Annotated in this window: 82 protein-coding genes and 2 pseudogenes; 51 read left to right on the top strand and 33 right to left on the bottom strand. The window is 62.7% G+C overall.

Features of this window, described 5'->3' with window-relative positions; translation table 11 throughout:
• Both frc and DK391_RS19335 read left to right on the top strand, forming a co-directional pair.
• The coding region (gene frc / locus DK391_RS19340) for a formyl-CoA transferase (RefSeq protein WP_109479577.1) at positions 1–960 on the top strand (960 nt) is incomplete at its 5' end.
• 60 nt (positions 961–1020) lie between these two features.
• On the top strand, positions 1021–1578 hold the full coding sequence (locus DK391_RS19335; protein WP_109479576.1) for an NADP transhydrogenase subunit beta: 558 nt from the start codon (positions 1021–1023) through the stop codon (positions 1576–1578).
• A gap of 74 nt (positions 1579–1652) precedes the next feature.
• Here the strand turns inward: DK391_RS19335 and DK391_RS19330 are convergent, their stop codons facing one another.
• Positions 1653–1910 carry a hypothetical protein gene (locus DK391_RS19330; protein WP_109479575.1) on the bottom strand — a complete coding sequence of 86 codons (258 nt, stop codon included), beginning with the start codon at positions 1908–1910 and terminating at the stop codon, positions 1653–1655.
• A gap of 96 nt (positions 1911–2006) precedes the next feature.
• A complete protein-coding gene (locus tag DK391_RS19325; RefSeq protein ID WP_109479574.1) occupies positions 2007–2951 on the bottom strand; it encodes a LysR family transcriptional regulator in 945 nt (314 codons plus the stop codon).
• Between the two features lie 347 nt (positions 2952–3298).
• On the opposite strand from DK391_RS19325, the gene oxlT reads away from it, so the two are divergent.
• From oxlT to DK391_RS19310, 3 genes are all read left to right on the top strand, one after another.
• Positions 3299–4639 (top strand): oxalate/formate MFS antiporter, encoded by a 1341-nt coding sequence (oxlT, locus tag DK391_RS19320; protein WP_109479573.1) that lies wholly within the window; start codon positions 3299–3301, stop codon positions 4637–4639.
• 33 nt (positions 4640–4672) lie between these two features.
• Entirely contained in the window at positions 4673–5707 is a 1035-nt protein-coding gene (locus DK391_RS19315; RefSeq protein ID WP_109479572.1) for a LysR family transcriptional regulator, read from the top strand.
• Between the two features lie 67 nt (positions 5708–5774).
• Positions 5775–7226, top strand: coding sequence for an aldehyde dehydrogenase family protein (locus tag DK391_RS19310; protein WP_109479571.1), 1452 nt, complete (start codon positions 5775–5777; stop codon positions 7224–7226).
• An 83-nt stretch (positions 7227–7309) separates the two neighbouring features.
• On the opposite strand, the gene DK391_RS19305 is transcribed toward DK391_RS19310, so the two are convergent.
• Positions 7310–7933: a LysE family translocator gene (locus DK391_RS19305; RefSeq protein WP_109479570.1), complete on the bottom strand. Its 624-nt coding sequence runs from the start codon at positions 7931–7933 to the stop codon at positions 7310–7312.
• Between the two features lie 147 nt (positions 7934–8080).
• Positions 8081–8638, bottom strand: a complete 558-nt coding sequence (locus tag DK391_RS19300; protein ID WP_109479584.1) for a hypothetical protein — start codon at positions 8636–8638, stop codon at positions 8081–8083.
• A 362-nt stretch (positions 8639–9000) separates the two neighbouring features.
• Here DK391_RS19300 and DK391_RS19295 point away from each other — a divergent pair, with 362 nt between their 5' ends.
• The 5 genes from DK391_RS19295 (at position 9001) to DK391_RS19275 (ending at position 14648) form a co-directional block, all read left to right on the top strand.
• Positions 9001–9789, top strand: a complete 789-nt coding sequence (locus tag DK391_RS19295) for a hypothetical protein (protein WP_109479569.1) — start codon at positions 9001–9003, stop codon at positions 9787–9789.
• 18 nt (positions 9790–9807) lie between these two features.
• Entirely contained in the window at positions 9808–10737 is a 930-nt protein-coding gene (locus DK391_RS19290; protein WP_109479568.1) for a glycosyltransferase family 4 protein, read from the top strand.
• 280 nt (positions 10738–11017) lie between these two features.
• Complete coding sequence (locus tag DK391_RS19285; protein ID WP_109479567.1) at positions 11018–12469, top strand: M23 family metallopeptidase; 1452 nt, start codon at positions 11018–11020, stop codon at positions 12467–12469.
• 293 nt (positions 12470–12762) lie between these two features.
• Positions 12763–14184 carry a DUF2252 domain-containing protein gene (locus DK391_RS19280; RefSeq protein WP_109479566.1) on the top strand — a complete coding sequence of 474 codons (1422 nt, stop codon included), beginning with the start codon at positions 12763–12765 and terminating at the stop codon, positions 14182–14184.
• A 212-nt stretch (positions 14185–14396) separates the two neighbouring features.
• Positions 14397–14648 carry a GlsB/YeaQ/YmgE family stress response membrane protein gene (locus DK391_RS19275; protein WP_109479565.1) on the top strand — a complete coding sequence of 84 codons (252 nt, stop codon included), beginning with the start codon at positions 14397–14399 and terminating at the stop codon, positions 14646–14648.
• A gap of 107 nt (positions 14649–14755) precedes the next feature.
• Here the strand turns inward: DK391_RS19275 and DK391_RS19270 are convergent, their stop codons facing one another.
• Positions 14756–15616, bottom strand: a complete 861-nt coding sequence (locus tag DK391_RS19270; RefSeq protein WP_109479564.1) for a polysaccharide deacetylase family protein — start codon at positions 15614–15616, stop codon at positions 14756–14758.
• Between the two features lie 282 nt (positions 15617–15898).
• Between DK391_RS19270 and DK391_RS19265 the strand changes: the two genes are divergently transcribed.
• The 10 genes and pseudogenes from DK391_RS19265 (at position 15899) to DK391_RS19220 (ending at position 23618) form a co-directional block, all read left to right on the top strand.
• Complete coding sequence (locus DK391_RS19265) at positions 15899–16774, top strand: LysR family transcriptional regulator (RefSeq protein WP_109479563.1); 876 nt, start codon at positions 15899–15901, stop codon at positions 16772–16774.
• Positions 16775–16880: 106 nt separating this feature from the next.
• Positions 16881–18131, top strand: coding sequence for a D-amino acid dehydrogenase (locus DK391_RS19260; RefSeq protein ID WP_109479562.1), 1251 nt, complete (start codon positions 16881–16883; stop codon positions 18129–18131).
• A gap of 49 nt (positions 18132–18180) precedes the next feature.
• Positions 18181–18403: pseudogene (locus DK391_RS19255) on the top strand (amino acid ABC transporter substrate-binding protein); the annotation flags it as partial.
• Between the two features lie 49 nt (positions 18404–18452).
• The gene (locus DK391_RS19250) at positions 18453–19229 is read left to right on the top strand and encodes an SDR family oxidoreductase (protein ID WP_109479561.1); all 777 of its coding nucleotides are present in this window, start codon (positions 18453–18455) and stop codon (positions 19227–19229) included.
• A 71-nt stretch (positions 19230–19300) separates the two neighbouring features.
• A complete protein-coding gene (locus DK391_RS19245) occupies positions 19301–19534 on the top strand; it encodes an oxidoreductase-like domain-containing protein (RefSeq protein ID WP_109479560.1) in 234 nt (77 codons plus the stop codon).
• A gap of 58 nt (positions 19535–19592) precedes the next feature.
• Positions 19593–20438 (top strand): NAD-dependent protein deacetylase, encoded by an 846-nt coding sequence (locus DK391_RS19240; protein ID WP_109479583.1) that lies wholly within the window; start codon positions 19593–19595, stop codon positions 20436–20438.
• A gap of 40 nt (positions 20439–20478) precedes the next feature.
• Entirely contained in the window at positions 20479–20643 is a 165-nt protein-coding gene (locus DK391_RS45330; protein ID WP_239482884.1) for a hypothetical protein, read from the top strand.
• Between the two features lie 10 nt (positions 20644–20653).
• Positions 20654–21268, top strand: a complete 615-nt coding sequence (locus tag DK391_RS19230; RefSeq protein WP_109479559.1) for a DUF938 domain-containing protein — start codon at positions 20654–20656, stop codon at positions 21266–21268.
• A 295-nt stretch (positions 21269–21563) separates the two neighbouring features.
• Complete coding sequence (gene gndA / locus DK391_RS19225; protein WP_109479558.1) at positions 21564–22973, top strand: NADP-dependent phosphogluconate dehydrogenase; 1410 nt, start codon at positions 21564–21566, stop codon at positions 22971–22973.
• Between the two features lie 324 nt (positions 22974–23297).
• Entirely contained in the window at positions 23298–23618 is a 321-nt protein-coding gene (locus DK391_RS19220; protein WP_109479557.1) for a DUF4148 domain-containing protein, read from the top strand.
• Between the two features lie 174 nt (positions 23619–23792).
• Here the strand turns inward: DK391_RS19220 and DK391_RS19215 are convergent, their stop codons facing one another.
• On the bottom strand, positions 23793–24551 hold the full coding sequence (locus tag DK391_RS19215; protein ID WP_239482883.1) for a DUF2968 domain-containing protein: 759 nt from the start codon (positions 24549–24551) through the stop codon (positions 23793–23795).
• 55 nt (positions 24552–24606) lie between these two features.
• Positions 24607–24927: a hypothetical protein gene (locus DK391_RS19210; RefSeq protein ID WP_109479555.1), complete on the bottom strand. Its 321-nt coding sequence runs from the start codon at positions 24925–24927 to the stop codon at positions 24607–24609.
• A 240-nt stretch (positions 24928–25167) separates the two neighbouring features.
• Here DK391_RS19210 and DK391_RS19205 point away from each other — a divergent pair, with 240 nt between their 5' ends.
• The 3 genes from DK391_RS19205 to DK391_RS19195 all read left to right on the top strand — a co-directional run bounded on the left by DK391_RS19205 (position 25168) and on the right by DK391_RS19195 (position 26996).
• Positions 25168–25479 (top strand): cupin domain-containing protein, encoded by a 312-nt coding sequence (locus tag DK391_RS19205; protein ID WP_109479554.1) that lies wholly within the window; start codon positions 25168–25170, stop codon positions 25477–25479.
• A 269-nt stretch (positions 25480–25748) separates the two neighbouring features.
• Positions 25749–26495: a peptidoglycan DD-metalloendopeptidase family protein gene (locus DK391_RS19200; protein WP_109479553.1), complete on the top strand. Its 747-nt coding sequence runs from the start codon at positions 25749–25751 to the stop codon at positions 26493–26495.
• A gap of 228 nt (positions 26496–26723) precedes the next feature.
• Entirely contained in the window at positions 26724–26996 is a 273-nt protein-coding gene (locus DK391_RS19195; RefSeq protein WP_109479582.1) for a hypothetical protein, read from the top strand.
• Between the two features lie 237 nt (positions 26997–27233).
• On the opposite strand, the gene DK391_RS19190 is transcribed toward DK391_RS19195, so the two are convergent.
• Positions 27234–28877, bottom strand: coding sequence for an NRAMP family divalent metal transporter (locus DK391_RS19190; protein ID WP_109479552.1), 1644 nt, complete (start codon positions 28875–28877; stop codon positions 27234–27236).
• A 42-nt stretch (positions 28878–28919) separates the two neighbouring features.
• Entirely contained in the window at positions 28920–29081 is a 162-nt protein-coding gene (locus tag DK391_RS44350) for a hypothetical protein (RefSeq protein ID WP_162600855.1), read from the bottom strand.
• A gap of 782 nt (positions 29082–29863) precedes the next feature.
• Here DK391_RS44350 and DK391_RS19185 point away from each other — a divergent pair.
• The 4 genes from DK391_RS19185 (at position 29864) to DK391_RS19170 (ending at position 33593) form a co-directional block, all read left to right on the top strand.
• Positions 29864–31786 carry a potassium transporter Kup gene (locus tag DK391_RS19185; RefSeq protein WP_109479551.1) on the top strand — a complete coding sequence of 641 codons (1923 nt, stop codon included), beginning with the start codon at positions 29864–29866 and terminating at the stop codon, positions 31784–31786.
• Between the two features lie 87 nt (positions 31787–31873).
• A complete protein-coding gene (gene nthA, locus DK391_RS19180) occupies positions 31874–32542 on the top strand; it encodes a nitrile hydratase subunit alpha (RefSeq protein WP_109479550.1) in 669 nt (222 codons plus the stop codon).
• The gene (gene nthB, locus DK391_RS19175; RefSeq protein WP_109479549.1) at positions 32539–33201 is read left to right on the top strand and encodes a nitrile hydratase subunit beta; all 663 of its coding nucleotides are present in this window, start codon (positions 32539–32541) and stop codon (positions 33199–33201) included. The genes nthA and nthB overlap by 4 nt, the downstream gene beginning before the upstream one ends.
• Positions 33198–33593 (top strand): nitrile hydratase accessory protein, encoded by a 396-nt coding sequence (locus tag DK391_RS19170; RefSeq protein WP_204117395.1) that lies wholly within the window; start codon positions 33198–33200, stop codon positions 33591–33593. Before nthB ends, DK391_RS19170 begins: the two co-directional genes overlap by 4 nt.
• A gap of 21 nt (positions 33594–33614) precedes the next feature.
• On the opposite strand, the gene DK391_RS44905 is transcribed toward DK391_RS19170, so the two are convergent.
• From DK391_RS44905 to DK391_RS19135, 8 genes are all read right to left on the bottom strand, one after another.
• Positions 33615–33761: a hypothetical protein gene (locus DK391_RS44905; RefSeq protein WP_204117394.1), complete on the bottom strand. Its 147-nt coding sequence runs from the start codon at positions 33759–33761 to the stop codon at positions 33615–33617.
• Positions 33762–33926: 165 nt separating this feature from the next.
• Positions 33927–34637 (bottom strand): PIG-L family deacetylase, encoded by a 711-nt coding sequence (locus DK391_RS19165; protein ID WP_109479548.1) that lies wholly within the window; start codon positions 34635–34637, stop codon positions 33927–33929.
• 259 nt (positions 34638–34896) lie between these two features.
• The gene (locus DK391_RS19160) at positions 34897–35484 is read right to left on the bottom strand and encodes a nucleotidyltransferase family protein (RefSeq protein WP_109479547.1); all 588 of its coding nucleotides are present in this window, start codon (positions 35482–35484) and stop codon (positions 34897–34899) included.
• A 91-nt stretch (positions 35485–35575) separates the two neighbouring features.
• Entirely contained in the window at positions 35576–37792 is a 2217-nt protein-coding gene (locus DK391_RS19155; protein ID WP_109479546.1) for a xanthine dehydrogenase family protein molybdopterin-binding subunit, read from the bottom strand.
• A complete protein-coding gene (locus tag DK391_RS19150; RefSeq protein WP_109479545.1) occupies positions 37789–38781 on the bottom strand; it encodes a xanthine dehydrogenase family protein subunit M in 993 nt (330 codons plus the stop codon). The genes DK391_RS19155 and DK391_RS19150 overlap by 4 nt, the downstream gene beginning before the upstream one ends.
• Before the next feature lie 13 nt (positions 38782–38794).
• Positions 38795–39577, bottom strand: coding sequence for a 2Fe-2S iron-sulfur cluster-binding protein (locus DK391_RS19145; RefSeq protein WP_109479580.1), 783 nt, complete (start codon positions 39575–39577; stop codon positions 38795–38797).
• A gap of 413 nt (positions 39578–39990) precedes the next feature.
• Positions 39991–41283, bottom strand: a complete 1293-nt coding sequence (locus DK391_RS19140; RefSeq protein WP_054935205.1) for an aspartate carbamoyltransferase — start codon at positions 41281–41283, stop codon at positions 39991–39993.
• Positions 41284–41299: 16 nt separating this feature from the next.
• Positions 41300–41668 (bottom strand): hypothetical protein, encoded by a 369-nt coding sequence (locus tag DK391_RS19135; RefSeq protein WP_109479544.1) that lies wholly within the window; start codon positions 41666–41668, stop codon positions 41300–41302.
• On the opposite strand from DK391_RS19135, the gene dapA reads away from it, so the two are divergent.
• From dapA to DK391_RS19115, 4 genes are all read left to right on the top strand, one after another.
• Positions 41667–42530, top strand: a complete 864-nt coding sequence (dapA, locus tag DK391_RS19130) for a 4-hydroxy-tetrahydrodipicolinate synthase (protein ID WP_109479543.1) — start codon at positions 41667–41669, stop codon at positions 42528–42530. The genes DK391_RS19135 and dapA overlap by 2 nt on opposite strands.
• Positions 42531–42788: 258 nt before the next feature.
• Positions 42789–43943 (top strand): M23 family metallopeptidase, encoded by a 1155-nt coding sequence (locus DK391_RS19125; protein ID WP_109479542.1) that lies wholly within the window; start codon positions 42789–42791, stop codon positions 43941–43943.
• On the top strand, positions 43936–44322 hold the full coding sequence (locus tag DK391_RS19120; RefSeq protein ID WP_109479541.1) for a hypothetical protein: 387 nt from the start codon (positions 43936–43938) through the stop codon (positions 44320–44322). Before DK391_RS19125 ends, DK391_RS19120 begins: the two co-directional genes overlap by 8 nt.
• A gap of 42 nt (positions 44323–44364) precedes the next feature.
• The gene (locus tag DK391_RS19115) at positions 44365–44811 is read left to right on the top strand and encodes a polymer-forming cytoskeletal protein (RefSeq protein ID WP_109479540.1); all 447 of its coding nucleotides are present in this window, start codon (positions 44365–44367) and stop codon (positions 44809–44811) included.
• A 22-nt stretch (positions 44812–44833) separates the two neighbouring features.
• Here the strand turns inward: DK391_RS19115 and DK391_RS19110 are convergent, their stop codons facing one another.
• The gene (locus DK391_RS19110) at positions 44834–46903 is read right to left on the bottom strand and encodes an EAL domain-containing protein (RefSeq protein ID WP_109479539.1); all 2070 of its coding nucleotides are present in this window, start codon (positions 46901–46903) and stop codon (positions 44834–44836) included.
• 414 nt (positions 46904–47317) lie between these two features.
• Positions 47318–47746: a PGDYG domain-containing protein gene (locus DK391_RS19105; RefSeq protein ID WP_109479538.1), complete on the bottom strand. Its 429-nt coding sequence runs from the start codon at positions 47744–47746 to the stop codon at positions 47318–47320.
• Between the two features lie 222 nt (positions 47747–47968).
• Between DK391_RS19105 and DK391_RS19100 the strand changes: the two genes are divergently transcribed.
• The 6 genes from DK391_RS19100 to DK391_RS19075 all read left to right on the top strand — a co-directional run bounded on the left by DK391_RS19100 (position 47969) and on the right by DK391_RS19075 (position 53061).
• Positions 47969–48439: a ribonuclease gene (locus DK391_RS19100; protein ID WP_109479537.1), complete on the top strand. Its 471-nt coding sequence runs from the start codon at positions 47969–47971 to the stop codon at positions 48437–48439.
• Positions 48440–48632: 193 nt separating this feature from the next.
• Positions 48633–49031: a rhodanese-like domain-containing protein gene (locus tag DK391_RS19095; protein WP_109479536.1), complete on the top strand. Its 399-nt coding sequence runs from the start codon at positions 48633–48635 to the stop codon at positions 49029–49031.
• A 72-nt stretch (positions 49032–49103) separates the two neighbouring features.
• Positions 49104–50069 carry a transcriptional regulator FtrA gene (gene ftrA, locus DK391_RS19090; RefSeq protein WP_109479535.1) on the top strand — a complete coding sequence of 322 codons (966 nt, stop codon included), beginning with the start codon at positions 49104–49106 and terminating at the stop codon, positions 50067–50069.
• A 66-nt stretch (positions 50070–50135) separates the two neighbouring features.
• The gene (locus DK391_RS19085) at positions 50136–50708 is read left to right on the top strand and encodes a nitrogen fixation protein NifQ (protein WP_109479534.1); all 573 of its coding nucleotides are present in this window, start codon (positions 50136–50138) and stop codon (positions 50706–50708) included.
• A gap of 242 nt (positions 50709–50950) precedes the next feature.
• Positions 50951–52009 (top strand): ABC transporter substrate-binding protein, encoded by a 1059-nt coding sequence (locus DK391_RS19080; protein WP_109479533.1) that lies wholly within the window; start codon positions 50951–50953, stop codon positions 52007–52009.
• A gap of 128 nt (positions 52010–52137) precedes the next feature.
• On the top strand, positions 52138–53061 hold the full coding sequence (locus DK391_RS19075; protein WP_109479532.1) for a recombination-associated protein RdgC: 924 nt from the start codon (positions 52138–52140) through the stop codon (positions 53059–53061).
• A gap of 50 nt (positions 53062–53111) precedes the next feature.
• Here the strand turns inward: DK391_RS19075 and DK391_RS19070 are convergent, their stop codons facing one another.
• Together DK391_RS19070 and DK391_RS19065 are read right to left on the bottom strand one after the other, a co-directional pair.
• Positions 53112–53333, bottom strand: coding sequence for a hypothetical protein (locus DK391_RS19070; protein ID WP_109479531.1), 222 nt, complete (start codon positions 53331–53333; stop codon positions 53112–53114).
• 132 nt (positions 53334–53465) lie between these two features.
• On the bottom strand, positions 53466–54374 hold the full coding sequence (locus DK391_RS19065; RefSeq protein WP_109479530.1) for a glutamate/aspartate ABC transporter substrate-binding protein: 909 nt from the start codon (positions 54372–54374) through the stop codon (positions 53466–53468).
• 196 nt (positions 54375–54570) lie between these two features.
• On the opposite strand from DK391_RS19065, the gene DK391_RS19060 reads away from it, so the two are divergent.
• Positions 54571–54999, top strand: coding sequence for a hypothetical protein (locus DK391_RS19060; RefSeq protein ID WP_109479529.1), 429 nt, complete (start codon positions 54571–54573; stop codon positions 54997–54999).
• Positions 55000–55061: 62 nt separating this feature from the next.
• On the opposite strand, the gene DK391_RS19055 is transcribed toward DK391_RS19060, so the two are convergent.
• A complete protein-coding gene (locus tag DK391_RS19055; RefSeq protein ID WP_109479528.1) occupies positions 55062–55994 on the bottom strand; it encodes a LysR family transcriptional regulator in 933 nt (310 codons plus the stop codon).
• Positions 55995–56151: 157 nt separating this feature from the next.
• Here DK391_RS19055 and DK391_RS19050 point away from each other — a divergent pair, with 157 nt between their 5' ends.
• Positions 56152–57003 carry an NmrA family NAD(P)-binding protein gene (locus tag DK391_RS19050; protein WP_109479527.1) on the top strand — a complete coding sequence of 284 codons (852 nt, stop codon included), beginning with the start codon at positions 56152–56154 and terminating at the stop codon, positions 57001–57003.
• 725 nt (positions 57004–57728) lie between these two features.
• Here DK391_RS19050 and DK391_RS19045 read toward each other — a convergent pair.
• Entirely contained in the window at positions 57729–60050 is a 2322-nt protein-coding gene (locus DK391_RS19045) for an FdhF/YdeP family oxidoreductase (RefSeq protein ID WP_109479526.1), read from the bottom strand.
• Positions 60051–60243: 193 nt separating this feature from the next.
• On the opposite strand from DK391_RS19045, the gene DK391_RS19040 reads away from it, so the two are divergent.
• Entirely contained in the window at positions 60244–61671 is a 1428-nt protein-coding gene (locus DK391_RS19040) for a PLP-dependent aminotransferase family protein (protein WP_109479525.1), read from the top strand.
• A 29-nt stretch (positions 61672–61700) separates the two neighbouring features.
• Positions 61701–62009, top strand: coding sequence for a transcriptional regulator (locus tag DK391_RS19035; RefSeq protein ID WP_109479524.1), 309 nt, complete (start codon positions 61701–61703; stop codon positions 62007–62009).
• Between the two features lie 33 nt (positions 62010–62042).
• Here DK391_RS19035 and DK391_RS19030 read toward each other — a convergent pair whose 3' ends face one another.
• Positions 62043–63197 (bottom strand): FUSC family protein, encoded by a 1155-nt coding sequence (locus DK391_RS19030; protein WP_109479523.1) that lies wholly within the window; start codon positions 63195–63197, stop codon positions 62043–62045.
• Between the two features lie 238 nt (positions 63198–63435).
• Here DK391_RS19030 and DK391_RS19025 point away from each other — a divergent pair, with 238 nt between their 5' ends.
• A complete protein-coding gene (locus DK391_RS19025; RefSeq protein ID WP_109479522.1) occupies positions 63436–63972 on the top strand; it encodes a GNAT family N-acetyltransferase in 537 nt (178 codons plus the stop codon).
• Positions 63973–64053: 81 nt separating this feature from the next.
• Here DK391_RS19025 and DK391_RS19020 read toward each other — a convergent pair whose 3' ends face one another.
• The 3 genes from DK391_RS19020 to corA all read right to left on the bottom strand — a co-directional run bounded on the left by DK391_RS19020 (position 64054) and on the right by corA (position 66615).
• Positions 64054–65115 (bottom strand): alkene reductase, encoded by a 1062-nt coding sequence (locus tag DK391_RS19020; RefSeq protein ID WP_109479521.1) that lies wholly within the window; start codon positions 65113–65115, stop codon positions 64054–64056.
• A 76-nt stretch (positions 65116–65191) separates the two neighbouring features.
• Positions 65192–65521, bottom strand: coding sequence for a helix-turn-helix transcriptional regulator (locus tag DK391_RS19015; protein WP_109479520.1), 330 nt, complete (start codon positions 65519–65521; stop codon positions 65192–65194).
• Between the two features lie 116 nt (positions 65522–65637).
• A complete protein-coding gene (corA, locus tag DK391_RS19010) occupies positions 65638–66615 on the bottom strand; it encodes a magnesium/cobalt transporter CorA (RefSeq protein ID WP_109479519.1) in 978 nt (325 codons plus the stop codon).
• 398 nt (positions 66616–67013) lie between these two features.
• Here corA and DK391_RS19005 point away from each other — a divergent pair, with 398 nt between their 5' ends.
• Entirely contained in the window at positions 67014–68816 is a 1803-nt protein-coding gene (locus DK391_RS19005) for an ABC transporter ATP-binding protein (protein WP_343225433.1), read from the top strand.
• 97 nt (positions 68817–68913) lie between these two features.
• Positions 68914–69222 carry a hypothetical protein gene (locus tag DK391_RS19000; RefSeq protein WP_239482882.1) on the top strand — a complete coding sequence of 103 codons (309 nt, stop codon included), beginning with the start codon at positions 68914–68916 and terminating at the stop codon, positions 69220–69222.
• Between the two features lie 75 nt (positions 69223–69297).
• Here DK391_RS19000 and DK391_RS18995 read toward each other — a convergent pair whose 3' ends face one another.
• Positions 69298–69564: a CsbD family protein gene (locus tag DK391_RS18995; protein ID WP_109479517.1), complete on the bottom strand. Its 267-nt coding sequence runs from the start codon at positions 69562–69564 to the stop codon at positions 69298–69300.
• Positions 69565–69908: 344 nt separating this feature from the next.
• Here DK391_RS18995 and DK391_RS18990 point away from each other — a divergent pair, with 344 nt between their 5' ends.
• On the top strand, positions 69909–71054 hold the full coding sequence (locus DK391_RS18990; RefSeq protein ID WP_109479516.1) for a porin: 1146 nt from the start codon (positions 69909–69911) through the stop codon (positions 71052–71054).
• Between the two features lie 52 nt (positions 71055–71106).
• Here DK391_RS18990 and DK391_RS18985 read toward each other — a convergent pair whose 3' ends face one another.
• The 3 genes and pseudogenes from DK391_RS18985 to DK391_RS18975 form a co-directional block, all read right to left on the bottom strand.
• Positions 71107–71790 (bottom strand): Crp/Fnr family transcriptional regulator, encoded by a 684-nt coding sequence (locus DK391_RS18985; protein ID WP_239482881.1) that lies wholly within the window; start codon positions 71788–71790, stop codon positions 71107–71109.
• A gap of 33 nt (positions 71791–71823) precedes the next feature.
• Positions 71824–72873 (bottom strand): annotated as a pseudogene (locus DK391_RS18980) (2-dehydropantoate 2-reductase).
• Positions 72874–72985: 112 nt separating this feature from the next.
• Positions 72986–73753 (bottom strand): class II aldolase/adducin family protein, encoded by a 768-nt coding sequence (locus DK391_RS18975; protein WP_109479515.1) that lies wholly within the window; start codon positions 73751–73753, stop codon positions 72986–72988.
• 135 nt (positions 73754–73888) lie between these two features.
• Here DK391_RS18975 and DK391_RS18970 point away from each other — a divergent pair, with 135 nt between their 5' ends.
• The 6 genes from DK391_RS18970 to phaZ all read left to right on the top strand — a co-directional run bounded on the left by DK391_RS18970 (position 73889) and on the right by phaZ (position 80085).
• The gene (locus DK391_RS18970; RefSeq protein ID WP_109479514.1) at positions 73889–74593 is read left to right on the top strand and encodes a Crp/Fnr family transcriptional regulator; all 705 of its coding nucleotides are present in this window, start codon (positions 73889–73891) and stop codon (positions 74591–74593) included.
• A gap of 218 nt (positions 74594–74811) precedes the next feature.
• Positions 74812–76455, top strand: a complete 1644-nt coding sequence (locus tag DK391_RS18965) for a fatty acid--CoA ligase (RefSeq protein ID WP_109479513.1) — start codon at positions 74812–74814, stop codon at positions 76453–76455.
• Between the two features lie 27 nt (positions 76456–76482).
• A complete protein-coding gene (locus DK391_RS18960) occupies positions 76483–76947 on the top strand; it encodes a MaoC family dehydratase (RefSeq protein WP_109479512.1) in 465 nt (154 codons plus the stop codon).
• Between the two features lie 32 nt (positions 76948–76979).
• Positions 76980–78710, top strand: coding sequence for an alpha/beta fold hydrolase (locus DK391_RS18955; RefSeq protein ID WP_109479511.1), 1731 nt, complete (start codon positions 76980–76982; stop codon positions 78708–78710).
• A 43-nt stretch (positions 78711–78753) separates the two neighbouring features.
• Positions 78754–79176: a phasin family protein gene (locus tag DK391_RS18950; protein WP_109479510.1), complete on the top strand. Its 423-nt coding sequence runs from the start codon at positions 78754–78756 to the stop codon at positions 79174–79176.
• A gap of 75 nt (positions 79177–79251) precedes the next feature.
• Entirely contained in the window at positions 79252–80085 is an 834-nt protein-coding gene (gene phaZ / locus DK391_RS18945) for a poly(3-hydroxyalkanoate) depolymerase (protein ID WP_109479509.1), read from the top strand.
• A 50-nt stretch (positions 80086–80135) separates the two neighbouring features.
• Here phaZ and DK391_RS18940 read toward each other — a convergent pair whose 3' ends face one another.
• On the bottom strand, positions 80136–82850 hold the full coding sequence (locus DK391_RS18940; protein ID WP_109479508.1) for a LuxR C-terminal-related transcriptional regulator: 2715 nt from the start codon (positions 82848–82850) through the stop codon (positions 80136–80138).
• 312 nt (positions 82851–83162) lie between these two features.
• Positions 83163–83372, bottom strand: a 210-nt coding sequence (locus tag DK391_RS44900) for a hypothetical protein (RefSeq protein WP_204117393.1), incomplete at its 5' end; no start/stop codon positions are given.

The raw sequence follows: 83372 nt of genomic DNA, 5'->3' as shown, positions 1-83372 counted from the left end.
TTCGCGCCCGGCGCGCTCGATCGCATGGGTTTTACGTGGGAACGCATCCAGGAACTGAACCCGAAGATGATCGTGGCCTCCGTAAAGGGCTTCGGTCCCGGTCCTTATGAGGACTGCAAGGTGTACGAGAACGTCGCGCAGTGTGTGGGCGGCGCGGCATCGACGACAGGTTTCGATGACGGCCCGCCCGTGGTGACGGGCGCACAGATCGGCGATAGCGGCACGGGCCTGCATCTGGCACTCGGTATCGTCACCGCGCTCTATCAGCGCACGATGACAGGCCGTGGCCAGAAAGTGCTCGCCGCGATGCAGGACGGCGTGCTGAACCTGTGCCGCGTGAAGCTGCGCGACCAGCAGCGTCTCGAACGCACGGGCGTGATGAAGGAATATCCGCAGTACCCGAACGGTACGTTCGGTGAAGCGGTGCCGCGCGCGGGCAATGCATCGGGTGGCGGGCAGCCGGGCTGGATTCTCAAGTGCAAGGGCTGGGAGCACGATCCGAACGCGTACATCTACTTCATTACGCAGGCACCGGTGTGGGTGAAGATCTGCAACGTGATCGGCAAGGAAGAGTGGGCGACCGATCCGGAGTACGCGACGCCGACGGCACGCCTGCCGCGCCTGAAAGAGATCTTCGCGGAGATCGAACGCTGGACGATGACGAAGACCAAGTTCGAGGCGATGGAAATCCTGAACAAGTACGACATTCCGTGCGGCCCGATCCTGTCGATGCAGGAGATCGCGCAGGACGAATCGCTGCGTAAAACCGGCACGATCGTCGAGGTCGATCACCCCGTGCGCGGCAAGTATCTGACGGTGGGCAACCCGATCAAGCTCTCGGACAGCCCGACGGACGTCACGCGCTCGCCGTTGCTCGGCGAACACACGGATGAAGTGATGGCCGAACTCGGTTACTCGTTTGAACAGATCGAAGCGCTCAGAACCGCGGGCGCGATCTGAGCGCAGCACGGACTGAAGCACAGAACCAACACGCGCAAACGCGCGACGCAAGGAGATGACATGCCGGATGATGCGGGCTTCATTGCGTGGTCGGGACTCGAACGGCTGGAGCTGTATGTGTTCGTGTTCTGCGGCGCATTGCTGCTGGCGATCGCGTCGACCTCGATCATCAACCGGTTCGCGCGCGGCAAGCGAAACGCGCGGCAAGGCGCAGCAGGCGACAAGGTCGTCGATCTGCTCGCATTGGGATTGTGTATCTGGCTTGGTTACGCTTTTGTCAACGAGCCTGCGCAGTTGCCCGGTGCCGCAGCGCTATTCGCCGTGAGCTTGCTGGCCGCTGCGCTCGGCGCGCACGTGATGCTGACCACGCACGAGCATGCCGCACATGCCGCCGCGCATTGTGGCGTGACAGCGCGGCATAGCGCATCGCTGCGCGTCGCATGGGACGACGTGCCGACGCGCATGCAAGCCGCCGACGATTTCACGCAACGCTGGACATACACGAGCCAGCCGCGCCGCACGCAGGCGCGCTGCCTGTCAGCAGCGAGGCAGATGCATCTGACGCACGCGGCGATGCGCGAGCGTAGCCGTCAGCGCTATTCGATCAAACGTCACTGAGGAAAACAGAAGGTGTTCGCGCTATCACGCAGCGCGAACACCAGAGAGAGTCATCGATGAACTGCAACCCTGCGTCATTGAGCGACAGCCCCGCGATAGAACTGGTTCTTCCGGTCGAAGATCAGTTGCGCGAGAAAGTCCGCGTCATAGGCGTTGAGCAGATGCGACTGAAAGCGCTCGATATAAGCCGTGATGCGCGCGACTTCATTGCTGACATCGTCGAAGAAATCGAGCGTGGCCTGGCTCCAGCGGAACCGCAGGCCGAGATCGCTGAACGCGGCGTTGTAGGCGCTCAGCAGCGCTTCATTGTGCAGATCGGCAGACTGATTCATTGCAATGCTCCCATGTCGAGTGACGAGGCTCGTCAGAAGCATAGAAGCCGCAATGATTCCGCAATAGTTAAAGTTTTATTGGCAATCCATAGCGCGTCATTTATGGACGGCCAGTTGATTCACGCGCGTGATCTGCTCGATCAGATTCGCGCCTTCTTCCATCAGAAAGCGCTTGAACGCTTCGGCAACGGGCGGCAGCCGCTTGTTCTTGCGATGCACGACATACCAGTTGAGCATGACGGGGAAGCCTTCGACATCGAGCACGACGAGATGTCCGACCTGCAATTCGAGGCTGATCGTATGCGCGGACAGAAAGGCGATGCCCATGCCCGCGATGACGGCCTGCTTGATGGTCTCGGTGCTCTTGATCTCCATGGCGATCTTGAGGTTCGTGAGACGCCCCGCAAAACCTTCTTCCATCGAATTCCAGGTATCCGAGCCGCGTTCACGCACCACGAACGCTTCGCTCGCGAGTTGACTGATCTTGATGTTGCGCTTGTTCGCAAGCGGATGCGTGGGCGCCGCGACGATCACGTACGGGTGCGGCGCGAACACTTCAGTGATCGCGTCCATTTCCTGCGGCGGACGCACCATCACCGCGAGATCGGTCTGGTTCGTCGACAGTTGATGCAGCAGCTCTTCACGGTTGTGCACGGCAAGATTCAATTCGACGCCCGCGTAACGGCGCGTGAATTCGGCCAGCAGGCGCGGAAAGAAGTAGTCGCCCGCGCTGATCACCGCGACGTTCAGCTTGCCACCCGATATGCCCTTGAGCTGGCCCATCGCTTCATCGACTTCATGAAATTGCTGAATGATCGCGCGGCTGTAGTGAAGCATCTCCGTGCCGGCGGGCGTCAGATAGATCTTCTTGCCCAGCTGCTCGAACAGCGGCAGGCCCGCATGTTCTTCGAGCTGTCTGACCTGAGTGGAAACGGCAGGCTGCGTGAGGTGCAGTTCTTCCGCCGCACGCGAGAAGCTCAAGTGCCGCGCCACGGTCTCGAACACTTTCAGCTGGCGCAGGGTCGCGTTACGCATTGTCATGGCAGATGTATAAGCGAAGATGAATCCTCATGGTAACAAACTTTAATTATCAGTAATTCAGCATTGACCCTAGCATGGATTCTGTAATGGACGATTCGCAGCATCAGCATCGGGTTAACGCTTAAAACAAGGCCTGATGCGACGAAAGCGACAACAGATAAAGAGCAGATTTAACAGGTTTGGTAAAGCAACCGGTAATTCGGCTTAAAGGTTTCTTAGAAAAGCAGTCGCGGAATTGGCATGAAGAAATACCCGAAAGCGGTCAAATCGGGACACAACTATAAGGTGGCATGCATACAGACCGGCGCTTTGGCCGGCTGCCCTAAATAGATAGCGGAGACAGGCACATGAACAGCATTTCACAGCAAGCTCCAGTTGCGTTCTGGCGCAACCGCTGGTGGCAACTGGCATTCGGCGTTCTATGCATGGCGCTGGTCGCCAATCTGCAGTACGCATGGACGCTGTTCGTTACACCGATGAGTACCAAGCATCATTGGGGGCAGGCTGAAGTTCAGCTCGCGTTCTCGATCTTCATTCTCACGGAGACGTGGCTGGTGCCGGTGGAAGGCTGGCTCGTCGACCGCGTCGGTCCGCGCCCGGTCGGGGCAGGCGGCGCGATCTGCGCGGGTCTCGCATGGGTGATGAACTCGTCCGCGACGACGCTGCCGGAGTTGTACATCGCTTCCGTGATTGCCGGTGTCGGTGCAGGCGGCGTGTATGGCACGTGTGTCGGCAATGCACTGAAGTGGTTTCCGGACAAGCGCGGTCTCGCTGCTGGCCTGACGGCAGCCGGCTTTGGCGCAGGCGCGGCTGTCACCGTGATTCCGATTGCCAACATGATCAACGCCAAGGGCTACGAACATACGTTCCTGTTCTTCGGCATCTTGCAAGGCGTGGCGATCTTCGTGCTGGCCATGCTGCTGAGAAAGCCGGAAGGCGTGAAGGTGCAGGCAGTGAAGCGCAAGTTCGCGGTCACGAAGCAGGACTACACGCCGGGTCAGATGATCAAGTCACCCGTGTTCTGGGTCATCTACGTGTGTTTCGTTGCAGTCGCTGCCGGCGGCCTGATGGCAACGGCGCAGATCGGTCCCATCGCCAAAGACTTCGGCCTCGCGAAACTGCCGATGACGATGTTCGGCATGACGCTGCCGCTGCTGACCATGACGCTGTCCATCGACAACATCTGCAATGGCTTTACGCGTCCGCTGTGCGGCTTCATCTCCGACAAGATCGGCCGTGAAAACACCATGTTCGCGATCTTCATCGGCGAAGGGCTGGCGCTGCTGGGCCTGATGCAATACGGCCAGAATCCGTATGCGTTCATGACGTTCGCTGCGCTGATCTTCCTGTTCTGGGGCGAGATTTTCTCGATCTTCCCGGCCATCTGCGCGGACACGTTCGGCAGCAAGTACGCAGCGGCAAATGCGGGCACGCTTTATACGGCCAAGGGCACGGCATCGCTGATCGTGCCGATCGCTTCCGTGCTGGCGGCAACGGGCGGCTGGAACCTGGTGTTCATCGTATCGGCGGTGATCACGATTGCAGCGGGTGTGTCGGCGAAATTCGTGCTGGCGCCGATGCGCGCTCGCTGGATCGCGTCTTCGAACGAAGCGTCGCACGAACTCGAGCCGGAACTGGCGGCAAGCGGACCGGGCCTGCGTCACTGGCCGGAACAGACGGGCGAATAAACCGGTTTCACTTCTCCAAGGCGACTTGAACACATGAACGTATCGTTGCAGCAATTGAAGGTGTTCGTCGCCGTCGCGCGCCAGCGGAGTTTCACCCGCGCTGCGCGCGAGTTCGATCTGACGCAATCGGCCGTGAGCCGCTGCGTGCGCGAGCTCGAAGAGGCGATTGCACTGCGCCTGTTCGACCGCACCACGCGTCAGGTCGAACTGACCACAGCCGGCTCGCGGCTCGAACGGCGCATCGGGCGCCTGATCGAAGACGTCGAGCTGACGCTGCGCGAAGAGCGCGCGGCACACGAGGAGCACACGGGCGTCGTGGTCGTCGCATGCGATCCCGTGACCTCGTCGGGATGGTTGCCCGAGCGGCTCGCGCGCAGTGCCGCACTTTTCCCTGATCTGATCGTCACCGCGAAGGAACAGCCTCAGCATGCCGTGCTCGCCGCCATCGAACAGGGCGAAGTCGATTTCGGCGTGCTGTGCGACGCAAACGTGGCGGGCGCCGACGCCTTTCATACCCAGCCGCTCGTCTCGACGCCACTGTGCGCCGTGCTGCCGCAAACGCATCCACTCGCCGCAGGTGCCGCGCTTCACTGGGAGGCGCTGCGCAACAGCAAGGCAGTTGGGCAACTCGTCACGCTCAATGCAGAGGCTGGCACGCGCAATGTGACGGAGCGGGCACTGAACATGCATCGCATCGATGCGGCGCGCGCCAACGAATGCGGTCATCTCGCAGCAGCGCTGCGCATGATCGAACTCGGTCTCGGTATCGGCGTGCTGCCGGTGGACCCACATGCGGATTCACACGTCACGACGCTGCCGGCAGGGCTGGTCGTGCGTCCGCTGGTGCCGGAAGTCGCAGTGACGACGGTGCTGGTGCGCCGCCGCAACCGCTCGTTGCGCCCGAATGCAGAAGCCGTCTGGGCGCTATTTGCCGGCAAGGAACTGCCGGCGCATGCTGATGAAAGCGCGCAGACTGACACAACCGCCGTGAAGCCAATCACGAAGTCAGTCGCGCACGAACCGATGCCGCGCGTACCCGATGACGAGGCGCTCATGCGAGCCTCATAAGCGCGGGTGCGGGCGGTTCAGCCAACGGTTCGCGAAGCAGTCATATCGCAATCGGAAGGAGTATGTGATGCACACTGAAACCGACCTCAAACGCCATGATCTTCTCATCGACGGAAAGCGGCTGCCGCCCGGCACCGGCGAATACACGATCGACATCAACCCCGCGACAGAAGAGCCGATAGCGCTCGTCGCGCAAGGCAGCGCGCAGGATGTGGATACAGCCATCAAGGCCGCGCGCGCCGCGTTGAAAGTCTGGAACGGTCTGCGTGCGGCCGAGCGCGGCCGCATTCTGATGCGCTTTTCCGAAGTGCTGCGCGAGCATCAGGATGAAATCGTCGCGCTCGAAAGCCTCGACGCGGGCAAGCCGCTCGCAGCCGTCAAACGTCAGGACGTGCCCGCCGCCATCGACACGCTCGCGTACTACGCGGGCTGGTGCGACAAGATCAACGGCCAGGTCGTGCCCGTGCGGCCCGATGCGCTCACGTACACGGTTCGCGAACCGGTCGGCGTGGTCGGGGCGATCGTGCCGTGGAATTTCCCGCTGATGATCGGCATGTGGAAGATCGCGCCCGCGCTCGCGTGCGGTTGCACGATGGTGGTGAAGCCGGCGGAGATCACGCCGCTGTCGGCATTGCGCATCGGCGAACTCGCGCTGGAGGCGGGCGTGCCGCCCGGCGTGCTGAACATCGTGACGGGCAAGGGACGCGTGGTCGGTGATGCGATCGTCGCGCATCCCGGTATCGACAAGGTCACGTTCACCGGTTCGCCGTCGGTCGGGCGCGGCATTCTGCAAGGCGCGGCGGGCAACTTCAAGCGCGTGACGCTGGAACTCGGCGGTAAATCGGCGAACGTGATTTTCGCCGACGCGAATATCGACAAGGCCGTGCGCGCCGCGGCTTCCGGCATTTTCTTCAATACGGGTCAGGTGTGTTCGGCCGGTTCGCGCATTCTTGCGCACCGGGATGTCTACGACGAAGTGGTCGAGCGGCTTGCCGCGCGCGCGAAGGCGATCAGGGTCGGCGATCCGTCGGAGGCCGACACGACCATGGGGCCGCTCGTATCGGCGTCGCAGATGAAGACCGTGCTCGATTACGTGGAAATCGGCAGGAACGAGGGCGCGTCGATCGTGGCAGGCGGCGCGCGCGTCGGGCAGAAGGGTTTCTTTGTCGAGCCGACCGTGTTCGCGAACGTCGAGCACGAGATGCGTATCTCGCAAGAGGAGATTTTCGGGCCGGTGGCGAGCGTCGTGCGTTTCAACGATGAAGACGACGCCGTGCGTATCGCCAACGGCACGCTGTATAGCCTCGCAGCGGGCGTGTGGAGCGCGGATATTGGCCGCGTGCATCGCGTCGCGCACGCGTTGAAGGCGGGCACGGTGTGGATCAACACCTACGGCTACACCGATGTGCGCCTGCCGTGGGGCGGTTCCGGCGATTCGGGTTTCGGTCGCGAACATGGCGATGTCGCCATCGAAAACTTCACGGAGCCGAAGGCGATCTGGCTCGCGCTGGAACACTGATCGCGATATCGAAACAAAAAACGGATCGGACGTTTATCGCCCGATCCGTTTTTTTCCGCTGGTTGCGTGCGCTGCCGGACGCTTCAACTCGTGCGACGCACCAGCAGAAAGCTCACCCCGATCGCACCCAGAAATGTGCCGCAACACCGGTTGAACCAGCGGCGGACGGTCGCGCGCGTCAGCCACTTGCCGAGATACATGCCCTCCCACGAATACAGCGCGATCGCGAACCATTCGAGCACGAGGAAGCTCGCGCCGAGCACGGCGAACTGCGGCAGCATCGGTTTCGAAATATCGACGAATTGCGGCAGGAACGCGGTGAAGACCAGAATCGCCTTCGGATTGCCCGCGGCCACGAAGCATTCCTGGCGCGCGATGCGCCATAGCGAGGCGTCGTCCTGTTTGAGCGCGTCCATCGGGCCGGCATCGCTGCGCCACAACTGGATGGCGAGCCAGATCAGATAGGCGGCGCCCGTCAGCTTGATCGCGAGAAAGAACAGTTCGGATGCGTGCAGCACGACGGCGAGACCTGTGGCCGCCAGCACGAGCATGCCGGCAAACGCGACCAGCCGTCCGCTGCCTGCCACGAACGCGGTCATGAAACCGTGTCGCGCCGCGACGTTGATCGACAGCAGATTGTTTGGCCCAGGGGCCATGTTGATCGCGAAGCACGCGGGAAGAAAGAACAGCCAGGCGGTGAGAGACATGACGGCTCGCTCGGATAGGCCGCCGCGCGCCGCGGATGTTGCGGTGCAGCGGCAGATTCAGAAGGGGAACATCCGATTGTAGCGAAATGCCGGCTGTGGCGAACGCCGCAGCGGAAGAAACGCGCGCCGCGCCGGGCGGCGTGATGGCTAGCGGACAGGCTGAAGCGCGAGCCGGAAAGACGGGTCACGGACGATCGTGTCGATGCTGAGTCTCACGACATCGTCGAGTGCGAACGCGCGATTGGTGAACTTCTGACGGATCAGGTGGACCGTGAAGCTTTTTGCAAAGACGGTTTCCTGTGTCGAAGCATTGGTGACGAGATAGCAGATCGTCATCGTCCACGTGGCGGGCGAGCGCACGTCATCGACCGATAACGCTTCGATGCGGCCGCTCAACACCAGTTTGTCGTGCGTCGTCACGGCGATTCCCGACTTGCGCCACGCCGACACGACAGACTCGCGCACGGACGGCTCGATGCCTTTTTTCAACACGATCGATGTCGTCGCCGTGTTGGCGACGCGGTCGAACGTGATGTGGCCTTCACGCGCCGGCATGTATGCAAAGTTGCGAGCGGAATCGATGACGAGTTGATTGCGGACGGGCGCAGATTCCGTCGAACTCGAGCGCGGCACGAAGAACGAACACGCAGAGGTCAGGAGCGCGAAGCAGGCGATGCTGGAGCGTTTGAGCAGAATCGGAGTCACGGCGATGATGCAGCGGATGGCGCTGTAAGAGGAAGGTCGAAAGGTAAGAGTCTGTCGGGCGGACGCTTCGGCGAACATGAGACGTGTCCTAAAAATGATCGTGCCACGTCGGAATAGTGTGGGAAATGGGTAAAAAGTGATGGCGATCAATCGCAATGCTTGAAGACTGAAACCCAATCGCGACGCGGTTCGCAGTCCAAAAGCCATGGTTCGAGCCAAACCGGATTGTGCGATGTCAACGTGCCGGCGAAACATCTCAATAAAGTGGGCGCCCTATCGCATTAAGACTGCTCTGACATTCTTTTTCCGGACAGTCGGCCATACTCATCCGCGCTCATTTTTATCACGACAAAGGCTCCATCATGCTCGACACGTCCGCACTCCAGACGATGAAACCGATGTTCATGACGCCGTGCTACGGCGGCACTGTCACGGTGAGTTTCACGAATAGTCTGCTCGCGCTCACTAACGCCTCGTGGCAGACGGGCATGCAAGGGGCGATGCGAGTCCGTTCAGGCGAAAGCCTGATCACGCGGGCGCGCAATGAAGGCGTCGCCGAATTTCTACTCGATACGAGCCGCACGCATCTGTTCTGGATCGATGCTGACATCGGCTTTTCGGTCGATCAGGTGTTCCGTCTGCTGCTCGCCGATCGCGATGTCGTGGCGGGCGTTTATCCCCTCAAGCGGTTCGACTGGCCCGGCGTGTTGCCCGGCGGACTGACGCAGGAAACCTTCGCCGCACGCTATTTGCGCTATCCGGTGAACGCGCATGACGGTGTCTCTTCCGCCATCGATAACGACGGCTTCCTCGAAGTCAGCGAAGCGCCGACGGGATTCATGTGCATCAAGCGCAGCGCACTCGAAACGATGATCGCGCAATTGCCAGAACTAAAATACGTGCCCGACGGTCCGCCCGATTCGCCGCTGTACGATCTTTGCTACCGCTTTTTCGACGTGATGGTCGAGCCGTCGACCAACCGCTATCTGTCGGAAGACTATGCGTTCTGCCGACGGTGGCGCGATATAGGTGGCAAGGTATTCGTCGATACGCAATCGAAGTTGTCGCATCAAGGCATCTACACGTGGCATGGTGACTTTGGTGCGTCGCTGGCGGCCAGTCCGCAGACGGCGGTCGGCGGTGAAGGCTGACGCGCAGCGGGTCGACACATGGAAACCAATGAATTGAGCGCACGCGCGCGAGGCGGCACGGAACTGATGCTGCAGGCGCTTCACGCGCGGCTCGACCCAGAACTGCTACAACAGTTTCAGATCATTCCCTCTCGCGTGCGTTCGCTCGATAGCGAGCGTAAGCGCATTCTTTGGTTGCATAACAAGCCGTGCCGCGAAGAATCCAGTTTCCTGGAGCAGGCTGAGCGTCGCGCGGAGTTCGCGGGCATTGTGTGCGTGTCGCACTATCAGGCGGCGCTGTATCAGATGATTCCTGGTGTGCCGTATTCGGACATGATCGTGTTGCAGAACGCGATCGAACCATTCGACGCCTACGTGCCACGGCGCAGCGAGCGTATCCGCCTGATCTATCACACGACGCCGGATCGTGGTCTGGAAATTCTGGTGCCTGTTTTCGAGTTTTTGGCGACACGTCATCCTGATATTGAACTCGACGTTTATTCGAGCTTCAGCATCTACGACTGGACGGAGCGCGACAAGCCGTATCAGGCATTGTTCGAGCGATGCCGCGCGCACCCGCGTATCCGCTATCACGGCGCACAGCCGAATGCCGTCGTGCGCGACACGCTGAGTCGATCCGACATCTTCGCGTACCCGAACATCGAGCCGGAAACGAGTTGCATCGCGGCGATCGAAGCGATGTCGGCAGGCTGTCTGACCGTCTGCGCTGCGTATGGCGGCTTGCCGGAAACCTGCGCGAATTTCGCGAGACTCTATCCATTCAGCGAAAACATGCAGGATCACGCGCAGCGTTTCGCAACCGTGCTCGACGATGCCATTTTAACCGTCCGTCAACGGCGGGTCGAAGACGAATATTTGCGTACACAACAAGTCGAGTACTTCACGCGTTTCTATTCATGGGATCGACGCGCTCGCGAGTGGGACGCGTATCTGCGTAGTCTGCTGTAGCGGCGGCATTCGCCTTGTCGTTCGCAATCGGCCGCGACTCACGATTCTTAAATCCGGCAACGAAAAATTCAGATAGTTTTAAGCGAATTAGGAATGAACTGATTCAGTCGACTCGCATCGCTCCCTAAACTTGACGCTTCACTTGTCGGGCTACGCGGCGCGAAGGAGCGACCAGAAGGTCGCGGGATCGAACGATCCGTGTTCGCCACGCGCCGCAGCCGTGCCTTTCCAGCACAGCCGCTGATGCCCGCCGCCCTTTTATCCAACGCGAGATCCTGACGTGAATCAATTGCGCTCATTCCTCGCGCGCGGGCAGGGCATCCCTGCGGCAGCGCTCTGTTCGCTGCCGGTCAACCGCAAGACGCTTTCGAGCGTGGCCGCTTTCTCGGCTTTGTGGATTGGCGCGTCGGTCATGCCCGGCACGTCCTCTGCAATGGCCGCCCAGAAGGCGCACAAACATGGTTCCGCTCAGAAGCGGCGGCACCATCATGCGGTTGCACAGGAGATGACAACGCCTCGCGCGCAAACCGCCACTTCGCTCCATGCCGGAAGGCCGTCGCTGCATGACGCCGATCGCGCACTGATCGATCCCATCGACAATCCTGCAGACGATGTTTTGCCCGAGCCGGCTTCCGTCCGCACCGCAGACGATCCAGCCATGCAGCTCAAACCTTCTTACTCGACCACGTCGATCAACGTGCGCATGCCCTCGAACGAACTCGTTCTCGGCACGGTGTGCGCAACCACGCCGACGATGTGTGTGCCCGTCGCGCATGACCGTTCCGCTGATGCGCACGAATGGTCGGGCCGCGTGACCCGCGAAGGCGTGCCCGACGAAAGCGCGCAAGCCACGACGCCATTCGGCGACGTTACTGCTTTCGGCACGTCCGGCGATGCGCTCCGTTCGAGCCCTGGTGCGATCGATACGACACTGCGTGAGTCGCTGACGCAAGCGGGCTTTCCAGCTTCGGTGGTCGCGCAGATCGGCGGTATTTTTGCCGGGCATGTCGATGTCGATGCGCCCGCTCAGGCAGGCGACGAATATCGCATCGTGATGGATTCAGCGCATCAGACGGGTGCATCGCGCATCGCGTCGCTTGAAATCCGTCTGAATGGCCGCGTCTACGATGCGTTGTGGTTCACCGCGCCGGGCGCGTCACAAGGCGCTTACTACAGTTTCGATGGCGCGCCGATCGCGAGCGAACCGTTTGCGATGCCGCTGGATTACCGTCGCGTGAGTTCGCCGTTTGGCATGCGCATTCATCCCGTCTACGGCGAACGGCGCTTCCACACGGGCGTCGATCTGACTGCACCCGCCGGCACGCCGATCTATGCCGCCGCCGCCGGGACTGTCGAGCTGGCCGTCAACGGACACGGTTATGGTAAGCACGTCGTCCTGCGTCACGACGATGGTTATTCGACCTATTACGCACATATGGCGACGTTCGCGGCAGACCTCAAGGTCGGCGAGCGCGTCGAGCAGGGCCAGGTGATCGGCTATGTTGGTCGCACGGGCACGGCAACGGGTCCGCATCTGCATTACGAAGTGCGCAAGGACGACCATCCTGTCGATCCTCTGACGCTGACCGCCCATCAGTTCGTCGCGCCGTTGTCGGGTACTGCGCGTCTCGCGTTCTACGAGCGCGTCGATGCCGCCCGCACCAGCCTTGCGTCGCTGGCGTCGCCGGTTACGCGCGTCGCACTGATTCTCCAGCCGCCGCGCTTCTTCTGACGCGGCAAGCGACGGCGCGCTCCGCGCCGTCGTATCTTTCCTTCCTTCCTCCATCTTATCGAGTCGGCGCTGCTTCAGCGGCGTGGACTTGCGCGCCCGTTCCCAGCAGGATTTAATACAGTCCATCCGATGGACGTCAGCGGCCCCGTCCTTTCGCCGCCGCGTTGCAACGCAACACGAACCACACGATTCATTCTCGCCAGACTCGAAGCCGTCATATTCACGAAACATCTTCGAGCTACGCGATTGCAGTGCGCCCCGATGCAAGCTGATTCACAAGAACGGAGAAAAGCATGAAGGCCAGCACCATCGCGGAACGGGAAGCCAGTGGGCGCGCGGCCCGCGAACACGCAAAACGCTCCAGCCACCGCGCGATCGGCCCTATGCATCGCAACCCCGTCGATCTGCTGCGGCAAAGCAGCGAGGGGCGCGTCGAGCGCCTGGTGCCGCTGCGCTACGGGCGCATGGCCGTGTCGCCGTTCACGTTCTATCGCGGCAGCGCGATCCTGCAGGCGCACGATCTCAGCATGACGCCGCATACCTCGCTCACGCTGCCCATCTGCGGCGACGCGCATCTGCTCAACTTCGGCGGCTTCGCGACGCCCGAACGCCAGCTGATCTTCGATCTGAACGATTTCGATGAAGTCTCCACCGCGCCCTTCGAATGGGATCTGAAGCGGCTGGTCGCGAGTTTCGTGGTGGCCGCGCGGCACATGCGCTTTAGCCGCGGCGTCGCGTATGACCTCGTGATGACAGCCGCGAACCAGTATCGCGACCGCATGGCGCAATATGCGGAATCGGGTGCGCTGGAGTTGTGGTACGAACGGATCACGTTCGATCGCATGGTCGATATGGCGGTGAACGCCGAGAACCGCCGGCTGATCCGGCGCGGGATGGAAAAGGCCGCCACGCGCACGCACGAAAGCATGCTCGACAAGCTGTGCGACCGCGACGGCGATCGCTATGTGATACGCGACATGCCACCGAGTCTGTTTCACGTGCATGGCACGGGCACCCTGTTCGAGCCGGAGGACGACTGGTTCAGGATCGGCGACTGGCGCAAGCTGATTTCCGATACCTACGACGGCTATCTGAAGACACTCAACGAAGACCGCCGCGATCTGCTCAGCCAGTTCGCGCTGCACGATCTTGTGTTCAAGGTGGTCGGTGTGGGCAGCGTGGGCACGCGCTGTCTCGTGCTGCTGACGGCGGATGCACACGGCAAGCCGCTGTTTCTGCAGATCAAGGAGGCGCGGCGTTCGGTGATCGCGCAGCATTTCAAGGCAGGGCCACGCAAATCCGAGCCGAAGCATGAAGGCGAACGCGTCGTGCTGGGCCAGCGCATGCTGCAGGCGGCCAGCGATATTTTCCTCGGCTGGTCGACGGGGCCGTCGGGCCGGCATTTCTATTTCCGCCAGCTGCGCGACATGAAACTGACACCGGGCGTCGACCTGTTCGATGTCGATCAGCTGAACGGCTACGCGCGCCTGTGCGGCTGGGCGCTGGCGCGCGCTCATGCAAAGGCGAGCGGCAAGGCGATCGAGATCAGCGCGTATATTGGACGCAGCGACCAGTTCGCCGAAGCGCTGGCCGAGTACGCGGCGGCCTACGCCGATCAGGTCGAGCGCGATTATGACGTCTTCATGAAGGCGTGCCGCAGCGGCGAACTCGAGGCGCGCACCGACGAGGACATGGCCGCCGATTTCCGGGTCTGACTGGCGCGTTCCCGCCGCAATCGGCCGCAAGTGGCCGCACGTGGCGGGCATCGGCTATTGACAATGGCGCGCGTTCGAGAGGCTGTGTCCGATGGCGCGTGTCGCGAAACGGTACAGTCGCGTGATGCAGCGGTGCGTTCGGGCCGCGCATGACGCCGTCTGTAGCGGGTAGTAGCTGGGCACCGTGGTGCTAACTCTGATCGGAGGTTCGCATGCTTTCCCTCATTGGCACGATAGTCGTCGGCTTGGTGGTCGGTCTGATTGCGCGCGCGCTGAAGCCGGGCGACGACAGCATGGGTCTCATCATGACGATCATCCTCGGCATTGCCGGCTCGCTGGTCGCGGGCTATGTCGGGCGGGCGCTCGGCTGGTATCAGCCGGGGCAGGCGGCAGGCTGGATTGCGTCGGTGATCGGCGCGATCGTGCTGCTGGTCATCTATCACATCGTCCGTCGGCGCGTGTAGGCGCGCAGTCTGACGCGCGGCGGTTGCGCGCGCGTCAGTCGCCCGGCGTATCGCGCGCGGCGGCGCCGATCAGTTCGTCAGTTCGTCCGATGCCGCCCGCATCACCTTCACGCGTCGCGCGCGTCGCGCAGCGTCACGAAGCGCAGTCCGCGCGCGCGCACGGTTTCGATCAGACGCGGCAGCACGTCTAGCACGACGGGCTTGCCGGACGCATCTTTTGCCGCGCTCGCGTCGTGCAGCAGCAGGATGTCGCGCGCCGCAAGGCCATCGACGAGCCGTTCCAGCACGCGCTGCGGATTGCGCTCGCGCGTGTCGAAGCCGCGTCGCGTCCACGCAGCCAGCCTCAAGTCGAGCGTTTGCAGCACGGGTTCGAGGAACAGGTTGCGCAGCCCCGCGGGCGCACGGAAGAACATCGGGCGTTCCCCCGTCAACGCTTCGAGCGTGTGCTGCGCGGCGTCGATTTCGCGCGTGAGTCCGCGCGGCAAGGTTACCGAGAAGGTGTGCACGTGCAGCTGCGAGTGATTTTCGACCTCGTGCCCGCGCGCGACGATGTCGCGCATCAGCGCCGGATGCTGCTGCGCGCGTGCGCCGATGCAGAAGAAGGTCGCGCGCACGCCATGGGCGTCGAGCAGATCGAGCACCTTGGGCGTGACGATCGGGTCGGGACCGTCGTCGATGGTTAGCGCGACGGCGTCGGCGTTGCGCGGCGTGTCGGGCAGGCGCGTCCAGTTCGCGCCGAGCAGCGACGAGCGCGGCCACAATCCGATCGACACCACCACCATATGGCTCGCGAAAATACCCGCGAGCCACCACGGCCAGTGCGACGGCGCGAGCATCCAGCCCGCGAGCATCGCGACATGCCACGCAATGGTGGCGTTGAACATCGGCGGATTGCCCGTGTGGGGCCAGCGGCGGGCTGGCGCGGCGCGCGTGGCGGCGCGCATCAGCGGCGGATTCGGTTGATTCATGATGCGTTTCGTCTGCCGGTTTTCGTGGCGACATGCCGGCAGGACTGTCGTAAGGCACGTCCAAACGCGAACGATACCATTGGTGCGCGTCTCGTCTCGAAATTGGCAGGGTTGGAAAGAGAACGCCACGCAAGGTTCCCTGACGCCTGCAAAACGGCACTTGCGGCAAACGCAACCGGGATCAGAATCACAAGCCGGGCCGCAGCGCAAAGCCTGGGATCGGGACGGGAACCCGGTATCCTTAACGCCTTTCCATTTGTCCGCCAAGCGCGGAACCGCGCCATGCGCCTGCGCCATATCGAAGTATTTCACGCCATCATGCGTACCGGTTCGCTCTCGAAAGCGGCCGAACTGCTGTGCGTGTCGCAGCCTGCCGTCAGCAAGGTGCTGGCGAACGCGGAGCGCAGCGCCGGGCTGACGCTCTTCAACCGCGTGCACGGCCGTCTGCAGCCGACGCGCGAAGCCGAACTGCTGTTCTCCGAAACGCAAAAGCTGCAGGCCAATCTCGACAGCATCCGGGATCTCGCGCGCAATCTTGCGCTGCAGCCCGAAGGGCATCTGCGTATCGGCTGTCTGCCGAGCCTCGGTCTGAGCCTGATTCCACCCGCCATCGAAACGTTTCGCGCCGCCTATCCGCGTGTCTCGCTGCGCATCCAGACGCGCCACACGGACGAACTGCTCAACGCGCTGCTTACGCGCGACCTCGATCTGGCCGTCGCGCTGAATCCGCCCGCGCGGCCCGGCATCGCCGCCGTCGAACTGGGGCGCACGCCCGTCGTGTGCGTGGGGCACCGCGACGAAGACGCGAGCGGCGCGCCGATGAGCTTGCAGGCATGTGTCGAAGGCGACTGGATCGGCATTGGCGATGCCGATCCGCTCGGCGAGATGATCGGCAATGCGCTCGAAGCGCTGGGTCTCGACGGCCACGCGCCAGCCGTCGAAGCGCACACGTGGCATGTCGCCCGCGCACTCGCGGCACGCGGCATCGGCCATGCGCTGCTCGACGAGCTGACCGCGAAAAGCGGTGCGGAAGCCGTGTCGATTCGGCCGGTCGAGCCGCCGTTGTCGGTCGGCGTGTTCGCGTTGTGGCGCGACGGCGGATTGACCTCGCAGGCGGGCAACGCGTTCGTCGACGTACTTCGCGCACGCTTTCCATAGAGCGGACTTAACTTCAGGTTATACAACCCCGCATCTCGTCATTTGATACACCGTTTTCGGCGCGCGACACTTGCCTGCACTGTCATCGCAAAGGTAGTGAGCGTTCATGCATGTGTGTGTCCTCGGAGCGGGCGTCGTCGGGCTGACGACGGCCTGGAGTCTGGCCCGCGACGGTCATGACGTGACCATCGTCGAAGCGCGCGGCGGCGCGGCGCTCGAAGCGAGCTTCGCCAACGGCGGCCAGTTGAGTTACAGCTATGTCGCGCCGCTCGCCGATCCTGCCGTGTTGCCGAAGCTGCCCGCGTGGCTGCTGCAACGCGATTCGGCGCTGCGCTTCATTCCTCGCCTCGATCCACAGCAATGGCGCTGGTGCGTCGCGTTTCTGCTCGCGTGCCGCAGTCAGCGCGCAAGGCAGACGGCGCTCGAATTGCTGAGCCTCGGCGCGCTGAGCAAGGCGGCGCTGCATGAGATCGTCGAGCACGAGTCGATTGCATTCGATTACGTGCGCAACGGCAAACTGGTCGTCTATCGCGATGCGCAAGAGTTCGAGCGCGCGCGCCGCAAGATGGAACTGCTGGTGGCAGCCGGTTCGGATCAGCGCGCACTCGACGCCCACGCGTGCGTGGCGCTCGAACCGGCGCTTGCCCGCGCGCAGCCGATGCTTGCAGGCGGCATTCACACACCATCGGAAGAGGCGGGCGACTGTCATCGCTTTGGCGTCGCGCTCGCCGATGCGTTGCAGCAGCGATACGGCGTGACGATCCGCTATGAGACGCCGGTGCTCGAACTCGTGACTGAAGGCAAACGGATCGTCGCCGCGCGCACCGTGAAGGGCGACATCGAAGCCGATGCATTCGTGGTCGCGCTTGGCCTTGGCAGCGTGCCGCTGCTCGATGCGCTCGGCGTGCGTCTGCCCGTTTATCCGCTGACGGGCTACAGCCTCACGATCGATAACGCCGTGCCGCGCGACACGCCGCGTGTCAGCGTGACGGACCTGCATCGCAAGGTAGTGTTCGCGCCGCTTGGCGGGCGGCTGCGGATTGCCGGCATGGTCGAGATCGCCGGACTGAGCGATGCGCAGCGCGCGCCGCGCATCGAACTGCTCAAGCGCCAGGCGCAGGAAATCTTCCCCGCTGCCGGCGACTACGCGAGCGCGCAGACCTGGTGCGGTCATCGTCCGGCGACGCCCGACTCGAAGCCTTTGATCGGCCGCACGCCGTACGGCAACCTCTGGCTCAACACGGGCCACGGCGCGCTCGGTTTCACGCTCGCATGCGGCAGCGCGCGCGTGCTCGCCGATCTGATCGCGGGCCGCGAGCCGTCCGTCGATGTCGCTGCTTACGCATATGATCGCTGAATCCGTTGCACACACATCCATAACGGAACAGCAGCGACCATGACAACAACCGATGTCGGAAGGGTATGGCTGCATGCTCCGCAACGATGATCCCGGCTTCAAGAAACTCACCGATGGCGTGATCGCGCACTTGCAAACTTCCGGCGCAGCAGCGAACCTTTATCAGAAGTGGTTCACAACCCATTCCGCCGAAGCGCATCAACCTGAACGAGCCGTTGTCGGCGGAGATGAAACAGCTGTTCGCGAAGCCGAACGATCGCGCGCCCGATTGATGGGCATGCGTCGCGCCGCGTCGTGAGCAGCCCGACCTGGAGATACGGTGTGACGCAGACAGCAGAGACAACACAGACCAAGAAGGTAGCGCTGGTAACGGGCGCAGGCAGCGGCATCGGCAAGGCGACGGCGCGCAAGCTGCTTGCCGGCGGCTACAGCGTCGTGCTCACAGGGCGCCGGCAGGCACCACTCGATGCGCTCGCAACCGATGCAAAGGCGCAAGGCCAGGACGCGCTCGCCGTCGCCTGCGACGTGACGGACGCCGCCAGCGTCGCCGCGCTGTTCGACGCGATCCGGCTGCGTTACGGCCGCCTCGATGTGCTGTTCAACAACGCGGGCCGCAATGCGCCGCCCGTCGAAATCGACCAGATCGAACTCGACGACTGGCGCTCCGTCGTCGATACGAATCTCACGGGCGTGTTTCTCTGCACGCGCGCGGCCTTCGGCATGATGAAAGCGCAAACGCCGCGCGGCGGGCGCATCATCAACAACGGCTCGATTTCCGCGCATGCGCCGCGTCCGTTCAGTATCGCGTACACGGCGACCAAGCACGCGATCACGGGCCTCACCAAATCGGTTTCGCTCGATGGCCGGCCTTACGACATCGTGTGCGGCCAGATCGACATCGGCAATGCAGCAACGGAAATGGCCGAACGGATGGCGCGCGGCGTGCCGCAAGCGAACGGCACGATCGCCGTGGAGCCGCTGATGGATGTCGAACATGTCGCCGATGCCGTGCTGCATATGGCGAATCTGCCGCTGTCGGCAAACGTGCAGTTCATGACGATCATGGCGAGCAAGATGCCGTTCGTCGGGCGCGGGTGACGCACGTGTGACACAACGTGGCGCGGGCAGTCGACTTATACTGGACGCTTCCCCAACCATCGGAAGTGAATGTGACTGCTGACGAGGCCACGCGCCCGAACGCGCCCGTCGACGGCGACCCGCGCCCCATTGCGCCCACGCCGCCCGAGCCTGGCGATTGCTGTCAAAGCGGCTGCGACCCGTGCGTGTTCGATATGTACACGGATGAACTCACGCGGTATCGCGAGGAACTGGCCGCGTGGGAAGCACGGCATGCGCAGCCGGCGGGACACGACGGCGAACACGCGCCGCGCAGCCAGCCGTGAGTCTGCGCGTGATTCAGCCGTCCGCATTCCTTCGCTGCCGCGACGCATCGTCAACCTCATGTCCACGCTGATCGAACCACACGCGCTTGCCGCGCTGCATGACTTCGTCGAACGGTATCCACGGCTGTTCGTGCTGACGGGCGCGGGCATCAGCACCGATTCCGGCATTCCCGGTTATCGCGATGAAAACGGCGAGTGGAAGCGCTCGCCGCCCATCACGCTGCAGGAGTTTCTCGGCTCCGTCGCGTCGCGCCAGCGTTATTGGGCGCGCAGCACGGTTGGCTGGCCGGTCGTCGCGAAGGCCCAGCCGAACGCCGCGCATCGCGCGCTGGCGAGGCTCGAAGCGGCCGGACATGTCGATACCCTCGTCACGCAGAACGTCGACGGCCTGCATCAGCGCGCGGGCAGCAGCGACGTGATCGAACTGCATGGCAGCATCGGCGAAGTGACGTGCATGGATTGTGGGTCGCATCACACGCGCAGCGCGATCCAGCAAAGGCTGATCAACGAGAACCCGGCCTTGCTGCATGTGATCGCCGAGCCTGCCGCCGATGGCGACGCGCATCTCGAATGGCAGGACCTCGGTTCCTTTCGCGTGCCGGCGTGCCCAAATTGTGGCGGCCTGCTCAAGCCTGCCGTGGTGTTCTTCGGCGAGAACGTGCCGAAAGCGCGCGTCGAGGCGGCCACGCACGCGCTCGATGCCGCCGACGCGATGCTCGTGGTCGGTTCGTCGCTGATGGTGTATTCGGGTTATCGCTTCTGCGTATGGGCGCAGAAGATGGGTAAGCCGCTCGTCGCGATCAATCTCGGTCGCACGCGCGCCGACCCGCTGCTGTCGCTGAAAGTGGAAGCGCCGTGCGGTGACGCGCTCGCTGCGTTGGCAGGGCGGCTCGCGGCCGACTGACGGCAGCGCATCATCGATCATCCACTCGCAAGGAACGCCGATGCTCACATCGATGAAAGAACGGAAAGCGTGGCACGGGCAGCCGCATGAATGCTCGCGGCAACCCGGCGCGCCCGTTACGCGCAAGCGGATACCGGATGAGAGTTTCGACACGCTCGCGTATGATCGCGACCTCGTTGAACGGATGGGCACCAGCCTGTACTGAATGGAACGCCATGACTACGCCTGACCTCAACCTGCGCCAGCACGCACCCGCCGCCGAGCGTAACCGTGAGCCGATTCTCGCCGTGCTCGCCCGTGTGTTGCCTGCTTCGGGCACCGTGCTCGAGATCGCGAGCGGCACGGGACAGCACGCCATCCATTTCGCAGCGGCGTTGCCGCAACTCGTCTGGCAGCCAAGCGACGCCGACGATGAAGCACGTGCGTCGATTGCCGCGTGGACGGCGCATAGCGGCCTCGCCAACGTGCGCGCGCCGCTCGCGCTCGACGTGCGCAACGCGTCGTGGGGCATCGAGGCTGCCGATGCCATCGTCTGCATCAACATGATCCATATTTCGCCGTGGGCGTCGGCGCAGGCGCTGATCGACGGTGCTGGACGACTGCTCGGGCCGGGCGGCGTGCTGTTCCTGTATGGACCGTACCGGCGCGGCGGTGCGCACACGGCCCCGAGCAATGCCGCTTTCGACGCGCAATTGCAAAGCCGCAATCCCGAATGGGGTGTGCGCGACATGGAAGCCGTGGTGGCACTGGCGGACGCCGCCGGTTTTATCGCCGAAGCACCCGTCGAGATGCCGGCCAACAACTTCAGCCTCGTATTCAGGAAACGATAGAGGCTGTAGCAGGTCAGACGATCGGGTCTGCGGTTGCGACGCAGGCATGCATGGACGCCCACGGTGCGTCTGGCAGACTAAGCTTGAGAGCAGCAGCGGCGCACGCCCGGTAGCAGGCACGAAAGCGTGGCGAAAGCCCGCATGCATCGTCGATGCCGAACACAGAGCGGGCGCGAATCCGGCAGATAAGGCGGTCGCGAGCGTCCTCGCGTTATTTCTTTTATTCTTTCATCCTCGCCGCCGCGGCGCGCGGGTCGGCGCGGTGTCACGACTTAATGGAATCTGGAGAATTCACATGGGCAAACAGGCAATCGGCGTAGTGGGGCTGGCGGTGATGGGCCGGAATCTGGCGCTGAACATCGAAAGCCGTGGTCACGCGGTCTCCGTGTTCAACCGCACCCGCGAGAAAACCGACGAACTGATCGCGGAGTTTCCCGACCGTAAGCTGGTTCCGACCTACACGCTGGAAGAATTCGTCGAGTCGCTGGAAAAGCCTCGCCGCATCCTGATGATGGTGAAAGCGGGCGCCGGCACCGATGCGACCATCGCCGCGTTGCAGCCGCTGCTGGATAAGGGCGACCTTCTGATCGACGGCGGCAACACGCATTTCACCGACACGATTCGCCGCAATCAGGATCTGGCCAAGTCGGGTCTGCACTTCATCGGCACGGGCGTGTCGGGCGGTGAGGAAGGCGCGCTCAAGGGCCCGTCGATCATGCCGGGCGGCCAGCGCGAAGCGTATGACCTCGTTGCCCCGATCCTTACTGAAATCGCCGCGAAGGCGCCGGACGGCGAGCCGTGCGTCGCGTACATGGGGCCGGACGGCGCGGGCCACTTCGTGAAGATGGTGCACAACGGCATCGAATACGGTGACATGCAGTTGATCGCCGAAAGCTATTCCGTGCTCAAGGAAGTGGTCGGTCTGTCGAATCAGGAACTCGGCGCCGTCTACACCGAATGGAACAAGGGCGAGCTGGACAGCTACCTGATCGAGATCACCTCGAAGATCTTCGACAAGAAGGACGAAGAAACGGGCAAGGATCTCGTCGACGTGATCATGGACCGTGCCGCGCAAAAGGGCACCGGCAAGTGGACGAGCCAGAACGCGCTCGACCTCGGCGCGCCGCTGCCGCTCATCACGGAAGCCGTGTTTGCGCGCGTGCTGTCGTCGCTGAAAGATCAGCGCGTGGCAGCCAGCAAGGTGCTCGAAGGGCCTGCCGCGAAGCCGTTCACGGGCGACCGCGCCGCGTTCATCGAAGCCGTGCGCCGCGCGCTGTACTTCAGCAAGGTGATTTCGTACGCACAGGGCTTCGCGCAGCTGCGCGCGGCATCGGACGAATACAAGTGGGATCTCGACTACGGCACGATCGCGAAGATTTTCCGCGCCGGCTGTATTATTCGCGCCCGCTTCCTGCAGAAGATCACCGACGCCTACGCGAAGGACAAGCAGATCGCCAACCTGCTGCTCGATCCGTATTTCCGCGACATCGCGGCGAACTATCAGGCTGCGCTGCGCGAAGTCGTGATCGCCGCGACCACGGCGGGCGTGCCTGTGCCGGCGTTCTCGTCGGCGATTGCGTACTTCGACGGTTACCGTTCGGCGCGTCTGCCGGCGAACCTCGTGCAGGCGCAACGCGACTTCTTCGGCGCGCATACCTTCGAACGCCTCGACAAGCCGGGCAGCTTCCACGCGAACTGGTCCTGACGGAACGGGCAGATCGGCGCTGAGCTGGGTTAGCGCGCCGATCCGTCGAATCTGGACGCCCCAGCGCCTTCACGGCGCCGGGGCGTTTTTCAATTGCGCGCGGGCATTGTTGCGATTAGTGCGCGTATTTTGGAATACAGTGTTGCAAATATTTGATCTCAATAATTGTTCTGACCTGACGTGCAACGGAATTATTTCAGTTTGTGCAACATAGTTTAACCAGATCAGGGATTTCCCTAGGACGTTTCCTTCCATAAACTTGCATCAACGCTGACGGACACGGTGTCCGAAGCGAATCAAAAAACAAGTTCTCGGAGGTTGTTCATGAAAGCCCTGATTTCCGCAGTCGTTCTCGCTGCCACTATCGCCGCTCCCGTTGCATCGTTTGCACAATCGAACCAGCAGCCGCTGACGCGCGCTGAAGTGCGCGCAGATCTCGTGCGCCTCGAAAAGGCTGGCTACGATCCGCTGAGCGACCGTCAGACGTACCCGAAGAACATCCAGGCCGCTGAAGCGCGCGTGCAGGCACAAAATGTCGCGCAAGCAGACACGACGGGCTATGGCGTTCAAACGAACGGCACGTCGCAGGCAGGCCGCTCGCTGGCCGATGAAAAGGGTCCGCGTTCGGTGTTCTTCGGCAACTAAGCCTGAGTCGACGTCGACGTAAGAAAGCTGCATAAGCCGGTCAGGGTCCGCGAGCCCGGATCGGCCGAAGTAAAAAACGCCGTACAGGTAAAACCTGTACGGCGTTTTGCATTTTCCGGCACGCAGCGCGGCGAATGCGCCCACGCTTCATGCTGAAACATCCCGCGCGACGTCTCAACGCGGCATATGCGGAATCCCTTCGTTATTCGCGACGTTCAACTGATGCACCTGCCGGTGCACCTTGTTCAGTTGCGCTTGCGCAGCGGTGCGTTGCGATTCCAGTAGCGCGAGATCCTTGCGTAACTGATGCTGGCGGCTCGCCATGCTCTGATTCTGTTCGGCCGTGCGTTGCATGCCTTGACGCAACCGTTCGGCTTGCGCTTCCGATTCGTCGATCATCCGCTTCAACTGCTCATTCTGCGCTTCGAGTTGCAGGCGACGGGTTTCACCATCAGACAGCCGGGTAGCCTGTTCCTGCATGTGATGAAACAGTTGCTTTGCCGTGTTCAGGTCGCTCGTGCTCAACACGCGCCACAGCCGGTCTTCCTGAAATAGTGCGGCATAGTATTTCAGTTCTTTCGCATAAAACAGCAGGCTCACCGAATAGTCAAAAGTGCGAAATGTGTGAAATGTTGTCAGTTCGTTGCGCTCGCTCATGCGTTCTACATCGGCTGCATCTGCGAGTTGCACGGCGCGGCCATTGGGTGCCGAAGCCGTGACCTGCACGGCATGCAGTGGCGTGACAGGGCGCGACGGTGGACTGACGGGACTGACGTTCGGCGGCTCCATGGTTGTGCCCACATCGCTTTCGCTCGCGGACACATCGTCGATCTGTGCAGGTTCGGATTGCCTGGTGCCGGGCGGCGGAAAATGGAAGTGCGCAGCGGCGCCATTGCCGACAGCCGCGCGGCGCATGTTCAATAGATTTTTCACGATCGATCCTCGGTAGGCGGCCGGGAAGCCATACCTGGTCAGGGTTGCCGGCGCGTTAGTGCAACGTGCGTTGCCCACGCGCGATATCGTCGAATAGCGCACGGCTCGGTTCCAGTGCGAAGAGCCACGACTGGTCATAGTCGCTGAGCGCTTCGAGCGCCTGGCGCAACTGCTCGAGCGCGACCACGGGAATTTCGACACTGGCTTCCACTCCGCTTGAAAGACGGCTCACGCTGGCCAGTTGCACGAGAGCGTCGGCGGCCTCGGCCACATCGACGGCGAAGACGAGATGCGCGTTGAGCAGATCGACGAGTGCAGGGGACGCGGTCATCTCGTCGACATTCAACTGCACGGCAACAAACAACGCTTTGTTCATGGGACCTCCTCGTTAGACGGTAACGCTGAAGTGGAATGAACCGTCTCGCCGCGCATCGGCTTGCGAGTATGCGCATGCAATCTGAACGCAGCAAGTTTCAGTATAGGCGAGCACTCCAGCTATGCAATGGCCCGCGAGCCGCATAAAACGGACTTCTCCGGGCAGGGGAGCAAGACGCGTGCATGATCTTGAGCGCCACTATAATGAGCGGTCCAACAACGATCGTTGCGCAAGGCCGCCATGAAAATCGTCCGCAGCAGCACGTTCACGGCAGAGCGTCCATGGGGTGCGCTCGATATTGCCAGCATGAACGGCATCACCACGCGTCTTCACTGGACCGACCAGCCGTACAGGTGGCATGTCAACGATGGCGAGGAAGTGTTCGCTGTGCTCGACGGACGTGTCGAGATGCGTTATCGCGAAGCAGGCATCGAGCATTCGGTTGTGCTCGAGACAGGCGACGTGTTCCATGCGTCGGCTGGCACCGAGCACGTGGCACATCCAATCGGCGAAGCGCGCATTCTCGTGATCGAATCGGAAGGCAGTGTGTGACGCATGCTTCTGCTGATGCCGTGAATTTGATTGGGATTGCAGAAGGAAATTGCGATAGATCAATGCGCCGGCAAGCAATCGCTGTGCGTCGGATTTGACAAATTTGACATATCGAGTCTGCGTCGAATGCCTGTCACGAACGTCATTTTTCCGTCCGGCGTTCGAGGCATAATATTTGCACTGCATATCCCGCTACACGTTCGAACGACAGTCGGCTGGGCCACAATAAGGCTGAGCCACTGTCCCTTACCGCGTCGAGGGCCACAAAAATGACAGTAAAACGGCAATACGTCGTCACGCAGGCTTTGATCTCGCTCACCGTCGTGAGCATGCTTGGCGCGTGCACCACGTATCCGTGGGAAACGCCACCACCCCCATCGCCCACCTACCGGACGTCGGGCGGCGCGGCCGCCAATGGCGTGCCGGCCGGCTTCTACCGGGTGAATCCCGGCGATACGCTGCAAAGCGTTGCCGGCGCGTACGGCCAGCGGGCACAGGACATCGCCGCCTGGAACGGCCTGACGCTGGCCTCGCCCGTCGCGCCCGGCCAGTTGCTGCGCGTCGGGCCGCCGCCCACGTACGCGCAAACCACCCCTGTGCCGACGCCGGCACCCACCACCACGCCCGTTCAGCCGACGCCCGTCGCGCCGGCGCAGGTGACGCTCGCCTGGCCGCTGCGCGGCCCGATTCTGAAGCCCTACGTGGCAGGCAAGTCGAAGGGCATCGTGATCGGCGGACGTCCGGGCGATCCCGTGCGGGCGGCCGCGACGGGGCGGGTGGTCTATGCGGGGACGGGCATCGAGGCCTACGGGCCGCTCGTCATCATCAAGCATGACGACACGCTGATCACGGCCTATGGCCAGAACAGCCGCCTGCTCGTGCAGGAAGGCGACGCCGTCACGCAAGGTCAGCCGATCGGCGAAGTGGGCGTGGACAACAACGGCGTCGGGTCGATCCAGTTCGAAGTGCGCAAGGACGGCAAGCCGGGCGATCCGCTCGGGTATCTGCCGCGCTGAGCCTGACAGTCCGTCCGCCCACTTCGGCAACGGGCGGACGGTCGCTTCGGAAGCGCGCCAACACTCCGACCGCCGACAGTTGGGCCGCAGCGCTCAGTCGGTCTCTCCAGCATGGATGAAAAGCCCGTGGCAACGGGCTTTGCCGCTTTTGGCATGGTGCGTGCAGCACGATGCGCGAGCGCGGCAAAGCTCGCGCTCGCCATCCTTTACCGTTGCTGGAGACGCATCATGACTCATCTGCTTGTGAAAGACCTGTCGAAGGTCGACGAACTCGACCATCAAACGGCGCGAACCGTGCGCGGCGGCATTCTCATCGTCAGCCGGCCGACGGAGCCGAGCCCGTGGCCCAAGCTTCCGGGTATGCCGTCGATGCCCTGGCCGCCCATTCTTGCGCCCATGCCGCCCGTGCATGCCGGCGGTGGTTGCGCAGGCGGAGGCAGCGGGCCGGTGATCACGCCGTATCACGCCAGCGCGCCGTTCGATCCCGCGCTGCTGCAATGATCCGCCGATTGCCCATGAAAAAAGCGAGCCATGCTGCATGGCTCGCTTCGTCATAGGGATCAGGCGGAGAAGGCCGACCCGCGTCCCATCAACCGCAATGCGGCGCACCTGGCGTGCGCTGTGACTCTGCATTGCGCCGGCAGTTATCTGCACCGCGGATCGACCGCCGCTACTGTGGCACAACGATCCACGCCAAGGTATCAGGATTCTTCGAAAGTAACGTGCGACTGTTCCGATTCACATCAACGCCATCTGCACGACCTTGACGACCACCAGCGCGACGGCCACCACCAGATAGCCACGCAGCGCACCCATCCAGACACGGCGCGACAGCGTCATCGTAGGCTTTTGCAGGGTGTCGATCGGCGGCATGCGCCATGTTGCGCGCTCGGTCTTGCTAATGACGGGCGCATGATCGGCGGCTTGCGTGCCGCGCATTCTGCGCAGCGCCGTCATCGCGACGAACCCGACCACGGCGAGCAGTGTGCCGCCCGCGAGAATCTCGATGATCGCGTGCCCGCTGATGTCGGGATAGACCACGGATGCCGTCAGCACCACTGACAGCAGCACCAGCGCCCACACCACAGCACCCGTGAACAGGTTCAGTCCTTTCGAGTTGACCCATGGCCCGAGCACTGCACGGTCGTTGCACAGCAGAAGCAGGAACACGGTGGCGCTCGGCAGCAGCACGCCAGCGAGCGTTTGCACCGCTTCCGTCAGCAGGCCGAGCGGGCTGCCCGGAATCAGCACGAGTCCGGCAGCCGCCGCGACGATGCCGAAGTACACGAGATAGAAACCCTTCGCATCGGCGACACCGCGATGCAGCGAGTGACGGATCTTGAACACATCACCAATCGCATAAGCCGTGGATAGCGACACAGCCGCCGCGCCGATGATGCACGCGTCGATCAGCGCAATCGCGAACAGCACGGCAGGCGTGCGGCCCGCATACTTTTCGAGGCCGGCGATCACGCCGCCTGCATCGGTGAACTGGCCGAACTCCGGCTTGCCGCCGAACAGTGCCGCGCTGAACGAAATCATCGCGATCGCGCCGATCAGCACGAACACGATGCCGATCCACAGGTCCGCCTTTTCGTACTTCATGAAGCGCGGCGTGATGCGCTTGTCGATCACATAGCTCTGCTGGAAGAACAGCTGCCATGGCGCAACCGTGGTGCCGACAATGCCGATCACCAGCAGCATCACGTCGGAGAGCTTCGCGTGCGCGGGCCATGCGGGCATGAACAGATGGTGCGCCATCTGCGAGACGGGTGGATGGATCGTCACGAGCACGGGCACCAGCAACAGGCTCAGCAGACACAGCACGATCGCAAAACGCTCGAAGCGTTTGAAGTCGCCGGTGCTGACTGCCGCCATTGTCAATGCAGCTGCGATGCACACGCCCGCCACCTTCGATACCCCGAAGAAGTCGAGCACAAACGTAATCCCGATGAACTCGGTGACGATAGTCAGCGCATTGAGGATGAACAGATCGACGACGCTAAACGCGCCCCAGAACTTGCCGAAGCGTTCGAAGATCAGACGCGCGTGACCGACGCCCGTCACGGCGCCCAGTCGCAGCACCATTTCCTGATTGACGTACAGCACGGGCACGAGCAGCAGCAGCGTCCACAGCAGCGTGGTGCCGTAGTTCTGCCCCGCTTGTGTGTAGGTGCCGAACGCGCCCGCGTCGTTATCGCCGACCATCACGATGAGGCCGGGCCCGACGATCGCGAGCAGGGTGCGCAGACGCGCGCCCCAACTGTTGCGCGGAGCCGTGTCGTGATGCGCGATGGTGCCGAGCGCGCCGCGGATATCGCCGACATGCGCATCGTCGAGAACAGCGGTGCGGGTCGGTAGTGCTTGTGGTGGCGTTGCCATTGTTATTCTCCCTTGAACGGATATAGGTCGAATGATTTCCGTTTATGCAGCCCGCCGCTTTTTCAGCAGCGTGGCGATGCGGTCCAGCTTGTGAATGAACATCGCGAGCCGGTCGCGGCGTTCGTATTTCAGCGAAAGAAACGCGTCATAGTGCGCGCGCGCTTCGCGGGTTTGCGGCAGGGTCGAAAGAAGCAGGCAGTACATATCGGTTCTCCGGCACGAGGCTCGTGCTTGCGAGGCGGCAGGCGCCGGAGGATCGATGGAATCGAAAGCGGTCGGCTGCCTGCCTCAATGTGTTGAAGGCATATCGGTTTGCAAGGGATAACTGTCACTGTCAGGCATGGCGGCTCCCGGTTCATTGATAAAACGCATCGCGGTTTGCGAAATGCACGCGGTTGAAGGTTGTGATGCTGGACAGGCCGAACGTTCACCGCGCGAGGCGCAAGCACGCGTGCGCAAACGCAGTCACGCGGAGTGATACGAAGCCGTCCAGGACCAAAGCACAGCAAAAGCTGAACAGGAACGGCTGCGAATCACGCGCGAACGCGTTGCGCCGGGTGCAGAACCCAAAAGCGCGAAACAGGATGCACGAGGGATGGAACTACGACGCGCACCGTCTGCCTGCTGGCAAGACGGCGGCTAGATGAGGAAGGCGCAGACGTCTTGCCGGTCAGGCGGCGAAACTGTTCGAAAACGTACTACTGCAACTGTCCAAGGCAACGCCCCTCAAATTCAAGATAAGAGAATTTTATGCCCGCGCGCAAAGCCGAGTCAATGCACTTTCTTAAGCAGAACCGAAATATGCGGTGAAGCGCACACCGGCTGTCGCATGAAGTTCACACAACTCGCTGCGTTTTTCGCGAGGCCGTTTCTATACTGGGATCAGCCGCAAGCAAAACGGACCAGACTCGCAATAGGTCCGACCATTCATCCGGCTTTCGGATCGCTCAATAGCAGCTAACGATGAGGCGATCAAAGGAGGAGACATGAGCCTGTCAGCCACGCACCCCGGCGCTGGCGCGATCGGCGCGCCCGCACCGCACAAGCCTGCGCTTCGTACGCTGGCGCTTGCCGCGTTAGGCGTCGTCTATGGCGATATCGGCACGAGTCCGCTGTACACCCTGCAAACCGTCTTCGATCAGCGAAGCGGCCTGCCTCTTACGCCGCTGAATGTGATCGGCATCGTCTCGCTGATCTTCTGGTCGCTCACCATCGTCGTGTCGCTCAAGTATGTGGCGCTGATCCTGCGCGCGAACAATCACGGCGAAGGCGGCATCATGGCGCTGCTCGCGCTGGCTGCGTCGTCGGTGGCGGACCGGCCGCGCCTGCGTCACGCGCTGCTGATCGTCGGCGTGATGGGCGCGGCGCTCTTCTATGGCGACAGCATCATCACGCCGGCCATCTCCGTGCTCAGCGCGGTCGAAGGACTGGAGGTTGCCGCGCCGTTCCTGAAGACCTGTGTGATACCCGTGACGCTCGCCGCGCTGGTCACGCTGTTCGTCATGCAGAAGCACGGCACGTCGGGCATCGGCGCCGTGTTCGGGCCGGTGATGGTGGTGTGGTTCGTCATACTGGCCGTGGTCGGCGTGACGAACGTGATCTCCGCGCCCGCGATACTCGCCGCGCTCGATCCGCTGGCGGGCCTCGCGTTCTGCCTGCGTCACGAATGGCTGGCGTTCGTCGCGCTCGGTGCCGTGGTGTTGTCGCTGACGGGCGCCGAGGCTCTCTATGCCGACATGGGCCACTTCGGCGCACGGCCGATCCGCATCACCTGGTTCGGCCTCGTGTTTCCCGCGCTCGCGTTGAATTATCTGGGGCAGGGCGCGCTGCTGATCGCGCAGCCCAGCGCGTTGCAAAATCCGTTCTACCTGCTGTTCCCGCAATGGGCGCTGTATCCGATGATCGTGCTCGCGACCGTCGCGACCGTGATCGCATCGCAAGCCGTCATTTCCGGCACGTACTCGATGACCAAGCAGGCGATGCAACTGGGCTTCCTGCCGCGCATGAACGTCGTCTACACGTCGGAGAAAGAGATCGGCCAGATCTACGTGCCCGGCATCAACTGGACGCTGCTCATCGCGGTGGTGGCCGCCGTGCTCGGCTTCGGTTCGTCGACGGCGCTGGGTTCCGCGTACGGCATCGCCGTGACGGGCACGATGCTGATCACCACCTTGCTGACGTTCTTTGTCGTGCGCTATGCATGGCATTACAACTGGGCGCTCTGCGTGTTCGCGACGGCGTTCTTCTTCGTGATCGACGCGACGTTCTTCTCGGCGAACCTGTTGAAGATCGTCGATGGCGGCTGGTTCCCGCTGATCATCGGCTTCGTGATGTTCACGATCATGGCGACATGGGGACGCGGCGGCGAGATCATGCGCGCCCAGGCGCGCGCGCACGCGGGCACGATGCCGCTCAAGACGTATCTGCAGAAGTTGCTGGCGCGTCAGCCCGCGCGCGTGCCGGGTACGGCGATCTTTCTCACGCCGAGTCCTGACGGTGTGCCGCATGCGCTCGTCAACAACCTGATGCATAACCACGTGCTGCACACGCGCGTCGTGTTCCTGACCGTGAACAACGACGAAATACCGTGGGTCGCCGAGAGCGATCGCGTCCGTCTGCGCACGGTTTGCGAAGGCTGTTATCAGGTGACGGTCCGTTACGGCTTCAAGGACGAGGTCAATCTGCCGAGAGCACTCGAAGCCGCCAGGCCGCTGGGTCTCGATTTCGATCCTTGCGAAGCGTCGTATTTCCTGAGCCGCGCGACCGTCGTGCCGACGCCGGGCGCAGGCATGGCGATGTGGCGCGAGCGGCTGTTCGCGGTGATGCTGCATAACGTGGGCAATGTGGCGGCGTACTTCAAGCTGCCTGCCAACCGGGTGATCGAAGTGGGCGCGCGAGTCGAGATATGACGCAGCGGATGCATCGCGCATGTGTTTGCATCCGGCAATTTGCCCGACGATACTGCGTGAGTGTTGCATTCTTCAGGCGGAACGCAGATGAGCCACGACGCTTCACACGAGCATGAACACGATCACGACCATGACCACGAAGGCAGTGTGCTGCCCGAGATGGATCTGCGCGTGCGCGCGCTCGAATCGCTGCTGATCGAAAAAGGCTACGTCGAACCGAAGGCGCTCGATGTGCTGATGGACACGTACGAACACAAGGTCGGGCCGCGCAATGGCGCGCGCGTGGTCGCGAAGGCTTGGCGCGATGCCGCGTTCCGGCAATGGCTGCTCGACGATGCGACGGCGGCGATTGCATCGCTTGGGTTCACGGGGCGGCAGGGCGAGCACATGGTCGCGCTGGAGAACACGCCGGGCGTGCACAACATGGTCGTGTGCACGCTCTGTTCGTGCTATCCGTGGCCCGTGCTCGGCTTGCCGCCCATCTGGTACAAGTCGGCGCCGTACCGCTCGCGCGCGGTGATCGATCCGCGTGGCGTGCTTGCCGAGTTCGGTGTTGCGTTGCCCGACGGCACGGAAATCCGCGTGTGGGATTCGACGGCAGAGGTGCGCTATCTGGTGCTGCCGATGCGTCCTGCCAACACGGAAGCACTCGGCGAAGACGAACTCGCCGTTCTCGTCACGCGCGATTCGATGATCGGCACGGGACTCGCGCTTGCCCCCAACACGCCAGGCTCTGCGAGCGGAGGCCAGCCATGAACGGCGCACAAGACCTTGGCGGCATGCAGTCGTTCGGCCCGATCGCGCCGGAAACCGATGAGCCGTATTTCCACGCAGGCTGGGAACGTCATGCGCTCGCGCTGACGATCGCGATGGGTGCGACGGGTAAATGGAATATCGACATGTCGCGGGCCGCGCGCGAGAGCCTGCCGCCTGCGCAGTATCTGTCGAGCAGCTACTACCAGATCTGGTTCGCGGGCCTCTGCAAGCTGCTGATCGACGCGGGACTCGCGACGTCCGATGAAATCGACAGCGGCATGTCGCGGCATGCCGCAGCGCCGGTGCCGCGCGTGCTGGCCGCCGATCAGGTCAATCCGATGCTGTTTCGCGGCAGCCCGGCCTCGCGGCCTGCGCCGCATCCTGCGCGCTTCGTCGTTGGCGACGCGGTGCGCACGTTGACGCTCAATCCGCCGACCCACACGCGTCTGCCGCGCTATTGCCGCGGCAAGCGCGGCCAGATCGTCGCGGTGCACGGCGCGCACGTGTTCCCCGATTCGAACGCGCTGGGGCGCGGCGAAGACCCCCGCTGGCTTTACACGGTGCGCTTCGATGCCGCTGAGTTGTGGGGCAAGGACACGACGGCGTCGTCGGTGTGCGTCGATTGCTGGGAGCCGTATCTCGAAGCGGAGGCGGCATGAGCGAGCCTGTGTCCGCGCATGGAAGGAGTGCGTCGTCCGACGTGTCGCGCGAATTGCTCGACGCCTTGCCCGGCTTGCCGCGCGACAACGCCGGGCCGGTGTTCGCCGCGCCCTGGCAGGCGGCGGCTTTCGCGATGACGCTCGCGCTGCACGCGCGCGGTGTGTTCAGCTGGCAGGAATGGGCCGCGACGCTGGCGGCTGCAATCCGCGATGCACAGGCGCAGGGCGATCCCGATCACGGCGACACCTACTACGCACACTGGTTAACGGCGCTCGAGCGTATCGCAACAGCCAAAGGTTGCGTCACGCGCGAGGGGTTGACCGAGCGCAAGCACGCATGGGACGCGGCGGCGCGCCGCACGCCGCACGGCCAGCCCATCGAGCTGGACTGAGCGCGCCGCTCTGGCGCGCTGTCACCGCATCACAGGGTCTTTGTCGGGCGGGCCTTCGGGCCGCTGCGGCTCGTCGTTGTGATGACCCGGCGACGGCGGCGTGAGCGGATCGCCTTCGGGATCGCGCGTCGGATCGGCGAGTGGATCGGGAATCGGACTGGTGTGCATGGTGTGACCTCGTGGCGATGTCGCGGCTTGGGCAACCGGCGGTGGACGCGTTCGCGCTGCTCTCGCTCTTGCGGCAGGGATGCGGCGCGTCCTGCTTTCATTAGCGTAGGCGATGACCGCGAAGACTGCTGGCTCTGCGTTGCGTCGTATCGTGTCCGCGCCGTGTCAATGCCGCGCCTTGCGCTGCCGGTCGACGCTCAGCCGCCAGTAGCGCTCGGCGGCATAGACGTCGTCGTAGCCGTGCGGGCCGAAGGCGCGCAACTGGCTCGTATACGCGGACACGGCTTCGCGCTTGAGCAGCGCCTGGCGCTCGCGGTCGAGCGCGTGATCGGCCGACGGGCTGGCGGGTGTTGCGACGATGCCGCGCCCGGCCAGATCGACGAGCCGTTGCTGCACCAGTCCCGGCATCGGCCGATAGATCGCTTCCTCGTACGCGAACCATTCGAGATGCGACATGCGCGGCAGGATTTCGCAGCACGCTTCGAACACGCGGCCGTGATCGTCGTGGAAGAGACCGAGCGGCATCAGCAGCGTGTTCGCCGTCGAGCCGTAGATGGCTTCCTCGAGCGCGGCGGCGAGCTTCGCAATGGACGGCGAATCGCTGTATTGCGCGTCGCGGAACGGCAGGCGCACGGGGATCGCATCGAGCACGGCGAGCGCGTTGTTGTCTTCGAGCGTGCGCGCGTGGATCGATTCGAAGGCGCTCGCGAAGCCCGCCTTGCTGTCCCATACGGTGTGCATGTCCTGAGCGGGCGGCGCGGCGAACACGGTGCAGACAGCGGCATCGGGGTGAGCGGCGAGCAGCGCGCCGCAGCCGAACACGGCGTCGTCGAAGTGAGGCGAGACGATGAAAAGACGCGGACTGGTTTCGCTCATGTGATCCTGGCTGAATGCGGATTGAGACGTCCGGCGGCATGCTGCGTAGGTTTTGCGCGCACGGTGTCGGCGCGCGGCATCGTGGACAGCTTAGACCAACCGTGCGATGCGCGCTCGCGGGTTCTCGCGGCGCAGCAGCGCGCAAGTGGCGTGCCTGGGCGTGGGTTGGTATGGATCGGCACGCCTCGGCACGCACGACACAACTCGCTTTGCTGATTCAAGCGCGCGGATATGTCAAAGATGTGAGCGGATGCGGTAACTAGAGCTTGCGCAGATCGTCGGGTGTATCGACGTCCCTCAGGACGCCGGGATCGTCGACATCGATACGCTTGACGGGATGCGCCGCGAACAGCGCGCGAGCACCCGTGTCGCCGTCGAGCGCGAGCAACGCATCGTGATGTTCGATGCCGAAGCCGACCGGATGGCCGCGCTGGCCCTCGTAATACGGCGCGACGATCTGGCCGCCGTCGTCCACGGCGCGGGCAATCGCTTCGATGGTTGGCGTGGCGATCCGGGGCATGTCGGCGAGCGCGACAATCCAGCCGTCGGCGTCGTCGCTGGCTTCGATGCCGGCGGCGAGGCTTGCACCCATGCCGCGTTCAGCGTCGGCGGAGAAGATAACGTGGCAGCCGGCGTCATTGAGTACGCGGGCGAGCAGTTCGGAGCCGGGGCGCACGATGGCGATCACGTGAGGAACCACCAGCAGCAGCCGATGCGCGGATTCGTACGCGACGGGCGTGCCGTCGGGGAGACGGGCGAGCAGTTTATTGTGGATGCCTTCCGGGTCGAAGCGCGATCCGTAGCCGGCGGCGAGCAGCACGCCGGTTGCGAAAGAGGCGTATGCCATGGGCGGCATCCAGAAGGTGGGGGGTGAGGTTCATTGTGCGGTGCAACTGGGGCGAGGGGCAAGGTTTTTTGGTTTTTTTTGCCCCTCATCCTCATCCCATCGCGACCTTATCCAACGTAACGGGCAAATCGCGAACCCTGACACCGGACGCGTGATAAACCGCGTTCCCGATCGCAGCAACCACGCCGGTGATGCCAATCTCCCCGATCCCCCGAGACCCGAGCGAATTGATAAACGGATCCGGCTCGTCGAGCACGACCACATCGAGCGTGCCCACATCGGCATTCGCAGGCACGTGGTACTCTGCAAGATTGGCATTGATGAACCGCCCGTATTGCGCGTCGAGCACGGTCCCTTCCTCCAGCGCCGCCCCGATTCCCCACACCAGCCCGCCCATCAGCTGACTGCGGGCAGTCTTCACATTCAGCATCCGTCCGACGTTATAGACGCCCGTAATCTTCGCCACGCGGATCGTGCCGAGATCGGCATCGACATGCACTTCGGCGAACACGGCGCCCCACGAATGAAACGAATACCGCTGTTTCTCGTCGCCGGGTTTCGTGCTGATGGACGCCTCGATCGGCTGGCCGCCCGCGCGCGCCAGCACCGCCGCGATCGGGTCGCGCGTCGACGCATCGGAGCGGCTCATCACCCAGCCGTTCTGTACGGTCACGTCGTCGGGAGCAATGCCGAAAACGGGCGAGCCGTGATCGGCAAGCGCCATGGCGACCAGCTTGCCGCGCACCTGATCGCACGCGTCGCGCACGGCGGGCGACACACTCGCGACCGACTGCGAGCCGCCCGATACGGGCGCTTTCGGCAGCGACGAATCGCCCAGTCCGAAACGGATGTTTTCCGGCGCGATACCCAACGCGTCCGACGCGACCTGCGTCATCACGGTATAGGTGCCCGTGCCGAGATCCTGCGTGCCGGACACCACCATCGCCGTGCCGTCGGGCAGGATGCGCGCGAGTGCGGCAGCCTCGCTGCGATTCGCCGGATACGTGGCCGTACCCATGCCCAGCCCGATCAGCGTGTTGCCGTCGCGCATCGAACGCGGCTGCGGCGTGCGGCGCGACCATCCGAAGCGTTCCGCGCCCACGCTGTAGCACTGTCGCAAGGCCTTGCTCGACCACGGCTTGTTTTCCTGCGGATCGCTTTCCGCATAGTTCTTCAGGCGCAGCGCGAGCGGGTCCATCTTCAACTCGTACGACAGTTCGTCCATCGCCGTTTCCAGCGCCCAGGATCCCGTCGTCTCGCCCGGCGCGCGCATGAAGGTCGGCGTGCCGACATTCAGTTGCACGAGGCGATGCGTCGTCACCTGGTTCGGCACCGCGTACATCATGCGCGTGACCATGCAGCAGGTTTCCGTCCAGTCTTCGATCATCGACGTGTTCGAGAAACTGTCGTGCCGCATCGCCGTCAGCGTGCCGTCGCGTTTCGCGGCGATCACCAACCGTTGCTCGGTGTAGGGCCGCCCGCCAACCGGGCCGAACATCTGCGGACGCTCGAGCGCGAGACGCACGGGCCGCCCCGTCTGTTTCGCGGCCATCGCGCACAGCACCACATGCGACCACGCCGATCCCTTGCAGCCGAAGCCGCCGCCGACGAACGGCGAGATCACGCGCACGTCGTCGGGTGACATGCCGAGCGTCTTCGCCACCGCCGTGCGCGTGCCCGTCACGCCCTGAGTCGAATCGTAGAGTGTCAGCTGCGGGCCATCCCACACGGCCATCGTCGCGTGCGGTTCCATCGGGTTGTGATGCTCCATCGGCGTGGTGTAGACGGCATCGACGCGCACTACGCCCGCCGCCAGGCCCGCGTCGTAATCGCCGCGCGAGGTGTCGGTCTGGCGGCCTTGCGGTTTGTCGGGCGCATGTGCGCCCGATTTGGCCTGCGTGAAATCGAGCGCCGGCGGTTGCGCGGCATACGTGATGCGCAATTGACGCGCGGCATCGGTCGCATGTTCGAGCGTGTCCGCGACGACGATTGCGATTGGCTCGTTGCTGTAGTGGATCTCGTTGTCCTGCAGCAGCGACAGATGTCGTCCTGCCGGCGGCGCGAGAGCAGGGCGTCCGCCATTCGGCAGACGCGGCGCGTTCTGATACGTCATCACCAGCAGCACGCCGGGCAGTGTAGACGCGCGGCTCGTATCGATCGATGCAATCGATCCCTTCGCGATCGTGCTCGTCACCAGCACGCCATGCGCGAGACGTGCTTCGGGAAACTCCGCTGCGTAGCGCGCTTCGCCCGTGACTTTCAGCAAGCCATCCGTGCGATCGAGCGGATGTCCGATCATCGTGCTCATGCCACACCTCCCGCTGCCTGGTTCACGGCACGCACGATCGCGTTCTGCGCGAGCCGAACCTTGAACGCGTTGTCGCGCAGCGGCTTCGCATCGGCGAGTGCGGCTGCCGCGGCGTTCTTCAAGGTGGCGCTATCGAGCGGCTTGCCCGTGATCATCTGTTCGGCGGCTGTCGCGCGCCACGGTTTGTGCGCGACGCCGCCCAATGCGATGCGTGCGCTGCGCACAGTGTTGCCGTCCATCTGCAACGCCGCTGCAACGGAAACGAGTGCGAATGCGTAGCTCGCGCGGTCGCGCACTTTCAGGTAGTGCGCGTGATCGCTATAGATGGGCGGTGGCAAGTCGACCGATGTGATCAACTCGCCGGGGCGCAACGTGGTATCGAGATCGGCACGCTCGCCCGGCAGGCGATGAAACTCGCTGAACGGAATCACGCGTTCGCCTTGTGGCCCGCTCACGCGCACGGTGGCATCGAGCGCGGCGAGCGCGACGCTCATATCGGACGGATTCACGGCGATGCATTGCGTGCTCGCGCCGAGGATCGCGTGCATGCGGTTGTGGCCGTTGATCGCGGCACAGCCGGTGCCGGGATCGCGCTTGTTGCAGGCGGTGAATGCGGTGTCGTAGAAGTACGGGCAGCGCGTGCGCTGCATCAGGTTGCCGCCCACTGTGGCCATATTGCGCAGCTGCGCCGACGCGCCCGCCAGCAGCGCCTGCGTCAGCAGCGGATAACGCTCGCGCACCAGCGCGTGATTCGCGGCGTCGCTGTTGCGCACCAGTGCGCCGATGCGCATGCCGCCGTCGGGCAGCGTCGATACGACATCGAGTCCCTGTATGCGGGTGATGTCGACGAGTTTGACGGGGCGCGTCACGCCGCCTTTCATCAGATCGAGCAGATTCGTGCCGCCGCCGATGAACATCGTGCCCGGCTGTTGCGCAGCGCGCACCGCGCCTGCGACGTCGGCGGCGCGTTCGTAGGAGATTGCATCCATGATGATCTCCTCGTTACGCGACGTCGGTCGTCTTGATGACGAACGTCGAGTAGGTGTAGCTGGTACCGTCGCCAACCGTGCCGCGATGCGCGGACTGCACAGCCGCAACGATATTCACATACGCGCCACAGCGGCAGATGTTGCCGCTCATGCGCTCGCGGATTTCTTCATCGGTCAGTTGCGGTGGACGGCGTCGCACATCGGCGGTGACGGTGCTGGCGGTGCCGGCGTCGAATTCCGTGAGCAAAGCTGTCGCCGAACAGATTTGCCCCGGCGTACAGTAGCCGCACTGAAAGGCATCCTGCTCGATGAACGCGCGCTGCACGGGGTTCAGCATGCCGTTGCTCGCGAGTCCTTCGACTGTCGTGATCGCCTCGCCTTCGTGCATCACGGCCAGCGTGAGACACGAGTTGATACGCCGCCCATTGCTGAGTACCGTGCACGCGCCGCATTGCCCGCGGTCGCAGCCTTTCTTCGTGCCCGTGAGCCCGGCATATTCGCGCAGCGCGTCGAGCAGCGTCACGCGCGGTTCGAGTTGCAGCGTGTAGTCGCGCCCGTTGATGTTGAGCTTCACCGCGCGCGGCGGCACGGTTGTGCGTGCAACGGGCTGCGGTGCGGACGGTGTCTGGGTTTGCGCCTTCGCGTACGGCGCGGCACCTACGGTAGCGGCAGCCGCAGCGGATTGCAGAAAGCGGCGTCGGGAGTTGCTGGATGGCGAGGCGTCATGCTCGTCTTCGTGGGTCGCCTGCGCATCGTGTGGCGGGCACGAACCCTGACATTCGATATCGTGGGACATGATGTTCTGCTTGCTCCGTGGAAGTTCGATGCAGGCTTGCGCCGCATCGAAGCCGCGCCCGGTGCATGGCAAGCCCTATCAATGAGCAATTTCGATGCCGCTCGCGCAGAACATCACAGCACGTCCGCACGCGCGGCGACTGCTTTCAGAAACCACTTCACGTTGCCCGCAACGCGGCACAAAGTAAAGGCTCGCGCTGCGTTAAAACAGCGTGGAAAGCGAATCTTCATCGTGGCACAGGCGGCGTGGCGAGGCGGTGACGGATAGATGGCGTGAAGATGGCGCACAGATGGCATCGACGCCATGTGGGAATGATGAGCGTCGCGCGAAAACAAAAACGCGCGTCGAACTTCGACGCGCGTTTTGCATGAACCGGTTTGTATCGATCGTGATCGGGTCAGCCTGCCAGCCGCTTAGTCGATGCCGTGAAACACGGCATCGTCCGGACCGAGGTATGCGGGCGGGCGCCATGCGGCGTCGCGCATCGAATGCTGAACCAGCTTCTCGACACCGAGCAGCACCGCGAAGATCGCCATGCGCACGGGAATGCCGTTGTCGGTCTGACGGAAGATCGCGAGGCGTGAATCGTGGTTCAGGTCCGTGCTCAGATCGTTCGCGCCGGGGCGGCTGTCGCGCGGCAGCGGGTGCATGATCAGCGTGTCCTGGCCGCACACGGTATCGACGAGTGCCTGGTTGATCTGGAAATCCGGCGTATAGCCTTCGAACGATTCATCGGCGAAGCGCTCTTTCTGGATGCGCGTCGCGTAGACCACATCCGCGCCGCGCAGGCCGTTGGTGAGATCGTGGGTCTGCTCGACCACGTGACCGTTGCGCGAAATCTGATCGACGATGTACGCGGGCATTTCCAGCGTGGGCGGCGAGATCAGCGTGAACTTGATGCCGCGATACAGCGCGAGCAGCTTGACGAGCGAATGCACGGTGCGCCCGTACTTCAGGTCGCCGACCAGCGCGATATGCGCGCCATCGACAATCTTGCCCAGCCGCGAGAACTCGCGCTGGATCGTGTACAGATCGAGCAGCGCCTGGCTCGGATGCTCGCCGGGGCCGTCGCCGCCGTTGATCACGGGAATGTTGGTGGCGCGGGCAAATTCGGCGACAGAGCCTTGATCCGGGTGGCGGATCACGAGGGCGTCGACATAGCCTGACATCACGCGGCTCGTGTCGTAGATCGATTCGCCCTTGGCCATCGACGAAAACGTGAAACCCGTCGTGTCGCACACCGAGCCGCCCAGGCGGCAGAAAGCGGCGCCGAAGCTCACGCGGGTACGCGTACTGGCTTCGAAGAACAGGTTGCCGAGAACAGCACCTTCGAGCACGCGCGAGATTTTCCGGCGGCGCGCGATGGGCTGCATGATGTCCGCGACGCGGAACAGCGCTTCGACGGCATCGCGCGAGAACTGATCGACGGATAGCAGCTGCGGCTTGCCTTCGAACAGCATCTGGCTAGCCAGCGATTGCGAATCTACGCTTTGCGTATGCTTTTCGGCAGGCGCGCCGTTGACGACGATTTCCGACACGAAGCGCTCGACGATTTCCGGCATCGCGCGCGATTCCTGCGAATCGTCGGGCAGCAGCCACGTGTCGAGTGCGCGCTTCGACACGCCAATACGCGTGGCAAAGCCGTCGCGGGTGAGGTTCAGACGCCGCATCGCGTCACGGAGAAAAGCTTGTTGCGGGACGCTCATGGGCTGCCTCTTTTCGTCAGGAGATAACGGTGGATATACGCGGTGCGTATATTAATTCGCCGGGCGAGGAAGTCAAGGTTTTTTCGTGTTTCGCCCGTTCGGGCGAAATTCGGGCGGCATCGGGCGCGGCTTTGCGGTTACACTTCCCGACATGGAAAACGGCCAAACGCTTCATAACCGGGTAGAAATGCACGCGCAGCTGCGCGCCGCGCCCGCACGCGCTGCCGTTTCCAAAGCCAAAAAACAGCCGCTCATCTGACCGGAGCTGCTGTTCCGTCAGATGTGCGACGGAACAGCCTCGACCGACGGTCTTCAACACTCCCGCCTCCTGTCTGCCTCCTCGCCGCTGAACGGTTACCGTACGGTCGCGGTCGAGGAAAGTCATGTCTACGTTTTCGGGTATCTGGATTCCCCTTGTCACGCCGTTTTCCGCCGACGGCGCCGTCGATCACGCCGCCTTGCGCCGTCTGATCAGGCTTTATGCCGACGCGGGCGTGGCGGGCGTCGTCGCGCTCGGCACGACGGGCGAGCCGTCTTCGCTCGATGTCGCCGAGCAGGAAGCCGTGCTCGCCACCACGCTCGACGCCGCGGGCGATGCAGTGCCCGTGATCGTCGGCGTGTCGGGCAACAATGCGCCGGCCATGCGCGAGCGCGTGCAGCGGCTGAACGCGCTGCCGCTCGCGGGCTTGCTGGTGTCGGCGCCGTACTACGTGCGGCCGTCGCAGGCGGGGATTGCCGCGCATTTCACGATGCTCGCCGACGCCAGCGAGCATCCCGTCGTGCTGTACGACATTCCCGCGCGAACCGGCGTGCGCATCGAACTGGAGACGCTGCTGTCGCTGGCCGCGCACCCGCGCATTCAGGCGATCAAGGATTGCGCCGGTTCGCTCGACACCACGCATGCGCTGATTCTCGACGGCCGCCTGCAGGTGCTCGCGGGCGATGACATCCGTATTTTCGACACGCTTTGCATGGGCGGCAGCGGCGCGATCGCGGCGTCGGCGCATGTGTGGCCGGAGCGCTTCGTTGCGCTCGATCGCGCGTTGAAGGCGGGCCGGCTCGACGATGGACGCGCGCTGTTTCATGCGCTCGTGCCGTTGATCCGTACATTGACAGCCGAGTCGAACCCTGCGCCCGTGAAGGCGGCGTTGGCCGCGCAAGGCTTGATGGATGGCGGCTTGCGCGCGCCGATGACGCAGGCGAGCGAATCGTTGCGCGAGCGGTTGCTGCGACTGCTTGCCGTCTGATGCAACGGCAAACGCACGTCGCTCATGATGCGAACTTGCGACGAATCCGAATTCGTCCAAATTGAGATGTGGGCCAGGCAGATGGCGTGATAATGCGCGCCACCGTTTTCCCCATCCACGAAATCGATTCGTTTTCCTGCGTATGCTGGTTCACTGTTACTTCGCGCCGTCCGCCGCGCGCATCACGATCGTCGCCGCGTGTGCACGTTGCGCATGTGTGACGCTGCGCATCGCGCGCGTGCTGAAAGGCGGCTGCTGATGTCGCTGATCTGGGGCGCGCGCAAGCACCTGACGAACGGCTCGGTGCGTTTCGTGACGCGGCGCACTGCGCTGACGATCGGCGTAGTCGTCGCCTGTTGCAGCTCGGCGCTGGCGTTGACGGCGGGTATCGTGATCGGCCGCGATCATCCGAAACGCGATGCCGCTGCGGGGCAGGCCGACAGCCGCATCGCACGCGACTACACGATCGCCGAACTCGGCAAGCTGAATGCGGCAGTCGAGCAGATGGAGCCGCGGCTGACGCGACTGGCGTCGCAAGTGGCGACACTGCACGATTTCGAAAACCGTCTGAAGACGATCAAGACCTTGCCGCGTCCCGTGTTCGCCGCGCCCGTGCTGTCGGCGAGCGACGTGCTCGGTGACGACGCAGGCGACGATGTGACCGATAGCGCGCAGAAACCGGCCGGTAAAGCGGCGTTGTCCGCGAAGCACGGCGGGCGAACAGCGGCCATCGTGACGCACGCTGCAGATGGCCGCGTGACGGTTCACATGCCGGCAAGCGAGCCGTCCGGCACGCCCGAAGAAAAAACCAACGACACAACGCCCGACAACGCCTCGGACGCCGGCGAGGGCGGTCCGCTATTGCCGCCGCGCCCTTGTGACATTCCGAAAGGCCACGACGAGCGCAGTGCCGCCGCGATCCATGACCGGATCGCCTGTCTCGCGGCGACGCTGTCGGCGCTCGAACAGGAAACCACGCTGCATGTTGCGAACTGGGAGTCGTTTCCAGGCCGTATGCCTGTCGACGGCGCGCGCTTCGGCTCGCCGTTCGGCAATCGCATCGATCCGTTCACGCGCCGGCTCAGCTTTCATCCGGGCGTCGATCTCGTCGCGCTGACGGGCACGCCGATTCTCGCTGCAGCGGGTGGTCGCGTGATACACGCAGGGCCGGAAGCCGGCTACGGCAATGCCGTCGAAATCGATCACGGCAACGGGCTGATCACGCGCTACGGCCACGCGTCGCGGGTCGATGTGCAGGAGGGCGATCTCGTGCTGCCGCGCCAGCATATCGCCGATGTCGGCTCGACGGGTCGCTCGACCGGCCCGCATCTGCATTTCGAAGTACTCGTCAACGGCGCGCCCGTGGACCCGACCGACTATCTCGCACTGTTCATGGGGCCGTCTCATGGCTGATCTTCTTCGGGCTGGCCGGCAACGCGCGCGCCGTCGGATGGTGATGCAGCGCACGTACGTGTTGCAGCCGATGCGCTCGCTTGCCGTGCGCCTTTCGACGTGGGCGTTCGTCTGCGCGGCATGTGTCGCAGCAGGCGCTGCAGCGATGCACGGCTACGCAATGCGTGCCGTGTCCGCCAGCGCACCGTGCACCGCGCCCGCTGCACCTGCCGCACACGACGACACGCAGGACGCGCTGGCGCGCGCGCAACTCGCGCTCCGGCAGGAAGCGGCATCGCGTGCGAGCGTGCAGAAGTCCGCCGATGCACTCACCGTCGAAGTGCGCCAGCTTCAGGCGCAAGTGCTGTTTCTGCAGGAGCAAGGCCGCTCGCGCCGCTGAGGCGCGGTTTCACGGGTTTTCATTCTCACTTCGGTATCGATCATGTTCAGCAAGAAAAAATCACCCGGCGTGTCCCAGAGCAAACTGGCGACCCTCATTGCACACGACGTGTACATCACGGGCGACCTGGAGTTCAGCGACGGTCTGCGCATGGACGGTCACCTCAAGGGCAATCTCACGGGCAAGCCGGGATGCGAGACGCTGCTGGTGTTGAGCGATCGCGGTTCGATCACGGGCAACGTATACGGCTACGATGTGATCGTCAACGGCCAGATCACGGGCGATGTGATCGCCGACCACTTCGTCGAGTTGCTGGAGAATGCGCACATCACGGGCAACATTTACTACCAGCAATTGCGCATGGATGTGGGCGCATCGGTGGATGGGAAACTGACGCGGCGCGACGTGACGTCGGCTGTCGCAAGCCCGCATATCGAGCCCGCGACGTTCGCGTTGCAAGCGGTGGACGTGTCGACCGCAGACCAATGACAGGGCGCGGCAAGGGCACCCGTCACGTTGTCGGCATGCGCTCCTGCAGGAGTTCGCTGAATGCGTCGGCCGTGAGCGGCTTGCCGAGCAGAAAGCCCTGCATTTCGTCGCACTGCAGGTCCTTGAGCTTGTCGAGTTGCGACGCCGTTTCGACGCCTTCCGCGACCACATCCATCTCGAGCGAATGCGCGAGTGCGATGATTGCCTGCACGATGGCGCTGCCTTCGTGGCCGTCGGCGTCCAGCCCGTTCGTGAAGAACCGGTCGATCTTCAACTGCTTCACGCGGAAACGCTGCAGATAGGCGAGGCTCGAATAGCCGGTGCCGAAATCGTCGATTGAAATCTCGAAGCCGCTGGTCTGGAATTCGCGGATCATTTCGGTTGTTTTCGCGGCGTCCTGCATCGCGACGGTTTCCGTGATCTCGAACATGATCTGGTCGCACGAGACGCCTTCCGCGTGCACGATTTCCAGCATCCGTACGACGAGATCCGGTTGCGCCATCTGGCGCGGCGACAGATTGATGGCCACCTTCATCGACGGCAGGCCCGCGCTTTCCCAGCGGCGAATCTGGCGGCAGGTCTCGCGCACGACCCAGTAACCGATCTGCACGATCTGGCCCGAGCGCTCTGCAATCGGGATGAAGTCCAACGGCGCCAGCGCGCCGATGTCGGGGTGATTCAGACGGATCAGCGCTTCGGCGCCCGCCACTTCGCCGCTGTCGCCGCGGAACTTGGGCTGGAAGTGCAGCGAGAAATAACCCTTGCCGAGTGCTTCGTGCAGCGCGCTCTGGATCTTGAGCGTGCGCATCGCGGCTTCGTTCATGTGCGCTTCGAAGAAGCGATAGGTGCTGCGGCCGCCGCGCTTCGCTTCGTACATCGCGGCATCGGCATGCTTGAGCAGTTCATCGACGGAATCGCCGTCCTGCGGATAGAGCGCGATGCCGATGCTCGGCATCACCTGCAATGTCTGGCTCTGCGTGCTGATGCCGTTGCGCATCCGTTCGAGCACCGCTTCCGCCATTTTCTCCGCGTCCTGCGGCGCGCCGAGGTTCTCGGCCAGCACCACGAATTCGTCGCCGCCCAGGCGCGCGACGGTATCGACGTTACGCACGCATTGCCGCAGATTGTTCGCGAACGATTTCAGTACTTCATCGCCGAATGCGTGGCCGAGCGAATCGTTGATCGTCTTGAAGCCGTCGAGATCCATGAAGAGGATCGCGAAGCCGCGCCGGCTCAGCTTCGATGCGTGAATCGCGCGCTCGATGCGCTCGGTCAGCGTGCGGCGGTTCGGCAGATCGGTGAGCGTGTCGTAGGTGGCAAGACGTACGATCTGATTGTTCAGCGACGACACGGAACCGGCAAGAAAGGTTGTACGTGCATCGAAGCGCGACAGGATCAGCGTGACGATCAGGATCGCGAGCGTGAAGAGCAGGATGGTGGTGGCGAGCCATTGCGCGTTGACACCGCGCGCGGCGCCGCAAATCGAGCCGGGCAGGAAATCGGCGGCGGCCATCCCGGTGAAGTGCATGCCGACTATGGCGACGCCCATCACGCAAGCCGCGCCGATGCGCTTGGGCAGCACGTGACGCAGCGTCGAATCGCGCAGCGTGTGCGCGATCCACAGCGCAGCGATCGAAGCCGCGATGGCGATCACGATGGACGCGCCAAACAGGCCGTGGTGATACCGGATGCCGGGTTGCATCTGCATCGCGGCCATGCCGGTGTAGTGCATGCCCGCGATGCCGAAGCCCATCAGCAGGCCGCCCGTGATGAGGCGACGGATGGACAGTGTCGGACGCGCCACCTGGACGAGCGCGAAGTACGACACGATCATCGCGATGATGAGCGAATAGCCGGTGATCGAAAAGTCGTAGCCGAGCGGGATCGGCAGCGAGAAGGCGAGCATGCCGATGAAGTGCATCGACCAGATGCCCGTGCCCATGGCTGCCGCGCCGCCTGCAAGCCAGAGGTGGCGCAGGCGGGCCGATGCCATGGTGGAAATACGTCCGGCCAGGTCGAGCGCCGTGTATGAAGCCAGTGTTGCGACGGCGAGCGACACGACAACCAGACCCAGATTGTAAGTGCTCTGCATGTCAGTTCCGTCGCAAGAGGAAGTTCCCTCAACTGGTTAACGGCAGCTGTTCTTGAATATTGAGCGGAATATTAAAAGTTTTATTCAAGAATCTGACCAAGTATTACCGGGCTGCTTTGCTGTGTTGATCGCATGGTTTTTATTCACATGAATTGAAGCATTGAGTCTGCATGAATTAACTGGCCGAATGAAGCGCAAGTTTTCTTTTCTATGCAGGGTTTCTGTCGCACTTTGATTGGACGGCCTGGAGCGTGTGTTTAGCGCACGCCGTGCTCCGCGCGCTTGTCCGTGTGAGCGTGCAATGCGGTCTTGTGCAACCGCCAGTGAATAGTGTATCGGCCGGATATTCGCGCAATTTAGACCTGACGTTTTTCCAGGCCGAAAATTTATTGCGTCATCAATGCGAGCGCGCGATCAGTCGACGGCTATATAGGTTTGCGCAAAGATGTGTTCGTCGACGATCGACTGATCGGTTGGCGAGTACTGCACGAGCCAGTCTCCCGCTTTGCCTCGCAACACGCCGCGGGTGTCCAGTTGCACCTCGAACGGGGCAGTCATCTGCCTCGCCCACACCACATTGGGTGTGCGGCGATAGTTTCCAGCTTGTCCCTGAGTGACGGGCGGCACCGCGACATACGCTGCGTCGAATCGCTGCCGGCGAACTGGCCAGCGGTCTCCGGCCGGGCCGGTCAACAACGCGTCGCCGGTTGCGTAAGCGACGTCGCCTTCGAGTGTCGTCAGCACGCCGCTGGATGTCGCGAACTCGACGAGAAGCGTGTCCGGCCGCTTCGAATAGCGACGTGCAGTGGCATCACACGATAGATCGAGTTTCATATTGGCCATGGCACCTGCATCGTATCCCGTTCGATTGTGCCGATGCATGTATCGTGCAGGCAAACAAAAAAGTGCAATCTTCGGGGGAAAGCGTATGTCGGCGTTCAACGGCATGCAAGATCGCGGGCAAACCTTCCCGCTTTCCACCGAACGTTGATTCACTCCGCCATTAGCGATACCCTTAAAACCCATCTGGTCGTCCAATGCTGGTCAACCCGGAGGCACCGTTTCGTGAATCGGGCGTGGGCTTTCTCCTGCATCATCACCTTGAGCGCGATCCTCGGCGGGTGCGGCAAGGGTGGATCGCAAAACGCTACCGCCGATTCGGGTGCATCTGCGAGTCAGGCGGCGAGTCAGCCTGCGCAGGCCGCGAGCGACGCGCTCGCCGCATCGGCCGCGCAGGGGCATGGCGCACTCGCCACCGTCGGCAAGGCGCAGTTGCCTGCAGAAGCCGCGGAAACGTTGCGTCTGATCAAAGCGGGCGGCCCGTTCCCGTTCGGCGAGGACGGCGTCCTCTTTCGCAATAGCGCGGCTCTGCTGCCGCAGCATCCACGCGGTTACTACCACGCCTACACGGTTCGCACGCCCGGCGCGGCAGATCGCGGGCTGCGCCGCATCGTGTGTGGCGGACTGCGCAAGTCGACGAGCGACTGCTACTACACCGACGATTACTACGCCAGCTTCAAGCGCATAGGCGATTAGGCGACTAGCCGGCGCCGGCGAAAGCATGCGCCGGTTCGTTCGCCGTGATTGCAGCCAGATTCATCCTTCGATGCCGGGCATGCCTCGTCGAATTGGTGGCGTGATGTTACCGGTAGTCGTCGTTTGCGCCACTGTCGTGTGTTGCGTTCCCACCGGACAATGCATGCATCGCAACTGACCGGGAAACCACACAATGTCATCCGTCACTACCGTTGCCGCAGCCGACAGCGCCGCCGCACTTGCACATTTCACCGCGTCGCTCGCTTTCGAAACCGATTGCGCCGACGTTCACGCGGCGTTGTCGGGCGGCCCGGACACACACGACTTCGTGCTGCTCGATGTACGAAGCCACGCGATGTTCGCGCAAGGTCACGTGCCGGGCGCCGTCAATCTTCCGCATGGCAAGATCGTGGCCTCGAAGCTCGCGGACTATCCACACGACACGGTGTTCGTCACCTACTGTGCCGGCCCGCACTGCAACGGCGCGACGCGCGGTGCCATCCGGCTCGCGCAGCTTGGACGCCCCGTGAAAATCATGATCGGCGGCATCACAGGATGGATCGACGAGGGCTTTCAACTCGCCACCGCCTGATTCCGCTGACATGCCTGCGAATCCTCGTTGCGCATCCGTGGCGTGATTGCCGAAGTCCGGTAACATTACGCCATGCAAGATCATCTCGTCGCCGCGCTTGTCTACGACCGCCTTTGCACTTTCGAATTCGGCTGCGTGACCGAACTGTTCGCGCTCGATCGTCCGGAACTCGATGTGCAGTGGTATCGGTTCGCCGTGTGCGCCATCGAGCCGGGACCGATCCGCGCGGCGGGCGGCATCGGCATAGCCGCGCCGTACACGCTCAGGATGCTCGACCGCGCGTCGACCATCGTCGTGCCCGGCTGGCGCGATCCCGACGAGCCGCCACCCGAAGCGCTGCTGAAGAAAATCCGCGCCGCTGTTGCGCGCGGCGCGCGCGTCTGCTCGATCTGTTCGGGCGTGTTCGTGCTCGCGGCGGCAGGCGTGCTCGACGGCAAGACGGTGACGACGCACTGGCGTTACGCCGACAAGCTCCAGCAGCGTTATCCGCAATTGCGTGTGAAGCCCGATGCGCTTTATGTCGATGAAGGGCAGGTGATCACGTCGGCGGGCTCGGCGGCGGGTCTGGACATGCTGTTGCATCTCGTGCGGCGCGACTACGGCAGCGCGGTGGCGAACCGCGTCGCGCAGCGGCTGGTGGTGGCGCCTCACCGCGAGGGCGGCCAGGCGCAGTTCGTGCCGCGCCCGATGCCGCAGGACGACAGCAGCCGTCTCGCGCGTCTGATGGATTACGTGCGCGCCAATCCCGCTTACGCGCACACGCTCGCCTCGCTGGCGAACGAGGCGGCGATGAGTCCGCGCACGTTGCAGCGTCAGTTTCGCGACGCGACGGGCATGGCGCCCTACGAATGGCTGATCCGCGAGCGCGTGGCCATGGCGCGCGAACTGCTGGAGGCTCCCGCCGATCTGCCGATGTCGCGCGTCGCGGAACTGGCGGGCTTCGGCTCAGAAGAGTCGCTGCGACGGCATTTCAGGCGTATTGCGTTGACGAGTCCGGGCGCGTATCGCAAGAAGTTCGGCGCGTCGGAGGCGGCCTGACGTGGCTGCGCGATGGTCGATGCGTGTAGTGCAGTTTCGGCGCCCTGCGCAACAGGAGGCGAGTGCATGACAACGGAACCGAATCACATCCGCGACGCGGAAGTCGCGCGCCTGCTCGATGGTGCACAACAGTGCGATGCGGCCGATACCGTGATGTTCGCGCGGCTGATCGGCGCGAAGGTCGCGAGCAACGAGATGCTGCATCTCGGTCTGACGCGCGCGGCCCTCGATACTTTGCGCGCCCGCCATTTTCCGGGCGCGCTTCCGTGGCATGGCGTGCCCGAGCACATTGCCGCGAGCGAGCATCAGTCTTTCGTCGATACGATGCGCGCGCTGCTGCTGCAACACGAGTCCTCGCTCGACGCGATCCACGCCGATGCGCAGTGCCTCGCGACGATCATCGCCAGCGCCTGCCTGCGTCCCGATCATTTGTGGCGCGATCTCGGGCTCAATGGGCGCGACGACGTCACGGCTATCCTCACGCGCCACTATCCGCAACTCGTCGCACGCAACACGGACAACACGCGCTGGAAGAAATTTCTCGCGCGTGAACTGGCGTTTGCCGAAGGACGTGAGCCAGTGCCCGCGCCGGGCTGCCCAGGCTGTGAAGATTACGGCTTCTGCTATCCCGTGCGCTGAGCCCTGCTGCGCGAAACCCGGCTGTCTCCGCGCAAACCCCAACGTAGAAACCCGATGTTGAGCGGGACTCATACCCGGCATCAAAAAACATCGCTTCATCGTCGAAAAAAACGGACCGCACAATCGCGATGCCATGTCACACGCTTGCGATGACGCGGCGGGTCGTGTCATCCGCGCGGCCAATCACTACAAGATTCGAGACATTCGCCGCAAATTATTTTGCGCGGAATAGGAGACGAAAGATGATGCGATCGATCAAACTGCTTGCTGCCGTTGCGACTGCGGCAGCCGCGTTCACAGCAGGCAGCGCGCACGCCGCCGACAGCAATGCCGCGAAACCAGGAAGCTGGTGCAGCGCCGGCAAGACCGTGCACTTCGCTGGCATTACGTGGGAGAGCGGTGCGTTCGCAACGGAAGTGCTGCGGCAGATTCTGGAGAAGGGCTACGGCTGCAAGACGGACGTCGTGCCGGGCAGCACGGCCGCGACGGAAACCGCGCTCGCGCACGGCGATGTGCAGATATGGGCCGAGCAATGGACGGGCCGCAGCGAGATCACGTCGAAAGCCGTCGAAACAGGCAGCGTGAAGCTGGTCGGCGATACGCTGCCGGGCGGCACGAAGGAAGGCTGGTTCGTGCCCGACTACGTGGTGAAGGGCGATCCCGCGCGCGGTATCAAGGCATCGGCGCCGGGCCTCGCATCGGTGGCGGATCTGCCGAAGTACAAGAACGTTTTCACCGACGACGAAGAGCCGAACAAGGGCCGCTTCCTGAACTGCCCGAGCGGCTGGGACTGCGAGCGCGTCAACACGCGTCTGCTGAAGGTGCTCAAGCTCGACGACTCGTACACGAACTTCCGCCCCGGCACGGGCGCGGCACTCGATGCGGCGATTGCATCGGCCTACACGCGCGGCGCGCCGATCCTGTTCTACTACTGGGGTCCTGCCGCGCTGATGGCGAAGTACAAGCTGACCGAACTGAAAATGCCCGCCTACAACGAGGCTTGCTGGCAGACCTTGCGCAACGAAAGCAGCACGCAGCAATGCGCATCGTCGTACATGGTATCGCACGTGACGGTCGGCGCGTCCACGCCGTTCTACAACGCCGAGCCGCAACTAATGACGATGTTCTCGAAGGTCAAGTTCCCGATGGACTTCCTGAATGCGACCATTCTCGACATGAGCGTCAAGAAACTGGACGCGCAGACGATGGCCGCGCAATTCCTGCGCACGCATCCCGAGATGTGGAAGACATGGGTGCCCGCCGATGTCGCTGCGAAAGTGCAGGCAGGAATCGCGAGCTAACGTGATGCTGGCCTGAACGGGCAACAGTGGCGGTGCGCTCTCGACGGGGTTCCGCCACTGCAAGAGCAAGCAAAAATCCGCGTTGCCGCCATCGTCATATAGAATGACGCGCTTTGCCCGTTCTCGCCATGTGGTTCAAGAATCTACAGCTTCACCGTCTGCCCGCTCCGTGGAAAGTGAGCGTCGAGCAAATGGAAAAGTGGCTCGAGCCACACGCATTCCAGCCAGCCAACAGCGTCGAGACGACGCGTCAGGGATGGACGTCGCCGCGCAATGACGGCGCGCTCGTCTACTCCGTCAACAAGCAGATGCTGCTGACGTTCCGCGCAGAAAAGAAATTGCTGCCCGCTTCCGTGGTCACGCAGGTGACCAAGGCACGCGCGCAGGAACTCGAGGAACAGCAAGGCTTCAAGCCCGGCCGCAAGCAGATGCGCGATCTGAAAGAGCAGGTCACCGACGAACTGCTGCCCCGCGCATTCAGCATCCAGCGCGATACGCGCGTCTGGATCGACACGGTCAATGGCTGGCTCGTGATCGATTCCGCTTCGCAAGCGCTGGGTGACGATGTGCTGGGCTTGCTGGTCAAATCGGTGGACCGTTTGCCGATTTCGAGCGTGCGGGTCGCGCAGGCGCCCGTGTCGGCGATGACAAACTGGCTGCTCGCCGGTGATGGCCCCGTCAATTTCACGCTGGATCAGGACACTGAACTGCGCTCGCCTGCTGAAGGCAATGCGACCGTGCGTTACGTCGGTCATGCGCTCGAAGCGGACGACATGCGGCGGCATATCGAAGCCGGCAAGCAATGCATGCGGCTGGCGATGACGTGGAACGATCGTGTGTCGTTTGTGCTGACGCCTTCGCTGACGATCAAGCGCGTGACGGCGCTCGACGTGATCAAGGACGCCGCTGATCCGACGGCTCAGAACGAGGACGAAGAGTTCGAGTCCGATTTCACGCTGATGACAGGGGAACTGGCCAAGCTGCTCGACGGTGTTGTCGATGCGTTGGGCGGTGAACTGGATGAGGGCATTGCGGCGGTCAAGGCCGCCTGACGGTCGGTTCGGGTTGCCTTGCGTTGCGCACGGCGCCGGGCCGACCGGCGTCAATCAAACATGTTCCGGAACGCAACGGCAACGATAACCGGCACGCACATCACGAGTGGAATCGCGAAGTAGGGCACTTCGAGATCGACGAACCAGCTATACACCAGCCAGCCGATCCCCGCGCCCAGCGTGCCGATGCCAATCAGCGCCGTCAACACGTTCAGCATGGTAGGCGACGGTTTCCAGCGCGTTTTTTGTTCTTTCGGCGAGGGCGAGTTCATTGCGGCTCCGGAGCGGATCGTCACGAGTGTCTGTGGTTCGATTTTACTCCGGCGCCATGCCCATCGCTCAATACCGGCTGGCTGGCCGCGCTGACCTGAAAGCGCATTGAAGGGCGGCCAGGCCGGCAAGACTTACTCGAACGCCTTGTCGTTGGGATTCTTGTACCGCGTGCGCAGATTGTCGCTCATCGGGAAATCGAAATTCATGTTCTTCGGCGGCACGGGTTTCATGAACCACTTGTCGTACATCGCGTCGATCTCACCGCTCTTCATCACCTGAGCGAGCGTATCGTCGACGACTTTCAGGAATGCCGGATCGCCCCTGCGCAGCATGAAGCCATACGCTTCCGATGATTGCGGCGTGCCGGTGATCACCCAGTCAGCCGGTTTGGCCGTCAGCGTGCGCGTCCCCGCGAGCAGTACGTCGTCCATCATGTAGGCGACTGCGCGGCCCGTCTCCAGCGTCATGCGGCCTTCGCCGTAATCCTTCGCGCTGATGATCTGCATGTTCATCTTCTTCTCTTCGTTCATCTTGCGCAGAATGCGCTCGGACGTGGTGCCCTGATTCGTCACCACCGTCTTCCCGGCGAGATCGGGAAAGTCCTTGATGCCCGAATCTTTACGCGTGAGCAAGCGCGTCGTCGCGACGAAGAACGTATCGCCAAACGCGACCTGGTTCTGACGCGAGGTCAGATTGGTGGTCACGCCGCATTCCAGATCAACAGTGCCGTTCTGCACCAGCGGAATGCGGTTCTGCGAGGTCACGGGAACGAAGCGCACCTGCAGATTCGGTTTGTGCGTCTTCGTCTTCACGGCGTCGATGACCCGGTTGCACAGATCCTGCGAAAAGCCGATCACCTGATTGTTCGAATCGACGTACGAGAACGGCACCGACGTCTCGCGATGGCCGATCACGATCAGATTGGCGGCCTCGATCTTGCCGAGCGTCGGCTGGCTTTCCTGGGCGGTGGCAGCCGTCGCGGCCGTCAAACACGGCGCCGCGACGCACAGGGCAAGTGCGAGTGAAGTCAGTCGGTTCATTGCTGGTCCTCTGGTTGTATCCGTAGCGTGTTTACATATGTTGCCATGAAAATAATTATCGCAACATATGTTTTACCCTAAATGTGAATCCGTTCGAGCCGGAGCGTGGTCATGTGCGTGGCACGCGGCGGTGGCATGATGAATGCGGCGCTGTTTTCCTCGCTTCCGTCCGTCAACAACACCAGGGAGAAAGCCGATGCACGCTGTTCGCAAATGGATTGCTGGAGCCGCTGTCGTCACGACGCTCGCCGCGCTGATGCCGTTGCCCGCCGCAGCGCAAAACACGCCCGGCGCGACGCCGTCGCCCACGCCCGTGGGAGACGGCACGTTCCTGCTGACCATCTTTCTGAAGCACGACCAGTCGAAGCCTCTGCCCAGGATCAACCAGCAACTCGCCGATCAGGGCTTCTACAAGGCGTTTCCGCCGCCGGGGATCGAGGTGGTGTCGTGGTACGTGATGATGGGAATCGGCCAGGTCGTGACGCTGCGCGTGCCGGCTGACCGGCTGCGCGAGGTGAACCGCGCGATCGAGGAGACCGCGTGGGGCGGATACCGCACCGAGTTCTATCCGACTTACGATTACAAGGCGGTCGCCGAGCAGGCGCGCATCAAGAACGGCAAGTGATGGGCGTGATGGCCTGGCGGGCGCGCATCAAAAGCGGCACATGGATGTGCGCGACGTGCAGGTCAGTACCACGGCTTGTCGTTGAGCGGCGAGCCGGTGATCTTGACGATGAAGTCGAGAAACGCGCGCACTTTCGCGGACGGGTGACGCCGCGAGGGGTAGAGCGCGTATAGCGGAAAGCGTTCGTCGGGCCAGTCGGGAAACAGATCGACGAGGCGGCCGCTGTCGAATAGCGGCTGCGTGCCGAGCGCCATGATCTGCGCGATGCCGTGCCCGGCGAGGCACGCGCCGTGCATGGTCGAAACGTCGTTGACCATCAGCCGGCCGCGCGCATCGATGATGAGTTTCTTGCGTGGCCGGTGAAATTCCCACACGAACGGGCGGCCTGATTCCGGGTCGCGATACTGGATGCAGTTGTGCGGCTCGCGTTCGAGATCGGTCGGCTTGAGCGGACGGCCATGTTTCTTCAGATAGCCGGGCGACGCGGCCGTCACGATACGTGTGTCGAGCAGTCTGCGCGCGACGAGCGTGGACGGGCGCGGCTCGCCGAAGCGCACGGCGAGATCGAAGCCGTCGGCGACCAGGTCGCCGAGCTGATCGCGCGTGATCAGGTCGAGGTTGAGATCGGGATCGCGCGCGACGAAGTCGCCGATGCGCGGGCTGAGCACGATCTTCGAGAAGAACGGATCGACGTTCACGCGCAGCCGCCCGCGCACGGCCGTCGCACCGCCTGCTGCCGACGCTGCCGCTTCTTCGAGGCCATCCATGAGCGGCACGATCTGTTCGTACAGACGCAGGCCTTCATCGGTGAGTTTGACGGTGCGCGTGGTGCGGTCGAACAGACGGATGCCGAGCCGCGCCTCAAGCCGCGCCACCGAGCGGCTCACGCCCGATTGCGACATGTCGAGCCGTTCGCTCGCGCCCGCGAAGCTGCCGCTTTCGACGATGGCTGTGAGCACGCCCATGCCGTTGAGGATGCGTTCGTCGAAGGACATGGTGGACTCCGTTTATCTGCGGTGTTGTGCAGTATTGCGCTGAGATGAATGACATTGTGTCATGAATCAAATGACACTCATGTCATGGTGTAAAGCATCGCTGCGGACCAGAATGAATCCCGTCGGAAGGTATTGTCAATTGAACGGGAGTTTGAAGATGTACGCAATTACGGGAATCACGGGACAGGTTGGCGGCGTGGTGGCGAATACGTTGCTGGCGCAGGGCAAGGCGGTGCGCGCAGTGGTGCGTAGCGCGGAGAAGGGCGCGTCGTGGGCCGCGCGGGGCTGCGACGTGGCGCTTGCGGAGATGCACGACGTGGACGCGTTGCAGCGTGCGTTTGAAGGTGCCGAGGGTGTGTTCGTGCTTTTGCCGCCGGTGTTCGCTCCATCGCCGGATTTTGCGGAGTCGCGCAGGAATATTGCTTCGTTGCGGGCCGCCTTGCTTGCTGCTGGGCCATCGCGGGTGGTGGTGCTGTCCACGATCGGCGCGCAGGCCGTGCAGCCTAATCTGCTGAATCAGCTTGGGATCATGGAGCAGGAATTGCGGACGCTGCCGATGCCTGTCGCGTTTCTTCGCGCTGCGTGGTTCTTCGAGAATGCTGTGTGGGATGTGGAGCCGGCGCGTGAGCGCGGCGTGATTCCCAGTTTCTTGCAGCCTTTGGATAAGCCTGTGCCGATGGTTGCCACGGATGATATTGGCCGTGTTGCGGCGTCGTTGTTGCAGGATGTCTGGGCGGGTGTGCGTGTTGTCGAGCTTGAAGGTCCGCGGCGTGTGACGCCTGTTGAGATTGCTGATGCGTTTGCTGAGGCGATGGGTCGTCCTGTGCGGACAGAGGTTGTGGCGCGGGATCAATGGGAGTCTTTGTTCCGCTCACAAGGGATGCAGAATCCGCTGCCCCGGATGCAGATGCTCGATGGGTTCAATGAAGGGTGGATTGAGTTTGAGGCGCCTTCGGCGGTGGTTAGAGGGGATGTTTCTTTGGAGGCTGTGATTCGGAGGATGGTGTAGGGGTTTTTGCGCTGGCATCCGCGTGTTGTTAGTGGTGCTTCATGCGTTGCCCCTGTGCGGGGCGGCACCTACTTTTCTTTGCCGCCGCAAAGAAAAGTAGGCAAAAGAAAGCGGGCTAACACCACCCACTCCGGTCACTGCCTGCGGGCCCCCAACGGTTCCTATCCTTCACACGGCAACCTCTCAGTCATCGCCCGTTGCCCACGCTTCGAATAGTCGCCTACCCCACTCCAATCACCCGTAGTGCAGCGAGCGGCAACGAACCGTTACCGCAGCCCAGGTGGCAAACGGTGTGTAGGTTGTCGCGCACTATGCGTCGGCGATCCTACAAGAGACACCGCCTTTGCTTTTCAGTCCGGAGTGATGCGTGTAAGGCGCGAAAGCCGACACACCGTTTGCCACCTGGGCGGCCGTGGACAGACTGGTAAGGTCCAATGAGACGCGGGAGTCAGAAGCGGGTGATGCGCTCTTAAAGAGCGCTGGCAGCGGGCATCAAGAAGATTGATGCCGTGTGAAGGATAGGACCGGTGGGGGACCCGCAGGCAACTACAAGAACTGGCGGTGTTCAGCGGCTTTCTTTTGCCTACTTTTCTTTGCCGCGGCAAAGAAAAGTAGGTGCTGCCCCGCACAGGGGCAACACTAGCAGACCACTAACAATAAGCGGACGCCAGCGAACGAACAGCCGAACAACCCAGCCACCCAGCGCCAGCAAGAAAAACCCAACTTCAAGCAGCGACAGCGACTTCAACAGAAGCATGCAACAAAACCGGAATCGACTTGGAAGTCGGCGTATTGCAAACATCAGCGGTACTAGACAGCGGCACCAACGGATTAGTCTCCGGATAATAAGCACCCAAACACCCACGCGGAATATCATACTCAACGAGTAAGAACCGCTCGGCTCGCCGCTCGATCCCATCATCCCAGATGGTTTCCATATCGACCCAGTCACCGGCCTTAAATCCCAGCATAGCCATATCCGCAGCATTGGCAAACACAACACGCCGCTGGTTATACACACCCCGATAACGATCATCGAGTGCATAAATCGTGGTGTTGTACTGGTCATGCGACCGCGTAGTCATCAACGTCATCGCACGCTCGCCGTGCAACCTCTTCGCACGCTGAATCGGCGTATCGCGCTGGATCTGATGTACGACAAAGTTCGCCTTGCCCGTGCCCGTCTTCCAGTCGCGCTCGCGCGAAGCCACGCGCAAATGAAATCCACCAGGCTGCTCGATCCGCTTGTTGTACTCGAAAAATCCGTCGACAGACCACTCAATCGCATCGCGAACCTTCGCGTAATCATTCGCGTAAGCGAGCCAGTCCACCTTCGCGCTACCCAGCGTTGCGTGCGCGATCTCAGCGACCATGCGCGTTTCCGACACCAGATTCTCCGACGCCGGCTTGTTCATGCCATACGACACGTGCACCATGCTCATCGAGTCTTCGACCGTCACGCCCTGCGCAACACCATTCTGCAGATCGATCTCGGTGCGCCCGAGTGTCGGCAGAATCAGCGCTTCGCGACCATGCACCAGATGGCTGCGATTCAGCTTGGTCGTGATGTGCACCGTCAGATCGCATGCGCGCAGCGCGTCCCACGTGCGCGGTGTGTCCGGCGTCGCAATCGAGAAATTGCCGCCCAGCCCGATGAACACCTTCACATGCCCTTCGAGCATCGCTTCGATCGTTTCGACCACGTCGTAACCATGCCCGCGCGGCGGCTCGAAATCGAACACCTTGCCAAGACGGTCGAGAAACGCATCGGTAGGCTTTTCTTCGATGCCGACCGTGCGGTTGCCCTGTACGTTCGAGTGGCCGCGCACCGGGCACAAACCGGCGCCCAGACGGCCGATATTGCCGCGCATCAGCATCAGGTTCGACAGCATGTGCACCGTCGGCACCGAATGCTTGTGCTGCGTGATGCCCATGCCCCACGTCGCAATCACGCGCTTGCCGTTCGCATAGATGCGCGCGAGGTTCTCGATGTCTTCACGCGGCACGCCCGATTCTTCTTCCAGCGCTGCCCAGCTTTGCGCGCGCAGATCGTCGGCGAAGGCAGCGAAGTTCGCCGTGTGCTCTTCGATGAACGCAACGTCGAGCACACGCTCGGTGTTCTGTTCGATGGCGAGATCGTCGAGTTCCACCACGCGCTTGGCCACGCCCTTGATCAGCGCAAAGTCGCCGCCGATCTTCGGCTGGATGAACGTCGACGCGATCTGCACACCCGACGTCAGCATGTCCGCCACGTGTTGCGGGCTGGCGAACCGTTCGAGACCGCGCTCGCGCAGCGGGTTGATCGACACGATGGTCGCGCCGCGCTTCGCCGCATCACGCAGTTCGTTGAGCATGCGTGGGTGATTCGTCGCCGGGTTCTGGCCGAAGATCATCAGCGTGTCGGCGTGCTCGAAGTCTTCCAGCAACACCGTACCCTTGCCGATGCCGACGGTAGTCGGCAAACCGCGGCTCGTCGCCTCGTGGCACATGTTCGAGCAATCGGGGAAATTGTTGGTGCCGTACATCCGCACGAACAGCTGGTACAGGAACGCGGCTTCGTTGCTCGCGCGGCCCGACGTGTAGAACGCGGCGCGGTGCGGGCTGTCCAGTCCCTTCAGATGCTTTGCGATCAGCTGATACGCGGCGTCCCACGAAATGGACTTGTACTTGTCCGTCAGCGGATCGAACACCATCGGATCGGTCAGGCGACCATGCTGTTCGAGCGTGTAGTCATCCTGCTTCATCAGTTCGTCAACCGTGTGCTGCGCGAAGAACGCAGGCGTCACGCGCTTGCTGGTCGCTTCCGCTGCCACCGCCTTCACGCCGTTTTCACAGAACTCGAAGGTCGACGCATGCTGGCGGTCCGGCCACGCACAGCCGGGGCAGTCGAAGCCGTCCGGCTGGTTCTGCTTGAACAGCGTCTTGTACTTGCCCCCGGCGACCTTCTCCTTGACGAGATTGATCGCGACGTACTTCAATGCGCCCCATCCAGCGGCAGGCCCCGTGTACGGTTCGATGCGGCCCGGTTTCGTGCTGGTCTTGTCCATGTGTTCTTGCGTCCGGTGTGACTTGATGTTGAAGCAAGGGTAGTGGGGAATACGCGTAGCCGGTGTGTACACAATGCGCGATAGAAAAAGAGTACAGTTGCGACTGTTATCCACCGAAGGGCGCATTTTCGGTGAACTGTGCTCAAAAATTGGGCGTTTCGCCCGTCCGCTGTGCCCAGGTTAGAGGCATCCCGTGAAGCTTTACGAAGAACTGGCGAAGGAAATCGAAGGGCAGATCCGGCGCGGCGTGTTCCGGCCGGGCGAGCGCGTGCCGTCGGTGCGGCAGACCAGCCAGCACCGGCAGATCTCCATCACGACGGTGCTGCGCGCCTATCTGATCCTGGAGAGCAAGGGCATTATCCAGAGCCGCCCGCAATCGGGTTACTTCGTGCGCCTCGGTGCAAACGACGCGCCGCCGCCTGTACAGGAACTGGACGTATCCAAGCCGATCGCCGTGTCAGCGCAAGTGGACGTGAGCCGGCTGGTGCTGTCCACGCTGCGTTCCATCGGCAGCGACGAAGCTGTGCCGCTCGGCTCGCCATATCCCGATCCGGGCCTCTATCCCTTCCAGAAGATCAATCGTTACGCGCATCTGATCGGCCGGCGCAAGACGCAATGGGGCGTCACCGACGAACTGCCGCCCGGCAATCCCGACCTGATCCGGCAGATTGCGCGGCGCTATCTGGAGAACGGCATCGCCGTCGATCCGAACGAGATCGTCGTGACAGTCGGTGCCACGGAAGCGATCAACCTTTGTCTGCAGGCGGTGGCGAAGCCGGGCGATACCGTCGCCGTCGAATCGCCCACTTTTTACGCGATGCTGCACGCCATCGAGCGCATGGGCATGCGGGCCATCGAAGTGGCAACGCACCCGCGCGAAGGCATCGATCTCGGCGCGCTCGCGCAGATACTCGACAAGCGCAAGATCGCCGCCTGCATGGTGATGCCGAACTTCCAGAATCCGCTCGGTTTCCAGATGCCGGACGAGAAGAAGCGCGAACTCGTCAAACTGCTGGCGAAGCATGACGTGCCTGTGATCGAAAACGACGTGTATCACGAACTGTACTTCGGCGACGTGCACCCCAGCGCGCTCAAGAACTACGACAGGAAAGGGCTGGTGCTGCACTGTGGGTCGTTTTCGAAGACGCTGACGTCGGCGTACCGGATCGGCTGGGCGATGCCGGGGCGCTATCGCGAGCAGGTCGAAAAGCTCAAGTTCCTCAACACGCTCACCACGCCGTCGATCCCGCAGCTCGCGATTGCCGAGTATCTGAAGCAGGATGGCTACGAGCATCATCTGCGCAAGCTGCGCAAGGGCCTCGCGCAGCGCGCGAAACTGATGACGACGATGGTCACGCGCTTCTTTCCCGAAGGCACACGCGTGTCGCATCCGATGGGCGGTTACGTGCTGTGGGTCGAACTGCCGCCAGGCGTCGATTCGATGCAGCTCTACAAGCTCGCGCTGGAGCATGGCATCACGGTCGGTCCGGGTTACATGTTTTCGACCACGGACGGATACAGCCATTGCATCCGCTTGAATTACAGTTATGCATGGTCGCCGGAAATCGAGAGCGCGCTGGTGACGGTCGGCAAGCTGGCCGCCGCCAGCATGCGCCGATGAGCAGACGTTTGATCGACAGGAGAACGGGATTGAATCCGAATGACTCGGCACACGACAAGCATTGCGAAGACGATGACGACGATAACGACCTCGATCCCACCGTCGAGCAGTTGCTGATGCTGCTCTGGGAAGCGTCGCGCGAATCGCCCGACAAGGCGTGGTCGCTCGCGAAGATCAGCAAGCGCGCCGATCTGCCCATGAGCACGCTGCGGCGCTATTTCACGCAATTGCAATCGGCGGGCGTGGTCGCCGTGCAGATGGACGACGAAGGGCGCGGCTCGGCGTCGCTGACGGCCGAAGGGCGGGAACTGTGCGAGGCGCTGTTCGGCGAGCCTTGAGCCGGATTGGACCGAACGGCCGCCGCGCAGCGTTTACGGCGTGGCTTCCTCGGACGCGGGCAGGAACGACAGGCGCGACGCGATCAGCATCACACACGTGAGAATCGCGATGCCCGTGAGAATGCCCGCGAGCCGCAGCATCGCGGGGTGCGGATCGGCGGACCATGCATGGTCCTGCACGAACACCATGATGAACGCGATCGTGAATTGCCGGCCGATGTAGCTCGCGCCTTCCTTGCCCGTCTGCACGTGGCAGCCCGCCCAGATACCCGCCGCCAGCGCGAGCAGGCAGGGCACGATCTGGCCGTGCATCAGCGGCAGCAGCGCGACGCCGACGGCGCCCGCAATCAGGCAGCCGATCACGCGTTGCACCATCTTGTCGGCGACCGGTTTCTGCGAGCGCACGATGACCGAGCTTGGCGGCAGGATCATCACGGCGATGGTCGTCACGAGCGCCTGTGCGAAGCCTGGCAGATCGAACGTATAGGTAAGTGCCGCGAGAATCGCCACCGCGATGCCCGCCTGCACGCCCAGTACCATGCGCGCGTGGCGTAGCGTTTCGAAGGTGGGCGGCAGTGCATTCGCGTTGGCGGTTGCCGCAGCAACGACTTTCGATGCAGGCCGATGCCGCTCGCACCACCGGATGCCGCAGTGAAATGCGCCCGACACCACGAGGCAGGCGAACACGCCGACGCACACCTCGGCGACTCGCAGCATCGCGAACGACGCGGTTGGGCGGAAAGTAAGCAGCGTGTGTGCCTCGAACGTGACCATCACCCACGTGATGCCGCCCAGCACCCACGCATACGACGCCGACGAACCATTCCCGCGATACACGCAGAAGCCGCCGATCAGGCCCAGCACGGGCACGAACAGCCACGGACGATCGCCGATCAGCGGGCCGATCACCGCGCCGAGCAGGGCGCCGAGTATTGTGCCGAGCACGCGATGCAGCGCACGCTGCGCAGACGCCGAGAAGCGCGTCTGCATCACCGCGAAGCCGCTGATCGCGGCCCACCACGTATAGGGCAGATGCAGCAGATGCGCGAGCGCCACCGACAGCACGACCGAGATCATCGCCTCGACGCCAAACAGGGCGCGCTCTGTGGTCGGCTTCCAGGCGGCCAGCTCGCGGCCGAGCGCATGCAGCGCGTCGCGGCCGATCTGCGTGAACATGCGTGGGCGCATGCGGACCTCGTTGAGGGAGAGAAGGCGGGTTTAGTGTGTGGCGCGCGCCGCAATGCCCTGGACGGGCGAACCGGCTGCAAGGACGACTGCGAGTGCGAAGACGGGAAGACCGGAAAGTGCCATCGAGCGACTCCTGTGCGGGAAGGTCTGTCGCTGGATTATATCGGCGTGGCGCACGCCTTGAGTTGCATGGGCAAGCAGTGTCAAACTGTCCGCTCAGACTTCACTCATGAACGCGATGGAAGCGCCCGCCGTCCACTACCGTCTCGCCGTGCCCGACGATGTTCCGTCGATCCGCGTCGTCGAATACGAGGCGGCGCAGCGCTTTGTCAGCGTCGGGTTGACGGGCATTGCGGCAGCGCGCCCGATGGACGCGCCGTTCGTGCTGAAGAAGGTGAGGGCAAAGGAAGTGGTCATCGCGGAGTGCGGCGGCGAATGCGCGGGCTTCGTGATGTTCGCGATGCTGCCCGCGCGCATCTACGTCGAAGCGCTCGACGTCGTGCCGCAGCACGCGGGCAGGCGTATTGGTGCAGCGCTGCTCGATCAGGTCGATGAAAGGGCACGCGAGGCGGGCATCGCGCAGGTCGAACTGTCGACCTTCCGGCACGTGCCGTGGAATGCGCCGTATTACCAGCGGCTCGGCTTCAGCGTGCTGGCGGACGATGAACTCGACGCGGCCCTGTTGCGTATTCGCAAGCTGCGCATCGCGCGCGGTGTCGATGAGACGAAGCGGGTGTTCATGCGGCGCGCGGTGAAGCCTGTAGAGCAGGCATAAAAGCCGGGCGTAAAAAAACGCGACGGAAAGAGCTTTCCGCCGCGTTTGTATTGCTACCGGACGATACCGTCCGATACAGAATCAGCTAACCACTTCCAGCGCCGGATAGTCCGTGTAACCTTCTTCGCCTTCCGCATAGAACGTCGCGGGAACGGGCGCGTTCAGCGCCGCGTCCAGTTCGAAACGGCGCACGAGGTCCGGATTCGCGATGTACAGCTTGCCCCATGCCACGGCGTCAGCTTCGCCCGAGTCCAGCAGCTTTTGCGCGCTGTCCTTCGTGAAGTTTTCGTTGGCGATGTACACGCCGCCGAACGCCTTCTTCAGTTGCGGGCCAAGGCGGTCGTCGCCGAGCGCTTCGCGTGCCGCGATGAACGCGATCTTGCGCTTGCCCAGTTCACGCGCGACGTAACCGAACGTAGCGGCTGCATCGGAATCGCCCATCGTGTGTGCGTCGCCGCGCGGCGCGAGGTGCATGCCGACGCGATCCGCGCCCCATACATCGATACACGCATCCGTCACTTCGAGCAGCAGACGTGCACGGTTTTCAATCGAGCCGCCGTAAGCGTCGCTGCGCTTGTTGGTGCTGTCCTGCAGGAACTGGTCGAGCAGATAGCCGTTCGCGCCATGCACTTCGACGCCGTCGAAGCCAGCCTTCTTCGCGTTCTCCGCGCCCTTGCGATACGCAGCGACGATGCCCGGGATCTCCGAGATGTCGAGTGCGCGCGGCGTGACGAACGGACGTTGCGGACGCACGAGGCTCACGTTGCCTTCGGGCGCAATCGCGCTCGGTGCAACGGGCAGTTCGCCGTTCAGGAACACCGGGTCCGACACGCGGCCGACGTGCCACAGTTGCAGGAAGATCTTGCCGCCTTCCTTGTGGACGGCGTCCGTCACCAGCTTCCAGCCTTCCACCTGCTCGTCCGACCAGATGCCCGGCGTGTCTGCATAGCCGAGGCCTTGCGGCGTGACGGAAGTGGCTTCGGAAATGATCAGGCCCGCCGTCGCGCGTTCGGCGTAGTACTTCGCCATCAGCGCATTGGGCACACGCACGTCGCCAGCGCGTTGACGCGTGAGCGGCGCCATCACGATACGGTTCTTCAGCGTGAGGTCGCCAATCTGGAGCGGGTCGAAAAGTGTCGGCATAGTGATTCAATCCTTGCGGGCGCATGGCCCGTTGTGTCGAACTGCATTCGGAAAAAGCGAAGACGCGAGACGTGCGTCAGAGATCCGCGTTCATGTGCGAGAGGAACGCCTGAATGACGGCCTCGTTGCGCTTGAAGAACACCCATTGACCGACACGTTTCGACGTGATCAGCCCCGCACGCTGCAAGGCTGCGAGGTGCGCGGATACCGTGGACTGCGACAGGCCACAGCAATCGTCGAACTGGCCGGCGCAGACGCCGTGGTCGTACGACAGCTCCTGAGTCGGAAAGTACTTCTCCGGCTCGCGCAGCTTCGCGAGAATCACGCGGCGCGCCGGATTGGCCAGCGCCTTGTGGATTGCGTCGACGTCGAGTTCGGTGGTTTTCGGGTTGGGCTTCGTGCTCATGAAACAGCGGGCAGACTCTCTGGCCGGAACGTCGGCATCTGCATCGCTATGGTTCGAATGTTATATCGTATTTTTCCGATATGCACGGATGGCCTTACTTTCAATGTGGGTGATCGTCAGATCCACTTCGCCTTGCGGAACCAGCGGAACAGCAAGAGATCGATCACGACGATCGCCGAGATGACGACGGGATAGCCATAGTGCGAGTGCAATTCGGGCATGTGCTCGAAGTTCATGCCATAGATACCCGCGACCATGGTCGGCACGGCAAACAGCGCCGCGAACGACCCGAGCCGTTTGGTGATCTCGCTTTCGGCTAGCGCGATCATGCCGAGGTTGACCTGAATCGCCGTGATGACGAGTTCGCGCCGCCCTTCGATGGCGCCGACGATCCGTTCCAGATGGACGTACACGTCGTTGAAGTAGGTCGTCATGCCCTCGCAGACTCTCGGGACGCGGCCGCCCGTGAGCTTGCCGACGCCTTCCAGCAGCGGCCCGACATGATGACGAAGCACGACGAGGCGCCGCTTGAAGTGGTACAGATCCTCGATGATCATGCGCGCTTCGTTGACCTGTTGCGGTTTGAAAATGCGATCTTCGATTTCTTCGAGTTCGGTGGTCAGCGCTTCGAGAATCGAAAAATAATCGTCGACGATATGATCCATCAACGCATACAGCACGAACGCCGAACCTTGCTTGAGAAGTTCCGGCTCCTGCTCGCAACGCTCGCGCACGTGCTGGAAACCGTGCATCGTCCGCATGCGAACTGAAAGCACATAGTTCTTGCCGACGAACACATTGACTTCGCCGAACAGCAGGCTGCCATCTTCCTGAAATTCGGCGGTATGCATCACGGCGAACAGCGAGTCACCGTATTCCTCGATCTTCGGCCACTGATGATGCGCGCTCACGTCTTCGACCGCGAGCTCGTGCAGACCGAACTCTTTTCTCATCGCGTCCAGTTCGGCTGGCTCCGGGTCTTTGAGTGCAACCCAGACGAAGCATTCAGGCTTTTGCACGTAATCGCTGATCTGCTCGACGCTGATGTCGCCGAGCTTCCGGCCGTTCTGGTAAGCCACGCAATTGATCAACATGTTCTTGTTTACCTGGCGGAAAGGAAACCGGAAGGCGTATGAAACCCGTCGGGAGTACTGCCACTGACTCTCGCATCGACCGATACGGGGAACAATGATCGTGCATGTGTCACTCGACGTTTTGATGACACGCATGCACGAGGTTACAACGGGTGCGCGAATGTCTCACACGGGGCGGTTTTGTCTGATGTGCGGGCCTCAACGCGCGTTCCGGCTTCAACTGGCTTTCAGTCGCCGGCATGTCAGGAATGGCGTATGCGCATCGGGTTAGCCCAGCGCATGCGAGGGCACTTTCCGACTGCCGCATCCGCGGTCTCGCATCGAGGCGCAGCGGCACAACATCGAGGCGGTTCACAATGAGCTTGCCATTTCCACAGGGCGCGCGGGCCGGCGCGTCCATGCCTACGCGAGGCAGGCGCGCGAAGGCACTTGCGGCGTACGCGGGCAGGCCCATCGGATTGCTGCTGCGCTACGCGAGTCAGCACCGGGTCCAGCATGCCATCGTGATCGCCAGCATCGTGGCGGCCGTGGCGTGTTCGCTGGGTTCGCAGTATGCAATCAAGAACCTGATCGACGCGTTGCCCGATGGGCGCACGCACACGCGCCATGTGGTCGACGCGTTTCTGGTGATCGTCGCGCTGCTGTTTGCCGACAACCTGTTCTGGCGTCTTGCAGGCTGGGCCAGCGTGCGGACCTTCGTGGCCGTCACGGGTGACGTGCGGCGCGAACTGTTCGGCTATCTGATCGGCCATTCGCAGGGATATTTCTCGAATCTGCAACCTGGCACGCTCGCAAGCCGCATCTCGGCGACGGCTAACGCGGTCTTCACCATCGAGAACCTTTCAGCATGGAATGCGCTGCCGCCGCTGCTGTCCGTGATAGGGGCGATCGTACTGATCGGCTGGGTGAGCGTGGGGATGGCGCTTGCGCTGGTCGGCATTTCCGCGTGCATGACGGCGTTTCTGTTCTGGCTTGCCAGGCAGGGCGCCGCGCGTCACATGGAATTCGCGTCGCGCGCGGCTTCTGTCGATGGCGAACTCGTCGATGTCATCGGCAACATGCCGACTGTGCGCACCTTCGACGCCACCACGCGAGAGTCCGAACGCATCGGATCGATCCTCGAGCAGGAAATGGCTGCGCGGCAGTCGAGCCTTCGGCACCTCGAGATGCTCAGGCTGGTGCATGCCGTCATCACGGCCGTGCTGTCGTGCGGTCTGCTTGCCTGGGTGCTATGGCTCTGGACGCAAGGTCGAGCGACCACGGGCGATGTCGTGCTCGTCAGTTCGCTGGGCTTTGCGATCCTGCACGGCACGCGCGATCTCGCGGTGGCGCTGGTGGATATGGTGCAGCATGTGGCGCGTCTTGCCGAAGCGGCGCAGGCGTTGCTGGTGCCGCGCGAGATGGAAGAGAGGATGGGTATTCGACCGCTGCAGGTCCGTGATGCGAACATCGATTTCGAGAATGTCAGCTTCTCGTATCCGGGCCGCCGCCGCGTGCTGGATCACTTCAGCCTTCATATCGATGCCGGTCAGCGCGTCGGGCTGGTCGGCCCATCGGGCGCAGGGAAAACGACCGTGCTTGCGCTGTTGCAAAGATCGTTCGATCCGCCGTCCGGCGCCGGGGCCGTGTGCATTTCGGGTCAGCGTTTGCACGACATCAGCCTGGCCAGCTTGCATGATGCGGTCGGTGTCGTGCCGCAAGACATTTCGCTCTTCAATCGCACGCTGCTCGACAATCTTCGCTATGGCCGTCCCGACGCGAGCGAAGGCGATGTGCTGCAAGCATGCGAGCATGCCAATTGCCTCGAACTGATTCACTCGCTGCCCGACGGCTTGCTGACCGTCGTGGGCGAGCGCGGGACGCGGCTGTCGGGCGGGCAACGGCAACGCATCGCGATTGCACGGGCGTTTCTCAAAGACGCGCCGATCCTGCTGCTCGACGAGGCGACGTCCGCGCTCGACAGCGAATCGGAAGCGATGATCCAGCAGCCATTGGACCGGCTGATGAAGGGCCGCACGGTGGTTGCGATTGCTCATCGGCTCTCGACGTTGCAGAATTTCGATCGTATCGTCGTGATCCAGCATGGCCGGCTGGTCGACGATGGTGCACCCGCCGAACTGGCGCGCCGGCCCGGCATCTACCGCGACGTGTTGCTGCGCCAGGAGCGCCGGATGGCGGCCATGCAGGCGCTAAACGACTAGCCGCGTACCTGCGTGCCTGCGTGCAGTCGGCAACGGCAGATGCATGGCAAACGGACGGGTTGTCGGCTAAAAAAGAAAGACTGCAGGGGAGACTGCGATGACGATGACAATGACGCGCAAGGCGTTCGAGGAAAAGATCGGCGAGGTGCTGCGCGATCATGGTGCAGACGTGACCGCCGATCTCTCCGATGAACTGGTTGCTTACTGGAATGGGCACGCTCTCGCCTACGTTCTGATCCACGAGACGGCGCCGGGGCCACGCTATGAGCACTTCGTGATGGATGCCGAGCGGTGGAAGCACTGGCGGACGTGGTTCGAAGCCTGGTTGAACACACCCACCTTCAGCGTACGTCCGGAAGTCAGCGACTGGATCGCGGACGATCCCCCCGTCGACGCGGGCAACTGATGCCGTTTTTTGCGACCTTCAGCTTCCCGCGATCGACCTGATCCCGTTTCCCGGCGTCACGTGTCCGGCGCCAGGTTATTCGTCGCGATCACGCTTGCCTGCCCAGAGGGCGCCTATCACGAAACCTAGTGCAGTCGCGCCCGCCAGCACGGCGAGGGGACGGGTCGACATCGCGTCGCGGGCCAGACCCACTGCGTCGCCGCACAATTGCTGCGCCTTGCCGCGCAGCTCGTCGACTTTGCCTTCGATCTGCAATCCGGCGTCGCCCGTCAGTGAGCCGACCGTTTCCTTGACGGCTCCCGCTGCTTCGCGAAGCGTGCCTTCTGCCTTGGTGGTTTCCATGTGTCTCTCCTGGATTTGAACATGCCGTCGAGTGGTCTGTGACGTTCGAGCGCATCGTTGATGCGCCGTCTCAGGGCTACTTGCCCAGCAAGCACCGCGCCTGAGCTTGCACTTTTTCTGCGGTACGCAGATGCCCGCAGAAAGAAACTGGCCGCGCCGACTGGCAGCCCTTCCTCGAATTGTAAATTTTCTGGCAGTTGCCGCGATATTTTCCGGGCACCGTATAGGTGTGGCGTCGAGATGACGCCGGACGCACGGTGCAGCGGCTCTGCGCAGGCAAAACCCTCACCGTCCCCGTCCAGATAGTTTGTTGTACGACATAATCATAATGGTGGAGATGAGGCATGAAGAAGGTCAGGAGAATGCTGTGCAAAACCGCTCGAAGAAGCGGACTCGTCGCAGGTGTGATATCGACAGCGACACTGCCGGCGCCAGCGAGCGCCCAGTCATCCGTAACGCTCTACGGTGTTGTCGATACAGGGATTCGCTACACAACTCACGCGGACCCGCAAGGTGATTCCGCTGTCCGGCTCGCCAACGGCGGCGCAACGGAAAGCGTGTTCGGCTTCAAGGGAACGGAAGATCTCGGCGGTGGAAACAAGGCGATCTTCGAACTCGAGGATCGCTTCTTTCCAAACTCGGGCGTGATCGATCCAGCCTATCCGTTCTTCAATACGGCGTTCGTGGGCCTGCAATCCAGCACCTACGGCAAGCTCACGATGGGCCGGCAGATCAATCCACTCTCCGATGCGGTGCTGAGCGCCTACATCACGAATCCCTGGTTGCCGACTTTCTATCAGTTCCGCCCGGAAGTCATGATGGCGCAGGGCGTGTGGACCAGCAACATGGTCAAGTACGCGGCACGCTGGCAGTACCTGACAGCGGAAGTCTCGTATGCGTTCGGCGGCAATGCGGGTGCGTTCGGCTCGGGTAGCCAGATTGGTGCATCGCTGATCTATCTGCCCGGCGCGCCGTTGCGCCTCGCCGCTGCCTACCTCGATTCGCGCGATGCCGTGAATGGATCGGCGCATCTGAAGTCGTGGACGGCGGGCGGTTCGTACAGCTTCGGCAGCACCACGCTGATGGCCGGCTGGGCCGTTAACCGCCAGGACGATGGCTTTGTCGGCAACTTCCCGAACGGTCCGTTTTCTGGACCGGAACTCACCGCGCTGAAGTTCAACACGTTCAGCTCGCGCAAGATGTACTTCGGCGGCGTCACGCAACAGGTGGGCGATTCAACGCATCTGTCGGCCAACGTGTGGCGCACGATCCAGACAGGCAAAACCCAGCCCGCCGACGGCAATGCTACGCAGTTCCAGCTGGTCGCGGACTACAACCTGTCGAAGCGCACGGACACGTATGTGGAAGCCGATTACTCGCTGTATCGCGGCGGCATGGTGGGCGCGCAGTTCCAGGGCATCAGCGCATTGAGCTCGGCCTACGGCACGACCCAGCTGGGCCTCATGGTCGGGTTGCGGCACACGTTCTAGGCGGGCGTTCACACGCGCTCACGTGGGCCCGCATGGGCGCGCGTGAGCGGGATCAGTGGGATTCCTGGAAAGAGCACAGCATGTCCTTCGAACAGATTTCGATCCGGCCGTACCGAAGGACAATTGCGCCTTGTTCCGCCATCGCCTTGAGTTCCAGCGAGAGCGTCTGGCGCGTGATGCCGAGCATCATCGCGAGCGTGTCATGCGATACGGCGACGTCCGGGCGGCTATGCGACAGCATGGTCACGTCGCCCGAAGCGAGCAGCAGCAGGCGGCGCGCAATGCGTGCGCGTGTCGAATGCAGCGTCGCATCTTCGACCATGCGATAAAGCCAGTTCATGTGAATGACCTGCAACTCCGCAATCGCACGGAAGAAGGCGGGGTTCTGCATCAATGCGTCGAACGCTTGCGGGCGGACCACGAACAGGCTCGACCGTTCGAGCGCGACGACGTCACGCAGGCGCGGCTGCCGGCTGGTCAATGAAGTCTGGCCGAACCAGTTGCCCGGCTCGATCACGGCAAGGATCGCCTCCTTGCCGTCTTCACGCAGCGTGCAGGCCTTCAGCTTGCCGCACTTCAGGCCGTAGAAACCGTTAGGCGTGTCGCCGCGGCGGAACACGTACTCGCCCGCATGGACGGTCACCGTTTCGCATTGGCGCATCAGCGCTTCCTGCGCGGCGGGCGGCAACGCACTGAACCACTGGTTCGTGCGCATCGCTTCAGACATGTCGGTCATGGTCGCCATCTCGGTCGCTCGGTGCAAGGCCCATTACGCGGGCAAGCGCTGGTTCCCTGCCGTCACGCCGCGCGAAGCTGCGAGCAGTTCGGCCAGCAGCGCGTCGCCTGTCCACGAAGGGCGTGCCTCGCTTTGCTCGGCTTCGTGCACGAGCTGGCAGAGGCGCGCGTTCACGGGCGCGCTGAGGCCGAGACGATGGGCGAGCTTCACGACTTCGCCATTGATCCAGTCGACTTCCGTCGCACGTTCCGCTGCGAGATCGTCGGACATGGACGAGCGCGCGAGGGGATCGATGGTCAGCATCGCGCGGGCCACGCGCGCGAACCACGCGTCGGGTAAGGCCAGAAAGCGCGGCATCCATGTGGGCGGAACGGGCGTCAACCGGGCCGGCCGAATGCCGGCGCGCGCGAGCAGCGCAAGCGTTTCCGCTTGCGCCATGCCGAGGCAGCGGCGCTACGCGCGCGGCGACAGCTCTTCCTTCAGCGGCCGGTTCGACAGCGCGTTGATCGCGTTGTTGAGGTTGAGCAGCAGCTTGGCCCATTGAACGGGCAGCATGTCGGCGTGCTGTTGCAGCGGCAAGCCTGCCCGCTCGAAGTCACCAACGAACGGCTGCAAGCCGGGAGCGCGCTTGATCTCGAGTTCGCCGCGCGATCCCTGATGATAGGCACCGGGTCCGCGCTCGATCACGTTGAACGGCACCATGCCTTCGAGCACCGTCTGGATCGGCAAGGCTGCACGCAGGACGTCGGCGTTGCCGACGCCGTTCTGGAAGCTGACCACGATCGTGCCGGGCCGCAGCACGCCGGCCAGTTCGGCTGCGACGGTCGGCGTCGCTGCGGACTTGACGGTGACGAGCACGAGATCGGCAGCGGCCGCCGCGCTGAAATCCGTCGATACATCGATGCGTTCGGGCGGCACCGACCAGCGGCGCTCGCCGAACTGTGACAGCGTCAGCCCATGCTGGCGCAGCAGATTGCCCACGCGTTCGCGTGCGATGAAGGTGACGTCGCTGCCACCGGCGAGCAGCCGCCCGCCGACGTAACAGCCAATCGATCCCGCGCCATAAATACAGATCTTCGCCATGCCATATCCCGATGAGGCCGCTGTCCAAACCTGTCGATGCGCTGGGCGGCAGGCGCGGCCCATGACGTGTCCGCCGCCCAGTTCCCGCATCGGTGCTTTCAACTGCTATGCGTCAGTCCGCATAGCCGGGGTTACGCCGGTCGAGCCGCCGCAGCAGGCCCGGCCATACGAGTTGTCCTGCGCTCACGCCACGCGTCGCCTGTGCGGCTTGCTGCGCGATGCCATCGAGGATCGGTTGGGCGATCGGCAGCAGCTTGCCGCCGCCAGCCTGCGCGCGAACCTGGATCATGCACGACGCCTCGAAGAAGTACATCGCGACGAACGCATCGGCAGCCGATGCGCCGACCGTCAGCAGGCCGTGATTGCGCAGCATCAGATAGCTGTTGCTGCCGAGGTCGCGCACGAGCCGGGGCTTTTCGTCTTCGTTGAGCGCGATGCCTTCGTAGTTGTGATAGCCGAGCGACGCGAGCACCACCAGCGATTGCTGCGACAACGGCAGCAAGCCCGCTTCCTGTGCCGACACAGCAGCGCCGTTGACCGAATGCGTATGCATCACGCAAAGCGCATCCTCGCGCGCTGCATGTACCGCGCTGTGGATATTGAAGCCCGCGGGATTCACGTCATACGGCGACTCGGAGACCTTGCGACCGTCGAGATCGACCTTGACCAGCGACGATGCCGTGATCTCATCGAACATCATGCCGTACGGGTTGATGAGGAAGTGGTGTTCCGGGCCGGGCACGCGTGCCGAGATATGCGTGAACACGAGGTCATCCCAGCCGAACAGCGCGACCAGCCGGTAGGCGGCTGCCAGGTTGACTCGGGCTTCCCATTCGGCGGGGGACACTGCATGCTTCAGGCTGACATCGGTTGCGTTCACGTCGAGACTCCTTGTTCAATGGTTCGTGCGTCTGCAAAACAGCGCGTCTGATTGCGCTGGCGGCCCAAGCCGTGAACGCATGATGTCGGCAATCCCGCGTAAAATCTGTCGCATAGCCGACACGTCGACAAGCACATGGAACCCAGGCTGCTTCACTATCGTCCTCAACTCGAATCGACGCCCTGGTTTCGCGGCTTGCCCGTCGAATTGCAGGACTATCTGATGAGCCACGCCACGCTGGTGCGGCTCGAAAAAGGCCAGTTGCTGTATCGATACGGCGAGCCTTCCTATGGCTTGTATGCCGTGCTCGAAGGCGCGCTATCGGTCGGCACGGTTGGCATCGACGGCAAGGAATCGCTGCTTGCCGTGCTCGGTCCGACTGCATGGGTCGGCGAAATCTCGATGTTCGACGGCTTGCCGCGTCCGCACGACGCCATTGCCATGAGCCGTTCACTCTTCCTGCATGTGCCGGAAGCCGCGCTGAAAAATCTGCTCGACACCACGCCGCGCTACTGGCGCGACTTCGCGCTGCTGATGGCGCAGCGCCTGCGACTGTCGTTCAAGAGCACGGAATCGCTCGCGCTTCAGCCTGCGGCGCAACGCGTCGCCAGCCGTCTGCTGCTGATCGCCGAAGGCTATGACGGCCTCAACGCGACACAGAGCCGGATCCGGCTCTCGCAGGACAGTCTTGCCTCGATGGTGTCGCTGTCGCGGCAAACCACCAACCAGTTGCTCAAGAGCCTCGAAAGCCAGCAGATCATCAGCGTGAAGTTCGGCGAGATCCAGATTCTCGACATCGAACGGCTGCGTGTGGCGAGCGTGGGTCTGTCCAGGTCGTAGGCTCACCGTAAGCAAGGCGCGTTTCCTTCCGCATCACCTTCCTGCATGCCTCAAGCCGCATTGTCTCCAGGCGGCCGTCGCATGGGACTCCCCCGTTCAGGGGATATTGCCTCCCTCCGAACCCGCCGATCATGGCCTCACCCGGAATGCACCGGGCGCGGCCTGCCTCGACGGACCTGTGCGCGCCCGAGTCATTCCCATGACTTCAGGAGACACCGATGCTGGACGCCGGGCACGAATCGACGCCATCCCCTTACGCCTATCCGCTGCTGATCAAGCATTTGCTGCACACGCCGTTCGTTCAGGCGCCGGATCAGGAGATCGTCTACCGCGGCCAGCTGCGGATCAGCTACACGATGCTGCGCGAGCGCATCGCGCGGCTTGCGAACGGCCTGCACGCGCTGGGCGTGCGCCACGGCAGCACCGTCGCGGTGATGGATTGGGATAGCCATCGCTATCTGGAGTCGTACTTCGCGGTGCCGATGATGGGCGCCGTGCTGCAGACGGTGAACGTGCGGCTGTCGCAGGCGGAGATCGCCTACACGATCAATCATGCGGGCGCAGACGTGCTGTTCGTGCATACGGACTTCCTGCCCGTCGTTGAAGCGATCAGGGATCAACTCGAAACCGTCCGCACCTTTGTGTGGATCGACGAACCTGGCAGCGATGCCTGCGCGCACACCATCCCGTTCACGACGGAATACGAAGCGATGCTCGCCGCCAGCGCGACGCACTACGACTTCCCCGACTTCGACGAAAACACCCGTGCCACGACGTTCTACACGACGGGCACAACGGGCTTGCCGAAAGGCGTGTACTTCTCGCATCGTCAGCTGGTGCTGCATACCGTCACGCTGATGGCGGCGCTCGCCAGCCCGGTATCGGGCCAGCGCTTTCATCGCGGCGACGTCTATATGCCGCTCACGCCGATGTTCCACGTGCACGCGTGGGGCATGCCTTACATCGCGACCGTGCTCGGCGTAAAGCAGGTGTATCCGGGCCGTTATGTGCCCGAGCGTCTCGCGCAACTGGTGCGCGACGAAGGCGTCACGTTCTCGCACTGCGTCAGCACGATCCTGCACATGCTGCTCTCGTGCGACGAAGCGAAGCACGTCGATTTCAGCCAATGGAAAGTCGTGATCGGCGGCGGCGCGCTGCCGCATGGACTCGCACGCGCTGCGCTCGATCGCGGTATCGACGTATTCACAGGCTATGGGATGTCGGAGACGTGTCCAGTCTTGAGCCTTGCGCAACTGCCGCCGCATACGGAGCCGCTCGATCTCGATGAAGAAGTGCGACTGCGCTGCAAGACCGGCTATCCGGTGCCGCTCGTCGATTTGCGCATCGTCAACGAACACATGGAAGACGTCGCGCACGACGGCAAGGCGTATGGCGAGATCGTCGTGCGCACGCCGTGGCTCACGCAGGGTTATCTGAACAATCCGGAAGCGTCCGCGCAATTGTGGGCAGGCGGCTATCTGCATACGCAGGACATCGCGAACATCGATACGACGGGCAACGTGCAGATCACCGATCGCATCAAGGATGTCATCAAGTCGGGCGGCGAGTGGATTTCTTCGCTCGAAATCGAAAGCCTGATTTCGCTGCATCCAGGCGTGGCTGAAGTCGCCGTGATCGGCATCAAGGACGAGAAGTGGGGCGAGCGTCCTGTCGCGCTCGTGGTGCCGAGGCAGAACGCGCAACTCAGCGAAGAGGACATCAAGCAGCATGTGCTGGGTTTCAGCAAGACCGGGCAGATCTCGAAGTACGCGGTGCCGCAGGTGGTTCGATTCGTCGATGCGCTGCAGAAGACGAGTGTCGGCAAGACGAACAAGAAGTGGTTGCGCGATCAGTTCGCCTGACCCGAATCCTCTGAAGGAGCAAGCACGATGAGCATCAACGGATACAGCATCGCGACGATCGACCGCTTCGTGGGTCGCGAACTGGGTGTGTCGGAATGGGTCAGCGTCGATCAGGCGCGCATCGACGCGTTCGCTGCCTGCACGGGCGACGCGCAATGGATTCACGTCGACGTCGAGCGCGCAAAACGCGAGAGTCCGTTCGGCGGCACGATTGCGCACGGCTATCTGACGCTGTCGCTGCTGGCGGCGCTCGCGATCGGGATGGGGCTGATTCCCGACGACGCAAAAGCGGGCCTGAATTACGGCCTCGACAAGGTGCGCTTCATGACGCCCGTCAAGGCAGGCGCGCGGGTGCGAAACCGCGTGACGCTGATGTCGGCGGAAAAGAAAGAGGGCGGCCGGATCATCATCAAGACGATGACCGAACTGCAGATCGAAGGCGAAGAGAAACCGGCACTGATCGCGGAATCGCTGGCGATGCTGGTGGCGTGAGCGATGTGACGTGGATGGAGACGGAGTGAAACATGGCAGAGACTGAAATGAGCGTGGCGAAGAAAGCAGGAAAACCCAACACGCAGAACACGCAACCCGACGATGTCGCGACGTCCGCCGCCGACGGCATGCTGGGGCCGACCCCGTTCGTCGGGCTGCGCCCGCGCGAGATTCTGGCAACGATGCAACAGATCGGCGCGCAGGCGCTGCGTCAGCCGACGCTGGTGGGCGAGCAGGAAGCCGCCCTCGTGCGCGATCTGCTGGCGGTGCTGGGCGGCAGCGCGGATTGCAAACCGCCGCACGGCGACAAGCGTTTCGCCGATCCCGCGTGGCAGGACAACTCGATGTACAGAATGGCGATGCAGGGCTATGTGGCCTGGCGCAACGCGCTGACAGGCTTCGTCGACCGTTCCGCGCTCGATGCGAGAACCAGGGAGCGCGCGCAGTTCGTGCTGTCGCTTTTCACGGATGCGTTGTCGCCGACCAATACGCTGCTCGGCAATCCCGCGGCGCTGAAAAAAGTGATCGATTCAGGTGGCGCGAGCCTGCTGGGCGGCGTGCGCAATCTCGTCACCGATATGTTGCAAAACCAGGGCATGCCGGCACAGGTGGATAAGACGGCATTCAAGGTTGGCGAGAATCTCGGCACGTCGGCAGGTGCGGTGGTGTTTCGCAATGAAGTACTAGAGTTGATCCAGTACGCGCCCGCGACAGAACACGTCTATAGCCGCCCGCAACTGATCGTGCCGCCGCAGATCAACAAGTTCTACGTGTTCGATCTGTCGGAAGGCAAGAGCATCGTCGAATATCTGGTGAAGAGCGAATTCCAGGTGTTCGCCGTGAGCTGGCGCAATCCGACTGTCGAGCAAAGCCACTGGGATCTCGATACCTATGTCGCCGCGCTGCTCGAAGCGATTGCCGCCATGCGCGAAATCACTGGCAGCGACGACGTCAATCTGCACGGCGCCTGTTCGGGCGCGATGACGATCTCCGCGCTGCTCGGCCATCTCGCCGCGCGCGGCGACACGAGCGTGCATGCCGCGACGCTGATGGTGGCCGTGCTCGACAACACGGCGGATTCGCAACTCGGGTTGTTCGCGACACCCGAAGCGATTGCTGCCGCCAAGCAGAACAGCATTTCGAAAGGCGTGCTGGCCGGTGAAGAAATGGGCCGCGTGTTCGCATGGATGCGGCCCAACGATCTCGTCTGGAACTACTGGGTCAACAATTATCTGCTCGGCAAGGCACCGCCCGCATTCGACATCCTCTACTGGAACAACGACGCGACCCGCTTGCCCGCACGTCTGCATGGACAACTGCTCGACATCTTCACGGGCAATCTGTTCTGCAAGCCGCGTGCACTGACCGTGCAGGGCACGCCCATCGACCTGAACGATGTGAAGTGCGATACCTATGTGGTGGCAGGCATGACCGATCACATCACGCCATGGAAAGGCGTGTACAACACGGCGCGTATCTTTGGCGGCAACACGCGCTTCGTGCTGAGTTCGGCAGGTCATATTCAGAGTTTGATCAATCCGCCCGGCAATCCGAAAGCAAAGTACTTCCTCAATCCCGATCTGCCGGCCGATGCCGACGCATGGCTTGCCAATGCCCACGCAGAGAAGGACTCATGGTGGGACAACTGGCGCACATGGCTTGGCGAGCGCTCGGGCGAAAGACGTGCTGCGCCGGCTTGTATCGGCAGCACACAGCATCCTGCAGGCGTGAAGGCGCCGGGCACTTACGTCATGGAAGCATGACGTTGATCACTTTTCTAAACGCAGTACCGATGGAGTAATGAAGATGGAATCTACCCGCACCAACAGCATGTTCACCGAGTACACGAAGCTCTTTGGAAAGTTCAAGCTGCCTGGCCTCGATATGGGCGCGCTGATCGAATCGCGCCGCAAGGATCTCGAGGCGATGGCCGAGATCAACACGACGGCACTGGCAGGCGTGCAAGCGCTGGCGCAGAAGCAGTCGGACATGCTCCGCTCCACGCTCGGCGACGTGCAGACGTTCTTCTCGCGCGTCACGAAAGACGGCCAGCCGGTTGCAAGCACGGGCGAAACCGTCAGGCAGACGCTGCAAAAAGCACTCGCCGATGTGCAGGATCTTGCGGATACGGCCTATCGCGCGCAATCGGACAGCGTTGCCGTGGTGACGAAGCGGGTCGCCGAGCATGTCGAAGAGATGAAGGCGCTGTTGCAGACAAAGAAGAAGTAACACGGCACGGCCTGTGCGGCACGCTGGCGCTTCGATTGAACGTTCGCATCCAGAAGAACATGTGGGGAAACAAGCATGCACATCAACCCTGAATCTGCCTGCAGCATGCAAGTCCGGATGATCGATCTGGATGGACAGAGCTTGCGTGTCGCAACGTGGCAGGGCAGCGACGCGTCACCGCCGCTGCTCATCTTCAACGGCATCGGCGCGAATCTCGAACTGGTGGAACCGTTCGTCGCGGCACTCGAAGACGTGAGTGTGATCATATTCGACGTGCCGGGTGTGGGCGGCTCTCCTGCGCCCGTCGTGCCATATCGCTTTTCCACTTTGTCTGTGCTGGCCGACAAGCTGCTGACACGGCTCGGTCATGACGGTGCTGTCGATGTACTCGGCGTGTCGTGGGGCGGTGCGCTTGCGCAGCAGTTTGCGCGTCTTTATCCGCGGCGTTGCCGGCGTCTGATTCTCGCGGCCACGTCGCCTGGTGTATTGATGGTGCCGGGAAAACTGTCGGTGCTGTCGAAGATGATCGGGCCGCGCCGCTATACCGATCCTGCGTATTTGCAGAAAGTCGGCGCCGATATTTACGGTGGCGCATACCGGCGCGACCCGTTGCTGCTCAAGGCGCATAGCCGGCATATCCAGCCGCCGCGTGGGCGCGGCTATCTGTATCAGCTGCTTGCGGCATCGGGTTGGACCAGCTTGCCGTGGCTCGGCGCTTTGCGCCAACCAACACTCGTGATGCACGGCAGCGACGATCCTATCGTGCCGCTGACCAACGCCAGAATTCTCGCCGCGCGGATTCGCGATGCGACGCTCTATGTCATCGACGATGGTCACCTGTTCCTCGTTTCGCGTGTCGATGAAGTGGCGCCCGTGGTGCGCAGGTTCCTTAGGCAAGAGGCGGTTTGAGTTTGTTTGCGGGCGGCGCTCCACGCTGGCCGCGTGACAGCGTGCGTGGATCAATTCGCCGCGACGAGTCCCAATGCCTGGGCGCGCGCCACAGCCTGCGCGCGTTTGTCGACGTTCAGCTTCACAAACACGTTCTTCACATACGTCTTGACGGTCTCGGGCGAGATGCCGAGCGTGCGTGCGATCTCCTTGTTCGACTGCCCACGCGCAATCAGTTCGATGATGCTGCGCTCTCTTGCGCTCAGAGGTTCGCGCACGGCCTCGCTGCCTGCTTTTGCGTCGGGATCGTGCAGTGCGCGCCAGCCGTTCAGCAGACGGTCGATATACGCGATGGTTTCCTTGTTCTGCAACGTGGCGCGCATGTCATCGCGTGCGGCTTGCAGAAGCGGGCCGATAGCATAGCCCTGATCGATGATCGACCGGTAGATCTCGTGATTGGCATTCAATACGTCGCGGAAGATTTCGATCGCGCGAGCCGGTTCGTTTGCGCGCAGCCATACGAGCGCGAGCACCGTGCGCAGGCGCAACGCGAGATAGTCGTTGTGCCGGCTTTCGACGCTGTGCAATGCAGCCGTGATCGACTCGACTGCCTCACCCGTGCGGTTCTGCGCCATCGCCAGCGAAGCAACCGCGATAGCGCGAAAGGTGTCGATTTCCGGCGAGGCTGGCTTCGATGCGGCGACGCGCGAGTCGGCCAGCTGTTCCAGTTGTGCGACAGAAGCTGATGCTTCCGTGATTCGATTCTCTCGCAGATAAAGCCGCGTGCGCTCAACGTGCACGCCTGCGATCATGCGGTCCCATCGGCGCATATAGCCGAGTCTTTGTGCATGATCGAGCAGTGCGTAGGCGTGCTCGAAATTCGCGCGCGCGATGGCAATCCGCACCTGCACCCGATAGGCGAAGAACGTGCTGTCAAGCAGCACAGCCAGATCAATTACGGGCATCAGCTCGGCGAGCAGGGCTTCGGCTTCGTCGAGGCGTCCCTGTTCGTACCAGATCTGCGCGATCATCGGCGCGCACAACGCCGCCGCGATGGACTTCGGACCTGAATGACGTTCCGCGAGCCGGATCGATTCTGTGAAATAACGTTCGGCGAGCACGAAGTGCATCTGCTGCATTTCAGCGTGACCGAGCAGGCAAAGCCGATACACGGACGCGAACACATTGCGCTGGTCTTCTTCGATGGAATAGGGAATCCACGGCGTGGCATACAGCGCGCCCAGGTTGCCTGCTTTCCAGTGCGCAAAGCGCACGACGTTGGAGGCGACGTTGGTAGTCCAGCTATCCGTTGAAGGATGTTCGAGGCAGGCTTGCGCAATCGCGAGCGCGCGGGGCCCATCATCCTGTAACCCGGCGACCACCGAGCGGATAGCATCGCATTCCCAGCGTATTTCGATAGCGGCCTTGTGCGTGCTCGCTTCTGCGTCGCGCTCGATGTCTTCCAGCATCGCGAGCGCTTCATCGAAACGCATGGCGAGCGCCATGCCCCATGCAATCGCGAGCGTGATCTTGACCTGTCCGCGCATCAGATGCGCTGGAAAATGGCGTTGCCAGCCGAGCAAGGTGAGCAGGTCGCCTTTCGTTACGAGCGTCATCGCGCAGTTTCCTACCAGCGACACGGCGTGCTCTGTGTCGCCTGCGGCGAGCGCGTGCCGCACGGCGTCCGTCCATTGCTGCTGGCTCGCATACCACTGGCACGCGCGGCGATGCAGATCTGCGATTTCATCGCGATGCCGGGTTTCCAGCCTGCGCCGCAGGTACTCGGCCATCAGATGGTGATAGCGAAACCAGTGCCCTTCGATGTCGAGTGGATCGAGCAGCAACTGATGCGTGCAGATGGTGTCGAGCATGTCATGGCCATCATGCGTGCCGGTGATGGCGTCGCATAGCGGCGCGCACAGGCGTTCCAGAATCGACGTGCGCAGCATGAACGCGACCATGTATTCTGGCAGGCGCGTGAGCATGTCTTCGAGGTACGCAGCGAACGGCCGCGATGCGCCAGAGGGTGGGCTCACGTCATGCGGGGCTGTATCGTGATCGCGCGAAAGCACGGAGGTGGAAATGCGCAATGCCGCCGCCCAGCCTTCCGTGCGCGCGAAAAGCGACTTGATGTGCGCTTTGTGAATGCCACCGGGGCATTCGTGTTCGACGAAGTCACGCGTTTCGTCGATGTTGAAGCGCAGCGCCGTGGCATCGATCTCCAGCAGTTCATTCTTCACGCGCAGTTGCGCGAGCGGCAGCGGTGGATCGGTGCGAGTGCAGATCACGACGTGCGTATTCGACGGAATGTTCGCGATGAAGTGCGCCATGGCATCGTGAATCGCAGGCAGGCTGACGAGGTGATAGTCGTCTATGAAGAGGTAGATCTCGTCGTCGACTTCGACCAGTTCGTTGATCAGGGTCGAGCCGATCAATTGGGCGGGCAGGAGCGATGCTTCCATCGTCAGGTTGATTGCGGAAGCGCCGACATCCGGACACGCGTTGTGCACTGCCTGCGCGAGATGATGGAAGAAGCGGGTGGGTTCGTCGTCGTCGCTATCGAGCGAAAGCCACGCAATGACGGCGCCGTTGGCCGCGAGCCGGTTGAGCCACGTCAGCGCCAGCGACGTCTTGCCGAATCCCGCGGGCGCCTTGATGACGGTGAGCCGTTTGGATTCCGCCTTGTCGGCGAGCGCAACGAGTCTGGGCCGGTCGATCAGGCCGGCGGGCAGGCGCGGCGGATAAACCTTGGTGGCGACGAAAAGGGGCGTGCTCGTAGTCGGCATCAGGACACCATGTGTTCGAACGCGTCGATCGATGTCATTCGTCCAATCATACGCTCAACCCGATCAAGGTGAGGGTCAGTACCTTCACCGGGATGATCCAGTGGCTGCGAGTGACTTACCGAGTCGTTTTGAGTGTCTCTGCTTCTCTCTGCGAATTGCTCTGCTGAAAAGGCTCTCTGCGTGACCTAAAAATATTTTTCAGAATTCGCTTGACGCGTGGTGTGGGGTCTCGCATAATTCGGCCTCTCCAAACGACGGAGACGCAAGAAAGCAGCAGAAAACAGCGGCTTTTTAGCGAATGTTCTTTAAAAATCAACAGCCGATAAGTGTGGGTGCTCGATGGCGACGCACGGTGATCTTCGGGTCGCCGATATAGCGAAAGTAATCGAGTCTCACACAGAAGTAATTGAGGAAGGTTTGACTGGGTGAAGAACTCAGCGCAGATCTTTCGTCAGTGATTTTGAGTGAGCGACCGGTTTCTAACGAAACCGAAAAACAGTAACAGGTTTGAACTGAAGAGTT

The organism is Paraburkholderia sp. C35 (assembly GCF_003121405.1).
Classification (GTDB): domain Bacteria; phylum Pseudomonadota; class Gammaproteobacteria; order Burkholderiales; family Burkholderiaceae; genus Paraburkholderia.
Note: the sequence above shows the minus strand (reverse complement) of the source record. Positions and strands in the feature narration are given on the sequence as shown.

Coding starts and splice junctions, on each gene's coding strand:
- DK391_RS19335 (WP_109479576.1), top strand. CDS start 1,021: ATGCCGGATGATGCGGGCTTCATTGCGTGGTCGGGACTCGAACGGCTG.
- DK391_RS19330 (WP_109479575.1), bottom strand. CDS start 1,910: ATGAATCAGTCTGCCGATCTGCACAATGAAGCGCTGCTGAGCGCCTAC.
- DK391_RS19325 (WP_109479574.1), bottom strand. CDS start 2,951: ATGACAATGCGTAACGCGACCCTGCGCCAGCTGAAAGTGTTCGAGACC.
- oxlT (WP_109479573.1), top strand. CDS start 3,299: ATGAACAGCATTTCACAGCAAGCTCCAGTTGCGTTCTGGCGCAACCGC.
- DK391_RS19315 (WP_109479572.1), top strand. CDS start 4,673: ATGAACGTATCGTTGCAGCAATTGAAGGTGTTCGTCGCCGTCGCGCGC.
- DK391_RS19310 (WP_109479571.1), top strand. CDS start 5,775: ATGCACACTGAAACCGACCTCAAACGCCATGATCTTCTCATCGACGGA.
- DK391_RS19305 (WP_109479570.1), bottom strand. CDS start 7,933: ATGTCTCTCACCGCCTGGCTGTTCTTTCTTCCCGCGTGCTTCGCGATC.
- DK391_RS19295 (WP_109479569.1), top strand. CDS start 9,001: ATGCTCGACACGTCCGCACTCCAGACGATGAAACCGATGTTCATGACG.
- DK391_RS19290 (WP_109479568.1), top strand. CDS start 9,808: ATGGAAACCAATGAATTGAGCGCACGCGCGCGAGGCGGCACGGAACTG.
- DK391_RS19280 (WP_109479566.1), top strand. CDS start 12,763: ATGAAGGCCAGCACCATCGCGGAACGGGAAGCCAGTGGGCGCGCGGCC.
- DK391_RS19275 (WP_109479565.1), top strand. CDS start 14,397: ATGCTTTCCCTCATTGGCACGATAGTCGTCGGCTTGGTGGTCGGTCTG.
- DK391_RS19270 (WP_109479564.1), bottom strand. CDS start 15,616: ATGAATCAACCGAATCCGCCGCTGATGCGCGCCGCCACGCGCGCCGCG.
- DK391_RS19265 (WP_109479563.1), top strand. CDS start 15,899: ATGCGCCTGCGCCATATCGAAGTATTTCACGCCATCATGCGTACCGGT.
- DK391_RS19260 (WP_109479562.1), top strand. CDS start 16,881: ATGCATGTGTGTGTCCTCGGAGCGGGCGTCGTCGGGCTGACGACGGCC.
- DK391_RS19240 (WP_109479583.1), top strand. CDS start 19,593: ATGTCCACGCTGATCGAACCACACGCGCTTGCCGCGCTGCATGACTTC.
- DK391_RS45330 (WP_239482884.1), top strand. CDS start 20,479: ATGCTCACATCGATGAAAGAACGGAAAGCGTGGCACGGGCAGCCGCAT.
- DK391_RS19230 (WP_109479559.1), top strand. CDS start 20,654: ATGACTACGCCTGACCTCAACCTGCGCCAGCACGCACCCGCCGCCGAG.
- gndA (WP_109479558.1), top strand. CDS start 21,564: ATGGGCAAACAGGCAATCGGCGTAGTGGGGCTGGCGGTGATGGGCCGG.
- DK391_RS19220 (WP_109479557.1), top strand. CDS start 23,298: ATGAAAGCCCTGATTTCCGCAGTCGTTCTCGCTGCCACTATCGCCGCT.
- DK391_RS19210 (WP_109479555.1), bottom strand. CDS start 24,927: ATGAACAAAGCGTTGTTTGTTGCCGTGCAGTTGAATGTCGACGAGATG.
- DK391_RS19205 (WP_109479554.1), top strand. CDS start 25,168: ATGAAAATCGTCCGCAGCAGCACGTTCACGGCAGAGCGTCCATGGGGT.
- DK391_RS19200 (WP_109479553.1), top strand. CDS start 25,749: ATGACAGTAAAACGGCAATACGTCGTCACGCAGGCTTTGATCTCGCTC.
- DK391_RS19195 (WP_109479582.1), top strand. CDS start 26,724: ATGACTCATCTGCTTGTGAAAGACCTGTCGAAGGTCGACGAACTCGAC.
- DK391_RS19190 (WP_109479552.1), bottom strand. CDS start 28,877: ATGGCAACGCCACCACAAGCACTACCGACCCGCACCGCTGTTCTCGAC.
- DK391_RS44350 (WP_162600855.1), bottom strand. CDS start 29,081: ATGTACTGCCTGCTTCTTTCGACCCTGCCGCAAACCCGCGAAGCGCGC.
- DK391_RS19185 (WP_109479551.1), top strand. CDS start 29,864: ATGAGCCTGTCAGCCACGCACCCCGGCGCTGGCGCGATCGGCGCGCCC.
- nthA (WP_109479550.1), top strand. CDS start 31,874: ATGAGCCACGACGCTTCACACGAGCATGAACACGATCACGACCATGAC.
- nthB (WP_109479549.1), top strand. CDS start 32,539: ATGAACGGCGCACAAGACCTTGGCGGCATGCAGTCGTTCGGCCCGATC.
- DK391_RS19170 (WP_204117395.1), top strand. CDS start 33,198: ATGAGCGAGCCTGTGTCCGCGCATGGAAGGAGTGCGTCGTCCGACGTG.
- DK391_RS44905 (WP_204117394.1), bottom strand. CDS start 33,761: ATGCACACCAGTCCGATTCCCGATCCACTCGCCGATCCGACGCGCGAT.
- DK391_RS19165 (WP_109479548.1), bottom strand. CDS start 34,637: ATGAGCGAAACCAGTCCGCGTCTTTTCATCGTCTCGCCTCACTTCGAC.
- DK391_RS19160 (WP_109479547.1), bottom strand. CDS start 35,484: ATGGCATACGCCTCTTTCGCAACCGGCGTGCTGCTCGCCGCCGGCTAC.
- DK391_RS19155 (WP_109479546.1), bottom strand. CDS start 37,792: ATGAGCACGATGATCGGACATCCGCTCGATCGCACGGATGGCTTGCTG.
- DK391_RS19150 (WP_109479545.1), bottom strand. CDS start 38,781: ATGGATGCAATCTCCTACGAACGCGCCGCCGACGTCGCAGGCGCGGTG.
- DK391_RS19145 (WP_109479580.1), bottom strand. CDS start 39,577: ATGTCCCACGATATCGAATGTCAGGGTTCGTGCCCGCCACACGATGCG.
- DK391_RS19140 (WP_054935205.1), bottom strand. CDS start 41,283: ATGAGCGTCCCGCAACAAGCTTTTCTCCGTGACGCGATGCGGCGTCTG.
- dapA (WP_109479543.1), top strand. CDS start 41,667: ATGTCTACGTTTTCGGGTATCTGGATTCCCCTTGTCACGCCGTTTTCC.
- DK391_RS19135 (WP_109479544.1), bottom strand. CDS start 41,668: ATGACTTTCCTCGACCGCGACCGTACGGTAACCGTTCAGCGGCGAGGA.
- DK391_RS19125 (WP_109479542.1), top strand. CDS start 42,789: ATGTCGCTGATCTGGGGCGCGCGCAAGCACCTGACGAACGGCTCGGTG.
- DK391_RS19120 (WP_109479541.1), top strand. CDS start 43,936: ATGGCTGATCTTCTTCGGGCTGGCCGGCAACGCGCGCGCCGTCGGATG.
- DK391_RS19115 (WP_109479540.1), top strand. CDS start 44,365: ATGTTCAGCAAGAAAAAATCACCCGGCGTGTCCCAGAGCAAACTGGCG.
- DK391_RS19110 (WP_109479539.1), bottom strand. CDS start 46,903: ATGCAGAGCACTTACAATCTGGGTCTGGTTGTCGTGTCGCTCGCCGTC.
- DK391_RS19105 (WP_109479538.1), bottom strand. CDS start 47,746: ATGGCCAATATGAAACTCGATCTATCGTGTGATGCCACTGCACGTCGC.
- DK391_RS19095 (WP_109479536.1), top strand. CDS start 48,633: ATGTCATCCGTCACTACCGTTGCCGCAGCCGACAGCGCCGCCGCACTT.
- ftrA (WP_109479535.1), top strand. CDS start 49,104: ATGCAAGATCATCTCGTCGCCGCGCTTGTCTACGACCGCCTTTGCACT.
- DK391_RS19085 (WP_109479534.1), top strand. CDS start 50,136: ATGACAACGGAACCGAATCACATCCGCGACGCGGAAGTCGCGCGCCTG.
- DK391_RS19080 (WP_109479533.1), top strand. CDS start 50,951: ATGATGCGATCGATCAAACTGCTTGCTGCCGTTGCGACTGCGGCAGCC.
- DK391_RS19075 (WP_109479532.1), top strand. CDS start 52,138: ATGTGGTTCAAGAATCTACAGCTTCACCGTCTGCCCGCTCCGTGGAAA.
- DK391_RS19070 (WP_109479531.1), bottom strand. CDS start 53,333: ATGAACTCGCCCTCGCCGAAAGAACAAAAAACGCGCTGGAAACCGTCG.
- DK391_RS19065 (WP_109479530.1), bottom strand. CDS start 54,374: ATGAACCGACTGACTTCACTCGCACTTGCCCTGTGCGTCGCGGCGCCG.
- DK391_RS19060 (WP_109479529.1), top strand. CDS start 54,571: ATGCACGCTGTTCGCAAATGGATTGCTGGAGCCGCTGTCGTCACGACG.
- DK391_RS19055 (WP_109479528.1), bottom strand. CDS start 55,994: ATGTCCTTCGACGAACGCATCCTCAACGGCATGGGCGTGCTCACAGCC.
- DK391_RS19050 (WP_109479527.1), top strand. CDS start 56,152: ATGTACGCAATTACGGGAATCACGGGACAGGTTGGCGGCGTGGTGGCG.
- DK391_RS19045 (WP_109479526.1), bottom strand. CDS start 60,050: ATGGACAAGACCAGCACGAAACCGGGCCGCATCGAACCGTACACGGGG.
- DK391_RS19030 (WP_109479523.1), bottom strand. CDS start 63,197: ATGCGCCCACGCATGTTCACGCAGATCGGCCGCGACGCGCTGCATGCG.
- DK391_RS19025 (WP_109479522.1), top strand. CDS start 63,436: ATGGAAGCGCCCGCCGTCCACTACCGTCTCGCCGTGCCCGACGATGTT.
- DK391_RS19020 (WP_109479521.1), bottom strand. CDS start 65,115: ATGCCGACACTTTTCGACCCGCTCCAGATTGGCGACCTCACGCTGAAG.
- DK391_RS19015 (WP_109479520.1), bottom strand. CDS start 65,521: ATGAGCACGAAGCCCAACCCGAAAACCACCGAACTCGACGTCGACGCA.
- corA (WP_109479519.1), bottom strand. CDS start 66,615: ATGTTGATCAATTGCGTGGCTTACCAGAACGGCCGGAAGCTCGGCGAC.
- DK391_RS19005 (WP_343225433.1), top strand. CDS start 67,014: ATGCCTACGCGAGGCAGGCGCGCGAAGGCACTTGCGGCGTACGCGGGC.
- DK391_RS19000 (WP_239482882.1), top strand. CDS start 68,914: ATGACGATGACAATGACGCGCAAGGCGTTCGAGGAAAAGATCGGCGAG.
- DK391_RS18995 (WP_109479517.1), bottom strand. CDS start 69,564: ATGGAAACCACCAAGGCAGAAGGCACGCTTCGCGAAGCAGCGGGAGCC.
- DK391_RS18990 (WP_109479516.1), top strand. CDS start 69,909: ATGAAGAAGGTCAGGAGAATGCTGTGCAAAACCGCTCGAAGAAGCGGA.
- DK391_RS18985 (WP_239482881.1), bottom strand. CDS start 71,790: ATGACCGACATGTCTGAAGCGATGCGCACGAACCAGTGGTTCAGTGCG.
- DK391_RS18970 (WP_109479514.1), top strand. CDS start 73,889: ATGGAACCCAGGCTGCTTCACTATCGTCCTCAACTCGAATCGACGCCC.
- DK391_RS18965 (WP_109479513.1), top strand. CDS start 74,812: ATGCTGGACGCCGGGCACGAATCGACGCCATCCCCTTACGCCTATCCG.
- DK391_RS18960 (WP_109479512.1), top strand. CDS start 76,483: ATGAGCATCAACGGATACAGCATCGCGACGATCGACCGCTTCGTGGGT.
- DK391_RS18955 (WP_109479511.1), top strand. CDS start 76,980: ATGGCAGAGACTGAAATGAGCGTGGCGAAGAAAGCAGGAAAACCCAAC.
- DK391_RS18950 (WP_109479510.1), top strand. CDS start 78,754: ATGGAATCTACCCGCACCAACAGCATGTTCACCGAGTACACGAAGCTC.
- phaZ (WP_109479509.1), top strand. CDS start 79,252: ATGCACATCAACCCTGAATCTGCCTGCAGCATGCAAGTCCGGATGATC.
- DK391_RS18940 (WP_109479508.1), bottom strand. CDS start 82,850: ATGCCGACTACGAGCACGCCCCTTTTCGTCGCCACCAAGGTTTATCCG.